This is a genomic window from Roseateles sp. GW821-FHT09G09, from assembly GCF_059415965.1.
In genome coordinates, this window is record NZ_JBWKOG010000014.1 from 1 (window position 1) to 91,261 (window position 91,261).

A 91,261-nucleotide genomic window follows, 5' to 3' on the forward strand; every position below is an offset into this window, starting at 1 on the left:
CCCGTGCGATTGACAGATAAGAAGCCGCCGACGCGCCTGCGTGATGTGAAGACTGAGTCAAGGACCCGATCGCGCGGGTGTGGGTCGAACTGGCCACCGCGTCGGCGACGCCACGAACGCGCTCAGGCGCTGAGCAGTCTTCGACAGCGCCGCGGCCGTCGCCAGGTTGCTCTGCGCCACCTGTTCCGCATCCGCCGTCGCGCGCCCCACGTCGGCCAGCGCGACCTCCAGCTGCCGCCCGGCGCTGGACTGCTGGTGCGTGGCCATCTTGATCTCCTTGCTCGCGATGTCGGACGCGGCCACGCGCTCCGAGATGAGCGCGAACATCGCCTCCGCCTCCGAGAACAGCGACGAGTTCGCCGCCACCGCCTTGACGCCGGCCTCGGTCGACATGATCGTGGCGTTGGAGACGTTGCGGATCGAGTCGAGCTGGCGCCGGATGTCCACCGCGTCGGCGCGCACCTTCTCGGCCAGGCGGCGGATCTCGTCGGCGACCACGCGGAAGCGCTCGCCCGCGTCGCCCGCGCCGTAAGCCTCGATCGTGGCGTTGATCGCGAGGATGTTGGTGCGCTCCGCCAGTTCCTCGATGGCGCCCAGCACCGTCGAGGCGCCCTGGACCTCCTTGCCCAGCGTCGTCATCTGCGTGACGACCCTGTCGATCTGCTGGCTCAGGCCCAAGGTGGCGTCGCGCGCGCGCGCCATGGCCTGGCTGCCGGCCTGCGCGGCGCGGGTGCTGGCCGTCGCCATCTCCTCGACCTCGGTCGAGCGTTGCGCGATCTGGTGGGCCGCCGCCTGGACCTCGTGCATCGTCGCGGTGAGCTCGATGGCGGCGGAGGAGGTCTGCTTCGTCGCCCCGGCCTGCCGCAGCGACGAGGCTTCCAACGCCCGCGCGCGATCGGCGACGTCCACCGCGGACGCGCCCACCATCTGCATCAGCAGCCGCTGCAGGACCAGTCCGGTGACGACGACGATCAGCAGACCCAGCGACGTGCCCCCGAGCCCCGCGGCCTTGACCAGCCGCGTGGTCTGGCCCATCTCGGCCGAGCGCGCCTCCAGTTGCGCGATCTCGCCGCGCTCCAGTTCGGCAAAGCGCGCGCGCAGGCGCTCCATGCGCTGGCGGACCTGATTCACCTTGGGCGATCGGGTGGTCTCCTCCAGGCTCATCGTCTGGCGGTCGGCGATGCGCTCCCGGAACAGCGTGAAGAGCGCCGAGATGTCCTGTTCGGTGTCGTTGAGCTCCGCGACCCGGGATCGCCACGCGGGCGTCTGCCGGATCTCGCTCAGCTCGGCGTCGACCTCGGCCTTCGACTTGTCGAGCGCCGTCAGGTAGGCCGTGTCCTTGGTCAGCATGAAGCCGCGCTGCGCGGCCTCCGCCTCGGCCACGTCGTTCAGGAGTTCGGCCAGGAGGCGCAGGCCCTGATGGCTCTGCGTCACGCCGTCGGCGGCGGACGCCATGAGGTAGGCGCTGCGCAGGGCGACGACGCCGACGCCGCACAGCACCGCCGCCGCCAGCAGGAATCCCAGCGCGAGGCTGCGTCCGAAGGTCTTCATGTGCTTCTCCCTGGGACGCAATGTCGCACAGGTGGGCGCGATCCACAGCACCGGCGGATAGGGAACGGGCGGGCAGCCGCCCGCGCGCTCAGCCGGTCTTGCGCTCCAGCATCGCCGCGAACGCCTCCACGTACGGCAGGCCCGGTCCCCAGCGCATGTGGACCTGCTCCCCGGGCTCGGGGTTGGGCGACCACACCGTGCACCCGGCCAGGCGCTCCAGCAGCTCGCCGGCCGCGAGCATCGGCACCGCCGCCGTGAGCAGGCCCGCCGGCGCGGTGTAGGTGACCCATTGCACCGCGTTCTCCGGCGCGGGCAAGGTCGCCGCGTGGCTGGGCGGCCAGGGCGGAGCCGCGGCCAGCGCCGCCTCCAGCGCGTTCACCGTCGCCGTGTCGTCCAGCGTGCGCATCGCCGCGTTGGCCAGCACCGTGTACCAGCGGTCGAGGTGATCCAGCCCCGCGCGGTCCACCGGCGGCTGCGCGCGCGGCTGCGCGATCACGAGCGGGAAGTAGCGCCCGACGTTGTCGCAGCTGGCCATCAGCACGCCGAACCACCACTTCATGTCGACGACGCCCGGGGCCCACGCGAAGCGCAGCACCGGCGCGGTCAGGTAGGTGTCGAGCCAGCGCGGGCCGAGCACCTTGGGCAGGTCCTGCATCATCCCGGACAGCCACGCGTCGCAATGCTGCACGCAGTGTTGCGGCAGCCGCCGCTGGGCGAAGTCGCCCAGCGCGGCGATCTTGCCGTACCAGCCGGGCGTGGCCTCGCCGGCGGGGTTCAGGGTTTCGGGCAATGCGCTCATCGACGGGCTCTCCTTGTGCGCCTCACAGGCCGCCCGGGCAGCGGAACTCGTTGAGCTCCGGCAGGCGGAACGGGTTGCGGACGCTGCTGGCGGTGATCTCGAAGACCGCCTTGCGGCCCTCGATCTCGAAGGTGGCCTTGAAGCGTTCGGGCGCGTTGGACTTCTCGATCTTGACGCGGTCGAAGAGCCGGAACAGGGCCCACGGACCGTCGTTGACCATGCCCGACGAGCCGCTCGGGCTGACCGGGCTCAACTGCACCCGCACCTGCGAGCTGCCGCGCGGTCCCGGCCACTGCACCGAGGTCGGGATCTGCGGGCCGTGGCTGTAGCGCACGATCTGGCCGTCCACGTCCAGGATGAACTGCTGGATCGTGGTGTCCATCTCGATCGGCTTGAAGTCCAGCCGCAGCGACGGCGCATTGCTGCCGGGGAAGAAGGTCTCCTTGATGGCCTGCGCACGCTGGAACTGCGGCAACGTGCCGATGTCGCCGCCCAGCGGCGTGCCTTCCACCGCGCGGAACTTCCACGGCCGCGTCGTCGTGTCGACGTAGGGCGCGAGCTTCTGCTGGAAGAGCTGGTCGATCTTGCCGCCCGGGCCGAACAGCATCGCGAAGTCCGCCTGCGTGGCGTCGCGCGAGGAGTTGCGGTCCAGCGGATAACGTCCGGCCACGGCCTGGTTGCAGAACTCGCCGACCTGCGAGCGCACCTCCATGCCGAGGTTCTGGCGCATCGCACCCTGCGACACGCGGGCGCTGCTGCTGCCGAGGTCGTCGAGCATCGTGCGCAGCGGCTCGGGGCTCATCGCGGCGGCGGCCTTCAGGCGCGTCGGCACGGGCGAGGGCGGCGGCGCGCTGCCGCCCTTGAGCGCGGAATCGGCGGCCGTCAGCATGATGTTGGCCTCGGCGATCAGGCCCACGGTCTCGTCCAGCGGCGCCTTGCCGCCGCCGGCCGGCGCCGTGACCATGCTGCGCAGGCCGACGAAACGCTCGTCGACGATGTTCTCGATGCGCGGCGCGTTGGGGTCGGCCGGGTTCTGCTGACCGGGCTTGCCGGAGAACATGCCCGCCACCTTCTCGCGCGTCTGCTGGACCAGGTCCGCGGCGCGGCGCTCGGCGTTCTCGATCGCGTTGCCGGGCTGCGCGAGCGTGGTCTCGCGCGAGGCGGCTCGCAGGAACGGACCCAGCGGGCTGTCCGGCGCGGACAGCATGCGCGAGCGCTCCACCGACTGCGGCACCGTGGCCATCGGCAGCAGCTTCACGCTGTTGAGGAAGGACTCCCACGAGGCGGCGTAGTCGTTCAGGTAGAGCCGGCGCACGTCGTCGACCAGCGGCGCGTTGGCGCGCACGATCGCCGACGGGTCCTTCGGCGCCGCGGCGACGCCGAGCACCCACGGCTCTTCCGCGGCGAGTTCGTCCGCGACCTGGCCGACCCGGGGCTGGAAGCCGCGCAGGTAGGCGTCGCGGGTGAAGAAGCCCGGCACGCCCTGCGTCAGCGGCGCGCCGTTGGCCCGCGTGAACAGCAGCGGCGCGTTGTGGCCGCCGGCGCGCGCGACGGTGAAGTCCGGGTACTCGCTGCCCAGGCCCTGCGCGCGCAGCCGGTTGTAGATCCGTTGCGGCAGCGGCTGCGTGGCGAGCTGGGTGCGCACCGACGTCAGCAGCGAGGCGTCCTCCGGCAGCGGCGACGCGATGCCGCCCTGCGACAGCAGCGCGTCGAGGTGGGCGCCGAGCGCCTCGCGCTGGTCCGGCGTGAGCTCGCGGCGCGTCGTCTCCCAGTCGCTCTCGATGTGCTGCTTCAGCGCGGTGGCGTCGAAGTGCTGCGGGTCGTGCAGCATCACGTAGGCCTTCAATGCCTCGTACAGCGTGACGGGCGTGGCCGCGCCCTGGCGCAGCTGTTCCTCGATGCGCAGCACCAGCCGCGGCAGGACCGCGTCGCCGAGCATGCGCTGGTAGGCCGCGCGGGCCGCGCTGTCGAGCTTCCTGCCCTGGAACAGGCCCAGGCGCATCGACCACGGCACCTTGTCGTCGACCGCGGCCAGCGCGCGCGTGGCCTGCAGCGCGGGCAGGATGGGCAGCAGGTCGGCGGTCGCGCGGTTGGGCGTGGCCTGCAGCAGCTCGCGGACCTGCTCCGCGCGCGCCGAGGTCGCCTCCAGGTACTTCTTGTTGTTGAAGTAGCTGACGGTCCAGGCCGTGATCAGGCCGATGCCCGCGATCGCCACCACGGCGTATCCGCCCAGCGCCAGCGCGTTGCGGCGGCGTTCCCAGCCGCGGTGCGTGCCGCCCAGGCCGGCTTCGGCGAAGACGACCTCATTGAGCAGCCGGCTCAGGAAGTAGCTGCGGCCGCTGGCCTGGTTGGGCGCCAGCACCGCGTTCTCGATCTGGTAGCTGCGCGCCACCGAGCCGAGCACGCGGTCGATCGGCGTGCCTTCCTGCGTGCCGCTGACGAAGTAGACGCCGCGCAGCAGCGGCTGGGCTTCGTACGGGGAGGGCGCGAAGACGCCCTCGGCGAATTCGGCCAGCAGGGCGCGCAGGCTCGCGAACTGCGCCGGGAAGCCGTAGATGCGGGCACGGCGCTGCGGATCGCGCTCGGCCTGGAGGCGGTCGATGAGGCCGTTCTGCAGGCGCTGCTCGAGGGCGTCGAACTCCGCGCCGTAGCCGGCCAGCGGCGAGGTGCTGTTGCGCGGGAAGGTGAAGCCCCACGGCGCCGCGCGCTGGTCCTTGTCGGCCGTGGCGAAGTAGTCCATGAAGCCCGACAGCAGGTCGGCCTTGGTGACCAGCAGGTAGACCGGGAAGCGGATGTCCAGGTCCTTCTGCAGCTCCTGCACGCGGGCGCGCACGGTGGCGGCATGCTGGGCGCGCTCCGACGGGCTGCGCGACAGGAGGTCGGTCACCGACACCGTCACCAGCGCGCCATTGATGGGCTGGCGCGGCCGCGAGCGGCGCAGCATCTGCAGGAAGCCGCTCCAGGTTGCCTTGTCGTTGGTCGGATCGCTGTCCTGCGTGGTGAAGCGGCCGGCGGTGTCGATCAGCACGGCGCGGTCGGTGAACCACCAGTCGCAATGCCGCGTGCCGCCGACGCCGCGGATGGCGTGGTCGCCCATCTGGTCGGCCAGCGGGAAGTTCAGCCCGCTGTGGCGCAGCGCCGTGGTCTTGCCCGAACCGGGCGCGCCGATGATCAGGTACCAGGGCAGTTCATAGAGGTAGCGGCCGCCGAAGCGCGAGCGCAGCTTCGCGCCGAAACCCGCCGAGCCTTCCGCGCCGAAGCGCGAGCGCTGCAGCATCTGCAGCGCCTGGCGGAAGCGCTCGCGCACGGCCAGCATGTCGGCGGTCTCGCGCTCGGGCGCGTCCGCGGCGGGCTGCTGCAGCAGCTGGTTGACGACCTGGCTGTTGCCGCGCCTGGCGCGCCAGCGGCTCCAGGCGATGCACAGGGCGACGATCAGCACGAGCACGCCGATCGTGAGCCAGCGCGAGCGCTCGGTATCGAGCGGGCGGGCCTCGCCGACGGCCACCAGCGGACCGACGATCCAGATCAGCAGCGCGACCGCCAGCACGAGCACCGCCAGCAGCACCCAGCGGTTGAAGATCCATCCCAGGACGCGTTTCATCGGGAAGCTCCGCGCGCCGGCGCTTCAGGCGCGCGGCCGTTGACCATCAGACTGACTTCGACGCGCCGGTTCAGCGCGCGGTTGGCGGGGGTGTCGTTGGGGGCGACCGGCTCGGCCTCGGCGCGGCCCTCGGCGCGGATGCGCTCGGGCGCGACGCGGCGCGCGATCAGCAGTTCGCGCACGGTGTTCGCGCGCTCCTCGGACAGGTGCCAGTTGGAGGGGAATCGCGCCGTCCGGATCGGCGTGTTGTCGCTGTGACCGGTCACGAGCACCGTGCCCTGGACCTGCGTCAACGCGTCGGCGATGCGGCCCATGAGCGCCTCGCGCTCGGGAACGATCGTCGCGCTGGCCGGGGCGAACAGGCCGTCGCCGCGGATGATCACCACGCTGCGGTCGACCTCGTCGCGCACGGTGACCAGGTTGGCCTTGATGTCCGACTGGAGGAACTGCGCCAGCCGCGGCTTGGCCGGCGGCGGCGGCGGCGCGACCACCGGGGGCGACAGGCGCAGGCCCTGGATCTGGCCGAACACCGGATCGGAGCGCTCCGCCAGCGACAGCGTCAGCCACAGGTACACGCCGACCAGCAGCAGGGCCGTGAGCGCGGCGGTCGCGGCCAGCGGCAACCAGCCGATGTGGCGGCGCTGGGTGACGGCCTCGACCTGCCAGTGCTGCGCCAGCGCGGCCGGGTAGTCGCCGCGCTGCTGCTTCAGGATCTGGGCGAGGCGGTCACGCACCGCCTCCAGCTGCGCCGGACCGTTGTCGATCACGCGGTACCGGCCGGCGAAACCCAGCGTCAGCGCGGCGTAGATCAGCTCGAGCAGGTCGCGGTTGGCCTCGGGCTTCTCGGCCAGGCGGGCCATCAGCTGGAAGACCTTCTCGCCGCCCCAGGTCTCGTTGTGGAACATCGACAGCAGGCTGTGCCGCGCCCAGACGCCGGAGCCGCCCCAGGGGGTGTCGGCGCAGGCCTCGTCGATCATCGTGCAGAGCACGTAGCGCGTGGCCATGACGCGTTCGGGCGGGATGCCGGCGGCGGCCGCGCGGGCCGCGAAGTCACGGATGCCCTGCGCCAGGTTGTTGCGCAGCACCGCCACGTCGTCGACGCGGCGCGTCGCGCGCAGTTGCGGCACCAGCAGCAGCAGCGGGTTGGCCAGCGTCAGCAGCGGGTTCAGCCCGGCGGCCGGCGGCGCGACGTCGGGCTGCACGGAGTCGGGCGAGGGGGAGGCACCGCGCGGCGCCTGCGCGCCGCCCGGACGGGGCTTGATGAAGGTGCGCTGATCGTCGAAGCCTGCGAACGGATCGTTGAGCGCCGAGGGGTCCATGCCGGCTCCCGGAGGTTACTTGTCTTGGATCGGTGGCGGAGTGGGGCGGGGCCCGGCGTCGCGGTGAGCGGCGCTCACTGACGGATGGCCCAGAGCTCCAGTTCCAGTCCGGGGAAATCGCCGGCCACGTGCAGCGCCAGACTGCCGCTGCGCTCGAGCTGCTTCCAGAGCTCGCCGCCGCGGTCCAGCTCGAAATAATGGAAGCCCGCGTGGAACGGCAACTGGCGCGGCGCCACCGGCAGCGCGCGCAGGCTGATGCCGGGAAGCTGCAGGTTGACCAGGTCGCGGATGCGGTCCACCGGGCCGAGCTTGGATTGCGCGGGGAAGCGCTGGCGCAGCTGTTCCGCCGCCACCTGTGCATTGACCGCGATGACGAAGCTCGCGCTGCGCAGCAGGTCGGCGTCGGGCACGACGGCGGTGCGCACGCCGTGGGTGCGCTCGGTGAGGTCGATCTGCAGCGCATTGCGCTCCAGCACGACGCTGAGCATGCGGCGCAGGTCCTCGAGCAGCGGCGCGAAGCTGCCGCGCAGGTCGTCGTGGCGGTACAGCGGGTATTCGGACGCCAGCCGGCTGTCGCTGACGAAGGTGGCCATGTCGCCGGCCAGCTGCAGGCAGTCGCGGTGCAGCGTTTCCGGGTGCACGTGCGGGGAGGCCGCATGCTGGCGGAAGAGCGGGTCGGCGCGGTTCAGCGCCTGCAGCATCAGGAAGTCGGCCAGCTCGGACACGCCGTTGCCCAGCTGGCCCATCCGCGACGACAGCAGCTGCGCGCGCTGGCGCACCAGCCCGTGCAGCAGCGAAGCCATCGCGGACAGGTGGCCGCTGGCGTCGATGCGGGTCTGCGGCGGGATGTAGCTGCGGTCCAGCACCAGCTGCTGGTCGGCGCGGCGCTCGGCCACGCGGGCCACGCCCAGCGCGGCATAGGCGTCGTTGAGCTCGCGCGCCGGCAGCAGGCGCAAGGTCAGCGCGCCGGTCTGCACCGGCTCCGGTTCGTCGCCGGCGCTGGTCTGGTCGCGCAGGTCCTGGTCGACGACGTGATAACGATGCAGCTCGCCGGCGTCATGGCCGTTGAACGCGACCTGGTCCGTGCCGGGACGGGCGATCGGCGCAGCCAGCACGACCATGTCGCCCTTCAGGTCCGCCGGCACCTCCAGCGGCGCCATCGCCGCGTCCGCCTGCGGGATCTGGAACGGGGTGCCGTCGGGCAGGATGCCGCTCGCGCGCACGATGCCCAGCCGGCCGACGCTCAGCAGGGCCTCGTCCAGCACCAGCTCGGTGAAGCCCCAGCCGTGCGGCGCCAGCGCGCGGGCGCGGCTGTCCACGAGGTGCTCGAGGTAGCGGGTCTCCTGCTGGAAATGGTGGGGCAGCAGGAACATGCCCTGCGACCAGATGACCTTGCTGTGCCAGCTCACGGCAGCCTGACCGTCGCGCTGACCGACAGTTCATCGGCCTGGATGAGGATCTCCTGCTTCCTGCCCACGACCACCGGCACGATCGCCCGCCAGCGCGCACGCTCCAGGTCGCGATAGGCGGCGAAGACCGCGATGAAGCGGGTCTCGGGCGACAGGGTCTTCTTCGTCCACGGACGCGCTTCGCCCGGCTGCAGCGTCATCTCCTCGCGGGAGACGAGCTCCGTGCCCAGCTCGGTCTGGTCCTTCTGGTACAGGCTGACGAAGTCGGCCGCATTGAAGCCGACGTCCGATTTCAGCTCATACACCCGCACCAGCAGCGGGGAAGGGCGCTTGGTGACGCTCGGGTTCACCTGCGCCGAGGCCTGGATGCTGCCCTTGCTCACCTCCGTCGGCTTGTCCGAACTGGAGAACGGGTTGATCTTGTCGAGGGACGAGCAGCCCCCCAGGGCGCCCAGGACGATCAACGCCCCGAATGCCAACGGGGCCGCCACGGCGGCCCTGCGAGTGAGGGAAAGGGGGCTGGGGTGTCCCGAACGCGGCGTGAGCATCTGGCTGTCCTTCTTGACCGGAAGAAAGGATAGCCAGCGGGGGAGCCTCGGGGTGGTGACTTAGGTAATCGTCCGCCCTCAGGCGGCCGCGCCGACCCGGAACTGGCTGACCAGCCTGGCCAGTTGCTGGGCCTGGCCGTTGAGGCTCTCGGCGGCGGCGGCGCTTTCCTCGACCAGGGCCGCGTTCTGCTGGGTGACCTGGTCCAGGTGGGTGACGGCGTCGCCGACCTGCTGGATGCCGCCGTTCTGCTCCTGCGTGGCGGCGGAGATCTCGCGGATCAAGGTGTCGACCTGGCCGACCTGCGCCACCACCCGCTGCATCACCTCGCCGGCGCTCTGCGCCTGGCGCGCGCCGGTGTCCACACGCTGGGTGCTGGCCTGGATCAGGTCCTTGATCTCCTTGGCCGCGGCCGCCGAGCGCTGCGCCAGCGCCCGCACCTCGGACGCGACGACCGCGAAGCCGCGGCCCTGCTCGCCGGCCCGGGCCGCCTCGACCGCCGCATTCAGGGCGAGGATGTTGGTCTGGAAGGCGATGCCGTCGATCGTGCCGATGATGTCGCCGATGCGGCGCGACGCGTCGCTGATGCCCTGCATCGTCTCGACCAGGGCGCTCACGGCCTGACCGCCTTCGCCGGCGGCGCCGGACGCGTCGGCGGCCATGCGGCTGGCCTGGCCGGCGGACTGGGCGTTCTGGGCCACCGAGCTGGTCAGCTCCTCCATCGACGCGGCGGTCTGCTGCAGGCTGCTGGCCTGGGTCTCGGTGCGCGAGCTCAGGTCCGCGTTGCCCTGGGCGATCTCCTTGGAGCCGTTGGCGATGCTCTCGCTGCTGTCACGCACCTCGCCGACCAGGCGGCCCAGCTGATCGACCATGCGACCCATGGCGCGCAGGAGGTCGGCGGGCTCGTCGCGGCCCTGCGCGTCGATGCGGACGGTGAGGTCGCCGGCGGCCACGTCCTCGGTGGCGCGCACCGCCTGGGCGATCGGCGCGGTGATGGAGCGCGTCACCTGCAGCGCCAGCGTGATGCCGATGGCCAGCGCCACCGCGACCACCCCCAGCGTCACACGCAGTCCGCTGGCATAGGAAGCCGCCGCGTCCTTGGCCGCGAGGTCGCCGCCATCGCGGTTGAAGGCGACGTCGACGTCGACCGCCTTGGCCACGGCGCTGAACAGGGTGGAGGAACTGCCGCCGGCCAGCTTGCGGGCCGTCTCGTGCTGGGCTTCACCGCCGGCGATGGCGCGCTGCAGCTCGGCATCGGCATCGAGGTAGACCTTCCAGGCATCGCGGATCTGGCCATAGAGCTGCTTCTCCTTGTCGCCGGTGATGGACGGCTCGTACTCCTTGGCCGCCTTGTCGAAGGCCTGGATCGCGGCGTCGTGCTGCTGCGTGAGCCTGGCCCGGCTGCCGTCGTCGATCTCCAGCGCGGCGCGCAAGGACAGGCGGCGGGACTCGTTGGCGGCGTCCTGCATGTCGGCCAGCTTGGCGACGCTGGGCAGCCAGTTGGTGTTGAGGTCCTGGACGTTGTCGTTGATCCGCGCCATCTGCTGGATGCCGAAGGCGGCGATGAAACACAGCAGCACCAGCACCGTGGCGAAGGCCAGCGCCAGGCGCTTGCCGATGCGGAAGTTTCTGAGGATGGACATGGTCTTGACCGGGGGAAGCCGGGTGTTACGAGAAGTGTTCTCAGGTTGCGCGCGACAGCCTTCAGAAACCTTTCCGGGAAGTGCCGCCGACCGTGGCATGAGCATTCGTCCCTCACGTCCGGAGGCCTGTCGCGAAGTCGGTCACGCCAACGCAGTGTGCCGTACGGCGTACAGATCGTCATCCGTTTTTATCCCGCCCCGGGGTTGTCCGAGGATGACAGCGTTGTCATCTTCCCTTATGCTGCGTCCACAAGAGGAGACAAGTCGATGAGTGCAGATCTATCCCAGGTCGCGGGCTCGGGCCCGGGCGCGCGTGCGTCCGGTCCTGGCGACGTGCCGTCCGGCGAGGCGGTGCCCGGCGACGGGTCGCCTGGGCGCCACGCCCGTCATCCGCTGACCTGGGTGCCGTCGGTCTATCTGGCGATGGGCCTGCCCAACGTGCTGGTCGGCCTGGTCGCGGCCATCCTGTACAAGAACCTGGGCGTGTCCAACGAGGACATCGCGCTCTACACCTCGCAGATGTACCTGCCGTGGGTGCTCAAGCCCCTGTGGTCGCCGTTGCTGGAACCGTACCGGACCAAGCGCTGGTGGGTGATCGCGATGCAGTTCCTGATGATGGCCTCGATCGGCGCCGTCGCCTTCTGCCTGCCGCTGGACGGCTTCTTCCGCGCGTCGCTGGCCTTCTTCTGGATCACCGGCTTCGCCTCCGCGACGCAGGACATCGTGGCCGACGGCGTGTTCATGACGACGATGAGCCCGGGCGAGCAGGCGCGTTACGCCGGCGTGCAGGGCATGTGCTGGAACCTGGGCGCGGTGGTGGCGTCGGGGCTGCTGGTGTCGCTGACCGGCTGGCTGCACGGCACGCTGGGCTGGAGCTGGGTGCAATGCTGGATGGCGGTGATGCTGGGGGCGGCCGCGATGATGGGCGGCTTCGGGCTGTGGCACCTGCGCGTGCTGCCGGCGGGCGCGCCATCGGCGGTGCAGGGGCAGGACCTGGCCAGCGCGATGGTGTCGCTGCGGGCGTCATGGGTCACGCTGTTCCAGAAGCCGTCGATCTGGATGATGCTGGCCGTGGTGTTCTTCTACCGCTTCGGCGAGGGCTTCATCGAGAAGTTCGGCCCGCTGTTCCTGCTGGATCCGCGCGCGGCGGGCGGACTCGGCCTGGACAACGCGGCGCTGGGTCACATCTACGGCAGCGCCGGCACGATCGCGTTCATCGCCGGTGCCTTCCTGGGCGGCTTCATCGCCGCGAAGATGACGCTGCGGCGCTCGTTCCTGCTGCTGGCGGTCGCGCTCAACCTGCCGCACCTGACCTATTACTACCTCAGCCACGCGCTGCCGACGGACTTGTGGTGGATAGGCGCCGTGGTCGCCGTCGAGAAGTTCGGCTTCGGCATGGGCTCCGTCGGGCACATGCTCTACATGATGCAGCAGATCGCGCCGGGCCCTTTCAGGATGACCCACTACGCGATGGCCACCGGCGTGATGGCGCTGACCAAGTGGGCCACGGGCAGCGTCAGCGGCTGGCTCTATGCGGGCGTGGGCCAGCATTACGCGAGCTTCTTCGGCTGGGTGCTGGTGTTCTCGATCCCGCCGATCGTGCTGGCGTGGCTGGCGCCGTTCCCCGTCGACGCGACCCGGGATCAAGACCTGACCCCCGCCGCCGGGCATTGACGCCCGGTCCCGGGTCAACGGGATGGCAACCCCTGGTCGGACCGAAGGTCCGGCGCGCCGGTCGCGGGCACTAGCGTGTCGGGTGCCGTTGCGGCGCTCGCGACGGGGGTCTGCGGATCCTGGGATCTCCGTCGTCCGACACCCAGGATGTCCGGGAGATGCGCATGCGCACGTTATCCATCCATGAACTTCATGCCGTCGGCGGCGGTACGGTCCTGAACCTCCCGACCAATCCGGCGACCGAGATTCTCCAGCAGCTCACGCTGCCGCGGCGACGCGCGGGGTCGGTGCACATGCTGGCGGCGCCGGCGAGGCCAGGCGGGCCCTGCTGCTGCAACGGGAACTCGACCGCGATCGGTTGATGACGGATCAGCCTGAGGGCCTCCCGCTGTTCCGCGAGGAGGCCTTGCAGGGCAGGGACGCGCCAGGTGGCGCGCTCCTGCTCGCACGGCCGGTGGGCTTCGCGATGGGAACGGCCCTGGCCGTTTTCATCGCGGGCGGCCTGCTGGCCCTTTTCCTGCTCTGCTCGATCAGCGCCACGGCGCGTCTGCCTGGTGTGTTGACGCCGGAATCGGACCTGCTGCGCATCGTCGCGGATCGCGACGGGCGCGTGGCGGAGCGCCGCGTCTCCGAAGGGCAGTCGGTCCGGGCGGGGGAGGTGCTCTTCGTGCTGCGCACGGGAGTCGGCGACGCACAAGGCGAGGACCATGGCGAGGGCGCTGGCGATGCGGTCCTGCGCCTGTTGAAGCAGCGTCGCGACAGCCTCGTCGCGGAGTCGCGCCATCGCCGCCGGCAGGACGCGCATGGCCTCGACGCGGCCCGCGGCCGGATCGAGGCGCTGCGCGAGGACCAACGCCGCCTGGCATCGGAACTTGCGCTGCAACGCCGCCGCGCGGCGCTCGACGATGACGCGCTCGATCGCCAGCGTCAGCTGCAGCAGGCCGGCATGAGCGCGGTCAGCGCCACCCACGCGCGTGAGATCACGGCCCTCGAGGCGCGACAGCGACTGTCGCAACTCGAGGGCACATGGGCCTCGTCCCGGCGCGACGAACGCGCGGCCTTGCTGGCGTTGCGTGCCACGGTCCTGCAGCAGGCTCGCGAGGAAGAGGGCCATGCGCGCGCGCTCGCCGACCTCGATCAGCAGGTGGCCAAACACCGGGCCCGTCGCCAGACGCTGATCCGCGCACCGGACGCCGGCCGCGTCTCGGCCTTGAAGGCCGGTCCGGGCCAGTCCGTCGCCGCGCGCGAGGCGCTCGCCCACCTCTGGCCCGACGGCAGCGCGTTGGAGGCCGAGTTGCAGGCGCCGTCGCGTGCCGCGGCGTTCATGACCGAAGGCCTGCCGGTACGGCTCCAGGTGGACGCCTTTCCCCATCAGACCTTCGGCGCGGTGACGGGGCAGGTGCGTTCGGTCGATCTGGTCGCGCCGGGTCCGGAAGCGGCCTATCGCGTGCGCGTGCGGCTGGACCGACCGACGCTCGCGGCACGCGGCGTCGAGCACGTCCTGCGACCGGGCATGACGCTCCAGGCCATCGTCCCGTTGGAGCGGCGCCGCCTGTACGAGTGGGTGATCGATCCCCTCAGGCGCCTGTCCGCGATGCAGCCTGCCCCAGAACGATGACGCACGGTCCCGATGCCCGGGGGCCGACGCTGGCCTTCCGGCCACGCCGTCGCACGCCCGAACTGTTGCAGGACGAGGCCGCCGAATGCGGCGCGGCGTGTCTGGCGATGATCGCCGGCCACTGGGGGCGGCCGCTCGGCATGCCGGCGATGCGGCGGCGTTTCTCCCTTTCCGTGCATGGCGCCACGCTGGCGGACCTGATCGAGATGGCGAGCGCGCTGCGCCTGGGAAGCCGGCCGCTGCAACTCACGCTGGAGGAACTGCCCCAGCTGGCGCTGCCCTGCATCCTGCATTGGGACATGGACCATTTCGTGGTGCTGGAACGCGTCGGTCGCGCCGCGGTCACGCTGCTCGATCCCGCCGTCGGCCGTCGGCGTGTGCCGACGGCAGAGGTGTCACGCCACTTCACCGGCATCGCGCTCGAACTCGCGCCGGAGGATGGCTTCGAGGAGGGCGTCGCGGTCCGCGCCGGCGACGGGCCGGGAGGCTGGCGATGGCGCGAACTGCTCGGACGCATCACCGGCTTGAAGCGTTCGCTGGCGCAAATCCTGATGCTCGGCCTCGCCTTGCAGATGCTGGGACTCATGGCGCCCTTCCATCTGCAGTGGCTGGCCGATCACGCGCTCGCGACCGGCGATCGCGAGTTGGTCCTCGTGCTCGGCCTCGGCTTCCTGCTGCTCGCCGGAATCCGCGTCGCGCTCGGCGCCGTCCGCTCCTGGATGACGACGGTCCTGTCCACCAGCCTGGCCTTCCAGTGGCAGGGCCGCGCCTTCGGGCACCTGATGCGGCTGCCGACGGCCTGGTTCGAGAAACGCCACCTCGGCGACATCGTCTCGCGCTTCGGCGCGATCGACACGATCCAGCACACCTTCACGACCCAGTTCGTCGAGGGGGTGATCGACGGCCTGCTGGGGGTCGTCACCCTGGTCGTGATGGTCCTGTACAGCGGCGAACTGACGGCCGTCACGCTGGTCGCCGTCCTGCTGTACGCGCTGCTGCGCTGGGGCATGTTCCACGGCCTGCGCGACGCGACCGCCGAGACGATCCGGCGCGCCGCGCGCCAGCAGACGCACTTCCTCGAATCGGTGCGCGGCGTCCAGGCCGTGCGACTGTTCGATCGGGGCGAGCAGCGGCGCATCGGCTGGATCGGCCTGCTGGCCGACGAGTTCAATGGCCGCCTGCGTCTGGCGCGCTGGTCGTTGGGCGATGAGACGGCGCGCGGCCTGATCTTCGGCATCGAACGCGTCGCGGTGATCTGGCTGGCCGCGCTCGCGGTGCTGGACACGCGCCTGACGGTCGGCATGCTGCTGGCGTTCCTGGCCTACAAGGACCAGTTCAGCGACCGCGTGGCCGCGTTGATCGACCGGCTCTTCGAACTCGGGATGCTGCGCCTGCATGGCGAGCGGCTGGCCGACATCCTCACGACGCCGGTCGAGGACACCGCCGACGTGGCGCAGGTGGCGCAGGGGGCGCAGGCGGATCTCAGCGCCTTGCCGGCGTCGATCGAATTGCGCGACGTCGCCTTCCGCTACGGCGATGGCGAGGCCGAGGTGCTCGCCGGCATCGACCTGCGGATCGAGCCCGGCGAGTGCGTCGCGATCACCGGCGTCTCGGGCAGCGGCAAGACGACGCTGGTGAAGCTGCTGCTGGGCCTGCTCACGCCGACGCGGGGGGAGATGGTCGTCGGCGGCCAGCCGCTGCGACGGCTGGGCCTGGCCGCCTACCGCCGCATCGTCGGCACGGTGATGCAGGACGACCTGCTCTTCGCCGGCAGCATCGAGGACAACATCAGCTTCTTCGATCCCGCGCCCGACCTGGCGCGCGTGGCGGACTGCGCGCGTCAGGCTGCGCTCCACGACGAGATCGTGGCCCTGCCCATGGGCTACCGGACCCAGGTGGGCGATCTCGGCACGGGCCTGTCGGGTGGCCAACGTCAGCGGCTGCTGCTGGCGCGCGCGATCTACAAGCGGCCGCGCATCCTGGTGCTCGACGAGGCCACCAGCCACCTGGACGTCGCCGCCGAGCGTCGCGTCAATGCCGCGGTCGAGGCGCTCGGCGCGACGCGCATCGTCGTGGCCCACCGCCCGGAAACGATCGCGATGGCGGGACGGATCATCGTCATCGACCACGGCCGGATCGTGTCCGATACCGGTGCGGCGACGACGTGAAGACAGTCGCATCGGCAGATGACGCGGTTGTCATCTTCCCGCCAGCGGGCGGACGGGCGCTCCTTCCTACAGTCCATTTCCAAGACGCGACCCGACGCGGCCCCGCCGGGGCTCCGGGCGCGTCGCGATGACTGCAGGAGTTCCCCATGTCCCGTTCCTTCTTCCCCGTCCGCTCCGCCCTGTTCGCCGCCGCGCTGCTGATCGCCGCCGGTGCGCAGGCCTCGAGCGCCACGACGTCCTCGCCCCTGGCCAACGGCCGCTCGGTGCACGGCATGCCTTCGGCGGCGCAGCCGGACCGGGTCGTCGACCTGGCCCAGGCCGGCAGCGGCGAGCTGAACATCGTCTGCGGCGAGACCGTCCAGTTCCGCAATGGCAACCAGACCTTCGCCTGGAAGTTCGAATCGGTCGGTCACCGCGCGGTCGACCTGCGCGCGCTGGCGCCCGCCGGCTTCACGGACAAGCCGCTGTGGCTCTTCGTCGAACGCAACGACGGCGAGCGCAGCTGACACCGCGACGCGAAGGCGGTCGCGCCGAGCGCCGGCCTCCGCAAAGCCGAAGCGGGCGGCGGGCATGATCCCGCCTTCGCAAGCGATGTGAACACGAGATGAGATTGCTGGTCGTCGAGGACGAACTCAAGCTCGCCGCCTACCTGCGCAAGGGGCTGGGCGAGGAGGGCCATGTGGTGGACCTGGCGCACGACGGCGTCGACGGCCTGCACCTGGCGACGACCGGCGGCTACGACCTCATCGTGCTCGACGCGATGCTGCCGGGCATCGACGGCTTCGCGCTGCTGGCGGCGCTGCGGCAGTCCAGCGCCGTGCCGGTGCTGATGCTCACCGCGCGCGCCCAGGTCGACGACCGGGTCCGCGGCCTGCAGGGCGGGGCGGACGACTATCTGGTCAAGCCCTTCGCGTTCTCCGAGCTGGTCGCCCGCATCGAGGTGCTGCTGCGCCGCCACGGCGCCCGCACCACGGCCGAGGCGACCCGCTTCACCCTCGCCGACCTGGACGTGGACCTGCTGCGGCGCAAGGCGCTGCGCGCCGGTCAACGCCTGGACCTGACCGCCAAGGAGTTCAGCCTGCTCAGCCTGCTGGTGCGCCGCCAGGGCGAGGTGCTGTCGCGCACCGAGATCGCCGAGCAGGTGTGGGACATGAACTTCGACAGCGAGACCAACGTCGTCGAGGTCGCCGTGCGTCGTCTGCGCGGCAAGCTCGACCTGCCGTTCGACCGCCCGCTGCTGCACACGGTGCGCGGCATGGGCTACGTGCTGGAGGCGCGCGCGGACGACGACGCCGCCGCCGGCGCGGTCCGATGAACGACGCCCGGCCCGACGACCGACCTGACGACCGGCCCAACGCCCGGCCTGACGACCGGCCCAGTGCCCGACCGAACAGCAGCCCAAGCGCCAACCCGAGCGCCAGCCTGCGAGGCCGCCTCTCGCGTTGGCTGGCCCTGCTCACCATGGCGGGACTCGGCCTGGTGGGCGCGGTCGTCTACCTGGTGATCGCGCTGACGCTCTCGCAGCGTCAGCTCGAGACACTGACGCAGAAGCAGGCCGCGATCCAGGGCCTGCTGAACGAGGCGCGCGGCGCGCACGACGCGGCCGACGTGCAGCACCTGCTCAACGATTTCCTGGCCGGCCACGACGAGCTCTCGCTGATCGTCACCGCGCGCGACGGGCGCGAGCTCTACCGGACCGCGCGTGCCTTGCCGGTGCCGGCGCACGCGCGCCGCGTCGACTTCGGCTTGCGCCTGCCCGATGAACTGGGCGGCCGGGGAACGGCGGTGATGATCTTCGACCTGGGCCGCGACCAGGCCTTGCTGCGCCGGCTGGCGTGGACCCTCGCGCTGACGGCGCTGGGGGGCACCGCGGTCGTGTCGGCGGGCGCATTCCGGCTGGTGCGCCTGGGCCTGGCGCCGTTGCGCGGGCTGGTCGCGCAGACGGCGCAGGTGAACGCGCAGCGGCTGGACCGGCGGCTGGACGGCGCGGCGCAGGCGGAGGAACTGCAGCCGCTGATCGGACAGTTCAACGCGCTGCTGGACCGGCTGACCGTGGCCTACGGGCAGATGGAGGCCTTCAACGCGGACGTGGCGCATGAGCTCAACACGCCGCTGTCGACCTTGATCGGCAGCTGCGAGATCGCGCTGCGGCGGCCGCGTCCCGTCGAGGAATTGCGCGAGGTGCTCGCGTCCAACCTCGAGGACCTGCGCCGCATGGCCGGCATCGTGGCCGACATGCTCTTCCTGTCCAACGCCGAGCGCGGTCTGGCCGCGCGGCGCGGCGACCCCGCGTCGCTCGCGGCGCTGGCCCGGGACGTGGTGGACTACCACGACGCGGCGCTCCAGGAGGCCGGGCTGATCGCGGAGGTGCGCGGCGACGCCACGGTCGCGGTCGATGTCGGGCTGATGCGCCGGGCGGTGTCCAACCTGCTGGGCAACGCGACCCGTCATGCGCGAAGCGGCTCCGCGGTGCTGGTCCGCATCGAGCGCGCGGACGATGGCAGCGTCGCGCTCGAGGTCCAGAACGAGGGCGAGCCGATCGCCGCGCGGCACCTGCCGCGGCTGTTCGACCGCTTCTACCGGGCGGACCCGGCGCGGACGTCCGGCACGCAGCCGGAGCACCACCACGGGCTGGGACTGGCCATCGTCGCGGCGGTCGCCCGCATGCACGACGGCGAGCCCCGCGCGATGTCCGCCGGCGGCGTCACGCGCATCGGCCTCGTGATCGACGCCGGACCGAGGGCCGTCAGGCCGGGTGACCCAGGGTGTTCAGCGGAATCTTCAGGTAGCTGACGCCGTTGTCCTCGGCGGGCGGCATCCGGCCGGCGCGGATGTTGATCTGGATCGAGGGCAGGATCAGCGTCGGCACGTCCAGCTGGGCGTCGCGGCCGGTGCGCAGCGCGACGAACTCCGCCTCGCTCACGCCGTCATGGACGTGGATGTTGCGCGCGCGCTGTTCGGCGACCGTCGTCTCCCAGGCCGGCGAGCGGCCGTCGGGCGGGTAGTCGTGGCAGACGAAGAGCCGCGTCGCGGGCGGCAAGGCCAGCAGGCGCCGGATCGAGCGGTACAGCGTCGCGGCGTCGCCGCCGGGGAAGTCGGCGCGCGCGGTGCCGACGTCGGGCATGAACATCGTGTCGCCGACGAAGACGGCATCCTCGGCGCGTTCGTCGAGGCTCTTGTCGACGATCTTGTCGAGGCGCTCGTCGACGCCGGGCCCGCCGCCGTTCTTCACGTGATAGGCCATGCAGGCCGGCGTGTGTCCCGGCACGAGCAGCGCCTGCGCCTCGATGCCGCCGATCATGAACGTCTCGCCGTCGCGGAACAGGTGGTCGAACTGGCGGCCGTCGGGCAGGAAATCGCGCTCCAGGTTGTAGAGCTTGCGGAACACCGCCTGCACCTCGCGGATGTGCTCGCCGATGGCGATCCGGCCGCCGACGCGCGCCTGCAGGTACCGGGCCGCCGACAGGTGATCCGCATGGGCGTGGGTCTCGAGGATCCACTGCACGGTGAGACCCGCCTCGGCGACGTGCGCCAGCAGGCGGTCCGCCTGCGTCGTGGCGGTGCGGCCGGACTTGAGGTCGAAGTCGAGGACCGGATCGACGATCGCGGCCTGGCGGGTGACCGGATCCGCCAGCACGTAGCTGACGGTGCCGGTCCGCTCGTCGTGGAAGGCGTCGATCTTGAAGACGGGGGAAGCGGGGCTCATGGCCGAGGGCGCGCAAGGCGGGGTGACGGTGAAAGTCACTATACCCAGTGCCCCGCCTGTGCGAAGAGCAGGGCCGGCAGCCATCGCTTCATGAGGAAGCTCCCATGGCATCGCAGCGTCAGAGCAGCTCCAGGCCGACGTTGATGTTGCCGCGCGTCATCTTCGAATACGGGCAGGTGTCGTGGGCCCGCTTGATCAGCTCATAGGCGGTGTCGCGCGGCAGTCCGGGCAGGCTGACCCGCAGCTGCGCGCTCAGGAAGTAGCCGTCCGCGCCCTTGTTGAGGTCGACCGACGCATCGACGGCCGCCTCGGAGGGCAAGCGCACGCCGATCGCATGGGCGGCCAAACCCATCGCGCCGATGAAGCAGGCCGACCAGCCGACCGCGAACAGCTGCTCCGGATTCGTGCCGGGGCGCGAGGTCCCGGGCGACCCGAGCTGGACGTCGAGACGCTGGTCGTCGGACTGGCCGCGGCCGTCGCGGCCGCCGGTGGTGTGGGTGCGGGCGGTGTAGAGGACTTGAACGTGATCGGTGGTCGAGGGCATGAGGGGCTCCAGTGGTGCAACGTCACTCGCTGCGTGAGCCGCATTGCATCGGTCCGATGTATCGACGGTGTGTGACGGCCCGGGCGAATTGGCGCGGCGCGTGTCGCGGCAGGCGGCGGACACACTGGCATACAAGGCGACGCGGACCGTGTCGATCCATGGGTGGCGTGTGACGGTCCGTGACGATGATGTTGACGCCGCGTAAAACCCGGTGCGAACCCGCGCCGCGACGGGGTCTCCAGCGCCCCGGCGACGGTTTTCTTAAGCACACCCTAATTCGGTGGGCGCACCTTACGTCCAGGGCCACACGATGTTTGACGCAATCGGCCCGACCGGCCCCGCGGCCCACGGCGACGCCTTCACCGAGACGCCACCGGCGCGGAGCCCGCCGGGTCCAAGGAGATGCACATGAGCAAGTCCACCCCGATCCTCGCCATGGTCGCCGCATTCGCGGCGGCGTCGGCCCAGGCCTCGACCGATCCCGACGACATGGCGCGCCGGTCGGAGCGCCGCGCCACCATCCAGCAGCAGCTGCGCGCGGTCCAGGTCGAGCTCTACTGCGATCACCAGGACAACGCGATGCACCTGTTGCGCGACGTCCGCCGCCAGTTGATGGCGCAACGCGACCCGGGCAATTCCGGCGACCTGCGTCAGCTCGAGAAGCTCAGCTGGCTGGTCCGTCACGGCGACACCGTGGAGGCGATCGCGACGATCGACGCGGCGCGCGGCACGGCCGCCTGAGCCGCGGATGACGGGCGGCCCCGCGCCGCCCGACCCGCCGCTCCGGGGACGGCGGCGGATGCTTCGTTGTATTCGACGGTATATTGCGTGGCGTCATCAGCCGTCGCCCGCCATGCATAAGCCTCCTTTCAAGCTCAGTCCCGGTGGACTGGCCGCGCTCGTCGGCGCGGACGGCGCGCGCGCCGTCCCCACGACGTCGGGGCGGCTCGCCCCGGTCGCGTGTTGCGACGAGGCGTCGGCACCGGTGTCCGAGCCGGTCGCCGGGGCGGCGGAACGTCCGGTGACTTCCGCAGCGAACCGGACGCGTCTCCATCAACTCGATCCCCATCTCCATTGCTCGGTGATCGGCAATTGCCTGGGCACGGCGGAGCTGCGCCGGCTGATGGGCCGCCACCTCGATGTGACGGGGATGAGCGACCTGGACGTCCACCACACGGCGGTGTCCCTCGCCCCGCAGGGCGGCGAGGTGTCGAAGGCGCTGCACAAGGCGCTCGACCAGCGGCATGGCGGCGCGGTGAGGGCGATGTCGGCCGCCACCGACGAGGCGGCGCTCGACGCCGCCTGGCGCGAGGCCTGGCGACGCGGCGAGATCCCGGGCGCGTACTGGGCGCTGCTGACGCACAAGGCGGTGACGGTCGCGCTGCGCCAGGCCGTGTTCGGCGAGGTGCACATGCTGTCGCACCTGATGGCGTCGGCGAACCGCCACGACCTGCAGCGCTTCGTGGCGCTTGAGACAGGCCACGCGGCGCTGGAAGACCGCTTGGCGCGCGAGCAGGCGCGCCGGCACGAGGCGCTGCTGGAGCGGGACCGCATGGCGGAGCAACTGCGCGAGCAGGCGCTCGACGTCGAGCGGCAGCTGGCGGCGTTGCGTGCGACGGTCCCATCGGCGAGTGCCGGCGATTCCGCGCCGTCGGCGGGCGACCTCCTCGCGCAGGTCGCGCTGCAGACCGAGCGGCGCGAGCGCGCGGAGCGTCTGGCCGAGGACGCCGTGCGGCAGTTGGAAAGCCTGAGGGAACAGCTGGCGCGCACACAGACGCACGCTCGCGCCCAGGCCGAGGAACTCGCGGCTGCCGAGGCGGAGCTGCAACGGCTCAGTGCCGAAACGCCCCAAGCGCCCGGAGCGCCCGGAGCACCCGAAGCGAACGGCGACGGGTCAGGCTTGCTGGCCGGGCGTCGCATCCTCTACGTGGGAGGCCGGCCCAGTTCCACGCCGGCGATCCGCGCGTTCGTCGAGGGCCGCGACGGCGAGTTCCTGCACCACGACGGCGGCCTCGAGAGCCGCAAGGGCCTGCTGGCGGCGCTGTTGCCGCGTGCGGACCTGGTGGTGTTCCCGGTCGACTGCATCGACCACGATTCGGCGCTCAACCTCAAGCGCCTCAGCGAGCGGCATCAGGTGCCGTTCCTGGCGCTGCGCAGCGCCAGCCTGGCGAGTTTCGCTGCCGCGGTGCGGCGGGAGCTCGTGCCGTCGGGAGACGGCCCGGAGCAGGGGCAGGGCGGCCGGCGCTTCTGCCTGCGACACGGCTGAACAGGGGTTTGTCCCCAGGCGAAGGAGGCGTCAGCGGCCACTGAGGCGTGATTCCGGCGAGGAGGTGCCATGTGGAAAGACACTAGCCGACACCGTCACCCGCAGCGCTAGCATCGCGCGCCATGCGGATCCTCCTCGTCGAAGACGAAAAGCCCCTGGCCGACTGGCTGGTGAAGGCCCTGGGCCAGAACGACTTCGTCGTCGACTGGGTGGACGACGGCCGCCTGGTGCTGAACCAGCTCGGCGCGACCCGCTATGACGCGATGATCCTGGACCTGGGGCTGCCCGGTCTCGGCGGCCACGAGGTGCTGGCCCGGCTGCGGGACGCCGACTCGCGCGTCCCCGTGCTGGTGCTGACCGCCCGGGATTCGCTGATGGAGCGTGTCAGCACGCTGCACGAAGGCGCCGACGACTTCCTCGCCAAACCCTTCGAACTGCAGGAACTCGAAGCCCGGCTGATCGCGTTGATCCGCCGCTCCCGCGGCCGCGAGCAGCCTCGCTTCGCCTGCGGCCCGCTGGTGTACGACGCGGCCTCCAAGCTCTTCACGCTGGATCGCGAGCCGCTGGCGCTGTCGCCGCGCGAACATGCCGTCCTGCGCACGCTGATCCAGCACAGCGGCGAGCCCATGTCCAAGCAGGAGATCCTGGAGCGGCTGTTCTCCGACGAACAGGACGTGCGGCCGGAGGCGGTCGAGGTCCTGGTCCACCGGCTGCGTCGCCGCATCGAATCGGGCAAGGTCCGCATCACCACCTTGCGCGGCCTGGGCTACGTGCTGGAAGCCCCATGAGCGCCACGGCGCCGAGGCGCCGCGCCCTGCGATGGCCGTCGCTGCCGACCCGCTGGCATCGCTTCAGCGTCCGCCGCACGCTGCTCGCGCTGGTGCTGCCGGTGATGCTGGCCGCCGTCGGCATCGAGCTCGCGCTGACCTGGGGCACCGCGCTGCAGGCGGCCAACTCCGCTTACGACCGCTCGCTGCTCGGCGCGATCAAGGCGATCGACAGCAACGTCTCGACCGAGACCGGCGGCCTGTCCGTCGAGATGCCGTACCGGCTGCTGGAGTTCTTCGAACTCACCGCCAGCGGACAGGTGTTCTTCGCGTCAGCACCGAGGACGGCCTCGTCGAGATCGGCAACGCCGGGCTGCCGCTGCCCGGCCAGCCGCTGAAGACCGGCGTGCCACGCTTCATCGACGCCGAGTACTTCGGCGCCCCGGTGCGCGTGGGCGCCTGGGCGCGCGAGCTCGACCCCGAGCGCCCCGGGCGGCGGATGATCATCCAGGTGGCCGAGAGCACGAACTCGCGCAATGCGTTCTCACGCGCGCTGCTGTTGCAGGCCGTGTGGCGCGACCTGCTGACCGTGTCCATCGTCGCCGGCACGCTGGCGCTGGTGATCGGCTGGGCGCTGCGGCCGCTGGACCGGCTGCGGCGCGAGGTCGAGGCGCGCGCTGATGACGACCTCTCGCCGGTCGACGACACCGAGGTGCCCGCCGACGCCGCGCCGCTGGTGCGCGCGATCAACCACCACCTCGCGCGGCAGCGCGAACTGATCGACGGCCGCCGCCGTTTCGTCGACGACGCCTCCCACCAGTTGCGCACGCCGTTGGCGACGCTGGCGACCCTGGTGGGCTATGCCCGCCGGGAGCGCGACCCGGAGCGCCTCGCCGAGGCGCTGACCGCGCTCAAGGGGCAGATCGAGGACACCGTGCGGCGCACCAACCAGATGCTGGCGCTGGCCCGCGCCGACACCGCGCCGGTGGCGATGACGCCGATCGCGCTGGACCGCCTGGCCGACCGCTGCGCGCGCGAATCCTGGCCGCTGGCGCGGGAGCAGGGCATCGACCTCGGCTTCGAGCCTGCGGACGAGGACATCGTCGTGCTGGGCCATGAGGGCCAGTTGCGCGAGGCGCTGCTCAACCTGCTGCACAACGCGCTGCGCTACACGCCGCGCGGTGGCGCGGTGACGCTGCAGGTCGGCGTGGCGCGCAAGCGGGCGCGCGGCAACGAAGACAACGACAACGACAACGACAACGACAACGACGGCCACGGCCACGGCCACGGCCACAGCGATGTCATCGGCGGTCGCGGTGGCGATGGCGGTGGGGACCGCAAGGCGGACGAGCTCAGAGGGGCGACGGCCGTGATCCGCGTCGTCGACGACGGCCCTGGCATTCCCGCCGACGAGCGCCCGCGCGCGGGCGAGCGCTTCTTCCGCGGCAGCAACGTGGACCTGCCGGGCTCGGGACTGGGTCTGGCCATCGTGCGGGCGATCGTGCGGCGCCACGGGGGCGACATGGCGGTCGCCGCGGCGCGCCGGGATGCCGACGGCCTCGAGCGTGGCACCACGGTCACCTTGCGGCTTCCGCTGCGGGCGTCGACGGAAATTCCTCCCCCGCTGAAAGCCGGCTGAAAGCGCCGCTTTCCTAGAGTGCGCTGCAAGCAGGTGGCGGGCGACCGCGCGGGCCTGCCGACGACGCGCGACTTCCCGCGACCGACGGCAGCCCGACGGCGACACAGATCACCGCGAGGAGACAAGACATGACATCGATCCCGAGCTTCCGGGCGGATCGGCCTCCGGCCATCCGACCGCGGGCGGTCCTTCTTTGGACGGTACCGCACCGGGCGGCCGCGTTCATCGCGGCCGTCTGGCTGACCGCGGCCTCCGGCGTGACCGCGCAGCCCGTTCGTGGCACCTCGGCAACCACAGCGGCAACCCCCACGGCACTCACGACGGCGGCCTTGCCGGGCGGCGACGCCGCGCTCGAATGCATCGCCCCGGCCAAGCCCGGCGGCGGCTTCGACCAGAGCTGCAAGCTCGCGCAGGCGGCGTTCCAGCAGGCCGGTCTCACGACCACGCCGATGCGCATCAGCTACATGCCGGGCGGTGTCGGCGCGATCGCCTTCGACCAGATCGTCACGCGCCGCCCCGCCGAACCGCGCACGCTGGTGGCCTTCTCCAGCGGCTCGCTGCTGAACCTCTCGCACGGCCGTTTCGGCAAGCGCAGCGTCGACGACGTGCGCTGGATCGCCGCCGTCGGCGTCGACTACGGCGTGGTGCTGGTCGGCCGGCAGTCGCCGTGGAAGACGCTGCCCGAACTGCTCGTCGCGCTGAAGGCCGATCCGGGGCGCATCAGCTTCGCCGCCGGCGGCACGATCGGCAGCCAGGACTGGGTCAAGTCGGCGCTGGTCGCCGGCGCCGGCGGCGTGGACCACAAGGCGATGCGCTTCGTCGCCTTCGAGGGCGGCGGCGAGGCGATCGCCGCGCTCAAGGGCGGCCACGTCCAGGTCTACATGGGCGACGCGTCCGAGGTCTTCGACAAGCTCGGCCCCGGCAGCCCGTTCCGCGCGCTGGCGGTGCTCGCCGACCAGCGCCTGCCCGGACCGCTGGCCGGCGTGCCGACGGCGCGCGAACAGGGCGTCGACATCGTCTGGCCCGCGATCCGCGGCTTCTATGTCGGCCCGAAGGTGTCCGACGGCGACGTCGCCGCGTGGTCCGCCGCCTTCGACCAGTTGATGGCCGCGCCGGCCTTCGCCGAGGTCCGGGCGCGACACGGCCTGTTCCCGCTCGCACTCACCGGGTCGGCGCTGCGCACGGTCATCGACCGGCAGAACCGGCAGTACGTCGAACTCGCGAGCCGTTTCGGCCTCAGACGCTGAGCACGGACAGGCGCCGGTCCCGATTTCCGCCGGCTCACGCTGAATTCCGCCGATTCACGCCGACTCACGCCGACTCACGCCGACTCACGCTGGCCCGCGCCCACTCAGGTCGCCTCCCGCTGACTTCCCCAGCCCCTGTCCTCGCCGCCTGAGGACCGCAGGCGCCCCTGCGTCCCGTTTTTTCAACGACAACAAGGAGACTCCCTTGACCGCCTACCGCAAGACCTCGATCCCCTCGATCCGACTGAACACCCTGTGCGCCGCCGGCCTGCTGGCCCTGTGCGCGACACCGTCCGCCTTCGCGCAGAGCAGCGTCACCGTCTACGGCATCGCCGACGTGCTGCTGGAATACCGCGACCACATGAACGCCGCGGGCGACCACCGTTTCGGCGTGAGCTCGGGCGGCATGAACACGTCCCGCTGGGGCCTGCGCGGCGCCGAGGACCTCGGCGGCGGCCTGAAGGCCGTGTTCCAGCTCGAGGCCGAGGTCGGCTTCGACACCGGCATGGCCGGCTCGTCGTTCTGGGGTCGCCAGGCCAACGTCGGCCTGGAGGGCGAGTTCGGCCGCGTCGTCGCCGGCCGCTCCTACACGACGACCTACGACTTCCTGCTGCCCTTCGACCCGATGGGCTACGCGCCGTTCTACTCGTGGGCCACCTCGGGCGGACAGATCGCCACGCAGCCGCGCAAGGACGGGATGGTCACGGGCATGTCCAACCTGATCAAGTACCAGGGCACCTTCGGCCCGGTGAAGGTCGGCGCGACCTACGCGCTCGGCGAGGTGACGGGCTCCGACGCGGCCGGCCGTTTCTTCGCGCTGGCCGGCGCGTACACGGCGGGGCCGTTCTCGGCGACGCTGGTCGTCGACCAGCGCAACGGCGCGACGATCGCCGCCAACGGCCGCTACGACAAGGAGAAGGCGCTGCACTGGGCCGCGTCCTACGACTGGAAGCCGGTCAAGCTGTTCCTGGCGCAGCGCGTCTACAAGAAGGAGTTGGCCGTCGGCGGCGCCGATGCGAAGAGCACGATGACCTGGCTGGGCGCGACCTGGCAGGCGACGCCCGCGCTGAGCATCACGCCGGCGGTCTACTTCCAGAACATCTCCAGCGGCGCCAGCGGCACCGACGACCCCAAGCTCTACGCGCTGCGCGCGAAGTACGAGCTGTCCAAGCGCACCAGCCTGTACGCGGTCGCCTCGACAGCCAGGTCCGGCGACGGCGGCCTGGTCAGCGTCTCGCGCGACGACAACGGCTTCGGCGATTCACAGTCCAGCGTCGGCCTCGGCATCCAGCACCGGTTCTGATCGCGGCACATCGGACGGACCGGACGGACCGGACGGACCGGCCCTGGCCGTGCGGCCGGTCGCCGCGCCGTGCGCCGGCCGGGCTTTCAGACCGGCGCCGGCGGCGCGGCCTGGCCCGGCAGCAGGCCCTCGGCGCGCAGCCGCGACAGCACGTCGAAGAGCAGCTCGCTCTTGATGCCATAGGCCGCGCGCGGCGAGTTCACGAACCCCGACGCGTTGAGGACCAGGTTGGTCCCGTCCACGCCGTCGAGCTGCACGTTCGGCGCCGGCGTCGCCAGCACGCCGCCGTGCGCCTGGAAGGCCGCGAGCACCAGCGCCTTCACGCGGTCGGTGTCGGTGGCCAGCGGCATCGGCAGCTTGAACTGCACCATGCCCAGCGACTCGCCGTAGGTGACGTTGCGCACGATCTTGGTGATGAACTCCGAGTTCGGCACGATGACCGTCGAGCGGTCGCCCATCTGGATCTCGGTGGCCCGCACGCTGATGCGGCGGATGTCGCCCTCGACGCCGGACAGCGAGACCCAGTCGCCCACCTTCACCGGCCGCTCGGCCAGCAGGATCAGGCCGGAGACGAAGTTCTGCACGATCGACTGCAGGCCGAAGCCGATGCCCACCGACAGCGCGCTGGCGACCCAGGCCACGCTCTGCAGGCTGAAGCCGACGGCCGTCAGCGCCGCGGCGATCGCGGCGACGGTGCCGACGTAGCCGAACAGCGTCGTCGTGGACGAGCGCATGCCGACGTCCATCCGCGTGGTCGGCATGTAGCGCTCGGACAGCCAGCCCTTGAGCAGCCGCACGGCGGCCAGGCCGACGAAGAGCACCGCCAGCGCCTGCAGCAGCTTGATCGGATTCAGCTGCAGGGTGCCGATGACCAGGCCGTCCTGCAGGCTGCCGGAGCGGCGCACCAGGTCCATCGGCCCTTCGCCGTAGGGGGCGAGCAGCAGCAGGAGCGCGAAGAAGGCGATCGACACGCGGCAGACGGCGGACAGCAGCAGGGCGGTCTGTTCGCGCGTGCGCGGCGGTGCGGGCGCGTCGTCGGCGGATGAGGCGGATGAGGCGGCGTTGCCGGGCCTGGCGCTGGCGCCGTCCTTGCCATCGTTCTTTCCTTCGCTTTTTCCTTCGCTCTTTCCGTCGCCCTTGGCATCGTTCGATGCTGCGGCCGGCGAGGGCGCCAGCAGGGTCATGAAGAGGTCGTCGACGAGGACCGTCAGCAGGTAGGCGCCGCCGATCACGATCAATCCCCACACGACCTGGTTCAGCACGAACATCGCCAGCGACACGAACCCGGTCAGCACCGCGAGCGTCGCGCCCACCAGCGTCAACCACGCGGCCGCGCGCAGCACCGACAGCCAGAGCGGGCGGATGGTGAGTTCGGGATGGCTGCCCGTGCCGGCGTCGGCCGCGGCGGCGGGCTCCTGCGGCGCGCCGGCATGCCGCCGCAGTTGCGCGATGGCCGAGGCGAGCACCGCGATGAAGGTCAGCGACGCGAGCGTCTGCACCGCACTGCTGCCGGCCGGACTCAGGTCCAGCGTCGCCGCGGTCCGGGACGACAACCAGCCCAGCACGACGGCCGCCGCCAGCGTGCGGGGCAGCCAGGCCAGGCGCGACGCGGCGACATCGGGCACCGGCAGCAGGCGCCACGAGGGTTTGCGCGCCATCAGCAGCGCGGCGCCTAGCCCGGCGATGAAGCCGCCGAACCAGACGATCATCTCGGCCGTGTCCAGCCACTGCGCGAGCGAGTCGGGCCCGTCCGGCGCGCCGTCGACCAGGCTGGCCGTCAAGGTCAGGACCAGGCCGTGCGCGACCAGCCCGGGCCGCAAGGTGCGCAGCGTCACCTCGCTGATGGCGAACAGCGACCGGCGCAGGCGCCCGGGCGGGAGGCGCGTCGCGCACAGGCGGGCGGTCAGGCGCCGGGCGCCCAGGCACAGGACCAGCCACGCCACCACCGCGGCGACGAAGGTCGCCCACGCCGTGGCCGGCACCGAGGCCCACAAGGCGCCGAGCTCGGCCCCGAACACGCGGGCGCGTTCGAGGTCCGCGGCGCTGTCGGTGCGCAGCGAGCGCCAGAACCCCGCCTGGAGCAGCGACGGCACGCGTTCGCCGAGCCGGGCGCTCAACTGCAGCCGCTGGGCGGCGGTGGCGTTGCGCAGCGTGCTCTCGGCCTGGCCGGCGAGGTCGTTCGCGACCTTCACCTGTCCGTCGATGGAGGCGACTTCGCGACCCAGCTGCGTGCGCAGCTGCGCCACCTCGGGCGTCTCCTTGACCTCCGCCTGCGGCGTGCCGAGCTGAGCCAAACGCGTCCTGGCATCGTCCAGCCGCGGCTGCAGGGCCGAGCGCGCCTGGTCGATGCGCGACTTCACCCGGTCGACCTTGTCCTTGATGTTGTTCAGGTCCTCGGTCGTCAGTTCCTTGCCGGTCTGGGGCTGGACCGCCTTGAGCTCCGCGCGCGCGAGCTCGAGCAGCTTCGTCGGGTCGGTCGGCTCGGGCGCCAGGTCTTGCGCGTGGGCAGGCAGCGCCAGCATGGCGGCGCACAGCAGCAACATCCCCAGCAGCCACGTCAGCAGTCGGGGCGCGCGGCGGGAGGTCTGCGAAGACTGCGCAGGCAGCGCAGGCAGCGTAAGCAGGAAGGGCAGGGAAATTGGGATCACAGGCATCCAGGGACCGCGGAAAGAGGGTGCCGCCTGGGCGGCAAGCGGCGGTCCCGGGTCCGGCGGGGCGCTCTGCCGCCTGGGCAGAGGCCCTGGGCCAGGAAGGGCGCCAGCGGGTGTCGGGTATGGCGCCGCCTGCAGCGCCCGACGGCATCGAGCGGGTAGAGTCGACCGATCCAGTTTCCCTTCGTCTTCGAGGACCTCACGATGACCACCACCGCTGCCTATCCCGATACCCGCCTGCTGATCGCCAATGAATGGGTCGACGCCGCCGGCGGCAAGACCATCGACGTGCGCAACCCCGCGACCGGCGCCGTGATCGGCCACGTCGCGCATGCGAGCCGGGAGGACCTGGACCGCGCGCTGGCGGCGGCGCAGAAGGGCTTCGAGGCCTGGCGCAACGTGTCCGCGCATGAGCGCGCCGCGACCATGCGCCGCGCCGCCGCGCTGCTGCGCGAACGCGCGCCCGAGATCGCCCGGCTGCTGACCCAGGAGCAGGGCAAGCCGGTCGGCGAGGCGAAGGTCGAAGTGCTCGCCGGCGCGGACATCATCGAGTGGTTCGCCGACGAGGGCCGCCGCGTCTACGGCCGCATCGTGCCCTCGCGCAACCTGGCCGCGCAGCAGCTCGTGCTCAAGGAACCCGTCGGACCCGTCGCCGCGTTCACGCCCTGGAACTTCCCCGTCAACCAGATCGTGCGCAAGCTCGGCGCGGCGCTCGCCACCGGCTGCTCCTTCCTCGTGAAGGCGCCGGAGGAAACGCCGGCCTCGCCCGCGGCGCTGCTGCAGGCCTTCGTCGACGCGGGCGTCCCTCCCGGCACCGTCGGCCTCGTGTTCGGCGACCCGGCTGAAATCTCCAGCTACCTGATCCCGCACCCGATCATCCGCAAGGTCACCTTCACCGGCTCCACGCCGATCGGCAAGCAGCTCGCCGCATTGGCCGGCGCGCACATGAAGCGCGTCACCATGGAGCTCGGCGGTCACGCGCCGGTGATCGTCGCGGAAGACGCGGACGTCGCCCTCGCGGTCAAGGCCGCTGGCGCGGCGAAGTTCCGCAACGCGGGTCAGGTCTGCATCTCGCCGACCCGCTTCCTGGTCCACAACAGCCTCAAGGACGAGTTCACCGCCGCGCTGGTCAAGCACGCGCAAGGCCTCAAGCTCGGCGACGGTCTTGCCGAAGGCACGACGCTGGGACCGCTCGCCAACGAGCGACGCGTCGTCGCCATGTCCAGGATCGTCGCCGAGGCGCGCGAACGCGGCGCCAAGATCGCCACCGGCGGGGAGCGCGTCGGGAACGCCGGCAACTTCTTCTCGCCCACCGTGTTGGCCGACGTGCCGCTCGACGCATCGGTGTTCAACGACGAGCCGTTCGGACCGATCGCGGCCGTGCGCGGGTTCGACACGCTCGAGGAAGCCATCGCCGAAGCCAACCGGCTGCCGTTCGGGCTGGCCGGGTATGCGTTCACGAAGTCCATCAAGAACGCCCACCTGCTGGCGCAACGCATGGAGGTGGGCATGCTGTGGGTCAACCAGCCCGCCACACCGTCCGCGGAAATGCCGTTCGGCGGCGTGAAAGACTCCGGCTACGGCTCGGAAGGCGGACCGGAGGCGCTGGAGGCTTACGTCAATACCAAGGCGGTTTCCCTCCTCGGCGTCTGATTTTCCTGCCACGTCCGCTGGCCCTCACCCCCACCCTCTCCCGCAAGCGGGAGAGGGAGTCCGACCGGCTCTACGCGCAGCGCCAGCGCTTCTTGCTCCCTCTCCCGCTTCCGGCAGAGCGCCAGCGCTTCCTGCTCCCTCTCCCCCTTGCGGGAGCGCGCCAGCGCTTCTTGCTCCCTCTCCCTCCTGCGGGAGAGCGCCAGCGCTTCTTACTCCCTCTCCCCCCTGCGGGAAAGCGCCAGTGCTTCTTGCTCCCTCTCCCCCCTGCGGGAAAGCGCCAGTGCTTCTTGCTCCCTCTCCCGCTTGCGGGAGAGGGCCGGGGTGAGGGCCAGCGGCCTCGGCAGTCAACAAGCGTGCAGCCTCACGCCACCAGACGCGGCCACCACAAGGTGATCACCCCCTGCACGCAGATCCATCCCCACAACATCACGACCGCTTCTCGCGTGGCGTGCTGCCGGGGGCGGATCAATCCGCTGGCGAGTCGCGCGCCGTAATACAGCGCCAGCATCACCGCCACCGCAACCTGCAATCCCTGCAGGCTGTGCAGCGCGGCCAGCGTGCCCGTCCATGCATCCAGCGTCGGCGGACGCTCGGCCGGCCATGCCGTCTGCAATCCACTGTAGAACGCCAGCCCCGCCAGCCCCAACGCCGGTACGAGCAGCCCCGCGCGCCACGCCGCCACCGGTGCGCGCCACGCGCCCAGACCCGCCCACACGACGAAGACCAGACTCAGCGCATAGCCCAGCGTCTGCATGAGCAGCGTGGCCTGACTCGCCAGTCCCACGCCCGGCGGCGGACAGACGTCCAGCCTCATCGCCACATGCAGATGCGCGAACGCCATCGACGCGAAGATCGTCGCCTCCACCACGATCAGGATCACCACGCCCCAGAACGACGGCGCCTGCCGCCCCGTGACCCCCATCGGCAGGATCACGCCGTCCGCCGCCTCGGCGTGCTCGAACGGCGGCGCGCGGTCCGTCTGCCACAACCACGCCCAGATCGCGACAATCGCCAGCACGCCGTCGGCCACCGTGCCGCTCACGTGCTTCACCGTCATCAGCAGGAAGAAGGCCGCGGTACCGATCGCCGCCAGCAGCGGCCACAGGCTGTCCCGGGCCAGGGTCACCACGCGCAGCGGAAGGGCCTGCACGGGACTGGTCAGCAAGGTCTCGCGATCGCCGGTGATGGAGCCCGGCAGCCAGTGCGCGCCGGCCTCGACCTCCTCATGCAAGGACGGGCGATGCCACAGCGGCTCGTGGTGCTCGACATGCGGGATGCTGCGGGTGCCGTAGGGTTCGCTCGGCAGCCATTCCAGCGTCGACGATCGCCACGGGTCGTTGTGCTCCTGCTCCGGACCCCGCTGGCTGCGCACGAGGTCGATGACGAAGAGCAGCACGCCCGCCGCGATGATGAAGGCGCCCACCGAGGACAGCAGGTTCGGCAGTTCCAGCCCCAGCCCCGACGGATAGGTGTGCACCCGGCGCGGCATGCCCAGCATGCCGGCGATGTGCATCGGGAAGAAGGTCAGGTGGAAGCCGCCGAAGATGAGGCCGAAGACCCAGCGCCCCGCGCGCTCCGACATCGCGCGCCCCTTCCACAGCGGCAGCCAGTGGTAGAACGCCGCGAACATCGGCAGCACCATGCCGCCGATCAGCACATAGTGGAAATGCGCGACGACGAAGTAGGTGTCGTGCACCTGCCAGTCGATCGGCAGCAGCGCCAGCATCACGCCGGTCAGCCCGCCCACGACGAAGGTGACCAGGAAGCCGACGAGGAACCAGGTGGCCGTCGTCCATTGCAGCCGGCCCCGCCACAGGGTGCCGATCCACGCGAAGATCTGCAGCGCGCCCGGGATGGCGATGGCGACGCTGAAGATCGAGACCAGGCTCAGTCCCAGCCCGCCCAGGCCCGCGGTGAACATGTGGTGCAGCCACAGCAGGAAACTCACCGCGCCGATCGCCACCAGCGCCGCGCTGACCGCGTGGCGGCCGATGAGCGAGGTCCGCGCCAGCGCCGGCACCATCGTCGAGACCAGTCCCGCCGCGGGCAGGAAGATGATGTAGACCTCCGGGTGGCCGAAGAACCAGAACAGGTGCTGCCACAGCAGCGGATCGCCGCCGCGCGTGGCGTCGAAGATCGGCCAGTCGAAGGCACGTTCGATCTCCAGCAGCGCCGTGCCTGCGATCACCGCCGGGAACGCCAGCACGATCATCAGCCCGACCACCAGCATGGCCCAGGCGTAGACCGGCATGCGGCCCAGCGTCATGCCCGGCGCCCGCGTCATCAGGATGCCGGTGATCAGCTCGATCGCGCCCGCGATCGCGGAGATCTCGATGAAGCCGATGCCCAGCAGCCAGAAGTCCGCGTTGAGTCCTGGCGAGTACTTCGCGCTGCTCAGCGGCGGGTACATGAACCAGCCCGAGTCCGGCGCCAGCTGCCAGAACAGCGTGGCGTAGAAGGCCAGGCCGCCGACCGCGTACATCCAGTACGAGTAGGCCGACAGGCGCGGGAAGGGCAGGTCGCGCGCGCCCAGCATGTTGGGCAGCAGGAAGACGGCGATCGCCTCCACCATCGGCACGGCGAAGAGAAACATCATCACCGTGCCGTGCATCGTGAACAGCTGCTGGAACACCGGCGCGCTGAGCAGCGTCTGCCCGGGCGCCGCCAGTTGCGCCCGGATCAGCAGCGCCAGCACGCCGCCGAGCAGCAGGAACACGAAGGCCGTCGCGATGTAGAGCTTGCCGATGAAGACGTTGTTGACGCTGCCGATCACGCGCCAGCCCCGGGGCGGTTCCCACGCGGCGCGCAGGCGTTCGAGTTCGCCGTCGGGCCGCGGCAGGCGGTTGGCGGGGCGATTCATGGCGTGGCGGCGACCAGCGGCCGGTCGGACCCGCCGCCCGGCACCGGCGGTCCGGCCAGGAACGCCACCATCGCGTCGATCTCGTCGGCGCGCAGGTGCTTGTACGACGGCATGCGCGCGCCCGGCTTCACCTGTTGCACGTCGGTGATCCATTGCCGCAGCGCGGTGCGCGGGTCGCCGAGCGGATCGCGGTTGCGCAGGGCGCCCGCGCCCAGCCACAGGCGGCTCGCGACGTGGGTCAGGTCGGGTCCGAGCGGCGGCGCCTGGGCCAGGTCTTGCCGTGCGGTCCCCGACGGGCCGTTGGCCCCCGTGCCCCGCACCGCGTGGCAGGCGATGCATCCGTGCTCCTGGAACAGCGCCGCGCCGCGCAGCGCCTGGCGCGAGACGGGCTCCGGCGCGTCGCCGGCCTGCGCGCGCCGCCAGCGCTCGAACTCGTCGGGCGGCATCGCGACCACCTGCAGCACCATCGCCGCATGCTGGACGCCGCAGTACTCCGAGCACGGGCCGCGGAACACGCCCGGCTGGGACGCGGTGAAGGTGAGCCGGTTGAGGCGGCCCGGCACCAGGTCGACCTTGCCGCCGAGCGCGGGCACCCAGTAGCTGTGGATCACGTCCTCCGAGGCCAGCGTCAAGGTCACCGGGCGGCCGACCGGCACGCGCAGTTCGTTGGCCGTGGCGAAGGCGGGCACTTCCGACATGCCGGGCGCACCCGGCGCCGCCTCGGCCTCGTAGCGCATCGACCACCACCAGAGATGCCCCGTGACGGCGACACGCAGCGCGCCCGGCGGCGACGGGTCGTCCAGCCCGTGGGCCTGCCGCTCGCCGTGGAGCAGCAGGCCGCCGAAGACCAGCACCGGCAGCACCAGCCCGCCGCCCCAGAGCCACAGCGCCGTCGGCACGGGCCGGCGGCCTCGCCACCACAGCGCCGCGGCCAGGCAGACCATCGCGAACACGAAGGCGAAGGCGCAGACCACCAGCGTCGTGGTCATGACACCGGCCAGCGCCTCCGCCTGCGGGCCGGCCGGCCGGAGCATGCCGCCCGCGCTCATCGCAGCGACAGCAGGTAGCCGGCGATGTCGCGCGCGTCGCGCTCCGACAGGCCGAGTCGCGGCATCGTCGTCCCGGGCAGCAGCCCGGGCGGATCGAGCAGCCAGCGTTGGAGGACCTCCGGGGAATTGGGCAACTGGCCGGCGATGTAGGCGCGCCGGCCGAAGCGCTCCAGCGCCGGCGCCCGCTGGCCGCCGCCCGACACGCCCGGCACGGCGTGGCAACTGCCGCACTGGAACTGCGTCATCAGGTGGCGCCCGCGCTCCACATCGGCGGCCTCGACCTGCCAGCGCCGCAGCGGCTCGTCCGGCGCCGGACCGCAGGCCGACAGCAGCAGACCGAGGGAGATCGTGAGGAGGCTCAGGCGCGTCATGCGCGCTCCCCGGCACACGAAGTGCCCGCCCCGGCATCGCGCTTGCCTTGCTGCGGCCATGACCGAGCCGCAGCGTCGTTTCTCTCCGGTGAAAGCCGTCCTGGCCGCGGGCGCCCTGGCCGGTGTGCTCGGGGCGGCCGGCGCCGCCGCCTTCGTCTGGTTCGGCGTCTATGACGTGTCGGCGACCGGGCCGCACCTGCAGCCGGTGCATTCCTTGCTGGAAATCGCGCTGCAGCGCGCGGTGCAGCGGCGCGCGGAGGCCCACCCGCCGCCGCGGGACCTGCTCGCCCGCGAGCGCGTGCTGCAGGGCGCCGCCTGCTTCCGCGACCGCTGCGTCGCCTGCCACGGCGCGCCCGGCGTGGCGCCGCAGGCCTTCGCGCTGGGCATGCAGCCGGTGCCCAGCTCGCTCGTCGAAGCGACCCGCCACTGGCGCCCCCAGGACCTCTACTGGATCACCCGCAACGGCATCAAGATGAGCGGCATGCCGGCGTGGGAGTACCGCCTGGAGGAGGGCGAGCTGTGGGCGATCGTCGCCTTCCTCGACGCGCTGCCGCTGATGACGCCGGACCAGTACCGGGCGTTGACGGCCTCTCGCCCGGACGTCGCCGGGGCGGAGGCATCGCCGGGCGGCGCCCAGCGGCAGTCATCGGGAAAGCCGCCGATCGAGATCGGACAAGCCGGCGGCGCGAACGCGGCGGCGCGCTGCGACGGCATCGTCGACGCGCCCGCGCCGCTGGTCCCGCCGCTGCAGACGGTCGAGCTGGCGCAGCGCGCGTTCCGCCAGCACGGCTGCACGGCCTGCCACACGATCCCCGGCGTGGTCGGGCCGGACACGTCCAACGGTCCGCGCCTGACCGGCCTGGCGGGACGCGACCGCATCGGCGGCAAGGCGTTCCCGACCGAGGACGGCCTGGCCGCCTGGATCCGCGATCCGCAGGCGATCGACGCGCACACCGCGATGCCCACGCTGGGCGTCAGCGAGACGCAGGCGCGGCTGATGGCGCGTTACCTGCTCACGCATTGACGCGCCATCACTGGCGCGGCGCCAGGCGGTCCGCGGGCGCGACCGGGAACGGCGACCCCAGCGAGCGGGCCTGGCCCTTCACCTGGTTCTGCGCCTGGCACTTGTGCGTGCAGATCGTCGCGGGCGGCGCGACCTCGGTCGCGTCCTCGCCGAAGACCATGCCCATGCGGCCGCCGCTGCTGACCTCCCAACGCGAGCTCAGTCCGCAATGGCTGACCTTGGCGATCGTGCCGTCACGCTTGACGATCGAATTCACGCAGGCCGCGTCGCTGATGCGCGTCGCCACCTGCGGGCTGTCGCGGCCGACGAAACGCGACGAGTAGTCGTTGCCGAAGTTGACCCGCGGCGTCACCACGACGGTCGTGTCCTTGTAGGGCACGGCATCGCCCTCGAGGTTGCGGAAGTTGCGGTTGTCGAAATAGAAGGCGTTCAGGCTCGGGTTCGTCGGATGCGTGGCCAGCACATGCGTGAACACGGTCGAGCTGCCGTCGGTGCGCGCGACCTCCATCTGGAAGACGCCGCCGTTGGCGCAGTCCTTCGCCTGGATCTTCATCGCGACCTGCGGGCCTTCGCGCATCAGCACGATGTCGGTCGTGTCGAGTTCCACGTCGACGCCGCCGGTCAGCGCCGCGCCGCGATGGTCCGGCAGCTTCGACGCGAAGACCGGGGTCGGCACCCCGCCGGTCATGTCCAGCGGATTGGCCGCGCCGGTCAAGACGTAGTCGCGGATGCCGAAGCTCGCGGCGTCCACCCCGAACTGCACGTACTTGCCTTGCACCAGGAAGCGGGCCGGCACGCTGCCCGCGGCCACGGTCTGGTTGGCCTTGCCGCTGAGGCCGAGCACGCGGAAGCCGCCGCCGTCGCAGCCCTTGGAGGAGGCGGCCATCGCCAGGCCGCTCGCGGCGGTCAGCGCCAGGGCCGTCAGCAGGGCGCGGCCGCGGCGCAGGGAAGGACGCAGGGAAGGGCACAGGGAAGAGGACGAACGGGAGGAACGGGTCGATGTCATGCGAGGCTCCAAAGAGTGGATGGGAATGGCGCCATGCTAGGAACGCGACGCCCGCGCGCCCAGGGCACAAGGGCGGGATCGCGGTCCGACCCAGGTCGCGACGCGTCGGGACCTTGGTCCATGGGCGGACCGGATGCACGCTGTTACAGTGCCGCCCGATGACGCCATCGGCCCCGCCCAAGACCCCCCGGCGCCTGTCGCTGTCGCAGCAGTTCCTGCTGGTCAGTTTCCCGGTGCTGCTCGCGTCCACGCTGGTCATCGGATGGTGGGTGGGACGGCAGGTCGAGGAGAGCGTCGTCCACCGGATCGGCGGCGACACGGCGCTGTACGTGGACGGCTTCATCGCGCCGCACCTGGACGGCCTGAACCGCGGCGGCCAGATCGGCGACGCGGACCGCCGCGCGCTGGAGGCGCTGGTCGTCGACGCCGACTGGGCCCGGCGCATCGTGTCGCTGCGGATCTGGCGTCCCGACGGCGTCGTGCTGTTCAGCAGCGATGGCGAAGGCGTGGGCCGGACGCTCGAGGTCGACGAAGGCCTGGCGATCGCCGCGGCCGGCAGCGTCTATTCGGAGATCAGCATTCGGCGGGGCCGTCGGCAGACCGATCACGGGCAGCCGCTGGAACGGATGATCGAGACCTACACGCCGATCCACACCGCCGGGCGCGGGCACATCGGCGCGATCGCCGAGTTCTACCAGATGCCCGACGAGGTCGACCGCGAGGCGGGCAGCGCGCAACGGCGTGGTTGGCTGATCGTGGCGGGCACGATGCTGGCGACCTACCTGCTGCTGTTCCTGATCGTGCGTCGCGGCAGCCAGACCATCGTCAGGCAGCGCAACGAGCTGCGCGAGAAGCTGGCGCAGTTGACCGCGATGCATGCGCAGAACGACGCCCTGAACGCCCGCGTGCGGCGCGCGGCCGAGGAGGCGATCTCGATCAACGAGGCGCTGCTGCAGCGCGTCTCCGCCGATGTGCACGACGGCCCGAGCCAGGATCTCGGCTTCGCCCTGATGCAGATCAAGAACCTGCGCGACGGCCAGGCGGACGCGATGCGGGGCGCGGTGCCGGGCGTGCTGCCGGGCTCCGCGGCCGACACGGCATCAGGCGTCGTGAGCCCGCACGATCTGGACCGCATCAGCGACGCCGTGCAGGCCGCCATGCGCGACCTGCGGGCCATCTCGGCCGACCTGGAGCTGCCGGAACTGGCGCCGCTGACGCTGGGCGACGTCGCGGCGCGCGTGGTCCGCGACTTCGAGGCGAAGACGCGGGGCGCCGTGCCCGTGACGCTGGAGGCGGTCGTGGCGCCGGACCTGCCGGCGCCGTTGCGGATCAAGACGACCCTGTACCGGCTGCTGCAGGAATCGCTGGCCAACGTGTTCCGGCACGCGCGCGGCAGCCGGTGCCGCGTCGAGCTGCGCGGCGACGCCACCGGCATCCGGCTGGCCGTGGACGACGACGGCCCGGGCTTCGATCCCGCCGAGGCGCGCTCGCGGCGGCGGCTCGGCTTGAGCGGCATGCGCCAGCGCGTGGAGTCGCAGGGCGGGACCTTCGGCGTGACCAGCGCGCCGGGGCGGGGGACGCGCATCCGCGTGGACCTGCCGTCGACGGCGCGGGACGGCGCGGACGAGGACATGAACGGGAAGAGGACGGACGATGAGCGGTGACACGATCGAAGTGCTGGTGGTCGACGACCACCCGCTGTTCCGCCAGGGCGTGGTGCACTCGCTGACGATGGATCCGGCCTTCCGGGTCGTCGGGGAGACCGCGTCCGGCGAGCAGGCCCTGGCGCTCGCGCAGGCGCTGCTGCGGGACGCCGTGCTGCTGGACATCAGCATGCCCGGCTGGAACGGCATCACGACGGCCGGGCGCATCGCGATGGCCTGCCCGGCGACGGCGATCGTGATGCTGACGATGTCGGAGGACAAGGACAAGCTGCTGGCGGCGCTCAAGGCGGGCGCGCGGGGCTATGTGCTCAAGGGCGTCTCGGGCAAGGAACTGGCGGGCGTGTTGCGCGCGGCCGTGGCCGGCGAGGTGTACGTGTCGCCGACGATCGCCGCGGAGATGCTGGTGTCGCTGACGCAGCGCAAGGCGCCGGATCCGCTGCAGGAGCTGACCGAGCGGGAGCGCAGCATCCTGTCGCTGATCGGCGCCGGCAAGACCAACCGCGAGATCGGCGACGCGCTGTTCCTGTCGGAGAAGACGATCAAGCACCACGTGACCAACATCCTGCAGAAGCTGCAGGTGCGCAGCCGCGTGGAGGCGGCGCTGCTCGCGAGCCGGCACGGGGACGGGGATCGCGGCGACCGCCCCGATCGCATCGGCTGAGGAGCGCGCACGCGCCCCGTCGACCGAGATAGACTGGCCCGAACCGACGCGCCCTTGCGGGCGCGTCTTCATTCCCGCCTCCTTCTGTCATTCCTCCGAAAGGCCCCGCCATGAAATCCCGTGCCGCCGTCGCGTTCCAGGCTGGCCAGCCGCTGCAGATCGTCGAGATCGACGTCGAGCCGCCCCGCAAGGGCGAGGTGCTGGTGAAGATCACCCACACCGGCGTGTGCCACACGGACGCGTTCACGCTCAGCGGCGACGATCCGGAAGGCCTGTTCCCGGCCGTGCTCGGCCATGAGGGCGCGGGCATCGTCGTCGAGGTGGGCGAGGGCGTCACCAGTGTCAAGCCCGGCGACCACGTGATCCCGCTCTACACCGCCGAATGCGGTGAGTGCCTGTTCTGCAAGTCCGGCAAGACCAACCTGTGCGTGGCCGTGCGCGCCACGCAGGGCAAGGGCGTGATGCCGGACGGCACGACGCGCTTCTCCTACGAGGGCAAGCCGGTCTACCACTACATGGGCTGCTCGACCTTCAGCGAGTACACCGTCGTGGCCGAGGTGTCGCTGGCCAGGATCAGCCCGGATGCCAACCCCGAGCAGGTCTGCCTGCTGGGCTGCGGCGTGACCACCGGCCTGGGCGCGGTGAAGAACACCGCCAAGGTGCAGCCGGGGGACTCGGTGGCCGTGTTCGGGCTCGGCGGCATCGGCCTGGCGGTGATCCAGGGCGCGAAGCTGGCGCAGGCCGGCCGCATCATCGCGATCGACACCAACCCGTCGAAGTTCGAGCTGGCCAAGGTCTTCGGCGCCACCGACTTCGTCAACCCGAAGGACCACGACAAGCCGATCCAGCAGGTGATCGTCGAGATGACCGGCTGGGGCGTCGACCATTCCTTCGAATGCATCGGCAATGTCCATGTGATGCGCGCGGCGCTCGAGTGCGCGCATCGCGGCTGGGGCCAGTCCATCGTCATCGGCGTGGCGGGCTCGGGCCAGGAGATCTCGACGCGGCCGTTCCAGCTGGTGACGGGCCGCACCTGGAAGGGCACGGCCTTCGGCGGCGTCAAGGGCCGCTCGCAGCTGCCCGGCATGGTCGAGGAGGCGATGCGCGGCGACATCCAGCTGGCCCCGTTCGTGACCCACACGATGCCGCTGACCGGCATCAACGAGGCCTTCGACCTGATGCACGACGGCAAGTCGATCCGCTCGGTGGTGCACTTCTGAGACTGGGACTGGCAACGCGACCGACACTGGAACTGGAACTGGAACTGGGACTGGGACCGAGGCCGCCGCGGGAAGCGGCGGCGGTCCGCGGTCAGCGCGACTCGCGCCAGCCCAGCACCCGTGCCGGCAGGAACAGAATGGCCTTGAGCAGGGCGAAGACGGCTTCGACGCTCAGGCCGATCAGGCGGAACGGCAGCGTCAGCAGCCAGACGACCGGCCACATGACCAGCGCCAGCAGGGCCAGCGGCCAGCACAGCACGAACAGGACCAACCAGAACAGCAGGCCGACGAAGCCCATGGCGCACTCCTCGAGAAGACAGGGGACCGGAAGGTGGATCGACAGCACGACGAAGGCCGTGACCGGTCGACACGGCAGGGTGCAAGCTTAGTGGGCAGGCCGCGCGGTGGCGCCGGCCGCGCGACCGAACAGCGTTGGGGGCTCACAGACTGCACGTCGAGCGGATCCAGCGTCGATGGCTGTCCGCGGGTGGGAGGCCGGCATGCGCTGTGGGATAGTGGGCATCTCCGTGCAAAGCGCCCTGGGCGCCCCGCTGATGCCTCGAGATTCCGCCCCTTCCGCGCCTGGTGAGCTCCCCGCGAGCGGCCCGCCGGGACCGCACGGCCCGGGGCAAGGACTGGCCCCGCTGACGCTGGGCGCGCTGGGCATCGTGTTCGGCGACATCGGGACGAGCCCGCTGTACACGATGCGGGAGGTGCTCAACCCCGCCAACGGCGTGAGTCTGCAGCCCGCGGACATCATCGGCGCGGTCTCGGCCATCCTCTGGGCCTTGATGATCGTGGTGACGCTGAAGTACGTCGTGCTGATCCTGCGCGCGGACAACCGCGGCGAGGGCGGCATCATGGCGCTGACCGCGCTCGCGGTCCGGGCGGCGGGCGACACGCCGGCGCGGCGACGGATGCTGCTGCTGGTCGGCGTCTGCGGCGCGGCGCTGTTCTACGGCGACAGCGTCATCACGCCGGCGATCTCCGTCATGGGCGCGGTCGAGGGGCTGGAGATCGTCACGCCGGCCCTCAAGCCTTTCGTCCTGCCGATTTCCGTGGCGGTGCTGACGGGACTGTTCCTCATCCAGCGCCGCGGCTCGGCCGCCGTCGGCGTGATGTTCGGGCCGGTCATGCTGCTGTGGTTCAGCGTGCTCGGCGTCATCGGCGCGCTGCAGATCGCGCAGACCCCGGAGATCCTCCAGGCGCTCGATCCGCGGTTCGGCCTGGCCTTCCTCCAGGCGCGGGGGCCGGGCCTGTTCCTGGTCGTCGGCGCGCTCGTGCTGGCGCTGACGGGCGCGGAAGCGCTGTACGCGGACATGGGGCATTTCGGCCGCCGGCCGATCCGGCTGGCCTGGTCGGCGCTCGTACTGCCGACGCTCGCGCTGAACTATGCGGGGCAGGGCGCGCTGCTGCTGCGCGACCCGGGCGCGCTGGACAACCCATTCTTCCGGCTCTTCCCGTCCTCCTGGCTCATCCCCTGCGTGCTGCTGGCCACCTTCGCCTCGGTGATCGCGTCGCAGGCGGTGATCTCGGGGGCCTTCTCGCTGACGAAGGAGGCCATCCAGCTCGGCCTGCTGCCCCGGATGCGCGTGATCTACACCTCCGAGCAGGCGATGGGCCAGGTCTACCTGCCCGCGATCAACTGGACGCTGCTGGTCGCCGTGCTGCTGGCCGTGCTGGGCTTCGAGAGTTCCTCGGCGCTGGCCTCGGCCTATGGCATCGCCGTGACCATCACCATGCTGATCACGACGGTGCTGACCTTCTTCGTGGTCCGTCATGCTTGGCACTATCCGGCCCCGCTCGCGTGGGCCGCGACGGCGGGATTCCTGGTGGTGGACGCGCTGCTGGTGGTGTCCTGCTCGCTCAAGATCATGCAGGGCGGCTGGTTCCCGCTGGCGCTGGGGCTGGTGCTGTTCGCCGTGATGGCGACGTGGCGCCGGGGCAAGGAGCGCTTGCACGAACAGGTCGCGGGGGAGGACCTGCCCCTGCTCCCCTTCCTGGAGGCGTTGTCGCATGACGTCGAAGGTCCGCGGCCCGACCGGATCGCCGTCTATCCGGTCTCCAACCCGGAGGTCGTGCCGCCGGCGCTGCTGCACAACCTGAAGCACTACCAACTGCTGCACGCGCGCAACGTGATCGTCACCGTCCGCTTCGACGAAGTGCCCTTCGTGCCGGAGGATCAGCAGCTCAGCGTCGAACACCTGCGGCCGGGGTTCTGGCGCGTGGTGGTGCGCTACGGGTTCAAGGACGAGCCCAACCTGCCGGCGGCGCTGGGGCGCTGCGCGCGGCACGACCTGCAGTTCGACCCCTTCCTCGCGTCCTACTTCCTGAGCCGGCAGGTCGTGGTGGCGGGCGCGGGCCGGCAGACCTCCGGGATGGCGCGGTGGCGGCAGCAGCTGTTCATCGCCATGGCGCGCAATTCCAGCAGCGCCGCCGACTACTTCCGACTGCCCGACAACGGCGTCATCGAGCTGGGGTCGCGGGTCCAGTTGTAGCGCCGGGGTGGCGCGGGGCGCGGGTGTTCCTGCCCGCCTGCCTGAGGGTCAGCGCCCGACGCCACTGCTCGTCGTCGAGGCCCGTGTGCCGCATCAGTGTAAGGCGGGGTCAAGGGTTGCCTCCATCCCCCAGGAGGACCGTCGTCGCGACCCGTTCACACCCCCATCCGGACGAAACTTTCTCGCCGCCCTTTGACGCGCGGCAATGGGATTCCAGATAGAGACCGACCGATGGGGGAAGAGGGCCTGATTTCGATTCTGGAGTCGATCAGCGGTGGCAGAGTTGTTCTCCATGGCGGGCAGGGGCCCGCCGTTGATCGAGGAATGAATGATGCAGATGAATCCGTATGAGAGCGGCGCCGCTGAGCGCGCCGCGCGATCTGACCCGGAGCTGAGGGCTCGCGTGCAGGCCATCGAAACGGTCCTGCCGACGCTGGCCACGCACGTCCAGTTGGAGCAGCTCCGTGGAGAGATGAAGGAAGGCTTCGGCGCGGTGCGCATCGAAATGCAGACCATGCGCGCGGATCTCCAGGCCAGCATGGGCGAGTTGCGCGTCGACATGCATCGGACTGTCAACAACACGATGAAATGGTCGATCGGCGTGGCGATCAGTTGCGTCGGTCTCGTGATCACCGCCATGGCAACCGCCATGCCGATGTTCGTCAATCACGCGAGGTGATCCATGCAGACGAATCCCTTTGAGAACGGGGTGGTTGAGCGCGCCGCGCGGTCCGATCCGGAGTTGATCGCCCGGGTGCAGGCCATCGAGACGGTCCTGCCCACGCTGGCCACGCGGGCCCAGCTGGAGCAGCTCCGCGGCGAGATGAAGGAAGGCTTCGGCGCAGCCCGCGTCGAATTGAAGGAGGAGATCGGTGCCGTGCGCGCCGAGATGAAGGACGCCTTCGGTGCGCTGCGCACTGAAATGCACAAGATGCATGGCGATCTGCGCGGCGAGGTGCACCAGGCGGTCATCGGCAGCATCAAGTGGTCGATCGGCCTTGCGGTCAGCATGGCCACGCTGGCCGCCACACTCATTGCCGCGGTGGCGCCTGCCGTGACCGCGCACCTGCACGGGTAAATGTCCGTCACGCCGATGTCCCCAACGCCGTGGCCAGATGCGCCACGAACTGCCTCACCCGCGCGGTGCCCTGCACCCGCTGCGGGTACACCGCATAGATGTCGGCGTCGGGCGTCTCCCAGTCCGGCAGGACCTGGACCAGTCGCCCGGTCGCAAGGTAACGCGCGATGTCCCATTCCGCGCGCATCAGGATGCCCAGCCCGTCGAGCGCCCAGTTCACCGCGATCTCGCCGTCGTTGGTCGTCAGCGCGCCGCGCGTCTTCACCGCTTCCGTGAGCGTCTTGCGGCCGCGCTTGGACGTCAGCCGCCACAGCCCATACGCCTCCTCGCCTTGCCGGATGCCGATGCAGTCATGCCGCACCAGTTCCGTCGGCGTCTTCGGCGTGCCGTGCGCGCTCAGATAGGCCGGCGACGCGCACAGCAGGCGGCGGTTCGCCGCGATGCGTCGCGCGATGATCCGCGCGTCCGGCGGCGGGCCGAAGCGGATGCAGACGTCGAAGGCATCCTCGTGCAGCGGCGGCGGATTGACCGACAGCTGCAGCTGGACCTGCAGCTTCGGATGCTGACGCACGAAGCTGGAGATCAGCGGCGCGATGTGCGTCCGCCCGAAGCCCAGCGTCGCGTTCACGCGCAGCAGGCCGCTCGCCGTGCCGCCGCTCGCGCTCATCACCTCCTGCAGATCATCGATGGCCGCCAGGATCTTCCGTGCGTGCTCCAGGTAGAGCTCGCCCTCCTGCGTCAGGCTCATCCGGCGCGTGGTCCGGCTCAGCAGGGCCGTGTCCAGCCGGTTCTCCATCTGCGTCAGGTGCTTGCTGACGGCCGCCGTCGTGATGCCCAGCTCGCGCGCCGCGGCGCTCAGGCTGCCGGCGCCGCACAGTGTCGAGAAGAAGCCCAGGTCGGCGGGCGCGATCGCCGACGCCTTCACGATGCCGGCGGCCGGCGAGGTCTTGGAAGCCATGAGGAAACCCTGCCGATGGTGGAGTGCGGACTGTTGAATCCAGGTTGAAGACGGATTGACTTTAGCCGCGATCCGAAGGGCAGGGCGCTCCTAGAGTCGGGCCAGGTTATTGACGACATCACCTGGAGACAGACCCCCATGAAGACCTATCGCATCGCCACCATTCCCGGTGACGGCATCGGCAAGGAAGTGATCCCCGCGGGACGTGAGGTCCTCGAGGCGCTGGCCGCGACGAACGACCGCTTCTGCTTCGAGTTCGAGGACTTCGGCTGGGGCGGCGACTGGTACCGCGCGCACGGCGAGATGATGCCGGCCGACGGACTCGACGCGCTGCGCGACAAGGACGCGATCCTGTTCGGTTCCGCCGGCGATCCCGACATCCCCGACCACATCACGCTGTGGGGCCTGCGGCTGAAGATCTGCCAGGGCTTCGACCAGTACGCCAACGTGCGCCCGACCCGCGTGCTGCCCGGCATCGACGCGCCGCTCAAGCGCTGCGGCCCGAAGGACCTGGACTGGGTCATCGTGCGTGAGAACTCGGAGGGTGAATACGCCGGCGTCGGCGGCCGCGTCCACCAGGGCCACCCGATCGAGGCGGCCACCGACGTGTCCATCATGACCCGCACCGGCGTCGAGCGGATCATGCGCTACGCGTTCAAGCTGGCGCAGTCGCGGCCCCGCAAGCTGCTGACGGTGATCACCAAGAGCAACGCGCAGCGCCATGCGATGGTGATGTGGGACGAGATCGCCGCGCAGGTCGCGGCGGACTTCCCCGATGTCACCTGGGGGAAGGAACTCGTCGACGCCGCGACCGCCCGCATGGTCAACAAGCCGGCGACGCTGGACACCATCGTCGCGACCAACCTGCACGCGGACATCCTGAGCGACCTGGCGGCCGCGCTCGCCGGCAGCCTGGGCATCGCGCCGACGGGCAACATCGATCCGGAACGCCGTTATCCGTCGATGTTCGAGCCGATCCACGGGTCGGCCTTCGACATCATGGGGCAGGGGCTGGCGAATCCCGTCGGCACCTTCTGGTCCGCGGTGATGCTGCTGGAGCACCTGGGCGAGCACGAGGCCGCGGCGCGACTCATGCGCGCCATCGAGGCCGTGACGGCGAACCCGTCCTTGCACACCGGTGACCTCGGCGGCAAGGCGAAGACGACCGACGTCACCGCCGCCGTCGTCGCCGCCCTGTGCCAACCCGGCTGACCTTCCTTACTTCCACGGCCGCTGGCCCTCACCCCTGGCCCTCTCCCGCAAGCGGGAGAGGGAGTCCGACCGGGGCTCTTCTGACCCCCTCTCCCGCTTGCGAGAGAGGGAGTCCGACCGGGGCCCTTCTTACCCCCTCTCCCGCTTGCGGGAGAGGGGGGGTGAGGGCTGCGGTCTCGCGCAGTACCACCCCTCGAATGGCCGTCAGAGCCATCGACCAGGAGACAACCATGACCCACGTTCCGTCCTTTCCCCGCCGCCGCGCGCTGATCGCCGCCTCGGCGATCGCCGCGACCGCCGTCGCTTTCGGCACCGCGACGCCCGTCTTCGCGCAGGCCTGGCCCGCCAAACCGATCACCCTGATCGTCCCGTTCCCCGCCGGCGGCACCACCGACGTCCTCGCACGCGCGCTGGCCGAGAAGCTCCAGCAGAGCCTGGGCCAGCCGGTGATCGTCGAGAGCCGCCCCGGCGCCGGCGCGACGCTGGGCGCGGACTACGTCGCCAAGTCCAAGCCCGACGGCTACACGCTGCTGATCGGCGCGGTCCACCACACGATCGCGAGCAGCGTCTACAAGAAGCTGCCCTACGACTTCCAGAAGGACTTCGTGCCGATCACCGGCATCGCGCTGGTGCCCAACGTGCTGGTCGTCAACGCCAACCAGACCTCGGCGAAGACGGTGCAGGAACTGGTCGCCCAGCTCAAGGCCAGACCCGGCGAGTGGACCTACGGCTCCAACGGCAACGGCACCGCGCAGCACCTGATCGGCACGCAGTTCCAGAACCTCACCGGCACGACGCTGCTGCACGTGCCCTACAAGGGCAGCGGGCCGCTGGCGACGGACCTGCTCGGCGGACAGATCCAGATGTCCTTCGACACCGTCACGCCGGTGCTGCCGCACATCAAGGCCGGCAAGCTGCGCGCGCTCGCGGTGACCACGGCCAGGCGCTCCAGCGCGCTGCCCGACGTGCCCACGCTCGACGAGGCCGGGCTGAAGGGTTTCGACATCGGCACCTGGTTCGGCGTGCTCGCGCCCGCGGCCACGCCCAAGGACATCGTCGTCAAGCTGAACACCGAAATGGTCAAGGTCCTGCAGGCGCCGGAGTTCCGCAAGCGCATGGAGGAGATCGGCGCCGAGACCACCGGCGGCACCAGCGAGCAACTGGCGTCCCAGATCCGCAACGAGACGGGCAGGTTCGCGAAGCTGGTCAAGGCCGCCAACGTCCAGATCGAGTGACCCGCCGCGAATGAGCTTGAAGGAATGACCTTCAAGGAATGACACGCCGGCGAGGAGGCAAGGAGGCAAGGGCACTGAAACGCAAGAATGGGGGAGGCGCCACTGGCGAACATCCCGGGCCGGTTGTCGACTGACAGGGTCTCCCAGCTCGTGGTCCCGCCATGATCGATCCGTCGACAAGCGCCAGACGCTTCAGCCAACTCATCGCCGCGCTGTCGCGGCGCACCGCCACTCCGCTCGAGGCCCGCGACGGGCTGCTCGTCCTCGTCGATGCCGGGGAGACCGTCCAATTGGTCGTCGAGTTGTCGGACGCCGGAGACGGCGTGGCCATCGTCGCGCGGGTGATGCCCGTCCCCCAGGAGGACGCCGGCGGCACGCTGGCCCTGCGGCTGCTGCGCTTCAATGCCGACCGGGCGGCGCTGGACGGCGCCGTGATCGCGGCGGACGGGCAGCGACGCCAGTTCGTGCTGATCCGCGAGCTCCCGCTCGACGAGGAGGCAGAGGCGCTGGCGGGCCGCATCGAGGCCCTGATGGACCTGGCGGCGATCGTGCGGTTCGACGCCCTCGGCGAGCGGTCGCCGGGCGCCGGCACCGCCGCGCTGCTGCTGCGCGCCAGCCGGAGCGTGCGGTGAGCATCGGCATGACCACTGTCGCCTCCTCCTCCGCGGCGATCGCCTCGTGCAGTCTCGACGCGACATCGCCGGAACCCAAGCCGGCAACGAGGCCAACATCGACCCCCTCGTCGTCTTCCGCAGGCTCGCGGATGAGCGGATGGCGGCAGGCCGACGAATCGGATGCGGGGGCCAAGGCCCTCGGTCGTCGAGGGGCCTTGCGCAGGCCCGAAGGGCGATCGTCGAGAGCCGCCGGGACGCAGTTCACGTCGGCCAAGTCGCCCGCGCCGACCACGCTGACCACGTCGACCGCAGTCCCTCTGAAGGCGCTCACCCAGACGCCGAAGACCAAGGCCGCGCACTACGAGCAACGCGACATGCCGATCGACGCCCCGTCGCTGAATTGCCTGCGCGACAACGCCCTGTTGGCGAGTTACCCCTATCACCGCGACCAGATGGCGCTTCCCTTGGGCTGGGCCCCGGCGGGCGAACTGGCCAACCAGGTCCGCAGGGAATTGACACTGACGAACCACGGGGTCGACGCCCGACCCGGCGCGATCGTCGATCGCGGCAGCGGACTGACGGCGGTGCTGCTGCGCGGCCATGGGACGAACGAAGTCGTGGTGGTGTTCGGCGGCACCACCTCGGGCAGGAAGACGGGCGCCACCTTGGCCGAACGCTCCAGGCCGGGCCGGAACTTCATGTCGACGCTGTCGCAGTGGGGGGCCAATCTCTGTGCCGGTCTCGGCGGCACGCCGAAGAGCTATCGCCAGGCAGACGCCCTGCTGGCTGCCGTGCAGCGTCGCCTGGCGACGGATCCTGCGTGGGCCGGACACACGCTGCGCGTGGTCGGCCATTCCAAGGGCGGCGGGGAAGCGATGTACGCCGCGTTGAAGGCAACGACGCCGGTCCCGGTCACCGCGTTCTGCCCGGCGCATCTGAGCGACCGGCTGATCAGGCAGTTGCCGGAGAAGCACCTTGCACGCGCCAGGGAACTCGTCCGCAGCTTCTCGCCAAAGGGCGATCCCGTGGCGGGCATGCGCGGCATCCTTCCGGGCATGCACGGTGTGGGCATCGGCCACCACTTCGACGGCATCCCGGGGAGCAGCGCCATGAACCTCCACGATCAGTTCCACCAGCATGTGCTCCATCACCACCAGTGCGCCAAGGCCATCGAGGATCGTGCATGAACGTGCATGAATGATTGAAAACATGCACAATCGCGCCTCAGCTTCCTGGGACGCCATGTCGCACCTCGATCTCCCTCATGCTCGCCGCGGCCTCATCGCGGCACGGCTGGCCAGCGGTCAGGCCGTGGTGGCGGCGGATCTGGCCGCGGAGTTCGCACTGTCCGAAGACGCCATCCGTCGCGACCTCCGCGCGCTGGCGGCGGACGGCCTGTGCCGCCGCGTCTACGGCGGCGCGGTGCCGATCGCGGCCAACGACCGGCCCCTGGCCGCGCGGATGAAGGAGGCGCCGGATCGCAAGTCCGCCCTCGCGCGGGCCGGCGCGGCCACGGTCCGGCCGGGCGAACTGGTGTTCCTCGACACCGGCAGCACCAACCTCGCGCTGGTCGAGTTCCTGCCCGAGGACGCGGACCTGACCGTGGCGACCAACGCCGTCGACGTCGCCGCGGCGGTGCTGCGGCGCCAGGACCTGCGGCTGCTGATGATCGGCGGCGAGGTCGATCCGCACCTGGGCGGTTGCGTCGACGCGGCCGCGGTGGACAGCCTGTCGCGCCTGCGCATAGCCCGCGGCTTCGTGGGCGTGTGCGCGCTGTCGATGAGCGACGGCGTGCTGACGACCCATTTCCGCGAGGCCGCCTTCAAGCGCAGCCTGATCGAGCGCAGCCGCCACGTCGTCGGTCTGATCACCCGCGACAAGCTGCAGGCCGATGCCGCCCATCGTGTCGCGGGCCTCGAGGCGCTGCACACCATCGTCATCGAGCGCGATGTCGGCGCCAGCGTGATGAAGGCGCTGCGCCGGAGCGGGGCCGAGGTCGTCCCGGTCGATCCGGCGGGATGAAGCCTTGGACGACGGCCGGCCCTTCCAGGAGCACGCCGCAGACCGGCCGGAGACGCGTGTGGCCGTGCGTCTACCCGTGCGTCTGGCCGTGCATCTGACCGTCATGGTGGCCGTCATGGTGGCCGTCATGGTGACCAGTGGCGGGATCACCTGCGTCGCGGCGCTGATGCCGAGCCTGGCGCATCGCGTGGGACTGGATCTGCCGGAGCTGCTCGGTACCGCGCTGGCGTTGCTGGCGGGAACGGGGGCGGGCTGCGTGTTCGGCGTCTGCGCCGGTGTTCTGCAGGGCGCGGTGCGGGCGAGCGCGCGCGAGCTCGAGTCAGCGGGTCCTCCGCCCTGGAGACCCGGCATGGCGGCGACCTGCGGCCTCGCGGGCGCGGGTGGCGTGCTGGTGACGACGCTGCTGCTGGCCGTGGGCTTCGAGCCGCCGCTGGCGGCCGCGCTGGTCGTCGCGCCGATGGCGGTCGCCGTCGTGGTGGCGTGGCCCTATGTGCGGGAGGCGCCGGCACGGGGGCGCTGAACACGACCTCAAGGACTTGGCGGCGGTGTTTAGCGGAGACCCCTAAACACTTGGGAAACTTGCGCGCCTTCGTTGACCCCTGAAAAGGGCCCTTCAAGAATCGCCGCATCCCCATGAGCAGCATCACCATCCGCGATATCGCCAAGGCCGCCGGCCTGTCCATCGGCACCGTGTCTCGCGGCCTGCGCAACCAGTCCGGCCTGTCGGAAGAGACCCGCCAGGTCGTGCGCGACACCGCCCTGCGCCTGGGCTACGACTTCACGCAGCTCCGCAAGAACCGGATCCGTCGCATCGGCTTCCTGCTGCACAGCCAGCACAACACGCTCGCGTCCAGCCCGTTCTTCTCCGCCGTGCTGCACGGCGCCGAGCAGGTCTGCCGGCGCGAAGGGCTCTCGCTGTCCTTCATCGTCGCGGGCCCGGGCCAGCCCATCGTGGAGCAGACCCGCGGGCATCAGCTGGACGCCTTCCTGTGCGTCGGCTACTTCGAGCCGGAAGTCCTCGACACGCTCAAGCGCAGCGGCAAGCCGACCGTGCTCGTGGACATGCATCGCCGCGGGATGACCTCGGTCAACCCGGACCATCAGCACGGCAGCTTCCTCGCGACCAGCCACCTGCTGCGCAGCGGGCGGCGGACGATCGGGCTGATCTCGGGATCGCCGGCGCATTACAGCCTGGAGCAGCGCGCCCGCGGCTACCGGCGCGCGCTGTTCGAGGCGCAGGTCCAGGCCGATCCGGACCTCGAGGTGATCGCGCCGCAGCTCGGCGACGGCGAGGCCGGCGTCATCGCCGCGATGCACGTGCTGCTGGCGCGCCGCAAGCGGCCCGATGCGGTCGTCTGCTTCAACGACAGCGCGGCGCTGGTCGCCATGCGCCAGTGCCTGAACGACGGCCTGCGCATCCCCGAGGACATCGCCGTGGTCGGCTTCGACGACATCGGCGGCGCCTCCGTCGCCCATCCGCCGCTGAGCACGGTCCGCGTGGACAAGGAGTCGCTCGGCGCCAAGGGCGTGGACTTGCTGCTGGCCACGCCGGCGGACGAGCCCCTTGAACTGACGCTGCCGGTCGAGCTGATCGTGCGCGACAGCTCCAGCAGCAACGACTGACCCCACTCCCTTCATCCCATGACAGCGCCGACCTCTCCCGTGACCCGCGACCTGCCCGACTTCCGTTCCCGCGAGGTGCTGCTCGCCCACGCGCGGCACACGATGGACTTCTACCATCCGCGCTGCATCGATCCGAGCGGCGGCTTCTTCCACTGCTTCAAGGACGACGGCAGCGTCTACGACGCGCATCAGCGGCATCTGGTGAGCAGCACGCGCTTCGTGTTCACCTACGCGATGGCCTACCGGCGCTTCGGCGACGCGGCTTACCTGGACGGCGTGCGGCACGGGGTGCGCTTCCTGCGCGAGGCGCATTTCGACGACGCGCTGCGCGGCTACGCCTGGTTGCTGGACTGGCGCGACGGCCAGGCCAAGGTGCTGGACGGCACCCGCCACGCCTACGGCCTGGCCTTCGTGCTGCTGGCCTACGCGCATGCGGCGATGGCCGGCGTGGACGAGGCCCGGCCGCGGATCGCCGAGACCTTCGCGCTGATGGAGGAGCGCTTCTGGGACGAGGCCGCCGGCCTCTACGCCGACGAGGCGAGCCCGCAGTGGCACGTGCTGTCGCCGTACCGCGGCCAGAACGCCAACATGCATGCGTGCGAGGCGCTGCTGGCCGCCTTTGACGCGACCGGCGAGCGGCGCTACCTCGCGCGCGCCGCGCTGCTGGCGCAGCACATCACCCGTCGCCAGGCCGAACGCTGCGGCGGCCTGATCTGGGAACACTACGACGCGCACTGGCAACCGGACTGGCTGTACAACCGGGACGATCCCGCCAATCTGTTCCGTCCCTGGGGCTACCAGCCGGGCCACTTCACCGAGTGGACCAAGCTGCTGCTGCAGCTCGAAGCGCGCGCTGAACACCTCGACCAGGACCTCGGCTGGGTGCTGCCGACCGCGACGAAACTGTTCCTCGTCGCCGTGCGGCGCGGCTGGGACGCCGGGCACGGCGGACTCTGCTATTCGCTGGCGCCGGACCTGAGCATCTGCGACCCCGACAAGTACTTCTGGGTGCAGGCCGAAAGCGCCGCGGCCGCCGCCCGACTGGCCGTGCGCACCGGCGACGACGTCTACTGGGACTGGTACCAGCGCCTGTGGGCCTACAGCTGGACGCACTTCGTCGATCACGCGCACGGCGCGTGGTACCGGATCCTCGACGGCGAGAACCGCAAGTACGGCGACGAGAAGAGTCCGCCCGGCAAGGTCGACTACCACACGATGGGCGCGTGCTACGACATCGTCGACGTGCTGGACGGCGTCGGCATGCGGGGTGTCGATCGAGGAGCCCGCGATGCGTGAAGCGATGTCCGGAGCAATTTCCGGAGCAATGTCCGGAGCAGTGCCCGGGGCGATGTCCGACGCCCCCGCGCTGCTGTGCATCGGCGAAGCGCTGACCGACCTGTTGCAGCAGGCGACGGATCAATGGATCAGCCGCGTCGGCGGCTCGACCTGGAACGTGGCCCGTGCGCTGGCGGCGCTGGGCGCGCGAACGGCCTTCGCCGGCGCGGTGAGCCGCGACCTGTTCGGCGACGAGCTCGTGCGGGCCAGCGCTACCGTCGGCCTGGACACGCGGCTGCTGCAGCAGGTCGAGCGCGCGCCGTTGCTGGCCATCGTCGAGCAGGGCGAGCCGCCGCGCTACTTCTTCGTCGGCGGCGACAGCGCCGACCTGCACTTCGATCCGGACGCGTTGCCCGCTGGATGGTCCGGCGAAGCGCGGCGCGCGCACTTCGGCGGCATCAGCCTGGCGCGCGAGCCGCTGGCCTCGCGGCTCGTCGCGCTGGCGGAGTTGCTGAAGGGGCAGGGCGTGTCCATCAGCTACGACCCCAACTTCCGCAACCTGATGGCGCACGGCTACGAGCCGACGCTGCGCCGCATGTGCGCGCTGGCCGATGTGATCAAGGTCTCCGACGACGACCTGCGCGGCCTGTTCCCCGAACTCGCGCTCGACGACGCGATGTCGCGCTTGCGGACGTTCAACCCGGAGGCGCTGTTCCTGCTGACGCGCGGCGGCGGCGTGGCCTACCTGTCGCGCGGCGACGCGGCCTGCATGGCACGCGCGCCCGCGGTGACCGTCGCCGACACCGTCGGCGCGGGCGACGCCGCGGTCGCCGGCTTGCTGCACAGCCTGCACAGCCAACCGGAGCGCCCGCTGCGCGCGCACCTGCACGCGGCGCTCGCGGCCGGCTCCGCCGCCTGCCTGCAACGCGGCGCCACGCCGCCGGAGGCGACGACCGTGCAACGCCTGTTCGATCAACTCGAATCCAACACCCCCTGAGCCCACAAGAAGGAGACAACGATGACAAAGACAACGCCAAAGACAACGCGCACGACACCCGCCTGGTCCCGCCGCGGCCTGATCGCCACGGCCGCGATGGCGACCCTGGGCGCACTGGCGACGCCGGCGCATGCCGGTGACCTCGAGGTCCTGCACTGGTGGACCAGCGGCGGCGAGGCCAAGGCCATCTCCGGCCTGAAGGACCAGCTGCAGGCCAAGGGCCACAAGTGGAAGGACTTCGCCGTGGCCGGCGGCGCCGGCGACGCGGCGATGACGGTGCTGAAGTCGCGCGCCATCTCGGGCAACGCGCCCACCGCCGCGCAGATCAAGGGGCCGCTGCTGCAGGACTGGGCGGCCGAGGGCATGCTCGCCAACATCGACGACGTCGCCAAGGCCGACCACTGGGACGAGCTGCTGCTGCCGGTCATCAGCAACATCGTCAAGTACAAGGGCCACTACATCGCGGTGCCGGTCAACGTGCACCGCGTCAACTGGCTGTGGATCAACCCCGAGGTGATGCGCAAGGCCGGCGTCAAGCCGCCGACGACCTGGGACGAGTTCTTCGTCGCGGCCGATGCGCTGAAGAAGGCCGGCGTGACGCCGCTGGCGCACGGCGGCCAGTCGTGGCAGGACTTCACCACCTTCGAGACCGTGGTGCTCGGCACCGGCGGCCCCGAGTTCTACCGCAAGGCGCTGATCCAGCTCGATCCCGCGAGCCTGAAGAGCCCGACCATGGAGAAGTCGCTGGCGACCTTCCGCCGCCTGAAGGCCTACACCGACCGCAACGCGCCGGGCCGCGACTGGAACCTCGCCACCGCGATGGTGATGAAGGGCGAGGCCGCCATGCAGATCATGGGCGACTGGGCCAAGGGCGAGTTCCTGGCCGCCGGCAAGACGGCCGGCAAGGACTTCCTGTGCGTGCCCGCGCCCGGCACGGCCAGGTCCTACACCTTCAACGTCGACTCCTTCGCGATGTTCAAGGTCAAGGGCGAGGCCAACCAGCAGGCGCAGCGCGACATGGCCTCGGCCATCCTGTCGCCGTCGGTGCAGGAGTCCTTCAACCTGGAGAAGGGCTCGATCCCGGTGCGCAAGGGCGTGAGCCTGGCGAAGTACGACGACTGCGCCAAGGCCTCGGCCGCGGACTTCGCCGAAGCCGGCAAGGCCAACACGCTGCTGCCCTCCATCGCGCACGGGATGGCGGTCCGGCCCGCCGCGGAAGGCGCGATCAAGGACGTGGTCAGCCAGTTCTGGAACAGCGAGTCCATCACGCCGGCGCAGGCGATGGACCGGCTGGTCACGGCGGCGAAGACGCAGTAAAGGACCGCTTCGGGGGCGAGGCGTTCGCTTCGCTTTCGACGCCGTCTCCGGCGGGCGGAGGGCGAGACTCGTCGCTCCATCCTCCGGAGGCTCCATGGACGAGGCGCTCATCGATACGGCCCGGTCGCACGACCGCGCGGACGTGGACCGCTGGCTGTGGGACGGCTACCGGCGCATCGACGCGATGCCCGATTCGCCGCGGCGCCGGCGCGCGCACATGACCCACGTGCTGGACTGCCAGCGCCGGGTGCTCGCGTTGATGCCCAAGGACGACGACCACACGTCGACCGACGAGCGCGCCCGCCAGCTCGCGCTGATGTCCTACGGCACCGAGCGCTGGCTCGCGCTGCTCGCGCAGGTGCGCCTGCGCCATCGCGACCGCGTGGCGCGTCGCGAGTACGCCGCCGAGCACGCCGGCGATCCGCCGTTCCGCGATGCCGACCACGGCGTGGTCCACGTCGTCGACGTGCTCGACCGCATCGAGGCCTTCGCCGACGTCGAGCCCTACACCGACGCGGGTGTGGGTCGACGCGCCCGCGCCGCGCACGCGCTGCGGCTGCTGGAACCGCGGCGCATCGAGGCCGCGGACCTGCGCTCGCCGCGGGAGGCCGCGCTCATCGGCCAGCGCGGCCTCTTCGCGCGGCACGACATCGCGGCCGGCACCTGCCTGGGCGTGTACGGCGGACAGTTGCTCGACGACGTCGATCTCTTCCTGCTCGACGACGACCGCTACCTGATGTCGGCCTCCGATCCCATCGGCGAGGTCGCCGTCAACGGCGAGAACCTGCTGTCGCTGATGAACACCTTGTTTCTCTTCGACGCCGACGGCCGGCCCGACGGCCATCCGGTGTCCGGCTACAACGTGCGCGGCGAGTCCTTCCGCGTGCGGCTGCGCCATGGCTGGACGGCGCGCATCCACGCGTTCCGCGCGTCGGAGGACATTCCCGTGGGCCGTGAGTTGCGCTGGAACTACGACCTCGGCGGCATCCGCTGACATGACCAAAGTTGCACCACGCGCGCGCACCCGGTCGCGCGGATGCCCCATGAACACGCACATCTCGCCCATCAGTGCCTCAGCACTCTGACATTCTCCTGACAGCTGTGCGGGAATCCGCACGCCTTTCGGGGCCGCGATCGTCACGCCGCCGACATGTGCGCGACAGTCAACGCTGTCAAGGCCTGACCCCCTTCGGGAACGTCCCGAGTTCCCTGGACGTTGTCATGACGCACCCTTAAACTCGCGCCCACTTTCGTGACCCCGTGCTCGTGAAACGCGTGTGCATCGGGGTGCGATGGCGTACGGCGTGCAGGGTCCTGCCGTCGGTGACAGCCATGAAGGGCAAGCTGAAGTGACGAGTCGTTTTCGCTTCGAAGGGTTCGTGCTTGACATGGCCTCGCGCGTCCTCCTGTCGGAGGGCGTGCCCGTGCCGCTCAGCGGCCGGCAGATCGATCTGCTGGGCGTGCTGGTCGCGCATCGTGGCGCGGTGGTGTCCAAGAACGAACTGTTGAATCGGGTCTGGCCCGGCCAGGTCGTGGAAGAGAACAACGCGGCCGTGCACGTGTCGGCGTTGCGCCGCACGCTGGGCCGCGAAGCCATCGCCACGGTGGCCGGGCAGGGCTATCGATTCGCGTTGCCGCTGCGGCACGACGAGGACACGCCCGTCGAGCCGACCGACCGGGCGGTCGAGGCGCCGTCCCCCCTTCCGCGCCCCCGCGCGCTGCCATCGGCGCCGGTCGCGATGCACGGCCGCGGCGCCGACCTGCAGGCGCTGCTGAGCCGGCTGGTGCGGCACCGGCTGGTGACGGTGGTCGGCGCGCCGGGGGTCGGCAAGTCGACGCTCGCGCTGGCCTGCGCGCATGAACGCCGGCATGCGGCCCGCGACGGCGCGGTGTGGGTCGATCTGCTGAACGGCGACGACCCGTCCGATCCCTTGCCGGCCGTCGCGGCGGCGCTGGGACTGGACCCGGGCATCTCGCTGGAGACGCTGCTGGCCCTGCTGCGGCCGATGTCGCTGCTGCTGGTGCTGGACAACGCGGAGATCGCCGGCGCGCGCGCCGCGACCTTCTGCCACGCGGTGCTCGAGAACACGGAGGACGTGGCGCTGATGGTCACCAGCCGCAAGGTGCTGCGCGTGCCGGGCGAGCGGGTGCTGCGCACGCCGCCGCTGTCGGTGCCGCCGGCCGGCGCGGGCGTGGACGAAGCGCTGATGCACGGCAGCGTCGCGCTGTTCGTCGATCAGGTGCGGGCGCAGGGGCAACCCTTCGCGCTCGGCGCGCACAACGTGGCGCAGGTGACGGGACTCTGTCGTCGGCTGGACGGCATTCCGCTGGCGCTGCAACTGGCGGCGGGCCGGCTGGCGATGTTCGGCATCGATCAACTCTGCGAACGCCTCAGCGACCGCTACCGGCTGCTGACGCGCGGCACGCAGGCGGGGCCGCGCCGCCACCAGTCGCTGCGCGCCTGCATGGAGGCGAGCCTGGCGCTGCTGGACGACGTCGAGCAGTTGGTGCTGCGCCGGCTGGAACCCTTCGAAGGCGGCTTCACGCTGGAGATGGCGACGGCCGCCTTGTCGGACCGGCAGCTGGACGCCTGGACCGTGGCGGAGGCGCTCGAGGGACTCGTGGACCATTCGCTGGTCCAGGTCGAGGCCGAGGACCGCCCGCGCTACCGGCTCTTCGACGGCATCCGCGCCTACGGGCTGCTGTTGCTGGAAGAGACCGGCGAGGTCGACATCGCGCGGCGCCAGCATGCGCGCGCGATGAGCCAGCTGTTCGATCGCGCGGAGCGGGCCTTGCAGATGATGCCGGACGCGCGCTGGATCGCGGAGTTCTCGCCCGAGCTCGGCAACGTGCGCGCCGCGCTCGACTGGTGCCTGGAGCACGAGCCGGTCCGGGGCCTGGGGCTGCTCGCGCATTCGCGCGCGCTGTTCGAGCTGCTGTCGCTGGTGCCCGAGTCCGCGTGGCGGCATGCCGCCTACGAGGCCGAGCTGCCGGCCGAGTTGCCGCCCGCGGTGCTGGCGCGTTACTGCATCGATCACGCCGGCCTGCTCGCGCCGCACGATCCGAAGCGTGCGGCGATCTGGTACCGGCGCGGCGTCACGGTGTCCCGCACCGCGGACGATCCGGCGCTGCGTTATCTGGCGCTGTGCCGGCAGGTCGTCGAGGATCGCGAGCTGAGCCAGGCCGCGATGCGTTACGCGATGGGCGAGCTGGTCGCGCTCGCGGGCCGCTGCGAAGGCGCGCATGCGGCGCGGCTGAAACTGTGGGGACTCGCGGCGCGGGCGCACGTGTGGCGCGTGGAGGGGCAGGCGGCCGAGGCCGACGAGGCGATGTGCGCGTCGTTGCAGCTGGCGCAGGAGATCGGCGCGTCGCGATGGGTGCTGGACGACCTGCATCGGCTCATGAACCTGCAGGTCGGGCATGGCGAGCCGCTGCGGTCCGCGGCGCTGGTGCGCCAGTGGGAGGACGCCGCGAGCCGCGCGAGCGGCGTCAACACGGCCAACGGCGAGTTCCTGCAGCGCGTGCTCGGCTGCCTGGCCGCGGTGCTGCTGGCCGAAGGGCGCGTCGAGGAGGCGCGCGAGGTGCTGACGGGCATCGTCTCGCCGAGGTCCTCCCGCGAGCGCCATCCCAATCGCCATCACGAGCGGCCTCTCGAGCCACAGCACGAGTACCAGCACGAGTACCAGCACGAATATCAGCACGAGGCCTTCGATCGCCTGCTGCCCGTCTTCGCCTGGTTGGCGTTCGAGGAAGGGCGCGATCAGGACGCGGCGCGCCTGACCGGGTATGCGGGTCAGGCGTATTCGCCGATCCGTGCGGATCCCGCGCCGCCGTGGGGCAGTCTGGTGCAACGGATGCGCACGCGGCTGGACGGGTTCTCGATGGCGCGGCTGCAGGACGAAGGCCAGCGCTGGGACGAGCCGCGCGCGGTGGTCGCCGCGCTGGCCTGGACGGCGGGCGTGGCCGCCTCGTTCGGCGACTGAGCGCACCGCCCGGGACGCTGGAGCGGGCCACTGAGGCGGGCGAAGCGGCTCGCGGCCGCGCGAAGGGTTCGCGCGGGGACCATGCCCGCACCGGTCCGGCCGTCACGGGTGGGTCATGCGGGCTGTCGAGAGTGGCAGCTGCTCACTGCAGGACCCGCGCCCATGACGATCACCACGCCGCCCGCCGGCTTGCCGCCGCTCACGACGAACACCGGCGCCATTGAACTCGATCGGCTCGATCGCGCGCCGACATCCACGACGCCGGCGTCGCCCGGGTCTCCCGCATCGTCCCGGGACGGTGTCACGCCGCCCCGCAGGATGTCGACCGAGCTCGGCGGCCTGAACGCGCGGCGCAACTCCGACCCGGGGCCGTCGCGCGCCTCTGATGCGACGCTCGCGCCGCGGCGGTCGCTGGAACAGTTGCGCCGTCCCGCCCGGCCGCCCGGCGATGCCTCGCGGCCGGTGGTGGCGTTGACGCGCACCTCGTCGGCAGCCTCCTTGGCGTCGACCGGGTCGACGGCCAACACGACATCCACAGCGTCCATGGCGTCCACGGCGTCCACGACGTCGGGCGGCTCATCGCAGGCGGGCGGCGTCGATCCCGCAGCCCAGCCGCCCACGCACGGCGCGCCGGTGGACACCCATGCGCCCGCGCATGCCGCCGCCGGTGGACACGGCCATGCGCCGCGCGAAGCCGGCGCGGTCTCGTTCTTCCTGATGCAGAACGTGCGTCACGCGCTGCCGGTCGCCGGCGTGCGCACGGTGGTGCAGGGCGTGATCGCGCCGGAGCTCGCACGGGCGGTGGCGTCGCATCCGGACGCCGCGCTGGCGGCGCAGACGGCGTTGACGGCGTACTCGCTGGGGCGTCGCATCGTGTCGCAGATCCACAGCGAGAGCAGCGCGCAGGTCGCCAACCAGGCCTTCGCGGGCGACGCGGCGCAGCGCGACAACAGCCTGCCGCGCCGCCTCTGGCAAGGCGTGCAGTCGGCCGGCATCGCGGGCGGCGACTTCGCCGCGCTGGCGCTGACGATCGCCGCGCGCAGCAACCCGGCGCTGACCGGCGTCGCGCAGGCGGCGGCGGCGATCCAGGTGGTCGCGCATCTGCAGGCGCAGTTCCGGGAGGCCCTGCGTCCCGCGATCAACACGGTGCACGTCGGCAACGGCGATCGCAACGTCCCGCAAGCGCCCGAGGGCCGCAACCTGCGCCCGGCCGACGTCACGTGGGGCATGCGCGGCACCTTCGGCGCCGCGGCGGCCGTGATCGACATGGGCACCCAGCTGCTGATGCAGCGTGCGCTCGGCGGCCAGCCGGCCTGGCAGGCCGCGCGCGGCCTGGCCATCGGCGCGGGCGCCATCGCGGGCGCGGGCAACATGCTCACCTCGTCGGTGGAGGATCATCTCGTCGACACCGCGTCCGCGCGACGCATGCAGCAGACCGATCCGTCGCACGTGCGCCATCTGCATGTCGACCTGCGCAACCCGTTCACCCGCAACGAGCTGGGCCGCCAGGCCGAACGCGCCGACACGCGCGTGTTCAACACGATGGTGCCGGGTCTGATCGCGCTGGGGGTCGTGCAGGCGCTCCAGTCGACGCTGAGTCAACCGGGGGTCAGCGCCGATCAGCGCCAGGCCGCGCAGGCCGGCGTGCATGCGCTGGTCGCGGGCCTGGTGGGCGGCACGCTGCTCGCGCTGACCGTCGCGTCGTATCAGCTCAACGACACGGTGCGCAGCCGCAATGCCTCGCAACGCGCCGCGGCGCAGCGCGCGCAGCCCTGAGGATCCGCTCGCTCCCGCTTGCGGGGACGCCTGTTGATCTTGTTGCCTGCCGAGGCCACTGGCCCTCACCCCCGCCCTCTCCCGCAAGCGGGAGAGGGAGTCCGACCGGCTTCATTCGCGGCGCCGGCTCCCTCTTGCTCGCTCTTGCTCCCTCTCCCGCAAGCGGGAGAGGGCGTCCGACCGGCTTCATTCGTGGCGCCGGCTCCTTCTTGCTCCCTCTCCCGCTTGCGGGAGAGGGTGGGGGTGAGGGCCAGTGGCCGCGGGAGGACCGCAGTCTCTTGTCTCTTCAGACGTCGAGCCGGTACCCCACGCCGTACACCGTCTGGATGCGCGGTACCGGGGCCCCGTCCATCGTGCGCGCCCGCGAACGGGGTCCGCCCGGATTCAGCTTGAGCCGCAGCTTGTAGACATGCTGCTCCAGCGTGCGCTTGCCGATGTCGCTGGAGCGGCCCCAGATCTCGGTCGACAGCGTCTGCATGCTGACCACCCGCCCCAGGTTCTCGAACAGCGTCCAGGCCAGCGCGAACTCGCGCGCCGTCAGGCTGACCTCGCGCGCGCCGGTGGACAGGCTCTGCGTCGACGCGTTGAGCGCATAGGGCCCGGCGCGCAACGAGGTCGCGCGCACCCCGTCCATGCGCGCCTGGATGCGCGCGCGCAGCCGGTGGATCAGCGGGCCGGCACCGTCGGAGATGACCGCGTAATCGTCCGCGCCGCGCTGCAGCGCCCGCGAGATGCCCACCGAGTCGCCCAGTCCGAGCACGACGATGGGCACGCTGCGCCCGGCGTGCATGCGCAACGCGGCCAGCCAGCCGTCGATGTGGGCGTCGTGGTCCTCCAGCAGCACCGCGTCGGCGCCCGGCGTGCGCAAGGCCGCGATCAACGCGCTCAGGTGGGTGTGAGGGGTGGGCTCGTAGCCGGCATCACGCAGCGCAGCGGCCGCGAAGTGTTCCAGCGAGCGGGAAGGGCAGAGGGTGGCGACTTTCACGTGGACCTTGAAAACCGGATGACCTGCGCACTGTCGCCAACGCCGGCGTTTCATGTCCTTTACGGAACATTCATTTTCATTTATGCCCCCTCGTTCAGGGGGTGAAAGCGGTTTCAGGCATGCCAACCAGCGTCGTGATCCGACGCACGTAATCTTCGGTTTCGGGGAAAGGCGGCACGCGCTGGCCGAAGCGCTCCACCGCGCCTTCGCCGGCGTTGTACGCGGCCAGGATCAGGTCCATGCGGCCGTCGTAGCGGTCGTGCAGCGCGCGCAGATGGCGCACGCCGATGTCCACGTTCACGCGCGGGTCGAGCAGGTCCGCGCGCGAATACACGCCGTAACGCGCGGCGGTCGCCGGCATCAGCTGCATCAGGCCCATCGCGCCCTTGGGCGAACGGGCGTCGGCGCGGTAGCGCGACTCCACGAAGATCAGCGCCGAGACCAGGGCCGGATCGAGCCGGTGGCGATTGCTGGCGGCGCGGACCATCGAGGCCATCTCCGCGGGCATGGGCCGCGCGGCGTCGCGCAGGAAGGCGCTCAGGTCGGGCAAGGCGCCGCCCAGGCTGGCAGGCCCTTGGATCAGACGGGCGGCGAAACCCACCCACGGCGGGCTGTCGTCCGAACTGCCGGGCCGCAGCGGCGCCACGGCGACGCGCACCAGCGTGCACTCCTCAGCGAGCCCGGGATGGCGTTCGCGCGGATCCTCGATCAGCAGCCGCGTGCTGCCGTCGATCAAGATGCAGCGGAAGCGGGTCACCTGGTCGGCGGGGCGCTCGTTCGCGGTGCTGAAGCTGGCGGCGCTGGCCACGCTGGTGGCGCCGATCGACTGCGCCATCGCGCCTGTCGCGCCCGCCGCGTGGACGACGAGCGTCGTCGCGGCGAGCGTGCGGCGGAAGGAAACGAACGAACGATCGTTCATGGGGCGCTCCATCGATGACTGCGAAGGGCGCGATGCTGGCCATTGATGGAACAAGCGATGCCTGACGACGCGAAGTGCGCGACGACTGAACGAACGCACGCTTCGTGGGAGGTGGTGGCGATCCAACGCGGAACGCTTGATTCCGCGCTGTGCTCAACAGCAGAAATGACTGCCGAGGCCGCTGGCCCTCACCCCTCCCTCTTCCGCAAGCGGGAGAGGGGGAAAGAGGAGCGAGCCGGACGGACTCCCTCTCCCGCTTGCGGGAGAGGGTGGGGGTGAGGGCCAGCGGCGGTGGAAGTACCACGACCTTCGCATGCCACGCAGCGTCTTCGCATGGTCCCGATGCTGCCGGGCTGGCGGTCCCTATGTTCCGCTCCATCTCATCCACGGAGCCCTGTCATGACCACGCCGATCGCCGCCAATGCCCCGTCCACGCCGGCTGCCGCCACGGGCCCCACCGACCTGCAGCAGATGGAATCGATGATGGCGCAGCGAATGATGATGAGCATGCAGCAGGGTCAGCAGGCGATGAGCAAGTCCATGACCAAGGTGTCGGACCAGATCAAGGCGTCCATGCAGGACGACGAGTAAGCCGAACCCGCTTCCCGCACCGTGATCCTCATGACCCGACGTCCTCGTTCTTCCGGCCGCGCGTTGCGCGTCGGTCGTCTGCCGGTCGCGCTGATGCTCTGCGCGGCGGCGCCGCTCAGCTGGTCGGCGCGTGTCGGCGAGTCGCCTTCATCGACGATCACGACGAGCCCGATGACCACCCCGTCGACGTCGACATCGGGTGCCGGTCCGGCCGCAGGATCCGGGGCGAGTCCGATTGCGGTGCCGCTGGCGGTCCCGCTGGCGGCGCCGCCCGCCAAGACCTTGACGCAGGCACAGACGAGTTCGCCGCCCGCGCCGTCGACCGCACCGGCCGGCGCCTCGTCCGCGAAGTCCGTCCGCTCGGATCGCCTCGCGACGAAGAACGTCTCGCGCCAATGGCGCAGCCCGCGCTTCGTCTACAAGGCCGAAGGCAAGCGGGTGAACGAGGTGCTGCTCGACTTCGCCGCGAGCCAGGGCCTGCCCGCCGTGCTCGCCGAGGGCATCGACGGCATGGTGCAGGCCACCTTCGACACCACGCCCGACAAGTTCCTCGACTCGATGAACCGGGCCTACGGCGTCATCTGGTACCACGACGGCACCGCGCTGTACTTCTACCCGGCGGGCGCCGTGCAGAGCCGGCTCTTCCGGCTCAAGGGCTTCCGCCGCGAGCAGGTCACGGACCTGCTGGACTCGCTGCAGCTGGGCGACGCGCGTTTCCCGCTGCGCTTCAACGCGGCCGAAAGCACATTGCTGGTCTACGGTCCGCCGCGCCACGTCGAGCTGATCGCCGCGGCGATCGAGTCGCTCGACGTCGGCGCGATGGAGCGCAACCGCAAGGCGGTGCGCGTGGTGCCGCTGCGCTTCGCCTCCGCCGGCGATCGCACGTTCGGCCAGACGCGCATCCGCGGCGTCGCCTCCGTGCTCACCTCGCTCTACAGCGGCAACGCCAGCGGCGCGCAAGGCGAGGAAGACACGCCGTCGATGGCGGAGGTCCATCCCGGCAAGCTGACCGCGTTGCAGGGCGTCATGGGCCGTGACACGCGGCTGGCCGACATCATGGCGCGCAAGCCCAACCAGGTCACCGCGGGACAGTCCGCCAAGTCGGGCGCCGGCGCGGCGTCGCAAGGCAGCGCCCGCGGCCTGCAGAGCCCGGTCGACGACGATGCGCCACCGATCTTCCAGGCCGACGAAGGCACCAACACCGTCATCATCCATGGCCGCCCGCAGCGCATGGACGAGTACGTCGAGCTGATCCGCCGCCTGGACGTGCAGCCGGTGCTCGTGGAGCTCGAAGCCACCATCATCGACGTCAGCAGCGACAGCATCGATGCCCTGGGCATCGACTGGAGCGTGCGCGGCAGCAAGGGCAGCTTCGGCGCCACGCAGCCGCCCGGCAGCAACAGCGCCGGCACCTTCACGCTGAGCACGCTGTGGTCCAACGCCGGGCGCGAGCTGATGGCGCGCATCGACGCGCTCAGCGCGCGCGGCAAGGCCCGCGTCATCGCCAAGCCCAAGGTGCTGGGCGTGGCCAACCGGCCCGCGATCATGCGCGAGAAGCGCGTCGTCACCGTCAAGGTCGCCGGCAACCTCGAGGCCAACCTCTTCCAGGTCGAGGCCGGCACGCTGCTGCAGGTCACGCCGCAGATCACCTCGGTGCCCGACAACGGCGGCGTGTCGCGCCGCATCAAGCTCTCGCTCTACATCGAGGACGGCAGCTTCGAGGACCGCGTCGTCGACACGGTGCCCATCGTCAAGCGCACCGAGATCATGACCGAGGCCCACGTGGGCGAGGGCGAGAGCCTGCTCATCGGCGGCATCACCACGACCAGCCAGTCCACGCAGCGCGACGAGGTGCCGGTGCTCGGCCGCGTGCCGCTGCTCGGCGGCCTGTTCCGTCACACCAACCAGAGCGCCGGCCAGACCGAGCGGCTGTTCCTCATCTCGCCGCGGATCATCCGTGAGCCCACCTTCCCGGCGGGTCCCTACGGCGCCGCGACCGCGGGCGCGATGGCCTTGACGGCGGACGGCCGTGCGCCGCAAACCCCGTCGCCATCGGGCCTGTCGCAGCCCGCGTCGCAGGCAGCGACGACGCCGTCGATGCCGCCGGCGACGGAGCCGCGCGCGCCGTCCTCGACGCCTGAATCCTTCCTGCAGGGCGGCGGCGGCTGAGCCGCCTCGCCACCCGCGGGCCACCACGAAGCGACAGAGAAGTTCGGGATTCGCAAACCATGAAGCAGCTTCGCATCCTCACAGGCTTGCATGCCGGGGTCCAGCTACGGTTGACCCGTCGGCAGTACCGCATCGCCAGCGATGAGGACGCCGACCTCCAGATCAGCGACTGGGCCCACGCCCCGCTGCTCCTGACGTTCGAGGAAGAAGGCTCCGACGTGTCTCCCGCGCTCCACCTCATCGCCGACGACGGAACGCCCGCCAGGACGACGGCGGGAGCGCTGGGCCTGCTGGAGGACTTCCTGCCGCGGCGCTTCGGCGACATCGTGCTCTGCGCCGGCCCCGACGCGGCGCCCGATGCCGCCGCCTGGCCCAGCGACATGGCGCTGATGGACGCGCTGATGCGCCCCGTCGCGAAGATCAAGGCGACCGCCGCCGCCACGGCAGCCGTCGGCGCGCAGGCAGCGCCGCGCGCGAAGGCGGCGATCGGCCTGAAGCTGAGCGCGCTGGTCGCCGCCGCGGCGCTGATCGCGGGACTCGCGTCGGTGCTCAGCACGCAGACCGCCGCCTCCACCACACCGCCGGCCAGTCCGATGGAACAGGCCCTGCAGGCGCTCCGCCAGGCCGGCGTCGAAGGACTGACCGTGCGGCGCGTCGATCGCCGGCTGGTGGTCGAGGGCCTGCTGCCCGGCAGCGCCGAGATGGCCCGCGCCCGCGCCGCGCTGCAGCCCTTCGGCGAGGGTCAGCTGCTGCACCGCTACGCCTCCGCCAGCGACATCGTGCGCCAGATCGGCGATGCGCTGAACCGGCCCGGCGTGCGCGTCGTCCACCGCGGCCAGGGCGTCTTCGCCGTCGAAGGCCAGGCGGCCGATCCCGCGGAACTGCAGGACGAGGTCCGCCGCATCGCCGGCGACATCGGCCCGCTGGTGCGTCGCATCGACGTCGCCGTCGAGCAGACGCTGCCCACGGCGCGCGTGCGCGTCGGCTCGATGCTGGCCGGCGACGACGGCCTGCAGTACGTGCAGACGGCCGACGGCACGAAGCACCTTTCGCTCCGGACTCCCGTGGACGACGGCACCGCCGCCGCCGGGGATCCGTCTTCCTCATCCCCCACCGGAGAACCGTGATGGACAACCCCTTGGAACAGACCGTGTTCGCGGATCTCGCGCACATCGAGAAGACCCTGACCGACGACCTCAGCGGTGAGCGCACCCGCGCGATGCTGAGCTACTTCGACCAGGTCGCGCAGAGCACCGAGGCCCACCTGCAGACGCCGCTGGCCGATGCCGAACGCCAGCTGAGCTCGCAGCTCATCGAAGGCTTCCGCGCCTCGCAGCGCATCGTGCGGCACGTGTGGGAGACGATCCACACCGCCTCGCTGCCCGCCTGAGTGCACAAGGAGCGCCCCATGTCCGCGTTGCCCATTGATGCCTCGACCCTGGACGCCGCCGTCGCCGCCGGCGCGACCGCCAGCTACCCGCTGGTCTACCGCAACCTCATGGCGGTGGGGCTGCTGGGCGCCGTGTACCGCGCCCGCGACGACGCCGCCACGGTCAGCGCCGCGGTGGAACTGACGATGGCCGACCCGTCGCCGTTCCGCATCTGCCGCGCCATCGCGCACAGCATCGGCGGCGACGCCGAATACGCGTCGGCCACGCTGGTGCAGCACGTCGAGGACCACCCGCAGGACGAGGGCGCGAAGGTCGCGCTGGCCACGGCCTTCCTGCTGGCGCGCGACGCCCGCTGGAAGGGCGTGCTGGACGAGGTGCTGGCCACCAGCGCCGACCACAACGTGCGCCAGGCCGCGAACGGCGTGCTCGAGTACGCCGCGACCTTGCAGTGACGACCGCCGACCCCCGACCGCCGATTGACGTCGGCCGGCCCGCCTGACGCGGGCCGACCGATCCCCCCGATCCGATGGGACGACGGACTCGTCCCACGGTTCACCGGTGCCTCGCGCACCTTCATTCCGGAAGTGATCTTCCGACCATCAGGAGAGAGCCATGAGTGTCAACAATACCAGCGCACAAGGTGCAGGTGCTTCCGCCGACATGCAGCAGATGATGGGCGAGATGCGCTCGCAGAACGCCGAACAGATGCGCAACAACCTGGAGATGGGCCGCATGAGCCAGCAGGCTTCCATGTCGGAAGCGCTGGGCAAGAAGTTCAAGGCTTCCGGCGACAGCGTCAAAGGCCTGGTCTGACGCCGCGGCGACCGCGCCGGCCCGTTCCGGGTCCGGCGCGGTCGCTCCGTGCCCCGCAAGGAGAACCCCATGTCCCTGTCCCTTCCGGGCGCGCCGATGGCTCAGGCCCAGTCGGCCGAGGCCTCCGCGTCATCGCAGATGTTCATGGACGAACTCAAGGCCCAGAGCAAGCAGACCGTCGCCAACAACCTGGCGATGGGCCGCATGAGCCAGCAGGCCGCCATGTCGGAAGCGCTGGGCAAGAAGTTCAAGGCCGGCGGCGACAGCGTCAAGGGACTGGTGTGACCCGCGCTGCGCGCACGACGCGTCACCGCATCCAACCTCTGTCGGAGCGAATCACATGAGCATTCAACTTCTCCAACAATCGCCGCTGAGCATGCTGCAGGGGGCGCAGAGTCCCCTGGCCGGCATCCAGCAGGCGTTGCAAGGACTTCAACAAGGTCTGCAAGGACTGACCCAGCTGCTGCGGCCGCTGGAACAGCTGATGCAGAACCCGATCCAGGCCGCGATGAGCGGCGCCGGCCAGGCCATCGGCCAGGCCATCGGCCAGATGGGCCAGCTGGCGAATTCGCCGCTGGGCGGACTGGGCCAGGCGCTGGGCGGCATCGGCCAGAGCCTCGGCGGCATCGGCCAGGCGCTCGGCGGCCTGACGCAAGGGCTGAACGCCCTGGGCGGCCAGGGCGGCGGCGCGGCCAACCCGCTGGGCGCTGCGCTCGGCGCGCTGGGCGGCCTGTCGCAGGGCCTCAACGGCCTGAACCAGGCCTTGGGCGGTCTCGGTCAGGCGGCAGGCGGGCTGGGGCAGATCGGCCAGGGCGGCCTGGGGGGCCTGGGCGGAGCCAACCAGCTGCTGGGCGGCCTGAGCCAGGCCATCGGCGGACTGAGCAGCGCGCTCGGCGCGGCGGGCTCGCTGGTCGGCGCGGGTGCCGGCGGCGCGGGCGGTGCCGCACCGCTGGGCGGGTCGATCAGCCCGCAGGGCGAGACCGGTCCGATGGACGGCAACCGCGCGGAACGCGCGCTGTTCAAGGCCATGACCGATTCCGGCATGAAGATGATCAGCGGCAAGGAACTGGACGACGCCGCCAACGGCATCTGCCCGAAGGGCATGCGTCCCCAGGACTTCACGCCCGAGTTCCAGCAGGCCGCGAAGTTCCTGCGCAGCGAAGCCGGCGAGAAGAAGATGGGTCAGCTGGACACGGCCGACCGCGACAACGCGCTCGGCAAGCTGGGCCTCGCCTTGAAGGACAAGGGCGGCGACGACAAGATCGGCATCGGCGACCTGACCGCTTCCATCCAGAAGCAGGGTCTGAACGCCGACCAGCATTCGACGATCTCGACGTTGAAGAACAACTTCGACGCGCTGTCCAAGGACGGCAAGACCTTCGACCTGGACACGATGAAGGACGTCGCCCAGGGCAAGCAGATGCCCAACGGCATCCTGCCGTCGTTCGAGCTGCAGCAGGCCGCCCAGAAGTTCGTGCAGGACTCCGCCCTCAACAAGGGCACGGACGTCGCGCTGCAAACCTCTCAAGGCAAGTTCGACCAGCAAGGCGACAACAAGTACAGCATGGCTGACTTGGAGAAGACGCTGAAGCGAGGCTGATTCCGGCCCGGTCCCCGACCCGGTCCCCGGACGGCATGCCGCGCCGGGGACCGTCTCCAGACCCTCGGACCTTTTGATTCTCGGACCCTCTGACCCTCTGACCCCTTTCCCACGGCCCAACCCCCCAGCCCGCCCGAGCACGGCGCGAGCCATGGAGCAGACATGATCGATTCCTCGTTGCAACGCAAAGATTTCGTCTCCGGCCTGGTAGGCCTGGTGAGCCTGGCGGTGGACCGCGAGCTGCTGGACGACGCCGAGACCCTGCTGGGCGCCGTGCGCCTGCTGCGTCCCAAGGTGTCGCAGCTGGACTTCTTCGAAGCGTGGATCGCGATGAAACGCGGTCACTGGGCCGACGCGATGCGCACGCTGCGCAACCTCGACGCCACCGCGCCGGAGTGGTCGACGGCCAAGGCCTTCCTTGCCTACTGCCAGTTCGCCACCGGCGACGCGGGATGGCGCGCGACCGCCGAGGACGTGCTGCACACCTCCACCAACGCCGAGGCGCTGGACATGGTGCGCTCGCTGCTGCATCCGGACGAGGCCGTCGCGGACGCCGCCGGCGATGACGCGGCCTCCGCCACCGCCACGCCGCCCGCGCTGACGATCGACCTCTCGCAGATGGCCTACATGCGGGCCTGAGCCCCGGGACACCACCAGGAGCCGCCATGACCGATCCCATCCAAGCCATTTCTGCTCACGAGATGATCCGGCAGGCCGCGTCGCCGACGCCGGACCTGCAGGCGCAGACGCAGAAGTTCGAGCAGCTGATGGCGCGCGAGCCGCAGCCCGATCCGTCGGCCGCGCAGGCGGTCGGCCATGCGGATTCCACGATGACGAAGACGCTGCACACGCTGGACGACGCGTCGCGCCAGGTCACGGCGGACATGCAGCGCTACGTCGCCGACGCCCCCAACATGAACCTGCAGGAGCTGACCGCGCGCTCGATGGAGCTGAACCTGCAGGTCGCCACCCAGGGCCTGCAGTTCTCGGCCTGCACCTCGGTCGCGCAGAGCAGCAAGAACGGCCTGCAGACGCTGATGAAGAACCAGTGACATGAGCGCCCATCCTCTTGCGGATCCTCGTCCCGGCGCGGGCCGTGCGGCCGGCGCTCCCGGCGCTCCCGGTGCACTCGGCGCACTCGGCGCACCCGGCGGCGGCGACCGCGCCAGGGCGTCCTGGCACCTGGTCTACATGCTGGCGCTGGTGCTGCTGATCACGCTGCTGGCCGGCTGCAAGACCGATCTCTACACCAAGCGCACCGAGGCGGAGGCCAACGACATGGTCGCCGCGCTGCTGCAGCGCGGCGTGGAGGCGGAGAAGAAGAGCGGCGACGGCGGCAAGACCTGGAACGTCGCCGTCGACGAGCAGGAGGTGGTGAACGCGCTGGACATCCTGCGCGCCAACGGCCTGCCGTCGGACAAGTACGTCTCGCTGGGCGACATGTTCAAGAAGGAAGGGCTGATCTCCACGCCGACGGAGGAGCGGGTGCGCTTCATCCACGGCGTGTCGCAGGAGCTCTCCAGCACCCTGTCCAAGATCGACGGCGTGATCGTGGCCAAGGTCCACATCGTGCTGCCCAACAACGATCCGATGGCCACGACGGTGAAACCGTCGAGCGCGTCGGTGTTCGTCAAGTACCGGCCGGAGATCGACGTGCCGCAGCTCGCGCCGTCGATCAAGAGCATGGTCGCGCGCAGCGTCGAGGGCCTGACCTACGAGAACGTCACGGTGACGCTGGTGCCGGGCGCGATGCTGCCCACCTCGCCGCGCCATGCCGTCGCCGACGCCACCTGGGCGTGGGTCGCCGGCGGGCTGCTGGCCGTGCTGCTGCTGGCCGGCGGCGCGATCGGCGTGATCGCGTGGAAGAAGCCGGGCCTGCTGCCGCCGGCGCTGGGCCGGCGACTGGCGCCGGGGGGCGGTGCTGGCGCGGCGGTCCCTGCTGCAGTCGCCGCGGCCGAAGCCGGCGGCGCATGACGATGGGCGCGCCCGAGCAGCTCGCGGCCTGGGCGGTCAGCTTCGACGGCAAGCTGCGCGGCCTGGTCGACGACCTGGACGCGAGCTGGCAGGACGAACTGCTCGGCCCGTGGTCCTTCCTGGACGCCCTGCCGCCGGAGAGCGCCGCGGCCTTGTGGCCGCGCCTGTGGCGCGACCGCATGGCGCCGGAGGGCGGGCTGCCGGCCTTGGGCCGCTTCGCCGATCCGTTGCCGCGGCTCGGTCTGCTGCCGCGCGGCGAGCTGCTGCAGCGTCTGTGCACGCTGGCGCTGGCGCGCCGGCCGGGCGTGCTGCGCTGCTGCATCGACCGCACGGTCCGCGCGCCGCTGCAGCGCGCGCTCGGCGAGCACTTCGCGCCGCTGGTGGCGATGAGCGCCCACGGCCGTCCGGTCGAAGCGGGGCAGGCCGCGTGGACACCGGTGCAATGGGCCTGCGTCGGTTTTGCGGACTGGTCCGCGGCCTTGTCGGCCGACGACGGCCCGGTGCGGCAACTGGTGCGCTGGTCGTTGCCGCGTGCGGCCGTGGACGAGGTGCTGTCCGCCGCGCCCGTCGCGGCGGAACGGACTGTGGCCGTGTCGATCGCGGCGCTCGCGCAAGCCGAGGTGACGTGGCCATGCTGATCTGGTGGAAGACATCGACGCCCGCGGACGGCGCCACCGCCGCCGCCGCCCTCGCAGCCGCTGGCGCGCCGCACGGCATCCTGCGCGCGGCCGAGGTGACGCTGCTGCGGCACGACCACGAGGTCCGCCAGGCGGCGAGCGCGCACGCCGAGGCGCTGCTCGCGCAGGCGCAGTCGGAAGCTGGGCGCATCCTGGCGGACGCGCAGGCGCGCGCCGAGGCGATGCTGCTGGACGCGCAGGCCCGGATCGATGCGGCCTGCGAGGCCGGCCGCGCCGAAGGCGAACGTCAGGCGGCGATCGCCTGGCACGAGCGCCAGGCCGGCCGCGCGGTCGACCAGGCGGACGCCGTGCGCGGTCTGCATGAACGCATGGCCGAGGTCGTGACCAGCGCCGTCGAGCGCATCGTGCAGACCGAAGGCCGCGCCGCGCTGTACCAGCGCGCGCTGCGCAGCGTGCAGGCGCTGTCGCGCTCCGCGACGGCCTTGACGCTGAAAGTCAGCCATGCCGACTTCGACGCCGCGCGCGACGGCATCGCCGCCGTGCCGGAACTTCAATCCGCCGGACTGTCCGTCGAGGTCGTCGTCGATCCGGCGCTGCCGGCGGGCAGTTGCCTCTTCGAATCGGACATGGGCGTGGTCGACGCCAGCCTGACGACGCAGCTCGACGCGCTGCGCGCGGCGATGTCGCGCGCGGTCAAGCGCGCGGTCGCCGAGAGTTGATCCCTGTTGCCTCCTCAGTCCATGCCCACGACCTGGCCCTTGCGATGAACGCTCCCGACCGCCTCGCACCGATGAATCTGGACGAGCTCGGCCGCTGGATGGAGCTGGAGCTCGCCGGCGCCGAGACGCTGAACCGCACCGGCAAGGTCGTCGAGGTCATCGGCACGCTGGTGCGCGCGAGCGGCCTGTCGGCCAAGCTCGGCGAGATGTGCCACCTGCTCGACGCCAACGGCGGCCTGCTGCAGGTGGCGGAGGTGATCGGCTTCTCCAACGGCCAGACCATCCTGTCGCCGTTCGGCTCGATCCTGGGCGTGGCGGCGGGCCAGACGCAGGTCGTGGGGCTCGGCGAGATCCAGAGCATCGCCGTCGGCGACGAGCTGCTGGGGCGCGTGGTCGACAGCCTGGGGCAGCCGGTGGACGGCGGGCCGGCGATCGTCTGCGCGGAACGGCGGCCGGTCTTCGCGATGCCGCCCAGCCCGATGGACCGGGAGATGATCGAGCACCCGCTGCCGACCGGCGTGAAGATCATCGACGGGATGATCACGCTGGGCGAGGGCCAGCGCATGGGCATCTTCGCGCCGGCGGGCGTCGGCAAGAGCACCCTGATGGGCATGCTCGCGCGCGGCACGCAGTGCGACATCAGCGTCATCGCGCTGATCGGCGAACGCGGCCGCGAGGTGCGCGAGTTCATCGAGATCATCATGGGCAAGGAAGGCATGGCGCGCTCGGTGGTGGTGTGCGCGACCTCGGACCGCTCCTCGATCGAGCGTGCCAAGGCGGCGCATGTCGCCACGGCCATCGCCGAATACTTCCGCGACCGCGGGCTGCGGGTGCTGCTGATGATGGACTCGCTGACCCGCTTCGCCCGCGCGCAGCGCGAGATCGGCCTGGCGGCGGGCGAATCGCCGGCGCGGCGCGGTTATCCGCCGTCGGTGTTCGCGGAGATCCCGCGGCTGCTGGAACGAACGGGCATGGGCGCGAAGGGCTCGATCACCGCGCTGTACACGGTGCTGGCCGAGGACGACAGCGGCAGCGACCCGATCGCCGAAGAGGTGCGAGGCATCCTGGACGGCCATTTGATCCTGTCGCGCAAGATCGCCGCGCGCAACCAGTACCCGGCCATCGACGTGCTGGGCAGCCTGAGCCGGGTGATGTCGCAGATCGTGCCCAAGGACCACCAGGCGGCCAACGGCGGGCTGCGCAAGCTGATGGCCAAGTACGACGAGATGGAGCTGCTGATCCAGATGGGCGAGTACAAGCCCGGCAACGACGCCTTCGCTGACGAGGCGGTGCGCAAGCACGGCGCGATCCGCGAGTTCCTCAACCAGGCGACCTCGGATCTGCGGCCCATCGAACAGACCGTGGCCGAGCTGCAGGCGCTGGTGAATGGGTGATGAAAGATCTGCGTTCGCTCAAACTGCTGCTGTGGGCCAAGCGCCGCCGGCTCGAGCCGCTGGAGCTGCAGGTCAAGGCCGAGTCCGCGCAGCGCGACGCCGCGGTCGCCGCGCATCAGGCCGCGCAGGCTCGCCATGAAGGCTGCGTCGCCGATGAAGCGGCGTGTGCCGCGCAGATCGAGGCGCTGGCGACCTCGGCGTCCTTCAATCCGCAGGACGCGGTGACGCTCGGCTACGTCTGTGATGGCCTGCGGGACCTCGTCCGCCAGGCCGAGGAGGGCGTGCGGACCGCGGCGGCGCAGGTGGCGCAGGCCGAGGTCCGGGTGCAGGCCGCGAGGCAGGCCCTGCAGCGCGCCGAACAGCAGATCGAGCAGCTCGAGGAGCGGCGCCGCAAGCGCCTGGTCGAGATCGACCAGGACGCCGAGGACACCCAGGACGAAGAGAGCGAGGAGGCCGCGGTCGCGCGCCGCGTCGCACAGCGGCGCGCGACCGAGGCGGCGGCGCGAGCGCAACGGGCGGAGCGGGCGGAGGCCGGCGCATGAACGAGATGTTCAACACCTTCGCCGGCGTGATCGGTTTCGGCTCCACGCTGCAGGACGGCGTGATGCTGCTGGCGGTGTGCCTGCTGCGCGTCTACGCGGTGTTCCTCGTACTGCCGGCGACGACGGACCAGGTCCTGCAGGGACCGATCCGCAACGGCGTGTGCATCTGCCTGGCGCTGTTCATCGCGTGGGGTCAGCCGGCGGGGCTGGTGCACGGCATGGACATGGTCCAGCTGGTGGCCACGATCGCGAAGGAGGCCTTGATCGGCGTGGTGCTCGGCTTCGCGGCCTCGACGGTGTTCTGGGTGGCGGAGGGCGTGGGCGTGCTGATCGACAACCAGGCCGGCTACAACAACGTCCAGCAGACCAACCCGCTCAGCGGCGAGCAGAGCACGCCGATCGGCAACCTGCTGTCGCAGCTGGCGATCAGCGGCTTCTACCTGCTGGGCGGGATGCTGATGCTCACGGGCATCCTGTTCGACTCCTTCCACTGGTGGCCGATCGGGAGCCTGTCGCCGGCGTGGTCGACCATCCTGGAAGACTTCGTGCGCGTGCAGACGGGGCACTACCTGGAGCTGATGATCAAGATCGCCGCCCCGGCGCTGCTGGTGCTGATGCTGATCGACCTGGGCTTCGGCATTCTGTCGAAGACGGCGGAGAAACTGGAGCCCAACAACCTCGCGCAGCCGGTGAAGGGGGCCGTGGCGATCGCGCTGCTGTCGCTGCTGGTGGCGGTGTTCTTCGACCAGGTGAAGCCAGCGCTGTCGATGCAGAGCCTGTCGGCGGAGATGGCGAAGTGGGCGAGGGCGGCGGAGGTGGCGAAGGCGGGACCGGCGGCGGCCTCCGGACCGGCTGCCGCGGCGTCTGCACCGTCGGAATCGGCATCGGCATCGGCATCGGCATCGGAACGCAATTTGGCGTTCCCGCCGTGATCACGCGCCCCTGATCCTGGCTTCACGGCCTGGAATCGCCGTGGGCTCCCGCTTAGGCTTCCTGCCGCGGCCGATGCGGTCGACGACAAGTCTCACAGGGAGTCCTCATGAACACACTGTCATCGTTCCTTGCCCGTTGTCGCCTGCTGTGTGCGCTGGCGCTCGCAGTGGCCCTGTCGATGGGCGCGTCGCCCGGCTTCGCCGAGGAGCTGCGCTACCACTACATCGGCAACGCCTTCGAGATGCGCGTTGAGAACGTCCGCGCGAATCCTGGCGATCCCGACCAGTACCGGTTCCTTGACGTCTCGCTGGATGCGGACATCTACATGCCGACGAACCGGCTGCTGCAGGCCGGCGATACCCTGGAGGACGTCTCGCGGTTCTCCATGACCTTGAACGTGAACGACAACGGCTTCCGCTACAGCGAGACGATCTTCTACCCGCACGTGCCCTACTGCTTCCAGTGCGGCGTTCACAGCGAGACGGAGGCAACCCTGTCCATCGGGGCCATCGGCATGTTCGCGCTTCCCACCGATTGGGACTTCTTCATCTCACGGCGCTTCATCCTGCCCACCGGCCGCCACGACTACCTGGAGCTGGCGAGCACCGATGCGCAGGACCGCCTGTACGGCTTCTACGAGACCTTCACCAATTCGACCGGCCAACTCGACGGCGCGCGCGGCGTGTGGTCGCTGTCCGTCGTGCCGGAGCCGGCGACGTATGGGTTGATGCTGGCGGGGCTGGGGCTGCTGGGCTGGGTGGCGAGGCGCCGATCGGCACCGGGACGATAGGGTTCATCCGTCTTCCCACGGCGCTCACGCCCTCATCCACGTGTACGCCCCCATCGACAGGCTCTCGAACATCTCGTCCTCCGCCAGCAGGATGTTCTCGCGCCAATAGCGGCCGTGCTCGATGTAGTGGTTGATGGTGTCGGCGAGGTAAGGCCCGTCGACGCCGTCGAGCATCGGCACCCGCACCACCAGCAGCACCACGCCTGAATCCGCATCCAGACCGAGTTGCGCCTGGTCTTGCGCGTAGAGGCTCAGGTTGGCCTCCAGCATCAGCCGGTACACGCGAAGGCTCCGCCCCGACGTCACGCTCCCGAAGGTGAAGTTCAGGTACATCGCCTCGGGGTCGTTGTCGTAGTAGCCGAGCAGCACCTCGAAACCTTCCACTTCGATCGCGCTGCGTGCGAGCGCGGTCTCGGCATCGGGCAGGCCGACGGCCTCGCACAGGCCGACGATCAGGTGCTGGTAGTGCTCGGCGTTCATGACTGGGGACCCTTGTTGCGGAACGCGTCGGCAGACGGCAGCGGCGTCAGCGCGCGTTGCAGTTGGCTGCTGCGGACCTCCGCGCCCTCGCGCAGCGCGTCGAGCGGGCGAAAGAGGGCGCGCAGTCCGTTCAGCGGGAACAGGAGGTTGGCGTTCTGCTGCGCCTCGGTCGCGGAGGGCGGCGGGCCGTTGGCCGCGCACCAGGCCACCGCCGCGGCCTTGACGACCGACAGCGACGGCGTCGCGTCCGGCGGCAGGTGCCGGGCCACGGCCGTCATCGCCGCGAGCCGCATCGCGCCGACGGCGATGCCCGCGCCACCGCCCTTGAAGTAAAGCGATGCCAACGCGTCGAGCAGCACCGCCGGCGGCTTGCCGTCCGGCGTCGGCGTCGCGCGCAGCATCACCGCCGCCGGCAGCGCGCTGCGCCGCAACGCGGCGCCTTCGCGGACCTCGGGCGGAGGCGGCGGCATGCGCGTGCGCGGCGGCGAGCTCAGCGAGCCTTTCTCCTGACGCTCGCCCGCGTCCGGTTGCTGCTGCTTGCCACCGGTGCCCTGCACCGGCCGCATCGTGTTGGCGCCCGCACCGCCCGCCGCCATCTGCCGCGGATCGTCCATCGGCATCTGCGGATGCTCGTCCTCGGGATGCGCCCCTTGCGCGCCGGTCGACGGCGGCCGCGGTCGCGGCCTGGGAGCCGGCCCGGTGTTGCGCCGCGCCGGCAGCTGCGCCCGCGGCGCGTGCCGATAGGCGTTGCCCTTGTGCATCCCGCCCGCGTACCCGGACGAGCCGCTGCCGCGCGCCTGGCCCTTGCCCGCGGCCTCCTGCGCTTCCCGCGCCTGCTGGGCCTCGGCGCCCTGGCGCGCGCGGTCGAGCTTCATTTCTGGAACACCGCCGTGAAGAGGTTCTCGCTGAACTTCATCAGCGTGGACCCCGCCCACGGCGCCGTCACCACGACCACGCCCGTCACCGCCAGCAGCTTGATGCCCTGCGAGATGCTCGAGTCCTGCAGCGACGTGATCGCCTGGAAGAACGACACGATCAGCCCGATCAGCGCCGACACCACCACCGCCGGCAGCGACAGCAGCACGCACATCATCAGCGCCTCGGACGTCAGCTGCACCACCACGTCGTAGTTCATGGAGGGTTCTCCCCGCGTGCGCGGACCGACCGGGCCGATCGCGTCGTCATCGTGTTCAAGGTCGTCATCGATCGCTCACCGGTAGGTCAGCACCAGCCCGTGCACCAGCCGCGACCAGCCGTCCAGCGTGACGAACAGCAGCAGCTTGAACGGGATGGCGACGTTGCTCGGCGTCACCTGCGACAGGCCCATCGCCAGCAGCACGTTGGCGATGACGATGTCGATCACGATGAAGGCCAGGTACAGCAGGAAGCCGATGCGGAAGGCCGCCGTCAGCTCGCTCAGCAGGAAGGCCGGCGCCAGCACGATCAGGTCGTCCTTCTTCAGCGCCGCGGCCTTGTCGGCCGGCCAGATGATCGCGGCGGACTTCAGGAAGAACTGCTTCTCGCGTTCCTCGGCGTGCTTGTCGAGGAACTTGCGGAAGGGCTCGCGCGCCGAGTCGGCCGCCTCCATCAGCGTCTGCGTGCTGGAGCCCCCCGCGGAAGCTGCGCTCATGCCCTTGGTCGCCTCGATGAAGACCGGCGCCATGATGTAGCAGGAGATGATGATCGCCACGCCGTTGAGCACCATGTTCGGCGGCACCTGCTGCACGCCGATGGCGTTGCGCAGCAGGCCCAGCACGATCGAGATCTTGGTGTACGAGGTGACCACCATGGCCGCGAACGGCAGCGCCGCCAGCGCCAGCAGCACCAGGAAGAGGGCGACCGGATCAGCGTGCTGCAGCGGTGTCATGCGCGAACTCCAGCCGGGTGATGCGCACGCCGAGGTGGTCACCGATGGCGATCAGCTGCCCCTGGCCCAGCGTGCGGCCGTGGCAGACCAGGCGCACCGTCGCTTCGCGCAGCGGCACGTCGAGCTCGACGGCGTAACCCGGCTGCATGCTGGCCAGTTCCGCCAGGCTGACGCGCGCGGTGTCCAGCTCGAAGGCGACCGGCAGCTGCAGCTCGTCGAGCGAGCCGGCCGCCTGCGGGGCTTCCGTCCCATCTGAAGCCGGATGCGCGGCCTCGAAGGCGGCCGGGTCGTCGGAAATGGCGGGCGGCTCGGCAAGGTGCACGGTGAACTCCTGGGGATCGATGTGAAGGGAGGCGCGCAGCGCGCGGCCCACGCCGCAGCGCAGCAGGGCCGGCTGCCCGCCGGAGAGCACGGTGTCGCCGGGGCGCAGCCCGCGCAGCACCGACAAGGGAAAGGCGCGCGCGAAGAGTCGCAGGACCGGTCGAAGCGGCAACGGCGCGAGCGGCGCCAGGTCGACGCCGCTCGCGGCCGCGGTCGCGGCGACGCGCTCCAGCACGGCGGGATCGGCATCCAGCAGCGCCACGGGCATCGCGCCGCCGAGGACGACCGGGACGAGGCGTGGCGGACCGTCGGCGCTCGCAGCCGTAGCCGCATCCGCATCCGCATCCGCCTCCGTGTCTGTGAGCGGCGCGATGTCGACCACGCGCAGCGCGCCCAGCATCGGCGCGAAGGCATCGGCCCAGCCGGCCAGCAGCAGCGTGACGACCGCGCAGGCCGTGTCGCGCGGCTGGTGTGCGCAGGCGAGCTGCAGCGCCGGTGAATCCACCGCATCGAGTCCGAGCTGGAAACGACCATGGATCGATTCGACCGTGAGCCGCCACGGCATCGCCTCGCGCTGCCGGGCGATGCCGATGCCCGCATGCTGGAGCGTCGCGCGCAGCCAGTCGGCGAAGCGCGCATCGTGCGCGACACGCGAGAGCGTGGCATCGGCCGGGCTCATGGTCGGCAGACGGTCGACCAGCGTGGTGGCGTCCGCGTCGGCGGACACCGGTGCGGACACCGACGCAGGCATCGATGCGGGGGAGGACGGCCGGTTCATGTGATGTCGATCTCGATGTGGCGGTCGCCGGGCAGCGCGCGAACCAGCAACGCGCGCAACTGCGACTGGTGGGCCGAAATTAGGGCGAGCGAGCGCGTCGACTGCGTGCTGAAGCGAAGCGTCAAGTGGTGAGGCGAAAACGTCAGGCGCAGCTCGGTGTGGGGCAGGGTCTCCGCGTCGACCGGCACCTGGATGGTCCAGCTGTGGAAGTTGGGCTCGCTGCTCCGGCACAGGGTCGCGATCGTATCGGCGAGCTCGCGCTCCCAGCCCTCGGGCAGCGGCGTCCACGCCACGTGCGGGAGGGGCATGGGCGGCGCGGTGACGGTCGTCGCCGTCAGCGCGCTCTCCTGTTCAGCGTCGGCCTCGCGTGTCTCCTCGGTCTCACGCGCCATCACGCCCATCACGCCCATCACGGCCATGACGGGTGGACGCGGACGATGCGCATCGACGGCGGGTCGGGAGTCCTCGCGCGCGGACTCCTTGCGCTTCGATGGCGAGGACGATGGCGATGGCGACGAAACCATCGAGGTCTCGCGGGAGGCCACGGGGTCGTGCGGCGAGACGGCGCGGCGCGAACCGCCGAGCGCGCGGTGGAAACGTTCCGCCTGACGCGCGTCCACCGGCGGCGGCAGCGGCGGCAACTGCGGATCCGGGACGACGAGGCGCCGGATGCGGCGGATCTCTTCGTCGTTCATGCCCGCGCGGTCACGCTCAGGCCGCCACGCGGCCGAGCGGCCGCAGCTCGACCTGGTTGCCCAGCTCCTGGTAGGAGTAGACGCGCAGGCCTTCCATCCGCGATTCGATGATCTTCTTCACGTAGCGCCGGATGTCCATCGACGTGATCACCGCCACGCCGGCCTCGGGCACCTCGCCGGCGATGCGCATCACCTTCTCCGTGATCGCCGCGGCGCTCTCCGGCGGCATCGCCAGGTAGTTGCCGGTAGGCGTCGGCTTGATGCACTGGCGGATCGCCTGCTCGACGCCCGCGTCCAGCAGGATCGCCGACACGTAGTTGCGCCCGCCGCTGGCCTCGAACGCGAGGTAGCGCCCGAGGTCGCCGCGCACGTACTCGGTCAGCAGCAGCATGTCCTTTTCCTTCGGGCCCCAGGTGATCAGGCTCTCGAAGATCGTGCGCACGTTGCGGATCGGCACCTGCTCCTCGAGCAGGCGCCGCATCACCTCCGCGATGCGCTGCACCGGCAGGATCTTCTGCACCTCGGCGACCAGGCCCGGATAGTCCGCGGTGGCCTTGTCGACGATCCACTGGATCTCCTGCACGCCCATGAACTGGTGGGCGTTGCGGCGCAGCAGCAGCATGACCTGCCGCGCCATGACCTGCTCGATGTCCAGGCACTTCGCGCGTTCCGCCTCGGGCACCTGCGCCGGCGACAACCACCGGGAGTCGGGCTGGTCCAGCAGGGCGCCGTGCGTGGCGGCGGACGCGGCCCAGGCCTCACCCGACAGCGTCGCCGGCACCAGCATCTGGCGGCCCGGCAGCTCGATGTGGCGCACCGGCACGTCGTTGATCAGCACCTCGAAGCGCAGGTCCGTCAGCGTGGGCTCGACCCACATGCACACGCCGGGGAAGGGCACGCCCAGCATCGCCTGCAGCTGCAGCCGTTCGCGGTCCATCGCCTGGTCGAGCAGGTGCGGCTGCAGCAGCGCGGCCAGCGCCGGCGACATGCGCACGGCCAGCGGCCGCGAGAAGTGCGGCGCCTCCTGCATGATCGACGGCGCGTCGCCCTTGGCGCCCTCGCGCTGCAGCGCGGCGATGGGCGCGGACACGCTCTGCGCCTCGCCGCTCTTGCGCTGGCGGGCCAGATACCGGCCCGCCAGCGCCAGGCCGACGCCCAGCGCCAGGAACTGGATCGCCGGGAACCCGGGCACCGCCGCGAACGCGATCGTCAGGCCGGCCGCGAGGTACATCGCCCGCACGTTGGCGGTCATCTGCGCGACGATCTCCTGGCCCAGCGAGCGCGGCTTCTTCTGGTGCTCGTCGGCCACGCGGGTGATCAGCACGCCGGCGGCCACGCAGATGAACAGCGACGGGATCTGCGACACCATCGCGTCGCCGATCGACAGCACCGCGAAGCGGTTGGCCGCCTCGCCCGCCGTCATGCCGTGGTACATGATCCCGACGACGATGCCCGCCAGGATGTTGACCAGCGTGATGATCAGGCCCGCGATGGCATCGCCCTTCACGAACTTCATCGCGCCGTCCATGCCGCCGTGCATCTGGCTTTCCATGCCGAGCAGCGCGCGCTTGCGGCGCGCCTCGTCGCCGGTGAGCAGGCCCGCGCGCAGGTCGGCGTCGATGCTCATCTGCTTGCCGGGCATCGCGTCCAGCGTGAAACGCGCGCCGACCTCGGCCACGCGCTCCGAGCCCTTGGAGATCACGATGAACTGCACCACCGTGATGATGATGAACACCACGATGCCCACGACCAGGTTGCCGCCGACGACCAGCTCGCCGAAGCTCTCGATCAGATGGCCGGCGTCGGCGTGCAGCAGGATGGACTTGGTCGACGCGATGTTGAGCGACAGCCGGAACAGCGTCGTGAACAGCAGCAGCGACGGGAACGAGGACAGCGCCACCGCGTTCGGGATGAACAGCGAGGTCATCAGCAGCAGCACGCTCACCGCCAGGTTGACGGCCAGCAGGCTGTCGATGAGCACCGTCGGCAGCGGCAGGATCATCAGCCCGACGATCGCCACCACCAGGAAGCTCATCGCGAGGTCGTTGCCGAGCGTGCTCTTGTCACCCAGTGCCTTGCTCATGCCTTGCTCCCGCTTGGTTTGCCGCCAACGCCAACACCACCGCCGCCACCACTACCGCCGCCACTACCGCCGCCACTACCGCCGCCACTACCGCCGCTCTTGGTCCCCATGCCGTCGAGCATCGCCACCCAGCGCAGCACGGTGGCGACGGCCTCGAACAGCGCCTCCGGCACGGTCTCGTCGACCGGCACCTTGAACAGCGCGCGCGCCAGCGGCGGATCGCCGACGATGGGCACGCCGGACGCCTCGGCGATGCGGCGGATCTCCATCGCCTGCGCGTCCGCGCCCTTGGCGACGATCAGCGGCAGCGGCGTGACGCCCGGCTGGTAGCGCAGCGCGACCGCGTAATGCGTCGGATTGGTGACGACCACGGTGGCGTTGGGAACCGTCTGCTTCGGGCTGCTGTTGGCCATCTCGAAGGCCAGGCGCTTGCGCTGGCCCTTGACCATCGGATCGCCTTCCATTTCCTTGTACTCGCGCTTGAGCTCGTCCTTGTCCATGCGCTGGTCGCGGATGAAGAGCCAGCGCTGCAGGGCGAAGTCCACCGGGCCGAGCACGACCAGCGCGATCACCGCCGCGACGAAGAGCTTGAGCATCGCCGTCCACGCCACCGTGGCCACGCCCATGGGCGTCTGCGTCGCGGCGCCCACCATCAGCGGGATCAGGCCCATCGTGATGATCGCGATCACGCAGCCGACCAAGATCGCCTTGAAGACGGTCTTCGCGAACTCGATGATCGAGCGCAGCGAGATCAGCTTCTTCAGCCCGGAGCCCGGATTGACCTTGTCGAAGTTGGGCGTCAGCGGCTCGAAGGTGATGTTGAAGCCGACCTGCGCGAAGGACGCGATCAGCCCGACGAAGATCGCCGCCACGACGAAGGGCAGCACGATCCACAGGCCTTCGATCGCGATGTCGTAGGCGACGGCGAACACGTCGCTGTCGGTCTTGGCCTGCAGACCGACGCCGCTGGCCAGGGAGAACAGCCGCTCCAGGTGGCTGAGCGCGGTGGCGCTGGCGGCGCTCAGGCAGACGGTGATCACCAGCAGCCCGGCCGCGGCATTGATGTCCTGGCTCTTGGGCGACTGGCCCTTCTTCTTGGCATCGTCCAGCTTCTTCTGGCTGGGCTGTTCGGTCTTTTCGCCCATGGCTCAGGGGGCGGAGGCCGCTGAATCCTGCGCGCCCTCCGTGGCCTGCGTGTCCTCGAAGTCCGGCGGGACGTCCGCCAGCGTCAGGCCCAGCAGCACCATGTCGCGTCGCTTGCCGAAGGCGGTGACCGCGCCGGGCAGTTCACCCCATGCGCTGAAGCCGGCGCGTCGCAGCACCGACAGGCTGGCGGCGTTGTCGCTCCAGACCATGGCCAGCAGGCGGTCCACGCGCCACACCGGCGCCTGGGTGATGAGGTGCCGGATCAGCCGCGTGCCGACGCCGCGTCCGCGCCAGCGCGGCGCGACGTAGTAGGACAGCTCGAACAGCGAGGACAGGCCGGGCCGATCGTGCAGGCCCAGCGATCCCATCCAGCCGACGGTCTCGCCGCGCTGCGTCGCGATCACCATCGGGCGGCGGTAGAACTGGTGGAGCTCGATCTGCAGCCTGGCCATCGGCACGCTCATGGGGCCGATGTAGTTGGCGTCCTTCACCGCGTCCTTGTCCTTGACCTTGGCGAGTTCCTGCGCGACCCAGCGTGCGCCGTCGGCTTCGCTCACGCCGTCCGGCTGGTAGGGCGGGGTGCGCAGCGAGGCGTTGTAGATGGCCGCCACCGAGGCGGCGTCCTGCGTCGTCGCGGGCCGCAGCGCGATGACGTCCGGGATCGGCTCTGAGGTCGCGTGGGCAGTCTTCTCGACGGGAGGCAGGGCTAGGGACACGGGAGGCTCCTCGGGGCTGAGGCGCACTGTCCCTGCGGGCGCAGCCGTCGGGCGAGGAGGGGGCGAAGCGATTTGCGCCGACGCGAAACCGCGCCTTCTTGCTCCCTCTCGCACTTCGGATCACTTCGGGGATCACTTCGCGGATCACTTCGTGTTGAGGATTGTTGAGGATTTCATCGTGAAGACATGAGGCCGCCCGCGAGGGTCGCTGCCTAGCATGAGCCCACGCCGAGAAGCACACGGCGGGTGATGCAACCGCGATGGATCCGTGATCAACGCACGGTTCAACGCATCCGGATGCATCCGACAACGCACTCGATACGCATTGAAGGGGAGTTCACATGTTGTTGCTGACCTTGGGTAGCTTGAGGCTTGCGGACCAGGATGGCGACGTCGCCGCCGCGGTGGCGCGCGGCGATGTGCAGGAGGCCTTGCGGCTGGGTCTCGGCCGCCTCGATCGTGGCGCGGGCGGCGATGCCGACCGGCTTGCCGCGCTGGGTCAGGTGCTGGGTCAGGCGCTGCTGGCCGCGGGCCGCGACGAGCAGGCCGAGGAGCTGTTCCAGAAGCAGCTGCGCCTGTACGAAGGCCTGCCGCGGGCGCAGGTGCGCTGGCTGTCGTCGATGGATCGCGGCTTCCTGTTCCTCCACCTGAACAAGCCGGGCCGCGCGGCCGAGACCTTCAACGTGGTCGCCGACGCGGACGACGCGCCATTGGCGCTGCGGGTCGAGGCGCTGGCCGGCATGGCGCAGGCGATGCAGTCCATGGGCGAGCACCGGCGCGCGGGACGCACGCTGGCTTTCGCGATGGCGCTGGTCGACGCGGCCCCGGCCCCGGCCTTGATGATGCCGCTGCTGACCGCGATCGAGCTGGAGCTCCAGGTCTGCCGCGCGCTGCGGCATTACGACGACGTCGCCGCCGCGGAACTGCCGCGCGACCGCGACGTGCGCGCGTTGCTGCGGGCGTCGGCGCTCACGCTGGCGGCGTTGCCGGGCGTGGTCGCACGGATCGGGTTCCTGCTCGCGCTGGTGGCGCATGAGCCGGCGCCGGCCGGCGGCGAAAGCGTGGACGGTCTCTTCGACGGCGTGCGCTGGTATCGCGACCGCCGCCTCGCGCCGATGGAAGAGCGCGCGCGGGTCGAGGCGGCGCTGGCGCTGCTGGACCGCGGCCAGGCGCGCACCGCCTACGACATCCTCGGACCGCTGGCCATCGACGATGCGCGCCAGCTCCACCATCGCCATGCGATCGAGCTGCGCTACTGCGCGTCGAAACTGCATGCGATGAACGGCCGGCATTCCGACGCGCTGCGCTGCTATCGCCAGCATGCGCAGCTGTCGCTGGCGCGGCTGCGCTTCGAGTTGACGCGGGTGCCGTACTCGCGTTTCCTCGAACAGCAGGAACGCGCCGAGCAGGCCGACGCCGATCAGCTGCGCCTGCCGCCGCGTTATCGCCGCGCCTATCAATACATCCTGGACCACCTGCACGATCGCTCGCTGTCGGTCCGCCGCATCGCCGCGGAGATCGACGTCACCGAACGCGCGCTGCAGATGGCCTTCCGCGCCAACCTCGGCCTGACGCCGGCCGAAGTGATCCGCAAGCTGCGCATGGCCTGCATCCGGACCGAGCTGCAGCAGATGGCCGGGCGCGACAGCGTGCTCGCGGTGGCGGCACGCTGGGGCATGGCCAACCGGTCGACGCTCGCGCACAACTACCGCCAGCAGTTCGGTGAGACCCCGAGCGCCACGGCCGGCATCCCGAGCTTCGCGGAACTGCCGTCGATCGCGGCCACCGTCGCGGCGGCGGTCGCCGGCGGCGCCGCGGTCAGCGAACCGGTGCTGCCGATCGGACGCGGCGCCGGTTCGGGCGCCGGCGCCGGCGCCGAAGTCGCGCGGCGCGAGTTCTCCGTCGGCGGCGTCTGAGTTCGCGCGATGCGCGGCGATCCGCCTCGATGGCCGGCGCGGCCCTCGTCGTCGACGGCTGCTTCGGCGGGCTCCGCCGAGGAGGTGCGGCCGCTGCCGGGTGATCCGTCGGCACGCCGGCGCGACGAGGCCAACGGTCGGCGTCAGGCCTCGGCCAGCCGCTTGATGGGCGCGGTGACGCGCCATCTGCTGGACGAGACGGAGGAGGACCGCGTCACCGGCGAGTCCTCGCGCGACATGGGCTCGGGCGCGGCGCCGACGGCATCGGCCACGGGATCCGAAAGTGCCGGGAAGAGCGCCGGAAAAACGCAGACGCGCGTGTCGGTCGGCGGCAAGGGAAAGACGCCGCCGCGTGGTACGCCCGATCCGGTGACGCGGCGCGGCGCGGCGTCGGCGCGTCGTTCCGGGCCGCCCGAAGACGACGTGTGGGCGCAGGGCGTCGACGCGGCCGACGGCGCGGGTCGCATCGTCGGGCCGGAGTCGCGCGTCCAGCCCCGGCGCAGCGCGGCGCGCATCGAGGGTGTGCGGCCCGACGCCGCGGAGCGCGTCGGACGCTCGCCGCGCATGCGCATCGCCAGTTGGGGCGCCGTGCTCGCGGCGGTGGCCGCACTCGTCGTGATGATCGCGGCCGGATGGCTGGACATCGCTCCCAGCGATTCCGCCAACGGGACCGGCGCCGAAGCTGGCGCGCAACGAGAGTCGGCATCGGGACGATGATCGACCGTTGATCCACCGTTGATCGAGAGTTGACTGGCCACCGATCGAGCGCTGGTCGGCCACTGATCGGCCACTGATCGGCAGATGAGGACTTCGGGTCCTCGACGTGCGCTTCGGCTCGCTGTTGCCTTCGGAAACACCACTGTCCCACAGTGATGCGACACGCCTCACACAAGCAGGCGATGAACATCAGGAGGACGGTCGATGGTCAATGATTCCACCGGCAGCCAGTCGGCTCCGCTGACGCCGCCGAACACATTGAACGCAATGGGCGCGATGAACCCGGCCCTGATGGGGCGCAGCGGCGCGGGGATCGCCGGCGGCACGCTCCGGCTGTCTCCGATGCCTTTCAGCGCCGATGGCGGCGTCGCGTGGCGCCAGAGCCAGCGTCCGCGCTTGAGCGTGGTCTCGCGCGCCGACCCGCCGGCCGCGCTGTCCCCAGCGACGCCAACGTCGACGTCGACGGAGATCTCGAGGGCGCTCTTCCGAGCGCACGAAGCCCGCGTGCAAGTGGCGGTGCGCATCGACGGCGAAGCCGCCGCGCTGGCGGTGCTCAGCAGCCGGCAGCAGTCGATGCGCGAGCTCCGGCGGCGCCGCAACCTCGCGGAGGCCGCCGGCGCCGCCGAACATCCGATCCGCGTCACCGAGCAGCAGGTCGCCCAGGCGGCGGAGCTCCAGGCGCGCCACGCGTTGCCGACACTGCGCCAACGGGTTGAGCAACAGCGGCAACTGCTGGCTGCGGCCCAAGGCGCCACGCCCGGGTTGAGGCACGCGCTGGACCTCGTCCTCCAGGACCCTCAACGCACGGTTCAGCACGAACAGGCGATCACCGCGGCCCGACACAATCTGCAGACCAACACCACGGCGGTGGCCACGCACCGCGACCATCTGCAAGCCGCGCAGGCGGCGCTCCAGGCGGGCATGGACCAGCACGTGGCCGCGCAGTTGCGCCTCACGGCGGCCAACGCAGCGGTCGCCCGGCTGGCGACGGTCCGGCAGGCGCTGGCGACGGCGGTCGGCCTCTGCACGCCGGACCTGCAGGCGCATGCAGCGGCGGCGCGCACGGCGCTGACGGACGCAAGCGCGGCGATCCAGGCGCAGCAACGGCTGGCGGACGCGACGGCCAATGCCGCTGAGCAGATCCGCGCGGCGGTGACCGCGCGCGATCAGGCGCATGCGCTGCAGGACCGCGTCGACGCCGCCGCCCGCGTTCATGCCGCCGCGCAGGAGCGGCTCGCGCCGCTGCAGCAGCGCGTGACCGAACGGCTCGCGGACTTGAAGCAGGCGCGGCTGTCGCTGCCGCCGTCACCGGCGGGAGGCGGACCGGCGCCGGCGCCGTCCCAGGCGCTGCAGCAACGCATCGATCGGCTCACGGCCGCGTTGAATGACGCGCAGGCGGACCTCCGGCGGCAGCACCTCGAAGTCAACCGCCTGCAGGGCTTGCTGAGCGCGGAGGCCGGTCCGCTCGCGCTGAGGCGGGCGGAGGTGGCTCACGCCGCCGGTCCGGAGGCGAGCGCGCAAGCGCAGCGTGTGACCCGAGGCGCGGCGGCGGCGGCGGCCGACACGGCGGCCTCGGCCAGCGCCGCGGCCCGCGACGCCCTGAAGCTCCGTGCCGACGCGGCTCACCGGCACATTGAGCTGGCGATCGACGCGCTCTGCGAGGAGATGCGCCACACGCCGAAGCGGGTGGCCTAACGCGTGGTGAGTTCCGGGGCGCTCTCCCGCTCCCGCGATCACCAGGGTGCGGAAGGCGTCGAGTCGGATCGGATCGGATCGGATCGGATGCCAGCGCGCCGAGGCCGGGCAGGGCACTCGTCTTGTCCATGGGCAACATTGCAACAAACGTTGTAATGGGCAAGCCGCGGACGGCGTTGGACGACGACTGCCGATGACGGACGACGTTCGGGAATCGAGGCGAAGAGCCGCCTCGACCTGCAGCGCCTCGCCGATCAGGCGAGGGACATCAAGCGGCCACGGCCAATTGCCGGAGCTTGGGCAGATTGAAGGTCAACGGCGTGTCCGCAAAGACGCTCAGCGTGTCCAGCAGGACGTCCAGCTCGTGCTCGCGGCTGTAGAAGGCGTTCATGCCCGCCTCCAGGCAGCGCGGACCGAACAGCGCTTCATCCGCGTTGCTGATCACGAAGGCCGCGCCGCGGAAGCCCGACTTGCGCATGCGGGCGACCGTATTCAAGCCGGAGCCTTCGCTCAGGGCCACATCGCAGATGACCACGTCGGGCTGGCACAGCGCCGCGGTGATCACGGCGTGCTCCTCGCAGGCGCACTGAGCCACGACGACGGCGCCCGGGACCTCATTGAGCCGGTGGCGCAGAGTGGCGATCCAGGTCGGAGAGGGATCAACAAGAAGGATCTTCATGGCGGGCCTCGGGCGATTGCGTTGCCGCAGTTTGGCCTGGCGCTCCATCGCGGGGTATCTCCGGACTTCGGTGCTCCGCGTCCGGTTTGGACCGCATTGCGTGTCGGCAAATCGCCGACAGCCTGCGATCTTGTCCATCTGATTCGGGCGCCAATCGCACGCC

83 protein-coding genes and 1 pseudogene are annotated in these 91,261 nt (G+C 70.9%); 55 read left to right on the top strand and 29 right to left on the bottom strand.

Features of this window, described 5'->3' with window-relative positions; genetic code table 11:
- Positions 1-57: 57 nt before the first annotated feature.
- The 7 genes from AC07O8_RS26095 to AC07O8_RS26125 all read right to left on the bottom strand — a co-directional run bounded on the left by AC07O8_RS26095 (position 58) and on the right by AC07O8_RS26125 (position 10,868).
- The gene (locus AC07O8_RS26095; RefSeq protein WP_495050844.1) at positions 58-1,551 is read right to left on the bottom strand and encodes a HAMP domain-containing methyl-accepting chemotaxis protein; all 1,494 of its coding nucleotides are present in this window, start codon (positions 1,549-1,551) and stop codon (positions 58-60) included.
- Positions 1,552-1,639: 88 nt separating this feature from the next.
- Positions 1,640-2,350 (bottom strand): type VI secretion system-associated protein TagF, encoded by a 711-nt coding sequence (gene tagF, locus AC07O8_RS26100; protein WP_495050845.1) that lies wholly within the window; start codon positions 2,348-2,350, stop codon positions 1,640-1,642.
- Positions 2,351-2,372: 22 nt separating this feature from the next.
- Entirely contained in the window at positions 2,373-5,951 is a 3,579-nt protein-coding gene (gene tssM / locus AC07O8_RS26105) for a type VI secretion system membrane subunit TssM (protein WP_495050846.1), read from the bottom strand.
- Positions 5,948-7,270, bottom strand: a complete 1,323-nt coding sequence (locus AC07O8_RS26110; RefSeq protein WP_495050847.1) for a DotU family type VI secretion system protein — start codon at positions 7,268-7,270, stop codon at positions 5,948-5,950. Before AC07O8_RS26110 ends, tssM begins: the two co-directional genes overlap by 4 nt.
- 74 nt (positions 7,271-7,344) lie before the next feature.
- Positions 7,345-8,679 carry a type VI secretion system baseplate subunit TssK gene (gene tssK / locus AC07O8_RS26115; RefSeq protein WP_297530113.1) on the bottom strand — a complete coding sequence of 445 codons (1,335 nt, stop codon included), beginning with the start codon at positions 8,677-8,679 and terminating at the stop codon, positions 7,345-7,347.
- Complete coding sequence (gene tssJ, locus AC07O8_RS26120) at positions 8,676-9,170, bottom strand: type VI secretion system lipoprotein TssJ (RefSeq protein WP_495050848.1); 495 nt, start codon at positions 9,168-9,170, stop codon at positions 8,676-8,678. Before tssJ ends, tssK begins: the two co-directional genes overlap by 4 nt.
- A gap of 135 nt (positions 9,171-9,305) precedes the next feature.
- The gene (locus AC07O8_RS26125) at positions 9,306-10,868 is read right to left on the bottom strand and encodes a methyl-accepting chemotaxis protein (protein ID WP_495050849.1); all 1,563 of its coding nucleotides are present in this window, start codon (positions 10,866-10,868) and stop codon (positions 9,306-9,308) included.
- Between the two features lie 267 nt (positions 10,869-11,135).
- Here AC07O8_RS26125 and AC07O8_RS26130 point away from each other — a divergent pair, with 267 nt between their 5' ends.
- The 7 genes from AC07O8_RS26130 to AC07O8_RS26160 all read left to right on the top strand — a co-directional run bounded on the left by AC07O8_RS26130 (position 11,136) and on the right by AC07O8_RS26160 (position 19,121).
- Positions 11,136-12,542 (top strand): MFS transporter, encoded by a 1,407-nt coding sequence (locus AC07O8_RS26130; protein ID WP_495050850.1) that lies wholly within the window; start codon positions 11,136-11,138, stop codon positions 12,540-12,542.
- 164 nt (positions 12,543-12,706) lie between these two features.
- Positions 12,707-12,904: a hypothetical protein gene (locus tag AC07O8_RS26135; RefSeq protein WP_495050851.1), complete on the top strand. Its 198-nt coding sequence runs from the start codon at positions 12,707-12,709 to the stop codon at positions 12,902-12,904.
- Positions 12,904-14,160, top strand: coding sequence for an HlyD family secretion protein (locus tag AC07O8_RS26140; protein ID WP_495050852.1), 1,257 nt, complete (start codon positions 12,904-12,906; stop codon positions 14,158-14,160). The genes AC07O8_RS26135 and AC07O8_RS26140 overlap by 1 nt, the downstream gene beginning before the upstream one ends.
- Complete coding sequence (locus AC07O8_RS26145) at positions 14,157-16,328, top strand: peptidase domain-containing ABC transporter (RefSeq protein ID WP_495050853.1); 2,172 nt, start codon at positions 14,157-14,159, stop codon at positions 16,326-16,328. The genes AC07O8_RS26140 and AC07O8_RS26145 overlap by 4 nt, the downstream gene beginning before the upstream one ends.
- A gap of 146 nt (positions 16,329-16,474) precedes the next feature.
- Positions 16,475-16,834, top strand: coding sequence for a CzcE family metal-binding protein (locus AC07O8_RS26150; protein WP_495050854.1), 360 nt, complete (start codon positions 16,475-16,477; stop codon positions 16,832-16,834).
- A gap of 98 nt (positions 16,835-16,932) precedes the next feature.
- On the top strand, positions 16,933-17,643 hold the full coding sequence (locus AC07O8_RS26155) for a heavy metal response regulator transcription factor (RefSeq protein WP_495050855.1): 711 nt from the start codon (positions 16,933-16,935) through the stop codon (positions 17,641-17,643).
- Entirely contained in the window at positions 17,640-19,121 is a 1,482-nt protein-coding gene (locus AC07O8_RS26160) for a heavy metal sensor histidine kinase (protein ID WP_495050856.1), read from the top strand. Before AC07O8_RS26155 ends, AC07O8_RS26160 begins: the two co-directional genes overlap by 4 nt.
- Here the strand turns inward: AC07O8_RS26160 and AC07O8_RS26165 are convergent.
- Together AC07O8_RS26165 and AC07O8_RS26170 are read right to left on the bottom strand one after the other, a co-directional pair.
- Positions 19,075-20,034, bottom strand: coding sequence for an MBL fold metallo-hydrolase (locus AC07O8_RS26165; RefSeq protein ID WP_495050857.1), 960 nt, complete (start codon positions 20,032-20,034; stop codon positions 19,075-19,077). The genes AC07O8_RS26160 and AC07O8_RS26165 overlap by 47 nt on opposite strands.
- A 118-nt stretch (positions 20,035-20,152) precedes the next feature.
- The gene (locus tag AC07O8_RS26170; protein ID WP_495050858.1) at positions 20,153-20,578 is read right to left on the bottom strand and encodes an organic hydroperoxide resistance protein; all 426 of its coding nucleotides are present in this window, start codon (positions 20,576-20,578) and stop codon (positions 20,153-20,155) included.
- 408 nt (positions 20,579-20,986) lie between these two features.
- On the opposite strand from AC07O8_RS26170, the gene AC07O8_RS26175 reads away from it, so the two are divergent.
- From AC07O8_RS26175 to AC07O8_RS26205, 7 genes and pseudogenes are all read left to right on the top strand, one after another.
- Positions 20,987-21,319 (top strand): hypothetical protein, encoded by a 333-nt coding sequence (locus AC07O8_RS26175; protein WP_495050859.1) that lies wholly within the window; start codon positions 20,987-20,989, stop codon positions 21,317-21,319.
- 112 nt (positions 21,320-21,431) lie between these two features.
- Positions 21,432-22,844 (top strand): DUF2325 domain-containing protein, encoded by a 1,413-nt coding sequence (locus AC07O8_RS26180; protein WP_495050860.1) that lies wholly within the window; start codon positions 21,432-21,434, stop codon positions 22,842-22,844.
- Positions 22,845-22,966: 122 nt separating this feature from the next.
- Positions 22,967-23,632 (top strand): response regulator, encoded by a 666-nt coding sequence (locus tag AC07O8_RS26185; protein WP_495050861.1) that lies wholly within the window; start codon positions 22,967-22,969, stop codon positions 23,630-23,632.
- Positions 23,633-23,736: 104 nt separating this feature from the next.
- Positions 23,737-24,578, top strand: a pseudogene (locus tag AC07O8_RS26190) (sensor histidine kinase N-terminal domain-containing protein); the annotation flags it as partial.
- Complete coding sequence (locus AC07O8_RS26195) at positions 24,564-25,250, top strand: ATP-binding protein (RefSeq protein ID WP_495050920.1); 687 nt, start codon at positions 24,564-24,566, stop codon at positions 25,248-25,250. The pseudogene AC07O8_RS26190 and the gene AC07O8_RS26195, both read left to right, overlap by 15 nt.
- Positions 25,251-25,378: 128 nt before the next feature.
- Complete coding sequence (locus tag AC07O8_RS26200; protein WP_495050862.1) at positions 25,379-26,497, top strand: tripartite tricarboxylate transporter substrate binding protein; 1,119 nt, start codon at positions 25,379-25,381, stop codon at positions 26,495-26,497.
- A gap of 205 nt (positions 26,498-26,702) precedes the next feature.
- Entirely contained in the window at positions 26,703-27,800 is a 1,098-nt protein-coding gene (locus tag AC07O8_RS26205) for a porin (RefSeq protein ID WP_495050863.1), read from the top strand.
- A gap of 86 nt (positions 27,801-27,886) precedes the next feature.
- Here the strand turns inward: AC07O8_RS26205 and AC07O8_RS26210 are convergent, their stop codons facing one another.
- Complete coding sequence (locus AC07O8_RS26210) at positions 27,887-30,454, bottom strand: mechanosensitive ion channel family protein (RefSeq protein ID WP_495050864.1); 2,568 nt, start codon at positions 30,452-30,454, stop codon at positions 27,887-27,889.
- 201 nt (positions 30,455-30,655) lie between these two features.
- Between AC07O8_RS26210 and AC07O8_RS26215 the strand changes: the two genes are divergently transcribed.
- Positions 30,656-32,104: an NAD-dependent succinate-semialdehyde dehydrogenase gene (locus AC07O8_RS26215; RefSeq protein ID WP_495050865.1), complete on the top strand. Its 1,449-nt coding sequence runs from the start codon at positions 30,656-30,658 to the stop codon at positions 32,102-32,104.
- A gap of 361 nt (positions 32,105-32,465) precedes the next feature.
- On the opposite strand, the gene AC07O8_RS26220 is transcribed toward AC07O8_RS26215, so the two are convergent.
- The 3 genes from AC07O8_RS26220 to AC07O8_RS26230 are packed head-to-tail and all read right to left on the bottom strand — an operon-like array spanning position 32,466 to position 36,384.
- Positions 32,466-34,964, bottom strand: coding sequence for a cbb3-type cytochrome c oxidase subunit I (locus tag AC07O8_RS26220; RefSeq protein ID WP_495050866.1), 2,499 nt, complete (start codon positions 34,962-34,964; stop codon positions 32,466-32,468).
- A complete protein-coding gene (gene coxB, locus AC07O8_RS26225; RefSeq protein WP_495050867.1) occupies positions 34,961-36,013 on the bottom strand; it encodes a cytochrome c oxidase subunit II in 1,053 nt (350 codons plus the stop codon). Before coxB ends, AC07O8_RS26220 begins: the two co-directional genes overlap by 4 nt.
- Positions 36,010-36,384 (bottom strand): c-type cytochrome, encoded by a 375-nt coding sequence (locus tag AC07O8_RS26230; protein WP_495050868.1) that lies wholly within the window; start codon positions 36,382-36,384, stop codon positions 36,010-36,012. Before AC07O8_RS26230 ends, coxB begins: the two co-directional genes overlap by 4 nt.
- A gap of 58 nt (positions 36,385-36,442) precedes the next feature.
- On the opposite strand from AC07O8_RS26230, the gene AC07O8_RS26235 reads away from it, so the two are divergent.
- Positions 36,443-37,408: a c-type cytochrome gene (locus AC07O8_RS26235; protein WP_495050869.1), complete on the top strand. Its 966-nt coding sequence runs from the start codon at positions 36,443-36,445 to the stop codon at positions 37,406-37,408.
- Between the two features lie 7 nt (positions 37,409-37,415).
- On the opposite strand, the gene AC07O8_RS26240 is transcribed toward AC07O8_RS26235, so the two are convergent.
- Positions 37,416-38,414, bottom strand: coding sequence for a hypothetical protein (locus AC07O8_RS26240; protein WP_495050870.1), 999 nt, complete (start codon positions 38,412-38,414; stop codon positions 37,416-37,418).
- Between the two features lie 158 nt (positions 38,415-38,572).
- On the opposite strand from AC07O8_RS26240, the gene AC07O8_RS26245 reads away from it, so the two are divergent.
- The 3 genes from AC07O8_RS26245 (at position 38,573) to AC07O8_RS26255 (ending at position 41,959) form a co-directional block, all read left to right on the top strand.
- A complete protein-coding gene (locus tag AC07O8_RS26245; protein ID WP_495050871.1) occupies positions 38,573-40,078 on the top strand; it encodes a sensor histidine kinase in 1,506 nt (501 codons plus the stop codon).
- A complete protein-coding gene (locus AC07O8_RS26250) occupies positions 40,068-40,739 on the top strand; it encodes a response regulator (protein WP_495050872.1) in 672 nt (223 codons plus the stop codon). The genes AC07O8_RS26245 and AC07O8_RS26250 overlap by 11 nt, the downstream gene beginning before the upstream one ends.
- A 110-nt stretch (positions 40,740-40,849) precedes the next feature.
- A complete protein-coding gene (locus tag AC07O8_RS26255; protein ID WP_495050873.1) occupies positions 40,850-41,959 on the top strand; it encodes an S-(hydroxymethyl)glutathione dehydrogenase/class III alcohol dehydrogenase in 1,110 nt (369 codons plus the stop codon).
- Between the two features lie 91 nt (positions 41,960-42,050).
- On the opposite strand, the gene AC07O8_RS26260 is transcribed toward AC07O8_RS26255, so the two are convergent.
- Entirely contained in the window at positions 42,051-42,257 is a 207-nt protein-coding gene (locus AC07O8_RS26260) for a hypothetical protein (protein ID WP_495050874.1), read from the bottom strand.
- A gap of 256 nt (positions 42,258-42,513) precedes the next feature.
- On the opposite strand from AC07O8_RS26260, the gene AC07O8_RS26265 reads away from it, so the two are divergent.
- The 3 genes from AC07O8_RS26265 to AC07O8_RS26275 all read left to right on the top strand — a co-directional run bounded on the left by AC07O8_RS26265 (position 42,514) and on the right by AC07O8_RS26275 (position 45,535).
- The gene (locus AC07O8_RS26265; protein WP_495050875.1) at positions 42,514-44,457 is read left to right on the top strand and encodes a potassium transporter Kup; all 1,944 of its coding nucleotides are present in this window, start codon (positions 42,514-42,516) and stop codon (positions 44,455-44,457) included.
- A 331-nt stretch (positions 44,458-44,788) separates the two neighbouring features.
- Positions 44,789-45,136 carry a hypothetical protein gene (locus AC07O8_RS26270; protein ID WP_495050876.1) on the top strand — a complete coding sequence of 116 codons (348 nt, stop codon included), beginning with the start codon at positions 44,789-44,791 and terminating at the stop codon, positions 45,134-45,136.
- 3 nt (positions 45,137-45,139) lie between these two features.
- Complete coding sequence (locus tag AC07O8_RS26275; RefSeq protein ID WP_495050877.1) at positions 45,140-45,535, top strand: hypothetical protein; 396 nt, start codon at positions 45,140-45,142, stop codon at positions 45,533-45,535.
- Positions 45,536-45,542: 7 nt separating this feature from the next.
- On the opposite strand, the gene AC07O8_RS26280 is transcribed toward AC07O8_RS26275, so the two are convergent.
- Positions 45,543-46,493, bottom strand: a complete 951-nt coding sequence (locus tag AC07O8_RS26280; protein ID WP_495050878.1) for a LysR substrate-binding domain-containing protein — start codon at positions 46,491-46,493, stop codon at positions 45,543-45,545.
- Positions 46,494-46,631: 138 nt separating this feature from the next.
- Here AC07O8_RS26280 and AC07O8_RS26285 point away from each other — a divergent pair, with 138 nt between their 5' ends.
- The 12 genes from AC07O8_RS26285 to AC07O8_RS26340 all read left to right on the top strand — a co-directional run bounded on the left by AC07O8_RS26285 (position 46,632) and on the right by AC07O8_RS26340 (position 60,771).
- Positions 46,632-47,705, top strand: coding sequence for a tartrate dehydrogenase (locus AC07O8_RS26285; RefSeq protein ID WP_495050879.1), 1,074 nt, complete (start codon positions 46,632-46,634; stop codon positions 47,703-47,705).
- A gap of 230 nt (positions 47,706-47,935) precedes the next feature.
- Positions 47,936-48,940 (top strand): Bug family tripartite tricarboxylate transporter substrate binding protein, encoded by a 1,005-nt coding sequence (locus tag AC07O8_RS26290; RefSeq protein WP_495050880.1) that lies wholly within the window; start codon positions 47,936-47,938, stop codon positions 48,938-48,940.
- A 161-nt stretch (positions 48,941-49,101) separates the two neighbouring features.
- Positions 49,102-49,572, top strand: coding sequence for a CesT family type III secretion system chaperone (locus AC07O8_RS26295; protein WP_495050881.1), 471 nt, complete (start codon positions 49,102-49,104; stop codon positions 49,570-49,572).
- A 356-nt stretch (positions 49,573-49,928) separates the two neighbouring features.
- On the top strand, positions 49,929-50,741 hold the full coding sequence (locus AC07O8_RS26300) for a Tle-like phospholipase domain-containing protein (protein WP_495050882.1): 813 nt from the start codon (positions 49,929-49,931) through the stop codon (positions 50,739-50,741).
- A 22-nt stretch (positions 50,742-50,763) separates the two neighbouring features.
- Positions 50,764-51,576, top strand: a complete 813-nt coding sequence (locus tag AC07O8_RS26305; RefSeq protein WP_495050883.1) for a DeoR/GlpR family DNA-binding transcription regulator — start codon at positions 50,764-50,766, stop codon at positions 51,574-51,576.
- Positions 51,577-51,580: 4 nt separating this feature from the next.
- Positions 51,581-52,096 carry a hypothetical protein gene (locus tag AC07O8_RS26310; protein WP_495050884.1) on the top strand — a complete coding sequence of 172 codons (516 nt, stop codon included), beginning with the start codon at positions 51,581-51,583 and terminating at the stop codon, positions 52,094-52,096.
- A 113-nt stretch (positions 52,097-52,209) separates the two neighbouring features.
- Positions 52,210-53,199 (top strand): LacI family DNA-binding transcriptional regulator, encoded by a 990-nt coding sequence (locus AC07O8_RS26315; protein ID WP_495050885.1) that lies wholly within the window; start codon positions 52,210-52,212, stop codon positions 53,197-53,199.
- Positions 53,200-53,217: 18 nt separating this feature from the next.
- Positions 53,218-54,495 carry an AGE family epimerase/isomerase gene (locus tag AC07O8_RS26320; RefSeq protein ID WP_495050886.1) on the top strand — a complete coding sequence of 426 codons (1,278 nt, stop codon included), beginning with the start codon at positions 53,218-53,220 and terminating at the stop codon, positions 54,493-54,495.
- A 52-nt stretch (positions 54,496-54,547) separates the two neighbouring features.
- The gene (locus AC07O8_RS26325) at positions 54,548-55,471 is read left to right on the top strand and encodes a carbohydrate kinase family protein (protein ID WP_495050887.1); all 924 of its coding nucleotides are present in this window, start codon (positions 54,548-54,550) and stop codon (positions 55,469-55,471) included.
- A gap of 21 nt (positions 55,472-55,492) precedes the next feature.
- Positions 55,493-56,788, top strand: coding sequence for an ABC transporter substrate-binding protein (locus AC07O8_RS26330; RefSeq protein WP_495050888.1), 1,296 nt, complete (start codon positions 55,493-55,495; stop codon positions 56,786-56,788).
- 94 nt (positions 56,789-56,882) lie between these two features.
- Complete coding sequence (locus AC07O8_RS26335; RefSeq protein ID WP_495050889.1) at positions 56,883-57,782, top strand: hypothetical protein; 900 nt, start codon at positions 56,883-56,885, stop codon at positions 57,780-57,782.
- A 394-nt stretch (positions 57,783-58,176) separates the two neighbouring features.
- Positions 58,177-60,771, top strand: coding sequence for an ATP-binding protein (locus tag AC07O8_RS26340; protein ID WP_495050890.1), 2,595 nt, complete (start codon positions 58,177-58,179; stop codon positions 60,769-60,771).
- Positions 60,772-60,884: 113 nt separating this feature from the next.
- On the opposite strand, the gene AC07O8_RS26345 is transcribed toward AC07O8_RS26340, so the two are convergent.
- On the bottom strand, positions 60,885-61,325 hold the full coding sequence (locus tag AC07O8_RS26345; RefSeq protein ID WP_495050891.1) for a hypothetical protein: 441 nt from the start codon (positions 61,323-61,325) through the stop codon (positions 60,885-60,887).
- On the opposite strand from AC07O8_RS26345, the gene AC07O8_RS26350 reads away from it, so the two are divergent.
- Entirely contained in the window at positions 61,315-62,547 is a 1,233-nt protein-coding gene (locus AC07O8_RS26350) for a hypothetical protein (RefSeq protein ID WP_495050892.1), read from the top strand. The two genes, AC07O8_RS26345 and AC07O8_RS26350, sit on opposite strands and share 11 nt — an antisense overlap.
- Before the next feature lie 286 nt (positions 62,548-62,833).
- Here the strand turns inward: AC07O8_RS26350 and AC07O8_RS26355 are convergent, their stop codons facing one another.
- Both AC07O8_RS26355 and AC07O8_RS26360 read right to left on the bottom strand, forming a co-directional pair.
- The gene (locus tag AC07O8_RS26355; RefSeq protein WP_495050893.1) at positions 62,834-63,532 is read right to left on the bottom strand and encodes a response regulator transcription factor; all 699 of its coding nucleotides are present in this window, start codon (positions 63,530-63,532) and stop codon (positions 62,834-62,836) included.
- A 94-nt stretch (positions 63,533-63,626) separates the two neighbouring features.
- Positions 63,627-64,451, bottom strand: coding sequence for a lytic transglycosylase domain-containing protein (locus AC07O8_RS26360; protein WP_495050894.1), 825 nt, complete (start codon positions 64,449-64,451; stop codon positions 63,627-63,629).
- Positions 64,452-64,850: 399 nt separating this feature from the next.
- Between AC07O8_RS26360 and AC07O8_RS26365 the strand changes: the two genes are divergently transcribed.
- The 17 genes from AC07O8_RS26365 (at position 64,851) to AC07O8_RS26445 (ending at position 78,005) form a co-directional block, all read left to right on the top strand.
- Entirely contained in the window at positions 64,851-65,042 is a 192-nt protein-coding gene (locus AC07O8_RS26365; RefSeq protein ID WP_495050895.1) for a hypothetical protein, read from the top strand.
- Positions 65,043-65,072: 30 nt separating this feature from the next.
- Positions 65,073-67,211: a type III secretion system outer membrane ring subunit SctC gene (gene sctC / locus AC07O8_RS26370; RefSeq protein WP_495050896.1), complete on the top strand. Its 2,139-nt coding sequence runs from the start codon at positions 65,073-65,075 to the stop codon at positions 67,209-67,211.
- Between the two features lie 59 nt (positions 67,212-67,270).
- Positions 67,271-68,338 carry a hypothetical protein gene (locus AC07O8_RS26375; protein WP_495050897.1) on the top strand — a complete coding sequence of 356 codons (1,068 nt, stop codon included), beginning with the start codon at positions 67,271-67,273 and terminating at the stop codon, positions 68,336-68,338.
- The gene (locus tag AC07O8_RS26380) at positions 68,338-68,601 is read left to right on the top strand and encodes a hypothetical protein (RefSeq protein ID WP_297524110.1); all 264 of its coding nucleotides are present in this window, start codon (positions 68,338-68,340) and stop codon (positions 68,599-68,601) included. Before AC07O8_RS26375 ends, AC07O8_RS26380 begins: the two co-directional genes overlap by 1 nt.
- Before the next feature lie 18 nt (positions 68,602-68,619).
- Positions 68,620-69,054, top strand: coding sequence for a hypothetical protein (locus tag AC07O8_RS26385; RefSeq protein WP_495050898.1), 435 nt, complete (start codon positions 68,620-68,622; stop codon positions 69,052-69,054).
- Positions 69,055-69,214: 160 nt separating this feature from the next.
- On the top strand, positions 69,215-69,415 hold the full coding sequence (locus AC07O8_RS26390; protein WP_495050899.1) for a hypothetical protein: 201 nt from the start codon (positions 69,215-69,217) through the stop codon (positions 69,413-69,415).
- A 69-nt stretch (positions 69,416-69,484) separates the two neighbouring features.
- Positions 69,485-69,700, top strand: coding sequence for a hypothetical protein (locus AC07O8_RS26395; RefSeq protein ID WP_297524107.1), 216 nt, complete (start codon positions 69,485-69,487; stop codon positions 69,698-69,700).
- 55 nt (positions 69,701-69,755) lie between these two features.
- A complete protein-coding gene (locus tag AC07O8_RS26400; protein ID WP_495050900.1) occupies positions 69,756-71,015 on the top strand; it encodes a hypothetical protein in 1,260 nt (419 codons plus the stop codon).
- A 162-nt stretch (positions 71,016-71,177) separates the two neighbouring features.
- Positions 71,178-71,654 (top strand): HrpB1 family type III secretion system apparatus protein, encoded by a 477-nt coding sequence (locus AC07O8_RS26405; protein ID WP_495050901.1) that lies wholly within the window; start codon positions 71,178-71,180, stop codon positions 71,652-71,654.
- A gap of 26 nt (positions 71,655-71,680) precedes the next feature.
- Positions 71,681-72,067 (top strand): hypothetical protein, encoded by a 387-nt coding sequence (locus AC07O8_RS26410; protein WP_495050902.1) that lies wholly within the window; start codon positions 71,681-71,683, stop codon positions 72,065-72,067.
- A 139-nt stretch (positions 72,068-72,206) separates the two neighbouring features.
- A complete protein-coding gene (gene sctJ, locus AC07O8_RS26415; protein ID WP_495050921.1) occupies positions 72,207-72,989 on the top strand; it encodes a type III secretion system inner membrane ring lipoprotein SctJ in 783 nt (260 codons plus the stop codon).
- A complete protein-coding gene (locus AC07O8_RS26420) occupies positions 72,986-73,627 on the top strand; it encodes a type III secretion protein HrpB4 (protein WP_495050903.1) in 642 nt (213 codons plus the stop codon). The genes sctJ and AC07O8_RS26420 overlap by 4 nt, the downstream gene beginning before the upstream one ends.
- A complete protein-coding gene (gene sctL, locus AC07O8_RS26425; RefSeq protein ID WP_495050904.1) occupies positions 73,621-74,346 on the top strand; it encodes a type III secretion system stator protein SctL in 726 nt (241 codons plus the stop codon). Before AC07O8_RS26420 ends, sctL begins: the two co-directional genes overlap by 7 nt.
- Before the next feature lie 44 nt (positions 74,347-74,390).
- Positions 74,391-75,740 (top strand): type III secretion system ATPase SctN, encoded by a 1,350-nt coding sequence (gene sctN, locus AC07O8_RS26430; RefSeq protein ID WP_495050905.1) that lies wholly within the window; start codon positions 74,391-74,393, stop codon positions 75,738-75,740.
- Complete coding sequence (locus tag AC07O8_RS26435) at positions 75,740-76,282, top strand: hypothetical protein (protein WP_495050906.1); 543 nt, start codon at positions 75,740-75,742, stop codon at positions 76,280-76,282. Before sctN ends, AC07O8_RS26435 begins: the two co-directional genes overlap by 1 nt.
- Complete coding sequence (sctT, locus tag AC07O8_RS26440; protein ID WP_495050907.1) at positions 76,279-77,214, top strand: type III secretion system export apparatus subunit SctT; 936 nt, start codon at positions 76,279-76,281, stop codon at positions 77,212-77,214. The genes AC07O8_RS26435 and sctT overlap by 4 nt, the downstream gene beginning before the upstream one ends.
- Positions 77,215-77,321: 107 nt before the next feature.
- Positions 77,322-78,005: a PEP-CTERM sorting domain-containing protein gene (locus AC07O8_RS26445; RefSeq protein ID WP_495050908.1), complete on the top strand. Its 684-nt coding sequence runs from the start codon at positions 77,322-77,324 to the stop codon at positions 78,003-78,005.
- Between the two features lie 24 nt (positions 78,006-78,029).
- On the opposite strand, the gene AC07O8_RS26450 is transcribed toward AC07O8_RS26445, so the two are convergent.
- The 9 genes from AC07O8_RS26450 to AC07O8_RS26490 all read right to left on the bottom strand — a co-directional run bounded on the left by AC07O8_RS26450 (position 78,030) and on the right by AC07O8_RS26490 (position 86,091).
- Entirely contained in the window at positions 78,030-78,485 is a 456-nt protein-coding gene (locus tag AC07O8_RS26450) for a CesT family type III secretion system chaperone (protein ID WP_495050909.1), read from the bottom strand.
- Positions 78,482-79,360, bottom strand: a complete 879-nt coding sequence (locus tag AC07O8_RS26455) for a hypothetical protein (RefSeq protein ID WP_495050910.1) — start codon at positions 79,358-79,360, stop codon at positions 78,482-78,484. The genes AC07O8_RS26450 and AC07O8_RS26455 overlap by 4 nt, the downstream gene beginning before the upstream one ends.
- A complete protein-coding gene (gene sctS, locus AC07O8_RS26460; RefSeq protein ID WP_088404105.1) occupies positions 79,357-79,620 on the bottom strand; it encodes a type III secretion system export apparatus subunit SctS in 264 nt (87 codons plus the stop codon). Before sctS ends, AC07O8_RS26455 begins: the two co-directional genes overlap by 4 nt.
- A 75-nt stretch (positions 79,621-79,695) precedes the next feature.
- Entirely contained in the window at positions 79,696-80,352 is a 657-nt protein-coding gene (sctR, locus tag AC07O8_RS26465) for a type III secretion system export apparatus subunit SctR (protein WP_331613644.1), read from the bottom strand.
- Positions 80,330-81,451, bottom strand: a complete 1,122-nt coding sequence (locus AC07O8_RS26470) for a FliM/FliN family flagellar motor switch protein (RefSeq protein WP_495050911.1) — start codon at positions 81,449-81,451, stop codon at positions 80,330-80,332. Before AC07O8_RS26470 ends, sctR begins: the two co-directional genes overlap by 23 nt.
- Complete coding sequence (locus AC07O8_RS26475; RefSeq protein ID WP_495050912.1) at positions 81,448-82,146, bottom strand: type III secretion HpaP family protein; 699 nt, start codon at positions 82,144-82,146, stop codon at positions 81,448-81,450. Before AC07O8_RS26475 ends, AC07O8_RS26470 begins: the two co-directional genes overlap by 4 nt.
- A 16-nt stretch (positions 82,147-82,162) precedes the next feature.
- Positions 82,163-84,229, bottom strand: coding sequence for a type III secretion system export apparatus subunit SctV (gene sctV, locus AC07O8_RS26480; protein ID WP_495050913.1), 2,067 nt, complete (start codon positions 84,227-84,229; stop codon positions 82,163-82,165).
- Positions 84,226-85,374, bottom strand: a complete 1,149-nt coding sequence (gene sctU, locus AC07O8_RS26485) for a type III secretion system export apparatus subunit SctU (protein ID WP_495050914.1) — start codon at positions 85,372-85,374, stop codon at positions 84,226-84,228. Before sctU ends, sctV begins: the two co-directional genes overlap by 4 nt.
- 3 nt (positions 85,375-85,377) lie before the next feature.
- Positions 85,378-86,091 (bottom strand): GNAT family N-acetyltransferase, encoded by a 714-nt coding sequence (locus AC07O8_RS26490; RefSeq protein ID WP_495050915.1) that lies wholly within the window; start codon positions 86,089-86,091, stop codon positions 85,378-85,380.
- A 341-nt stretch (positions 86,092-86,432) separates the two neighbouring features.
- Here AC07O8_RS26490 and AC07O8_RS26495 point away from each other — a divergent pair, with 341 nt between their 5' ends.
- The 3 genes from AC07O8_RS26495 to AC07O8_RS26505 all read left to right on the top strand — a co-directional run bounded on the left by AC07O8_RS26495 (position 86,433) and on the right by AC07O8_RS26505 (position 90,419).
- Positions 86,433-88,007 (top strand): helix-turn-helix transcriptional regulator, encoded by a 1,575-nt coding sequence (locus tag AC07O8_RS26495; protein WP_495050916.1) that lies wholly within the window; start codon positions 86,433-86,435, stop codon positions 88,005-88,007.
- 9 nt (positions 88,008-88,016) lie between these two features.
- Positions 88,017-88,724, top strand: coding sequence for a hypothetical protein (locus AC07O8_RS26500; RefSeq protein ID WP_495050917.1), 708 nt, complete (start codon positions 88,017-88,019; stop codon positions 88,722-88,724).
- Between the two features lie 204 nt (positions 88,725-88,928).
- Entirely contained in the window at positions 88,929-90,419 is a 1,491-nt protein-coding gene (locus tag AC07O8_RS26505) for a hypothetical protein (protein ID WP_495050918.1), read from the top strand.
- A gap of 268 nt (positions 90,420-90,687) precedes the next feature.
- On the opposite strand, the gene AC07O8_RS26510 is transcribed toward AC07O8_RS26505, so the two are convergent.
- On the bottom strand, positions 90,688-91,261 hold a 574-nt coding region (locus tag AC07O8_RS26510), incomplete at its 5' end, for a response regulator (RefSeq protein ID WP_495050919.1).

Excerpts from the sequence above, each read along its gene's own strand:
- AC07O8_RS26155 (WP_495050855.1), top strand. The coding sequence starts at position 16,933 with ATGAGATTGCTGGTCGTCGAGGACGAACTCAAGCTCGCCGCCTACCTG.
- AC07O8_RS26295 (WP_495050881.1), top strand. The coding sequence starts at position 49,102 with ATGATCGATCCGTCGACAAGCGCCAGACGCTTCAGCCAACTCATCGCC.
- sctC (WP_495050896.1), top strand. The coding sequence starts at position 65,073 with ATGACCCGACGTCCTCGTTCTTCCGGCCGCGCGTTGCGCGTCGGTCGT.
- AC07O8_RS26180 (WP_495050860.1), top strand. The coding sequence starts at position 21,432 with ATGCATAAGCCTCCTTTCAAGCTCAGTCCCGGTGGACTGGCCGCGCTC.
- AC07O8_RS26300 (WP_495050882.1), top strand. The coding sequence starts at position 49,929 with ATGCCGATCGACGCCCCGTCGCTGAATTGCCTGCGCGACAACGCCCTG.
- sctV (WP_495050913.1), bottom strand. The coding sequence starts at position 84,229 with ATGAGCAAGGCACTGGGTGACAAGAGCACGCTCGGCAACGACCTCGCG.
- AC07O8_RS26340 (WP_495050890.1), top strand. The coding sequence starts at position 58,177 with ATGGCCTCGCGCGTCCTCCTGTCGGAGGGCGTGCCCGTGCCGCTCAGC.
- AC07O8_RS26385 (WP_495050898.1), top strand. The coding sequence starts at position 68,620 with ATGTCCGCGTTGCCCATTGATGCCTCGACCCTGGACGCCGCCGTCGCC.
- AC07O8_RS26470 (WP_495050911.1), bottom strand. The coding sequence starts at position 81,451 with ATGAACCGGCCGTCCTCCCCCGCATCGATGCCTGCGTCGGTGTCCGCA.
- AC07O8_RS26500 (WP_495050917.1), top strand. The coding sequence starts at position 88,017 with ATGCGCGGCGATCCGCCTCGATGGCCGGCGCGGCCCTCGTCGTCGACG.
- AC07O8_RS26375 (WP_495050897.1), top strand. The coding sequence starts at position 67,271 with ATGAAGCAGCTTCGCATCCTCACAGGCTTGCATGCCGGGGTCCAGCTA.
- AC07O8_RS26150 (WP_495050854.1), top strand. The coding sequence starts at position 16,475 with ATGTCCCGTTCCTTCTTCCCCGTCCGCTCCGCCCTGTTCGCCGCCGCG.
- AC07O8_RS26170 (WP_495050858.1), bottom strand. The coding sequence starts at position 20,578 with ATGCCCTCGACCACCGATCACGTTCAAGTCCTCTACACCGCCCGCACC.
- sctR (WP_331613644.1), bottom strand. The coding sequence starts at position 80,352 with ATGACACCGCTGCAGCACGCTGATCCGGTCGCCCTCTTCCTGGTGCTG.
- AC07O8_RS26320 (WP_495050886.1), top strand. The coding sequence starts at position 53,218 with ATGACAGCGCCGACCTCTCCCGTGACCCGCGACCTGCCCGACTTCCGT.
- sctN (WP_495050905.1), top strand. The coding sequence starts at position 74,391 with ATGAACGCTCCCGACCGCCTCGCACCGATGAATCTGGACGAGCTCGGC.
- AC07O8_RS26410 (WP_495050902.1), top strand. The coding sequence starts at position 71,681 with ATGACCGATCCCATCCAAGCCATTTCTGCTCACGAGATGATCCGGCAG.
- AC07O8_RS26395 (WP_297524107.1), top strand. The coding sequence starts at position 69,485 with ATGTCCCTGTCCCTTCCGGGCGCGCCGATGGCTCAGGCCCAGTCGGCC.
- sctT (WP_495050907.1), top strand. The coding sequence starts at position 76,279 with ATGAACGAGATGTTCAACACCTTCGCCGGCGTGATCGGTTTCGGCTCC.
- AC07O8_RS26350 (WP_495050892.1), top strand. The coding sequence starts at position 61,315 with ATGGCGTCCACGGCGTCCACGACGTCGGGCGGCTCATCGCAGGCGGGC.
- AC07O8_RS26125 (WP_495050849.1), bottom strand. The coding sequence starts at position 10,868 with ATGTCCATCCTCAGAAACTTCCGCATCGGCAAGCGCCTGGCGCTGGCC.
- AC07O8_RS26135 (WP_495050851.1), top strand. The coding sequence starts at position 12,707 with ATGCGCACGTTATCCATCCATGAACTTCATGCCGTCGGCGGCGGTACG.
- AC07O8_RS26230 (WP_495050868.1), bottom strand. The coding sequence starts at position 36,384 with ATGACGCGCCTGAGCCTCCTCACGATCTCCCTCGGTCTGCTGCTGTCG.
- AC07O8_RS26185 (WP_495050861.1), top strand. The coding sequence starts at position 22,967 with ATGCGGATCCTCCTCGTCGAAGACGAAAAGCCCCTGGCCGACTGGCTG.
- tagF (WP_495050845.1), bottom strand. The coding sequence starts at position 2,350 with ATGAGCGCATTGCCCGAAACCCTGAACCCCGCCGGCGAGGCCACGCCC.
- tssM (WP_495050846.1), bottom strand. The coding sequence starts at position 5,951 with ATGAAACGCGTCCTGGGATGGATCTTCAACCGCTGGGTGCTGCTGGCG.
- AC07O8_RS26160 (WP_495050856.1), top strand. The coding sequence starts at position 17,640 with ATGAACGACGCCCGGCCCGACGACCGACCTGACGACCGGCCCAACGCC.
- AC07O8_RS26290 (WP_495050880.1), top strand. The coding sequence starts at position 47,936 with ATGACCCACGTTCCGTCCTTTCCCCGCCGCCGCGCGCTGATCGCCGCC.
- AC07O8_RS26250 (WP_495050872.1), top strand. The coding sequence starts at position 40,068 with ATGAGCGGTGACACGATCGAAGTGCTGGTGGTCGACGACCACCCGCTG.
- AC07O8_RS26140 (WP_495050852.1), top strand. The coding sequence starts at position 12,904 with ATGACGGATCAGCCTGAGGGCCTCCCGCTGTTCCGCGAGGAGGCCTTG.
- AC07O8_RS26095 (WP_495050844.1), bottom strand. The coding sequence starts at position 1,551 with ATGAAGACCTTCGGACGCAGCCTCGCGCTGGGATTCCTGCTGGCGGCG.
- AC07O8_RS26315 (WP_495050885.1), top strand. The coding sequence starts at position 52,210 with ATGAGCAGCATCACCATCCGCGATATCGCCAAGGCCGCCGGCCTGTCC.
- AC07O8_RS26195 (WP_495050920.1), top strand. The coding sequence starts at position 24,564 with ATGCTGGCGCTGGCCCGCGCCGACACCGCGCCGGTGGCGATGACGCCG.
- AC07O8_RS26270 (WP_495050876.1), top strand. The coding sequence starts at position 44,789 with ATGCAGATGAATCCGTATGAGAGCGGCGCCGCTGAGCGCGCCGCGCGA.
- AC07O8_RS26475 (WP_495050912.1), bottom strand. The coding sequence starts at position 82,146 with ATGAACGACGAAGAGATCCGCCGCATCCGGCGCCTCGTCGTCCCGGAT.
- AC07O8_RS26390 (WP_495050899.1), top strand. The coding sequence starts at position 69,215 with ATGAGTGTCAACAATACCAGCGCACAAGGTGCAGGTGCTTCCGCCGAC.
- AC07O8_RS26265 (WP_495050875.1), top strand. The coding sequence starts at position 42,514 with ATGCCTCGAGATTCCGCCCCTTCCGCGCCTGGTGAGCTCCCCGCGAGC.
- AC07O8_RS26215 (WP_495050865.1), top strand. The coding sequence starts at position 30,656 with ATGACCACCACCGCTGCCTATCCCGATACCCGCCTGCTGATCGCCAAT.
- coxB (WP_495050867.1), bottom strand. The coding sequence starts at position 36,013 with ATGAGCGCGGGCGGCATGCTCCGGCCGGCCGGCCCGCAGGCGGAGGCG.
- AC07O8_RS26145 (WP_495050853.1), top strand. The coding sequence starts at position 14,157 with ATGACGCACGGTCCCGATGCCCGGGGGCCGACGCTGGCCTTCCGGCCA.
- sctS (WP_088404105.1), bottom strand. The coding sequence starts at position 79,620 with ATGAACTACGACGTGGTGGTGCAGCTGACGTCCGAGGCGCTGATGATG.
- AC07O8_RS26255 (WP_495050873.1), top strand. The coding sequence starts at position 40,850 with ATGAAATCCCGTGCCGCCGTCGCGTTCCAGGCTGGCCAGCCGCTGCAG.
- AC07O8_RS26200 (WP_495050862.1), top strand. The coding sequence starts at position 25,379 with ATGACATCGATCCCGAGCTTCCGGGCGGATCGGCCTCCGGCCATCCGA.
- AC07O8_RS26240 (WP_495050870.1), bottom strand. The coding sequence starts at position 38,414 with ATGACATCGACCCGTTCCTCCCGTTCGTCCTCTTCCCTGTGCCCTTCC.
- AC07O8_RS26445 (WP_495050908.1), top strand. The coding sequence starts at position 77,322 with ATGAACACACTGTCATCGTTCCTTGCCCGTTGTCGCCTGCTGTGTGCG.
- AC07O8_RS26130 (WP_495050850.1), top strand. The coding sequence starts at position 11,136 with ATGAGTGCAGATCTATCCCAGGTCGCGGGCTCGGGCCCGGGCGCGCGT.
- sctJ (WP_495050921.1), top strand. The coding sequence starts at position 72,207 with ATGCTGGCGCTGGTGCTGCTGATCACGCTGCTGGCCGGCTGCAAGACC.
- AC07O8_RS26260 (WP_495050874.1), bottom strand. The coding sequence starts at position 42,257 with ATGGGCTTCGTCGGCCTGCTGTTCTGGTTGGTCCTGTTCGTGCTGTGC.
- AC07O8_RS26495 (WP_495050916.1), top strand. The coding sequence starts at position 86,433 with ATGTTGTTGCTGACCTTGGGTAGCTTGAGGCTTGCGGACCAGGATGGC.
- AC07O8_RS26380 (WP_297524110.1), top strand. The coding sequence starts at position 68,338 with ATGGACAACCCCTTGGAACAGACCGTGTTCGCGGATCTCGCGCACATC.
- sctU (WP_495050914.1), bottom strand. The coding sequence starts at position 85,374 with ATGGGCGAAAAGACCGAACAGCCCAGCCAGAAGAAGCTGGACGATGCC.
- AC07O8_RS26450 (WP_495050909.1), bottom strand. The coding sequence starts at position 78,485 with ATGAACGCCGAGCACTACCAGCACCTGATCGTCGGCCTGTGCGAGGCC.
- AC07O8_RS26210 (WP_495050864.1), bottom strand. The coding sequence starts at position 30,454 with ATGCCTGTGATCCCAATTTCCCTGCCCTTCCTGCTTACGCTGCCTGCG.
- AC07O8_RS26325 (WP_495050887.1), top strand. The coding sequence starts at position 54,548 with ATGTCCGACGCCCCCGCGCTGCTGTGCATCGGCGAAGCGCTGACCGAC.
- AC07O8_RS26360 (WP_495050894.1), bottom strand. The coding sequence starts at position 64,451 with ATGAACGATCGTTCGTTCGTTTCCTTCCGCCGCACGCTCGCCGCGACG.
- AC07O8_RS26435 (WP_495050906.1), top strand. The coding sequence starts at position 75,740 with ATGAAAGATCTGCGTTCGCTCAAACTGCTGCTGTGGGCCAAGCGCCGC.
- AC07O8_RS26175 (WP_495050859.1), top strand. The coding sequence starts at position 20,987 with ATGAGCAAGTCCACCCCGATCCTCGCCATGGTCGCCGCATTCGCGGCG.
- AC07O8_RS26405 (WP_495050901.1), top strand. The coding sequence starts at position 71,178 with ATGATCGATTCCTCGTTGCAACGCAAAGATTTCGTCTCCGGCCTGGTA.
- AC07O8_RS26330 (WP_495050888.1), top strand. The coding sequence starts at position 55,493 with ATGACAAAGACAACGCCAAAGACAACGCGCACGACACCCGCCTGGTCC.
- AC07O8_RS26245 (WP_495050871.1), top strand. The coding sequence starts at position 38,573 with ATGACGCCATCGGCCCCGCCCAAGACCCCCCGGCGCCTGTCGCTGTCG.
- AC07O8_RS26285 (WP_495050879.1), top strand. The coding sequence starts at position 46,632 with ATGAAGACCTATCGCATCGCCACCATTCCCGGTGACGGCATCGGCAAG.
- AC07O8_RS26280 (WP_495050878.1), bottom strand. The coding sequence starts at position 46,493 with ATGGCTTCCAAGACCTCGCCGGCCGCCGGCATCGTGAAGGCGTCGGCG.
- sctL (WP_495050904.1), top strand. The coding sequence starts at position 73,621 with ATGCTGATCTGGTGGAAGACATCGACGCCCGCGGACGGCGCCACCGCC.
- AC07O8_RS26275 (WP_495050877.1), top strand. The coding sequence starts at position 45,140 with ATGCAGACGAATCCCTTTGAGAACGGGGTGGTTGAGCGCGCCGCGCGG.
- AC07O8_RS26335 (WP_495050889.1), top strand. The coding sequence starts at position 56,883 with ATGGACGAGGCGCTCATCGATACGGCCCGGTCGCACGACCGCGCGGAC.
- AC07O8_RS26505 (WP_495050918.1), top strand. The coding sequence starts at position 88,929 with ATGGTCAATGATTCCACCGGCAGCCAGTCGGCTCCGCTGACGCCGCCG.
- AC07O8_RS26235 (WP_495050869.1), top strand. The coding sequence starts at position 36,443 with ATGACCGAGCCGCAGCGTCGTTTCTCTCCGGTGAAAGCCGTCCTGGCC.
- AC07O8_RS26305 (WP_495050883.1), top strand. The coding sequence starts at position 50,764 with ATGCACAATCGCGCCTCAGCTTCCTGGGACGCCATGTCGCACCTCGAT.
- AC07O8_RS26455 (WP_495050910.1), bottom strand. The coding sequence starts at position 79,360 with ATGAAGCTCGACCGCGCGCGCCAGGGCGCCGAGGCCCAGCAGGCGCGG.
- AC07O8_RS26365 (WP_495050895.1), top strand. The coding sequence starts at position 64,851 with ATGACCACGCCGATCGCCGCCAATGCCCCGTCCACGCCGGCTGCCGCC.
- AC07O8_RS26420 (WP_495050903.1), top strand. The coding sequence starts at position 72,986 with ATGACGATGGGCGCGCCCGAGCAGCTCGCGGCCTGGGCGGTCAGCTTC.
- AC07O8_RS26110 (WP_495050847.1), bottom strand. The coding sequence starts at position 7,270 with ATGGACCCCTCGGCGCTCAACGATCCGTTCGCAGGCTTCGACGATCAG.
- AC07O8_RS26220 (WP_495050866.1), bottom strand. The coding sequence starts at position 34,964 with ATGAATCGCCCCGCCAACCGCCTGCCGCGGCCCGACGGCGAACTCGAA.
- AC07O8_RS26400 (WP_495050900.1), top strand. The coding sequence starts at position 69,756 with ATGAGCATTCAACTTCTCCAACAATCGCCGCTGAGCATGCTGCAGGGG.
- AC07O8_RS26165 (WP_495050857.1), bottom strand. The coding sequence starts at position 20,034 with ATGAGCCCCGCTTCCCCCGTCTTCAAGATCGACGCCTTCCACGACGAG.